Origin of the sequence: Dyella sp. C11, assembly GCF_003121485.1 — a bacterium.
GTDB lineage: Bacteria > Pseudomonadota > Gammaproteobacteria > Xanthomonadales > Rhodanobacteraceae > Dyella.
Map to the genome: position 1 here is coordinate 1 of NZ_QAVX01000006.1, position 87,643 is coordinate 87,643.

76 protein-coding genes, 1 tRNA gene, 1 other RNA gene and 1 riboswitch are annotated in these 87,643 nt (G+C 63.6%); of the genes, 36 read left to right on the forward strand and 42 right to left on the reverse strand.

Going from position 1 to position 87,643, the window contains the following annotated elements; translation table 11 throughout:
• Positions 1 to 23: 23 nt before the first annotated feature.
• Both DK366_RS07540 and DK366_RS07545 read right to left on the reverse strand, forming a co-directional pair.
• A complete protein-coding gene (locus tag DK366_RS07540) occupies positions 24 to 2,072 on the reverse strand; it encodes an NAD-dependent epimerase/dehydratase family protein (RefSeq protein WP_109124937.1) in 2,049 nt (682 codons plus the stop codon).
• Positions 2,069 to 3,259 (reverse strand): glycosyltransferase, encoded by a 1,191-nt coding sequence (locus DK366_RS07545; RefSeq protein WP_109124938.1) that lies wholly within the window; start codon positions 3,257 to 3,259, stop codon positions 2,069 to 2,071. Before DK366_RS07545 ends, DK366_RS07540 begins: the two co-directional genes overlap by 4 nt.
• A gap of 429 nt (positions 3,260 to 3,688) precedes the next feature.
• Between DK366_RS07545 and DK366_RS07550 the strand changes: the two genes are divergently transcribed.
• The 4 genes from DK366_RS07550 (at position 3,689) to DK366_RS07565 (ending at position 7,331) form a co-directional block, all read left to right on the forward strand.
• Positions 3,689 to 4,321 (forward strand): polysaccharide deacetylase family protein, encoded by a 633-nt coding sequence (locus DK366_RS07550; RefSeq protein WP_232820957.1) that lies wholly within the window; start codon positions 3,689 to 3,691, stop codon positions 4,319 to 4,321.
• Positions 4,322 to 4,387: 66 nt separating this feature from the next.
• The gene (locus DK366_RS07555) at positions 4,388 to 5,632 is read left to right on the forward strand and encodes a hypothetical protein (protein ID WP_232820958.1); all 1,245 of its coding nucleotides are present in this window, start codon (positions 4,388 to 4,390) and stop codon (positions 5,630 to 5,632) included.
• Between the two features lie 5 nt (positions 5,633 to 5,637).
• Entirely contained in the window at positions 5,638 to 6,582 is a 945-nt protein-coding gene (locus DK366_RS07560) for a methyltransferase domain-containing protein (protein WP_109124939.1), read from the forward strand.
• Complete coding sequence (locus tag DK366_RS07565) at positions 6,579 to 7,331, forward strand: glycosyltransferase family 2 protein (protein ID WP_109124940.1); 753 nt, start codon at positions 6,579 to 6,581, stop codon at positions 7,329 to 7,331. The genes DK366_RS07560 and DK366_RS07565 overlap by 4 nt, the downstream gene beginning before the upstream one ends.
• 1,225 nt (positions 7,332 to 8,556) lie before the next feature.
• Here DK366_RS07565 and apbC read toward each other — a convergent pair.
• On the reverse strand, positions 8,557 to 9,645 hold the full coding sequence (gene apbC / locus DK366_RS07575; protein ID WP_109124942.1) for an iron-sulfur cluster carrier protein ApbC: 1,089 nt from the start codon (positions 9,643 to 9,645) through the stop codon (positions 8,557 to 8,559).
• 149 nt (positions 9,646 to 9,794) lie between these two features.
• Here apbC and DK366_RS07580 point away from each other — a divergent pair, with 149 nt between their 5' ends.
• Positions 9,795 to 10,244, forward strand: a complete 450-nt coding sequence (locus DK366_RS07580; RefSeq protein WP_109124943.1) for a DUF2147 domain-containing protein — start codon at positions 9,795 to 9,797, stop codon at positions 10,242 to 10,244.
• Between the two features lie 107 nt (positions 10,245 to 10,351).
• Here the strand turns inward: DK366_RS07580 and DK366_RS07585 are convergent, their stop codons facing one another.
• From DK366_RS07585 to DK366_RS07595, 3 genes are read right to left on the reverse strand one after another with little or no spacing between them, the layout of a single operon-like run.
• Complete coding sequence (locus DK366_RS07585) at positions 10,352 to 11,158, reverse strand: DeoR/GlpR family DNA-binding transcription regulator (protein ID WP_109124944.1); 807 nt, start codon at positions 11,156 to 11,158, stop codon at positions 10,352 to 10,354.
• Entirely contained in the window at positions 11,151 to 11,792 is a 642-nt protein-coding gene (locus tag DK366_RS07590; protein WP_198651466.1) for an HAD family phosphatase, read from the reverse strand. The genes DK366_RS07585 and DK366_RS07590 overlap by 8 nt, the downstream gene beginning before the upstream one ends.
• Positions 11,792 to 12,958: an MFS transporter gene (locus DK366_RS07595; RefSeq protein ID WP_232820959.1), complete on the reverse strand. Its 1,167-nt coding sequence runs from the start codon at positions 12,956 to 12,958 to the stop codon at positions 11,792 to 11,794. The genes DK366_RS07590 and DK366_RS07595 overlap by 1 nt, the downstream gene beginning before the upstream one ends.
• Positions 12,959 to 13,355: 397 nt before the next feature.
• Here DK366_RS07595 and metG point away from each other — a divergent pair, with 397 nt between their 5' ends.
• The 9 genes from metG (at position 13,356) to DK366_RS07640 (ending at position 25,996) form a co-directional block, all read left to right on the forward strand.
• Positions 13,356 to 15,449: a methionine--tRNA ligase gene (metG, locus tag DK366_RS07600; protein WP_109124945.1), complete on the forward strand. Its 2,094-nt coding sequence runs from the start codon at positions 13,356 to 13,358 to the stop codon at positions 15,447 to 15,449.
• 5 nt (positions 15,450 to 15,454) lie between these two features.
• The gene (locus DK366_RS07605) at positions 15,455 to 16,063 is read left to right on the forward strand and encodes an RnfABCDGE type electron transport complex subunit B (protein WP_109124946.1); all 609 of its coding nucleotides are present in this window, start codon (positions 15,455 to 15,457) and stop codon (positions 16,061 to 16,063) included.
• The gene (gene nth, locus DK366_RS07610) at positions 16,060 to 16,698 is read left to right on the forward strand and encodes an endonuclease III (protein ID WP_109124947.1); all 639 of its coding nucleotides are present in this window, start codon (positions 16,060 to 16,062) and stop codon (positions 16,696 to 16,698) included. Before DK366_RS07605 ends, nth begins: the two co-directional genes overlap by 4 nt.
• A 483-nt stretch (positions 16,699 to 17,181) precedes the next feature.
• Positions 17,182 to 17,490, forward strand: coding sequence for a hypothetical protein (locus DK366_RS07615; RefSeq protein ID WP_109124948.1), 309 nt, complete (start codon positions 17,182 to 17,184; stop codon positions 17,488 to 17,490).
• Positions 17,491 to 17,747: 257 nt separating this feature from the next.
• Positions 17,748 to 18,413: a response regulator gene (locus DK366_RS07620; RefSeq protein WP_109124949.1), complete on the forward strand. Its 666-nt coding sequence runs from the start codon at positions 17,748 to 17,750 to the stop codon at positions 18,411 to 18,413.
• Positions 18,410 to 19,816, forward strand: a complete 1,407-nt coding sequence (locus tag DK366_RS07625; RefSeq protein WP_109124950.1) for an ATP-binding protein — start codon at positions 18,410 to 18,412, stop codon at positions 19,814 to 19,816. Before DK366_RS07620 ends, DK366_RS07625 begins: the two co-directional genes overlap by 4 nt.
• Before the next feature lie 279 nt (positions 19,817 to 20,095).
• A complete protein-coding gene (locus DK366_RS07630) occupies positions 20,096 to 23,335 on the forward strand; it encodes an efflux RND transporter permease subunit (RefSeq protein WP_109124951.1) in 3,240 nt (1,079 codons plus the stop codon).
• Positions 23,325 to 24,506: an efflux RND transporter periplasmic adaptor subunit gene (locus tag DK366_RS07635; protein WP_109124952.1), complete on the forward strand. Its 1,182-nt coding sequence runs from the start codon at positions 23,325 to 23,327 to the stop codon at positions 24,504 to 24,506. Before DK366_RS07630 ends, DK366_RS07635 begins: the two co-directional genes overlap by 11 nt.
• Positions 24,507 to 24,511: 5 nt before the next feature.
• Complete coding sequence (locus tag DK366_RS07640) at positions 24,512 to 25,996, forward strand: efflux transporter outer membrane subunit (protein ID WP_109124953.1); 1,485 nt, start codon at positions 24,512 to 24,514, stop codon at positions 25,994 to 25,996.
• A 100-nt stretch (positions 25,997 to 26,096) separates the two neighbouring features.
• On the opposite strand, the gene DK366_RS07645 is transcribed toward DK366_RS07640, so the two are convergent.
• The 4 genes from DK366_RS07645 to DK366_RS21530 all read right to left on the reverse strand — a co-directional run bounded on the left by DK366_RS07645 (position 26,097) and on the right by DK366_RS21530 (position 30,728).
• Positions 26,097 to 27,608, reverse strand: a complete 1,512-nt coding sequence (locus DK366_RS07645; protein WP_109124954.1) for a SulP family inorganic anion transporter — start codon at positions 27,606 to 27,608, stop codon at positions 26,097 to 26,099.
• Between the two features lie 14 nt (positions 27,609 to 27,622).
• Entirely contained in the window at positions 27,623 to 28,306 is a 684-nt protein-coding gene (locus tag DK366_RS07650; protein ID WP_109124955.1) for a carbonic anhydrase, read from the reverse strand.
• Positions 28,307 to 28,524: 218 nt separating this feature from the next.
• Positions 28,525 to 28,878: a hypothetical protein gene (locus DK366_RS07655; RefSeq protein WP_157956470.1), complete on the reverse strand. Its 354-nt coding sequence runs from the start codon at positions 28,876 to 28,878 to the stop codon at positions 28,525 to 28,527.
• Positions 28,879 to 29,090: 212 nt separating this feature from the next.
• Positions 29,091 to 30,728 carry a hypothetical protein gene (locus DK366_RS21530; protein ID WP_109124957.1) on the reverse strand — a complete coding sequence of 546 codons (1,638 nt, stop codon included), beginning with the start codon at positions 30,726 to 30,728 and terminating at the stop codon, positions 29,091 to 29,093.
• A gap of 217 nt (positions 30,729 to 30,945) precedes the next feature.
• Here DK366_RS21530 and rnt point away from each other — a divergent pair, with 217 nt between their 5' ends.
• The 6 genes from rnt (at position 30,946) to phoU (ending at position 36,839) form a co-directional block, all read left to right on the forward strand.
• Positions 30,946 to 31,605 carry a ribonuclease T gene (rnt, locus tag DK366_RS07665; RefSeq protein ID WP_109124958.1) on the forward strand — a complete coding sequence of 220 codons (660 nt, stop codon included), beginning with the start codon at positions 30,946 to 30,948 and terminating at the stop codon, positions 31,603 to 31,605.
• Positions 31,606 to 32,116: 511 nt separating this feature from the next.
• The gene (gene pstS / locus DK366_RS07670) at positions 32,117 to 33,130 is read left to right on the forward strand and encodes a phosphate ABC transporter substrate-binding protein PstS (RefSeq protein WP_109124959.1); all 1,014 of its coding nucleotides are present in this window, start codon (positions 32,117 to 32,119) and stop codon (positions 33,128 to 33,130) included.
• 180 nt (positions 33,131 to 33,310) lie between these two features.
• On the forward strand, positions 33,311 to 34,330 hold the full coding sequence (pstC, locus tag DK366_RS07675) for a phosphate ABC transporter permease subunit PstC (protein WP_109124960.1): 1,020 nt from the start codon (positions 33,311 to 33,313) through the stop codon (positions 34,328 to 34,330).
• On the forward strand, positions 34,330 to 35,205 hold the full coding sequence (gene pstA, locus DK366_RS07680) for a phosphate ABC transporter permease PstA (RefSeq protein WP_109124961.1): 876 nt from the start codon (positions 34,330 to 34,332) through the stop codon (positions 35,203 to 35,205). The genes pstC and pstA overlap by 1 nt, the downstream gene beginning before the upstream one ends.
• Positions 35,198 to 36,013: a phosphate ABC transporter ATP-binding protein PstB gene (gene pstB / locus DK366_RS07685; protein ID WP_109124962.1), complete on the forward strand. Its 816-nt coding sequence runs from the start codon at positions 35,198 to 35,200 to the stop codon at positions 36,011 to 36,013. The genes pstA and pstB overlap by 8 nt, the downstream gene beginning before the upstream one ends.
• 91 nt (positions 36,014 to 36,104) lie before the next feature.
• The gene (gene phoU, locus DK366_RS07690; RefSeq protein WP_109124963.1) at positions 36,105 to 36,839 is read left to right on the forward strand and encodes a phosphate signaling complex protein PhoU; all 735 of its coding nucleotides are present in this window, start codon (positions 36,105 to 36,107) and stop codon (positions 36,837 to 36,839) included.
• A gap of 374 nt (positions 36,840 to 37,213) precedes the next feature.
• On the opposite strand, the gene sugE is transcribed toward phoU, so the two are convergent.
• The 4 genes from sugE to rnr all read right to left on the reverse strand — a co-directional run bounded on the left by sugE (position 37,214) and on the right by rnr (position 41,200).
• Positions 37,214 to 37,537 (reverse strand): quaternary ammonium compound efflux SMR transporter SugE, encoded by a 324-nt coding sequence (gene sugE / locus DK366_RS07695; protein ID WP_109124964.1) that lies wholly within the window; start codon positions 37,535 to 37,537, stop codon positions 37,214 to 37,216.
• A gap of 128 nt (positions 37,538 to 37,665) precedes the next feature.
• Positions 37,666 to 37,953 carry a hypothetical protein gene (locus DK366_RS07700; protein ID WP_109124965.1) on the reverse strand — a complete coding sequence of 96 codons (288 nt, stop codon included), beginning with the start codon at positions 37,951 to 37,953 and terminating at the stop codon, positions 37,666 to 37,668.
• Entirely contained in the window at positions 37,950 to 38,696 is a 747-nt protein-coding gene (gene rlmB, locus DK366_RS07705; protein ID WP_109124966.1) for a 23S rRNA (guanosine(2251)-2'-O)-methyltransferase RlmB, read from the reverse strand. Before rlmB ends, DK366_RS07700 begins: the two co-directional genes overlap by 4 nt.
• A complete protein-coding gene (gene rnr / locus DK366_RS07710) occupies positions 38,693 to 41,200 on the reverse strand; it encodes a ribonuclease R (RefSeq protein WP_109125101.1) in 2,508 nt (835 codons plus the stop codon). Before rnr ends, rlmB begins: the two co-directional genes overlap by 4 nt.
• 268 nt (positions 41,201 to 41,468) lie before the next feature.
• Between rnr and DK366_RS07715 the strand changes: the two genes are divergently transcribed.
• Positions 41,469 to 41,553, forward strand: a tRNA-Leu gene (locus DK366_RS07715).
• A gap of 80 nt (positions 41,554 to 41,633) precedes the next feature.
• Here DK366_RS07715 and DK366_RS07720 read toward each other — a convergent pair.
• The 12 genes from DK366_RS07720 to glp form a co-directional block, all read right to left on the reverse strand.
• Positions 41,634 to 43,184, reverse strand: coding sequence for a ThiF family adenylyltransferase (locus DK366_RS07720; RefSeq protein WP_109124967.1), 1,551 nt, complete (start codon positions 43,182 to 43,184; stop codon positions 41,634 to 41,636).
• The gene (locus tag DK366_RS07725; RefSeq protein ID WP_109124968.1) at positions 43,181 to 43,423 is read right to left on the reverse strand and encodes a MoaD/ThiS family protein; all 243 of its coding nucleotides are present in this window, start codon (positions 43,421 to 43,423) and stop codon (positions 43,181 to 43,183) included. The genes DK366_RS07720 and DK366_RS07725 overlap by 4 nt, the downstream gene beginning before the upstream one ends.
• The gene (locus DK366_RS07730; RefSeq protein ID WP_109124969.1) at positions 43,420 to 44,019 is read right to left on the reverse strand and encodes an NTP transferase domain-containing protein; all 600 of its coding nucleotides are present in this window, start codon (positions 44,017 to 44,019) and stop codon (positions 43,420 to 43,422) included. Before DK366_RS07730 ends, DK366_RS07725 begins: the two co-directional genes overlap by 4 nt.
• Positions 44,016 to 44,510 (reverse strand): cyclic pyranopterin monophosphate synthase MoaC, encoded by a 495-nt coding sequence (moaC, locus tag DK366_RS07735; RefSeq protein ID WP_255412565.1) that lies wholly within the window; start codon positions 44,508 to 44,510, stop codon positions 44,016 to 44,018. The genes DK366_RS07730 and moaC overlap by 4 nt, the downstream gene beginning before the upstream one ends.
• A gap of 95 nt (positions 44,511 to 44,605) precedes the next feature.
• Entirely contained in the window at positions 44,606 to 45,652 is a 1,047-nt protein-coding gene (gene moaA / locus DK366_RS07740; RefSeq protein WP_109124970.1) for a GTP 3',8-cyclase MoaA, read from the reverse strand.
• A 1-nt stretch (position 45,653) separates the two neighbouring features.
• On the reverse strand, positions 45,654 to 46,856 hold the full coding sequence (locus DK366_RS07745) for a molybdopterin molybdotransferase MoeA (protein WP_198651467.1): 1,203 nt from the start codon (positions 46,854 to 46,856) through the stop codon (positions 45,654 to 45,656).
• Positions 46,857 to 46,908: 52 nt separating this feature from the next.
• Positions 46,909 to 47,997 (reverse strand): molybdenum ABC transporter ATP-binding protein, encoded by a 1,089-nt coding sequence (modC, locus tag DK366_RS07750; protein ID WP_198651468.1) that lies wholly within the window; start codon positions 47,995 to 47,997, stop codon positions 46,909 to 46,911.
• Positions 47,990 to 48,490, reverse strand: a complete 501-nt coding sequence (locus DK366_RS07755; protein ID WP_232820960.1) for an ABC transporter permease subunit — start codon at positions 48,488 to 48,490, stop codon at positions 47,990 to 47,992. The genes modC and DK366_RS07755 overlap by 8 nt, the downstream gene beginning before the upstream one ends.
• Positions 48,491 to 48,499: 9 nt before the next feature.
• Positions 48,500 to 48,673 carry a hypothetical protein gene (locus DK366_RS21535; protein ID WP_232820961.1) on the reverse strand — a complete coding sequence of 58 codons (174 nt, stop codon included), beginning with the start codon at positions 48,671 to 48,673 and terminating at the stop codon, positions 48,500 to 48,502.
• Positions 48,674 to 48,682: 9 nt separating this feature from the next.
• A complete protein-coding gene (gene modA, locus DK366_RS07760) occupies positions 48,683 to 49,459 on the reverse strand; it encodes a molybdate ABC transporter substrate-binding protein (protein WP_109124971.1) in 777 nt (258 codons plus the stop codon).
• Between the two features lie 56 nt (positions 49,460 to 49,515).
• Positions 49,516 to 49,869 (reverse strand): hypothetical protein, encoded by a 354-nt coding sequence (locus DK366_RS07765; RefSeq protein ID WP_109124972.1) that lies wholly within the window; start codon positions 49,867 to 49,869, stop codon positions 49,516 to 49,518.
• Between the two features lie 2 nt (positions 49,870 to 49,871).
• On the reverse strand, positions 49,872 to 51,128 hold the full coding sequence (glp, locus tag DK366_RS07770) for a gephyrin-like molybdotransferase Glp (protein WP_109124973.1): 1,257 nt from the start codon (positions 51,126 to 51,128) through the stop codon (positions 49,872 to 49,874).
• Positions 51,129 to 51,388: 260 nt separating this feature from the next.
• On the opposite strand from glp, the gene DK366_RS07775 reads away from it, so the two are divergent.
• From DK366_RS07775 to DK366_RS07800, 6 genes are all read left to right on the forward strand, one after another.
• Entirely contained in the window at positions 51,389 to 53,038 is a 1,650-nt protein-coding gene (locus tag DK366_RS07775; RefSeq protein WP_109124974.1) for an OFA family MFS transporter, read from the forward strand.
• A gap of 22 nt (positions 53,039 to 53,060) precedes the next feature.
• Entirely contained in the window at positions 53,061 to 53,561 is a 501-nt protein-coding gene (locus DK366_RS07780; RefSeq protein WP_109124975.1) for a formate dehydrogenase subunit gamma, read from the forward strand.
• Positions 53,558 to 55,111, forward strand: a complete 1,554-nt coding sequence (locus tag DK366_RS07785) for a formate dehydrogenase beta subunit (RefSeq protein WP_109124976.1) — start codon at positions 53,558 to 53,560, stop codon at positions 55,109 to 55,111. The genes DK366_RS07780 and DK366_RS07785 overlap by 4 nt, the downstream gene beginning before the upstream one ends.
• 187 nt (positions 55,112 to 55,298) lie before the next feature.
• Complete coding sequence (fdhF, locus tag DK366_RS07790) at positions 55,299 to 58,223, forward strand: formate dehydrogenase subunit alpha (RefSeq protein WP_109124977.1); 2,925 nt, start codon at positions 55,299 to 55,301, stop codon at positions 58,221 to 58,223.
• On the forward strand, positions 58,220 to 59,062 hold the full coding sequence (gene fdhD / locus DK366_RS07795) for a formate dehydrogenase accessory sulfurtransferase FdhD (RefSeq protein WP_232820962.1): 843 nt from the start codon (positions 58,220 to 58,222) through the stop codon (positions 59,060 to 59,062). Before fdhF ends, fdhD begins: the two co-directional genes overlap by 4 nt.
• Positions 59,059 to 59,286: a formate dehydrogenase subunit delta gene (locus DK366_RS07800; protein WP_109124979.1), complete on the forward strand. Its 228-nt coding sequence runs from the start codon at positions 59,059 to 59,061 to the stop codon at positions 59,284 to 59,286. Before fdhD ends, DK366_RS07800 begins: the two co-directional genes overlap by 4 nt.
• Here DK366_RS07800 and DK366_RS07805 read toward each other — a convergent pair.
• The gene (locus DK366_RS07805; protein WP_109124980.1) at positions 59,280 to 59,816 is read right to left on the reverse strand and encodes a molybdopterin-dependent oxidoreductase; all 537 of its coding nucleotides are present in this window, start codon (positions 59,814 to 59,816) and stop codon (positions 59,280 to 59,282) included. The two genes, DK366_RS07800 and DK366_RS07805, sit on opposite strands and share 7 nt — an antisense overlap.
• Positions 59,817 to 59,969: 153 nt before the next feature.
• On the reverse strand, positions 59,970 to 60,098 hold the full coding sequence (locus DK366_RS21685; RefSeq protein ID WP_255412566.1) for a hypothetical protein: 129 nt from the start codon (positions 60,096 to 60,098) through the stop codon (positions 59,970 to 59,972).
• Here DK366_RS21685 and DK366_RS21165 point away from each other — a divergent pair.
• Positions 60,097 to 60,294, forward strand: a complete 198-nt coding sequence (locus DK366_RS21165) for a hypothetical protein (protein WP_157956471.1) — start codon at positions 60,097 to 60,099, stop codon at positions 60,292 to 60,294. The genes DK366_RS21685 and DK366_RS21165 overlap by 2 nt on opposite strands.
• A gap of 1 nt (position 60,295) precedes the next feature.
• Positions 60,296 to 60,757, forward strand: coding sequence for a hypothetical protein (locus DK366_RS07810; RefSeq protein ID WP_109124981.1), 462 nt, complete (start codon positions 60,296 to 60,298; stop codon positions 60,755 to 60,757).
• A gap of 311 nt (positions 60,758 to 61,068) precedes the next feature.
• On the opposite strand, the gene DK366_RS07815 is transcribed toward DK366_RS07810, so the two are convergent.
• Positions 61,069 to 61,500: a VOC family protein gene (locus tag DK366_RS07815; RefSeq protein WP_109124982.1), complete on the reverse strand. Its 432-nt coding sequence runs from the start codon at positions 61,498 to 61,500 to the stop codon at positions 61,069 to 61,071.
• A gap of 188 nt (positions 61,501 to 61,688) precedes the next feature.
• A riboswitch (glycine riboswitch) is annotated at positions 61,689 to 61,794 on the forward strand.
• A 38-nt stretch (positions 61,795 to 61,832) separates the two neighbouring features.
• Here DK366_RS07815 and gcvP point away from each other — a divergent pair.
• From gcvP to DK366_RS07830, 3 genes are all read left to right on the forward strand, one after another.
• Positions 61,833 to 64,724 carry an aminomethyl-transferring glycine dehydrogenase gene (gcvP, locus tag DK366_RS07820; protein WP_109124983.1) on the forward strand — a complete coding sequence of 964 codons (2,892 nt, stop codon included), beginning with the start codon at positions 61,833 to 61,835 and terminating at the stop codon, positions 64,722 to 64,724.
• 511 nt (positions 64,725 to 65,235) lie between these two features.
• Complete coding sequence (locus DK366_RS07825; protein WP_109124984.1) at positions 65,236 to 66,579, forward strand: carbohydrate-binding protein; 1,344 nt, start codon at positions 65,236 to 65,238, stop codon at positions 66,577 to 66,579.
• Positions 66,580 to 66,738: 159 nt separating this feature from the next.
• Positions 66,739 to 67,233, forward strand: a complete 495-nt coding sequence (locus DK366_RS07830; RefSeq protein WP_157956472.1) for a hypothetical protein — start codon at positions 66,739 to 66,741, stop codon at positions 67,231 to 67,233.
• 3 nt (positions 67,234 to 67,236) lie between these two features.
• Here the strand turns inward: DK366_RS07830 and DK366_RS07835 are convergent.
• Positions 67,237 to 67,312, reverse strand: a non-coding RNA gene (locus DK366_RS07835) — sX9 sRNA.
• Between the two features lie 107 nt (positions 67,313 to 67,419).
• Between DK366_RS07835 and DK366_RS07840 the strand changes: the two genes are divergently transcribed.
• Positions 67,420 to 67,890 carry a CbrC family protein gene (locus DK366_RS07840; RefSeq protein WP_109124986.1) on the forward strand — a complete coding sequence of 157 codons (471 nt, stop codon included), beginning with the start codon at positions 67,420 to 67,422 and terminating at the stop codon, positions 67,888 to 67,890.
• Positions 67,891 to 68,033: 143 nt separating this feature from the next.
• Here the strand turns inward: DK366_RS07840 and DK366_RS07845 are convergent, their stop codons facing one another.
• The 9 genes from DK366_RS07845 to DK366_RS07885 form a co-directional block, all read right to left on the reverse strand.
• Positions 68,034 to 69,326, reverse strand: a complete 1,293-nt coding sequence (locus DK366_RS07845) for an adenylosuccinate synthase (protein WP_109124987.1) — start codon at positions 69,324 to 69,326, stop codon at positions 68,034 to 68,036.
• 196 nt (positions 69,327 to 69,522) lie between these two features.
• Complete coding sequence (locus DK366_RS07850) at positions 69,523 to 69,708, reverse strand: DUF2065 domain-containing protein (protein WP_109124988.1); 186 nt, start codon at positions 69,706 to 69,708, stop codon at positions 69,523 to 69,525.
• Between the two features lie 13 nt (positions 69,709 to 69,721).
• A complete protein-coding gene (hflC, locus tag DK366_RS07855) occupies positions 69,722 to 70,591 on the reverse strand; it encodes a protease modulator HflC (RefSeq protein ID WP_109124989.1) in 870 nt (289 codons plus the stop codon).
• On the reverse strand, positions 70,588 to 71,784 hold the full coding sequence (gene hflK, locus DK366_RS07860) for an FtsH protease activity modulator HflK (RefSeq protein WP_109124990.1): 1,197 nt from the start codon (positions 71,782 to 71,784) through the stop codon (positions 70,588 to 70,590). The genes hflC and hflK overlap by 4 nt, the downstream gene beginning before the upstream one ends.
• A 221-nt stretch (positions 71,785 to 72,005) precedes the next feature.
• Positions 72,006 to 73,319, reverse strand: a complete 1,314-nt coding sequence (gene hflX, locus DK366_RS07865; protein WP_109124991.1) for a ribosome rescue GTPase HflX — start codon at positions 73,317 to 73,319, stop codon at positions 72,006 to 72,008.
• Positions 73,320 to 73,466: 147 nt separating this feature from the next.
• Positions 73,467 to 73,733, reverse strand: a complete 267-nt coding sequence (gene hfq, locus DK366_RS07870; RefSeq protein WP_109124992.1) for an RNA chaperone Hfq — start codon at positions 73,731 to 73,733, stop codon at positions 73,467 to 73,469.
• 159 nt (positions 73,734 to 73,892) lie between these two features.
• Positions 73,893 to 74,843, reverse strand: a complete 951-nt coding sequence (miaA, locus tag DK366_RS07875; protein WP_109124993.1) for a tRNA (adenosine(37)-N6)-dimethylallyltransferase MiaA — start codon at positions 74,841 to 74,843, stop codon at positions 73,893 to 73,895.
• Positions 74,844 to 75,145: 302 nt separating this feature from the next.
• Positions 75,146 to 75,895 (reverse strand): carbonic anhydrase family protein, encoded by a 750-nt coding sequence (locus DK366_RS07880; RefSeq protein ID WP_109124994.1) that lies wholly within the window; start codon positions 75,893 to 75,895, stop codon positions 75,146 to 75,148.
• Between the two features lie 80 nt (positions 75,896 to 75,975).
• On the reverse strand, positions 75,976 to 78,090 hold the full coding sequence (locus DK366_RS07885; RefSeq protein ID WP_232820970.1) for a S46 family peptidase: 2,115 nt from the start codon (positions 78,088 to 78,090) through the stop codon (positions 75,976 to 75,978).
• Between the two features lie 187 nt (positions 78,091 to 78,277).
• Here DK366_RS07885 and tdh point away from each other — a divergent pair, with 187 nt between their 5' ends.
• The 3 genes from tdh to kbl all read left to right on the forward strand — a co-directional run bounded on the left by tdh (position 78,278) and on the right by kbl (position 84,652).
• Positions 78,278 to 79,312 carry an L-threonine 3-dehydrogenase gene (gene tdh, locus DK366_RS07890; protein WP_198651469.1) on the forward strand — a complete coding sequence of 345 codons (1,035 nt, stop codon included), beginning with the start codon at positions 78,278 to 78,280 and terminating at the stop codon, positions 79,310 to 79,312.
• Positions 79,313 to 79,493: 181 nt separating this feature from the next.
• The gene (locus tag DK366_RS07895; protein ID WP_109124996.1) at positions 79,494 to 83,189 is read left to right on the forward strand and encodes a DUF748 domain-containing protein; all 3,696 of its coding nucleotides are present in this window, start codon (positions 79,494 to 79,496) and stop codon (positions 83,187 to 83,189) included.
• A gap of 269 nt (positions 83,190 to 83,458) precedes the next feature.
• Positions 83,459 to 84,652: a glycine C-acetyltransferase gene (gene kbl / locus DK366_RS07900; protein ID WP_109124997.1), complete on the forward strand. Its 1,194-nt coding sequence runs from the start codon at positions 83,459 to 83,461 to the stop codon at positions 84,650 to 84,652.
• A 160-nt stretch (positions 84,653 to 84,812) separates the two neighbouring features.
• On the opposite strand, the gene DK366_RS07905 is transcribed toward kbl, so the two are convergent.
• The 3 genes from DK366_RS07905 to DK366_RS07915 all read right to left on the reverse strand — a co-directional run.
• Positions 84,813 to 85,523: a pseudouridine synthase gene (locus DK366_RS07905; RefSeq protein ID WP_343125616.1), complete on the reverse strand. Its 711-nt coding sequence runs from the start codon at positions 85,521 to 85,523 to the stop codon at positions 84,813 to 84,815.
• Positions 85,524 to 85,700: 177 nt separating this feature from the next.
• Complete coding sequence (locus tag DK366_RS07910) at positions 85,701 to 86,798, reverse strand: OmpA family protein (RefSeq protein WP_109124999.1); 1,098 nt, start codon at positions 86,796 to 86,798, stop codon at positions 85,701 to 85,703.
• A gap of 355 nt (positions 86,799 to 87,153) precedes the next feature.
• Positions 87,154 to 87,643: OmpA family protein (locus DK366_RS07915; protein WP_157956477.1), on the reverse strand; the 490-nt coding region annotated here is incomplete at its 5' end.

Sequence of the window (87,643 nt, forward strand, 5' to 3'; positions counted from 1 at the left end):
CACGCGTTAGAGCGGCGGCAGCGTCAGATTGCTATAAGCGACATCCTCAACCCCATCCTCGGCTCCCACCCCAACACATCCCTCGCCACCCGCTGATCGAAATTCGCCAACGGCCGCAACGAACGCACCCGATAACGCGTCAGCGGAACACCGCGCCGCATTGCCTTGCCCAGACCCTCCACGCCCACCGCCAACGCAAGCAACAAACCCGTCGGCCAGCGCATCAACCGTAGATCCTTGCCGCGCTTGCGCCGCACACGATCCAAGTATTCACCCTGCGTGACGATGGCCGGGTCCACCACGTGCACCACCTGCCCCTGCGCTGCCGGCGTATTCGATGCCTGCAACAGCGCATCGACCACATCGTCCACGTACACCAGCGGCAACGTCTGGGCAGGAGAACCAACGGCAATCCATCGACCCGCAATGGCCAGCGTTCCGTTGGGCGTGGTGTTCTCCGAACCGGGCCCGATGATCTGTCCGGGACGAATCACCACCGCCGGCAAGTCATGATCACGAATGGCATCGCGCACAATGATTTCGGCGATCAACTTCGTCTGTGTATAGCTACCGCGCCAATCGGGATGAGGCTCCACGGCCGAGGTTTCATTGATGGCCACCGACGGATCACGCCCCGCGTGATCCAGCACGCTCATCGAGCTCACGTAGACCAGCTTCTGCGTGCCATGCTTCAGGCACGCATCCACCACATTGCGCGTGCCCCACACCGTGCCTGCTTCAAATTCCTTTGCACTGCCGCCCATGGCGGCACCGACGTGGTAAACCACGCGCACGCCTTGCACGGCGTGGTCGACCATGCGCGGATCGCCCAGGTCGCCGATAACCACCTGCTGTGCCAGCGACGCCAGGCGCGCATCCGGCCTCCGCGCGAGTACACGCACACGCTGGCCGCTGCGACGCAGCGCCTGCAGCAGCGTACGCCCGAGGAAACCGGAAGCACCGGTCACCAGTACATCCACGGGTTCAATCGCTTCGAGACGTGCGTCGAGTTCCTGGCGACGTTCGTCATCCGCGCGTCGGCACGCCGCTTCCATCAGCGCGACAGGACGACGCCCGTCCTCGGCGCTGACGGGCGGCGCCTTGCCGTCGTGCAACGCCTGCGCAAAGGCCGCCGCACCGGACTGGATGCCGGGCGAAGGCTTCAATCCACCGGTGGCGAAACGAAGCACATTCCATGGAATGCGAAACACATCGCGCACGGCGTCGAAAAAAGCGCCCAGCACAATGCCGATGAACTTTGGTCCTGGCAGCACGCGCCGAACGTGGCAAACCTGCAGGAAGCGGTCGATCTCGATCATGCCGCGCGTGCCCTGCACCACGATGCGATTGAGCATGGGGCGCACGTTCCACGACAGCATGATGCGGCCCGCACCCCGCGCGCAGTCGGCCGACGCCTGCCACTCGTCGAACTTCAGCGTGGTGGACCGCCCCGTGGACCGATAACGGATGTCCACATCGGCGATCTCGCCCAGGAAGGCTTCCAGCGTGTACAGGCCATGCACACCCAGATCGCGGAACGGATAGGAGCCTTGCGCCACCATCCCGGGCAAGGGACCGCCGCCATAGGGCGGATAGTCGGAACTGCGCCACACGTCCACGGCGATCAGCTCCCCGCACGCGCCGGATTCCACCAGTTGCTTCGCCCGCAACACCATGGGGTCGAACAGGTCGGAATGATCAACGGACAGCACCAGTCCCTTTTCCCGCGCCTTGGCGATCATCGCGTCGCACTCGGCCACGGAATCGGCCATCGGCTTTTCGACGAAGACGTGGCAACCCATGTCGAGCGCCCGCAGCGTGAGCGCAGCATGGCTGGACGGTGGCGTAAGCACGTAGATGGCGTGTGGTCGCTGCGCCCCCAGCTCGGCGAGATCGGCCGTAACCAGCGCGATGCCGTAGGTCTGCGCCAGCTTCCCCGCTGCCGCATGGTCCAGGTCGCAGATGCCCACGATCTCCACGAAATCGAGCCGCTTCAGCGCCTCGATGTGATAGCGGGCGACATAGCCGGCACCCACGATGCCGATGCGCAGCTTGTTCTCGACAACACTCATCCAGGCACCCGACGGTCAGCAAGAGTCATGTCCGCCGTGGCGAGCGACGAAGCGACTTCGCGCAGCACATCCTCCACACGGCGATCCCAGGTTTGATCGGCCACCGACGCCATGCGTTCGGCGGCGCCTTTTTCGGCACCCTCGGCGAGCACCTGCTCAAGCCCCGCGAGGAAATCTTCACGACCTTCGGCGATGCGCACCACGGCGGCAAAGCGCGCAATCTCCGGATTGCTCACCGCCACGATGGGCTTGCCGGTGGCAAGGTATTCGCGCAGCTTCAGCGGATTGGCGTTTTCCACTTGCCGGTTGCGACGATACGGAATGATGGCCGCATCGAATGCCTTGGCCCATGCAGGCAGACTGGCGTAGGGCTGCGCCCCAGCGAGCAACACGTTCGGCAGAGCTTCCAGCTCGGGCACCTTGATCGCCGCATAGCCCACCAGCAGGAAGGTCCACTGCGGGCGCGACTGTGCCAGCCACGCGATCAATTCCACATCGATCCATTCGTGGATGGAACCGAAATAACCGATCACCGGCCCAGAGAGATCGCGCGCCAGGAGAGGCACTTCGGTCGCTGGGTCGGACGCACGCGCAAACAGCCTGGCATCCACGCCATGCGGTGAGAATCGCGTCTGCGGATTCTGCGCCTGCTTGGTCGCCAGCAACGCAGGCGGCGCCACGAACACGATGTCCGCTTTCTTGGTGAGCGCCAGGTCACTCGCGGCGATGACCTCGGCATCGACGCCGGGATGTGCGGCATAGTCGTCGATGCAGTAGTAGACGCAGAAGTCTTCACCCAGGCGTCGCGCCATGAAACCGGGATGCGGCGTGACGAACCAGGAAATCCGCCGGCTCGGTCCCAGCACGCGCATGGCACGGCGCAGGGCCCATTGCCCGAACAGGCGATTGAACAGCGTGACGCCGGGAATACGACGAAACGGCATCTGCGGTACGGTGCAATGCCACAGGTTGTCGTCCACGCGCCGTGGCGCACGCAGGGCTTCGCGCAGCTTCCGCAAGGCACGCCGCAGATCGCGCCCGCTGGCCTGCGGTGCGCGCATTCCCGGCGAGTCCACATAGAGCACGGGCATGCGTGCCGCCAGTCGCACGGCCACGTGATGGCTGCTGGTGCGGTTTTCGGCGAACCAGTCGTTGCCGAAATACACGACGCCGTAACGTTCTAGCATGCCCCCTCCGCAAGGGGCTGGCGTAGAGCCACCATCACCTGCCCCTGTCCAGGTTGATCACGAGAAGCGAAAAGGCGCTGCCATCTGTGCCGCGCCCAGTCCTTTCGATGCTTCCGTCCGGCTTGCATCCGACACCACGAGCCTAGCTCAATGCTTCCGGTGGTCCCATAAGTCGAATTGCCAAGGCTCCCGCCGGGAAAAGGCGGGTTTTCAGGCTTCCCGTCGATGAATGGAACACGCAGGGCGCCGCCCTCGGCCGTTCGCCATAGCCTGTCGGTGGCATGGGGTACTGACTATGTGCTCAATGGCACTGAACCCCGGAAGACGACACAGTGAGCGTGTCCGGATGGCGCCTTCGCGCCGCCCGGTAGCCGTGGTTGCCCGGGATAAGGGCAACGTTTTTCCATCCTTTCCGTGCGAACTGTCGTGATGACTTTGCGACCGAAAAAGATGCAGCTGTTGCAATGGTTCCCGGACGCGGTGGTATCCACGCGCGCCTCGGGCGCTGAGCAGGCGCTGTACCTCACGTTCGACGACGGTCCCAATCCATCGCACACGCCTGCGCTGCTGGAATTGCTGGGCAGGCACGGCGTCAAGGCCACGTTCTTCCTAATTGGCCGCGAAGCGGAGCGTTACCCGCAGCTGGTCGAGCGCATCGTGGAAGAAGGCCACGTACTGGGCAACCACTCCTACAGTCATCCCATGTTCGATGCGCTCACGCTTACCGAACAGTGGATCGAGGTGGAACGTACCGATCAGGTACTGTCCAATTTCGATGGGCGCACGCACCACGGCTTTCGGCCGCCACGCGGCGTGTTCTCGCTGCTGCTCACCCTGCGCTTCGCGTTCAGCCGCCGCAAGTTGTCGTACTGGTCGTACGACACCCTGGACTATCAAGGCCGCGAACCCGACGAGCTAGCTGCGCGGTTGCGCGCCAGCCCGCCGCGCGCCGGCGATGTGATGTTGATGCACGACGACAGCGACTGCTCGCTGCGCATGCTCGAACAGTTGATTCCCGAATGGAAACAGCATGGCTTCACCTTTCGCTCGTTGCCTGCATGACGCACGGCAGCCAATTGCGCGACGCCTGCCTGCCCCGGCATGACGATCGCTGACAGGGGATATCCGATGAATCCATACGTTGGCCTGGCGTTGCTCGCACTCATCGTGATGGTGGTGCTGTTCGTCATCGTCGCGTGGCTGGCCATTCGATCGCGCAACATGCAGGCGTGGCTGGGCAGCTATCTGCGACGTCGCCCGCGGCCGCCGGTGAAGGGCCCCACGCATGTCATGTTCTGCTTCGTCGACCACTACGAGCCCGCATGGGGACGCGTGGACCTGGCAACCCAGCGTGCCCGCGTGGATCGCTGGCACAAGGACTATCCCGTCATGGCATCGCGCCATCGCGACGCCGATGGCCGTCCGCCGCAGCACACGTTCTTCTATCCGGAAGAGGAATACCTGCCGGAGCACCTGGACAAGATCGCCGGCCTTTGCGCCGATGGCTTTGGCGAAATCGAAATCCACCTGCACCACGACAACGACACGGCGGAGAACTTCTGCGCGACCATCTCGCGCTTCAACGAGCTGCTGCATGCACGGCATGGTGCGTTGTCGCGTGATCCTAAAACAGGCCAGCTACGCTTTGGCTTCATCCACGGAAACTGGTCCCTGGACAACTCGCGTGCCGACGGCCGCTGGTGCGGCCTGAACAACGAATTGATCCTGCTGCGCGAACTCGGCTGCTATGCCGATTTCACCCTGCCCTCCGCGCCCAGCGAAACGCAGACGCGCACCATCAATGCGATCTACTACGCCACCGACGACCCCTGCTGCCCCAAGTCGCACAACACCGGTACGCCAGTGAAAGTCGGCGGCACGGCCGTGGGCGACCTGATGATCGTGCAGGGCCCGCTCGGGTTGGACTGGAAGCGCCGACGCAAGCTGGTCATGCCGCGCATCGAGAACTCGGACATCCGCCACAGCTGCCCGCCGACGCCGGAACGCGTCGATGCATGGGTGCGCACCGGCATCCATGTTGAGGGACGCCCCGAATGGATCTTCATCAAGATCCACACGCACGGCACGCAGGAGCGCGACATGGACACGCTGCTGGGCACGCCGATGCATGCCATGCACGATCACCTTGAGCAGAACTACAACGACGGTAAGCATCACGTGCTGCATTACGTCACCTCTCGCGAGATGTACAACATCATCAAGGCGGCCGAGGCTGGCATGGAAGGCAATCCGGCGCGTTACCGCGACTTCGAGCTGCCCCCACCGCCCGGCGTCACCCGCTGGACGTCCGCGGCAAGCTCCACCGAATCGCGCACGTCCGAGGCGCTGGTCGACCTTCCCGGCATGGAGTGACGCATATGCACTGGCGAGCCAAAGGCGTTCTGCAGAAGGTGCTGGGTCATGTGCCGGGCGGCGAACAGGCGCACTACCAGCTCCAGCGCCGTTTCGGCGGCTTGCGCGGATTCACCCGCGAATTCGACATCAAGATGGACGACTGGCGCCTGATGGCCGGCCATTTGCGCGAGGCCGGCCTGCCAATGGCCGGTGCGCGCCTGTTCGAAATCGGTAGCGGCTGGTATCCCACCTTTCCCTTCGCCTGCTACCTGGGCGGCGCGCGGCAAGTCATCACGGTGGATTTGAATCGCCACATCAAGATCGACCTGGTACGCAACTGCGCGGAAAGCCTGGCTCGACACACCGCGCTGATCGCTGAAGCGTCCGGCGTACCGGAGGAAGACGTGCGGCGACGCCAGCAGCAATTGGCCGAACGCCTGGCGCGCGGTGATGACGTGATGGCGGCAACCGATGGCGTGGTGATCTACGAAGCTCCCGCGGATGCGTCGCGCACCACGCTCGCCGCACAGGAGCTGGACTGCGTGTTCTCCAACAGCGTGCTCGAACACGTGATTCCCGAGGCCGTCGACGGCATCTTCCGCGAGGCCATGCGCATTCTTGTACCCGGCGGCATCATGTTCCACTCGGTCAATTGCGGCGACCACTACGCGTATGTGGACCGCAAGATCAACCAGCTGAATTACCTCAAATACTCCGATCGTGAGTGGCAGCGCTGGGACAACGCGTTCCTTTACCAGAACCGCATGCGCGCCTACGAATTCGTCGACCGCGCGCAAGCCATCGGCTTCGACATCGTGCTGAACACCGAGTGCGCACGCGAAGGCCGACTGGCCCAGCTGGCAGCCATGCACGTGCACCCGCAGTTCGCCCACATCCCGCCCGAACGCCTCTGCGTGACATCCATCGACTTCATCGGCCGCAAGCGCGCCGCGGAGGCCGCGCCGTGACCGATGCGCTGATCAGCGTGATCATGCCGGCCTACAACGCGGCCAAATATCTTCGCGGTGCCGTGGGCTCCGTGTTGTCCCAGACCTATGCATCGTGGGAATTGGTGATCGTCGACGACTGTTCCACCGACGAAACCCCCACCCTGCTCGATGCACTTGCCGATGCCGACAAACGCATCCGCGTCATTCACGCTGAAAGGAACGCCGGCGTGGCCGCAGCCCGCAACACCGCCATCGCCGCCGCACGCGGCAGCCATATCGCCTTTCTCGACAGCGACGACGGCTGGCACCCGCGCAAGCTGGAATGGCAAATGGAACACATGGACGAAACCCGCGCACGCGTCTGCTACACGCCGTATGACCGCGTGGATGAAGAAGGCCACCTGCTCTCACGCGTGCGTCCACCGGCATCGGTCACCTACGCGCAAATGTTGCGCAGCAACCACATCGGCAACCTCACCGGCCTCTACGACCGCAGCATTGGCGATGCCCTGTTTCGTTCCGTGGGGCATGAGGATTATGTGTTCTGGCTGGAAATGGTACGCCGCGCAGGCGAGGCATCCTGCGTGCCGATTGAACAGCCGCTTGCCTACTACCTGGTACGGAACGGCTCGGTGTCGTCGGACAAGTGGCGCGCCGCGCGCTGGCAGTGGCGCATTTATCGCGATGTGGCGCAGCTTGGTTGGCTGTCGTCGTCGCAGCATATGTGTCATTACGCTTGGGAGGCGGTGCGCAAGCGCATGGCGTGAGTGGTTGGTGGTTGGTTTTCCGGTGAACTGGTCTTTACGTTGCCTTTTCGATGCGTCCCTGCGGTCTAGCCGCTCGCACCCCGGGGGCTTGCCGTTCCGCTTGTATCCCTCAGCGTCACTCCCGCGAAGGCGGGAGTCCAGTGTCTTTGCATTTTGGTTTTTACGTTTTGGTCGTTCGTCTTTTCAAGCGTTACCGCGACCTGGCCGCTCACGCCGCGGCGGCGTTTCGATCGTCTGCCGACGCTCGAGTCACTTTTCTTTTGCTGGCCCAAAAGATCCCACGGGGACTAGCGTTGCGTCGAAAGTAACCCAAAGAAAATGGCCTTCAGAGCCAAGGCTCGTAGCATGGCGTGGGGATAAGCCCGAACGGGTGAGGTGCGTTGATGCTTGGCAACCTTCGCCGCAACACAGCGGGTACTTCACTGCGCTTCGCAACGCGCCGATGCGAAGAGGGCTTAGAGCAGGTGGTCGCTACGCTTCCCGACCACTGCGATGGTTCAAAGCCAACGCTACGCTTCCCGATCGCTGTGGTGGTGTAAAGCCCGCGCGCTGCTTGCCGACTGCATGGTCGATTCAAGAGGCGCGCTTCGCTTTCCGACCGTAGTGGCAATGGACTCCGTTGCGACACGGCAGCGCAACCGCCGCGTTAGCTCCCTCTCCCCTCTGGGGAGAGGGTTGGGGTGAGGGGCCAACCTGGCCTCAACCTTCCTAACCCCGCTTGTCGCGAAGGCAGGAGCACAGCGACCTGCCCACAATGCGATGTGCAGCGCAGCTGCACGAGCCGTCCGCTCCGCTCGTGATCTTGGGCCCCCTGTGCGGCGGTGAGGGGTGGACGAGCAGGCCCCGCAGGGGTGCCTGGCAGGACGCCAGGCACTTTTCGCCCGGGCAGGAGCCCGGTCGAAAAGCCCGGCCGCCCCTCACGGACTGGCTGGGCTGAAAGCCCAGACAGCGCCAAGTGGGGGTGCCCTTTCTTTTGGTTACTTTTCTTTGGGCAAGCAAAGAAAAGTGACCCGGACTGCGGCAGCAGTTCGGAAGCCCGCGGCAGGCGAGCCAGGTCGAGGTAACGCTTCAACCGAGCGACAGAGCTAAAGCAAGGTCACTGGATGACCAGCCCTTGAAAAGCGCCTCCCGCCTTCGCGGGAATAACGGTGATGGGTAGAAACGCTATCGCGAGCACCCGCCCCTCACCCCAACCCTCTCCCCGGCGGGGAGAGGGAGAAAAAGCTTACGGCGCGCCCTGCACCATGATCTTGCCAAGCCCCAGCGACTTGTTCCGCGGCATCCGCGACAACCGCCCCGCCGCATTCCGCGCAATCTCCCGATAGCGCGCTGCCAGGTCCGATTCCGGCATCGCCACGACTGTCGGCGTGCCGCCATCGGCCTGTTCGCGGATGCGGATATCCAGCGGCAACGAGCCCAGGTAGGACACGTTGTACTGCTCAGCCATGCGGGCACCGCCGCCTTCGCCGAAGATGTGTTCTTCATGGCCGCAGTTGGAGCACACGTGCGTGGCCATGTTCTCCACCACGCCGAGCACGGGCACTTCGACCTTCTCGAACATTTTCAGCGCCTTGCGGGCATCCAGCAGTGCGATGTCCTGCGGCGTGGTGACGATGACTGCACCTGCCACGGGTACCTTCTGCGACAGCGTGAGCTGGATGTCGCCCGTGCCGGGCGGCAGGTCGACGATGAGGTAGTCGAGCTGTTCCCAGCGGCTGTCGTTGAGCATCTGCATCATGGCCTGGGTGACCATGGGTCCACGCCAGATCATCGGCGTTTCTTCCTCGATGAGGAAGCCGATCGACATGGTCTGCAGGCCGTGCGCTTCCATCGGGATGATGGTCTTGCCATCCGGTGACTGCGGCTTGCCGCTGATGCCGAGCATGCGCGGCTGGCTGGGACCGTAGATGTCCGCATCGAGCACGCCAACCTTCGCGCCTTCGGCAGCCAATGCCAGCGCAAGGTTGGCCGACACCGTGGACTTGCCCACGCCGCCCTTGCCCGAAGCCACCACGATGATGTTCTTCACGCCTGGCTGCGGCGCCAGCGTGCCCTGCACCTTGTGCGCATGCACGCGCGTGCTCACCGAGACGGTGGCCGTGCCGATGGCGGGATCGGCTTCCAGTGCCTGCTTGGCGCTCGCCGCCAAGGCGTCGACGGCACTCTTGGCCGGGTAACCCAGCTGGATGTCCACCGACACGCGGTCGCCATCCACACCTACGGCGCGAATGGCATCGCCCAGTGGGGCACCTGTATGGGAATCAACAAGTTCGCCGAGAATGTGGCGAACCAGGGCTTCACTCGCCTGCGTCATATCGGAATCTATGAGATGTCATGGGGATTGCCCATTATGCCAGTCACGGTTCATGGGCCGCCTGTCGCGCTTTCGCAATGCAGCTTGACGCCTTTGCGCAAGGTCGGTCAGGCTCCGAAACATACGCTTTCGTACGGGAGGAATCATCCATGAAGTCACTGCTTCGCACCGCCATTGTCGCTGGTCTCCTGCTGGGTGCCGGCTCCGTGTTCGCCGCCGACGTCACGCCCGTGGGCACCTGGAAGACGATCGACGACGAAACCGGCAAGCCCAAGTCCATCGTGAAGATCACCGACGAAGGCGGCGAACTGAAGGCCACCGTGCTGGAAGTGCTGCAGTCCGATGAAGGCCCGCATCCCATCTGCAAGGTGTGCGACGGCGAGCGCAAGAACAAGCCCATCGAAGGCATGAACATCATGTGGGGCGTGCACAAGGACGGCGACACCATCTGGGACGGCGGCAAGATCCTCGACCCGAAGACCGGCAAGATCTACAAGGTGAAGCTGCAGCCCAGCGAGGATGGCACCAAGCTGACCGTGCGCGGCTATATCGGCTTCTCGCTGCTCGGTCGCAGCCAGGAATGGCAGCGCCAGCAGTAAGTTTTGTTTTTTGTGGGAGCGCACCCTGTGCGCGACTGCCGCACCGTATCGATGGGTGCCAGTCGCGCACAGGGTGCGCTCCCACAATGCGTTTGGAATGACTCGAACTAATCCGCCGTCGCCTCGGCGCGATGCACCGCCACGCCACGCGCCGTAAACGCCGCCCGGGTCGACTTGTCGGCCGAATGTTCCACCACCAGGTGCTGCACGCGCGCCAGCTCAGCCACTTGATGCGCCGCCACCGCGCCAAGCTTGTCGTCCGTGGCGACAACAATCGTTTCGTCGCTGGCCTCGATCATCGCGCGCTTGAACAGCGATTCCTCGCTGTCGAATCCCCACAGGCCATGTGCCGCATCAATGGCGCAGGCACCGGGAAAACACAGGTCCGCGCGCACGCGACGCACCTGATCCACGGCCTGTGAACCCGTGGCACCGCCGATGGTGGTGTCGATGCGCCCGCCGATCAGCAACACGTCGAATCCTTCGCGATCCAGCAACACCTGCGCGATGTGCGGTGCATTGGTGATCACGGTGAGCCGCGCGTCGCGCGGCAATTCGGCGGCGATGGCTGCGTTGGTGCTGCCCGCATCGATCAGCAACGTCTGCCCCACTTGCACCAGGCTCGCCGCCTTGCGTGCCAGCGCCTGCTTGCGGGCCGAATGTTCGTTGCGTCGCTGCTTCAGCGGCGTCAACGTTACCGTGGGTAGCAACGCGCCACCGTAGACGCGCTTGCACAAGCCGTGTGCGGCCAGTTCGCGCAGGTCGCGGCGAATGGAATCTTCGGATACCTCAAAGGCCAGCGCGAGTTCGGCCGCCACCACGCGTCCTTCCGCGCGCAAACGTTCAAGAATGCGCTGCTGCCGCTCTTCCGGCAGCGCGTTGCTGTCCATCACGACGCTCGGCGACTTAACCATGGGACGCCTCGCGAGCGGAAGCATCCAGGAGTGCCAACTCCACCAGGCGCTCGCGCAGGCCATCTGCGCCACGGAACCACCAGCCCTGCATGCCAAGCGCCTCGGCGGCAGCCACGTTGCGCGCGGAGTCGTCGATGTAGAGCGCCGTTGACGGCTCGACGGCATAGCGTTCCAGCAGGCGCTGATAGATGCGCGGATCAGGCTTGATCAAGCGTTCTTCGCCGGACACCACGATGCCTTCGAACCATTGCAGGAAGGGGAAAAGCCGTCGCGCGATGGGAAAGGTTTCCTGCGACCAGTTGGTGAGCGCCAGCAAACGCACACCGCGATCACGCAGTGCCGCAAGCAGCGCAACGCTGTCTTCCATGGCGCCGACAAGGGTTTCTTCCCATCGCAGGTGATAGGCGTCGATCCATTCGGCGTGCTCGGGAAATTTCTCGCGCAGCAACGCGGTGGCTTCGGACCACGGGCGGCCCGCGTCCTGCTGTTCGTTCCATTCGCTGTTGCACACTTCGCGCAGAAACCATTCGCGCTGCGCTTCGTCCTCGATCAACTGCTTATACAGTCGGCGCGGGTCCCAGCCGATGAGCACGTTGCCAAGGTCGAAGATCACGGTATCCACGGGCTTGCTCATCACTTCACGATCCTCGCCGAGAGAGACACCAGCACCAGCAGCGCGGCCACGCCACCAAAAGCGACGGCCAGGTTGCTCACGTGCGCGACAACACCGATCAGCGCCGGGCCGCTGAGCAGCCCCACGTAACCCAAGGTGGTGACCGTGGCGATGGCGATGGCCGGTGGCGTGCCAGGCAGCCGTCCTGCGGCGCTGAACATCACCGGCACGATGTTGGATGCGCCAATGCCGATCAGCACGAAGCCGACGATCGACATCGCTGCACTGGAAACGACGGCCGCCATGAGGAAACCGGCAGCTGCGAGCGCGGCGCCGATGCGCATGGTCCATACAGGGCCGAAACGCCCCACGATGCGATCTCCCGTGAGTCGCCCCAGTGCCATGGCGACGGAGAAGAACGCATAGCCGAAACCTGCCGATGCCGGCGATACGCCGCGGAAATCACGCATGAACACCGCGCTCCAGTCGAGCATGGAGCCTTCGGCCAGGAAGCTGACGAAGCACAGCAGGCCAAGCAACCACGCCAGCGCATGCGGCATGGTCAGCGGTTCCTTGGGCGGCGCATCAGCCGACGGTGCGTCGTTGAGCAGGTCGTGGCGCAGCCACATCACCACGCCCGCCAACATCACGGCCATGACCGAGGCGGCGACGATCAGCGGTACGCCCAGGGCCAGCAGCGCGCTCATGACACCCGAACCGGTGAGGCCGCCCACGCTGAAAAGCCCATGGAAGCCGGACATCAATCGCCCGCCATCCATGCGCTCCACATCCACCGCGTGCGCATTCATGGACACGTCCACCGCGCCAAGCACCACGCCGAAATACAGCAGCACGGCGATCAGGGCGGCCATGTCAGGCACCAGCGCCAACGCTGGCAGCGCCAGACACATAAGCAGGCCCGACGCCACGATGAGCGTGCGATTGCCCAATCGATGCGCCAACCAGCCCACGAACGGCATGGACAACATCGAGCCACCGCCGAAGGCCAGCAGCGCGAGGCCGAGCTGGGCATCATCCAGGCCCAATCGCGCCTTGGCATACGGCACCATGGGCGCCCAGGCCGACATGCCAATGCCTGCCACGAGGAAGATCAGGCGCGTCGCGCGCTTGGCCCCGTTGAGCATCGAAACAGACGGACCGCGTAAAGTGTCGGTAGTGGCGTCCACAGGCTACTCATGCGCAAGAATGGACGACAATGTATTAAATCGTGCACAAACGTGCAATCACCCAAGCCAAAATTCAGCATGCATGGATGCGGAGCTCGGCGGCTGACCATGCCTGCGAATTCTCGACTCCTGTCGAAGCGCGACCTTCGCACCAGTTCCGGCGCTACGCGACAGCCTGCACCTCTTCCGTTTCATCGCAGTGTCGCCACTAGGCGCGTGATGGCTCATCGCCCTGTGTGCTAATGGCCAGCGCGACTGCAAAGTCGTGCACCGGCCTGATTGCCATCGGCCTTGATCGCGCCGCCATGCCGGCATGGCGACGGGCGTCCAGACGGCTCTAAGGTCTCGGGGGCGACGCGTGTCATAATGACCAACCCCTCACGAACGTTGCCGCCCCATGAGCCGACGCCTTCTCGTCACCAATGCGCTGCCCTATGCCAATGGCCCTCTCCATCTGGGTCATCTGCTGGGTTACATCCAGGCCGATGTCTGGGTTCGCGCGCAGCGGATGCAAGGCAACGAGGCCATCTATGTGTGTGCGGACGACGCCCACGGCACGCCTATCATGCTGGCCGCCGAAAAGGCCGGACTGGCTCCCGAGGCATACATCGAAGAAGTCCGCGTGGGCCATGAAGCCGATTTCGCGGCTTTCGGCGTGGCATTCGATCACTACCATTCCACGCACTCGGAAGAAAACCGCGAGCTCGCGTCGCTGATCTACACGCGCCTGCGCGACGGTGGCTTCATCGCCCGCCGCAACATCCAGCAGCTGTTCGATCCGGAAAAGGAAATGTTCCTGCCGGATCGCTACATCAAGGGCACCTGCCCCAACTGCAAGACGCCCGACCAGTACGGCGACAACTGCGAGAACTGCGGCGCCACGTATGCGCCGACGGATCTGATCAACCCGTACTCGGTGATGTCCGGCGCCACGCCCGTGCTGCGCGACTCGGAACATTTCTTCTTCGAGCTGGACAAGTTCGAGCAACTGCTGCGCGACTGGTTCGCCGGCAAGTTCACCAATGGCCAGCCGGTGGCCAACAGCGGTGTCGCCGCCAAGCTGCGCGAATGGCTGGACGGCGGCCTGAAGGATTGGGACATCTCGCGCGATGCGCCCTACTTCGGTTTTCCGATTCCCGATGAACCGGGCAAGTTCTTCTACGTGTGGCTGGACGCGCCGGTGGGTTATCTCGCCAGCTTCAAGGCGCTGTGCGATCGCACCGACCTGAAGTTCGAGGATTTCCTGGCACCCGACAGCCACGCCGAAATGCACCACTTCATCGGCAAGGACATCATCAACTTCCACGGCCTGTTCTGGCCGGCGATGCTGCACGGTGCGAATTTCCGCGTGCCGACGGCGCTGCACGTCAACGGCTACCTCACCGTCAACGGCGCCAAGATGTCCAAGTCGCGCGGCACCTTCATCAAGGCGCGCACGTACCTGGACTCGGGCCTGCATCCGGAATTCCTGCGCTACTACTTCACCACCATGCTGAGCGACACGCCGGTGGACGTGGACCTGGACCTGAAGACCTTCGAGGAACGCGTCAACTCGCACCTGGTCGGCAAGTGGGTGAACATCGCCAGCCGCACCGCCGGCTTCGTGCACAAGTTCTTCGATGGACGCCTCGCACCGGCATTCAGCGCGGAAGAACAGGCACTGTGGCGCGAACTGCTTTCGCTTTATGGCGATGTGCCCGCGCTCTACAGCGCCAGTGACTTCGCCGAAGTGGCGCGTCGTTTCGTGACCATGGCCGACATGGTCAATGGCTATATCGCCGCCAAGGCACCGTGGGCCATGGCCAAGGACGAAGCGCGCCGCGAGGAATTGCACCAGGTGTGTTCGTTCGCGCTGGCCGCGTTCCGGCTGCTCGCCGGCTTGCTCAAGCCCGTGGTGCCTGCGACGGTGGAAGCCGCAGAGCGATTCCTGGCCGCGCCCATCAACGACTTCGACGACGCGCGCGCCGAACTGCACAACCACACCATCAACGCGTTCGAGCCGTTGCTCGGCCGCATCGATCCCAAGCAGGTGGAAGCCATGGTGGAGGCGTCGAAGGATTCCCTCGCGCCCGCCGAACCCAAACCTGCACCGAAGAAAGCCAAAGAAGAAAAAACCAAGACCATGACCGACGCACCTGCCACGCCCGCCGCTGAAACCGCCGTCATCGGCATCGACGACTTCGCCAGGCTCGACCTGCGCATCGGCAAGGTCACCGCGTGCGAATTCGTGGATGGTTCGGACAAGCTGTTGCGTTTCGAACTCGACGCTGGCCCGCTGGGCACGCGCCAGATCTTCTCGGGCATTCGCGCCGCCTATGAGCAGCCGGAAAAGCTGGTCGGCCGCAACGTGGTCTTCATCGCCAACCTCGCGCCGCGCAAGATGCGCTTCGGCCTGTCCGAAGGCATGATCCTGTCGGCGGGTGACGGTGGCAGCGATCTCTTCCTGCTCGACGCCGACCAGGGCGCCAAGCCGGGCGCCACCGTTCGCTGATTGCCATGACGCTGGCCGACCGCATCGACGCGCTGCTGCCGCAGACGCAATGCGAACAATGCGGTTACCACGGTTGCCGCCCTTACGCGGAGGCCATCGCCGGCGGTGAAGCGGCCATCAACCTGTGTCCTCCGGGCGGTGCTGACGGCATCGCCCGGCTCGCACAACTGTTGAACGTGCCGGTGCTGCCGCTTGATCCGGAACACGGCGTGGAAAAGCCGCGCATGCTGGCGCGCATCGTCGAAGCCGATTGCATCGGTTGCACCAAGTGCATCCAGGTATGCCCGGTCGATGCCATCGTCGGCGCATCCAAAGTCATGCACACCGTGATGCGCGACGACTGCACCGGCTGCGAACTGTGCGTGCCCGCCTGCCCGGTCGATTGCATCGTGCTTGAACCCATGCCGATGGCGCAGGTGAACGACATCGCGCATGCCGATGCATCACGCGCACATTTCCAGCGTCGGGAAGCACGACTGGCGCGTGAGCAGGCGCGCCGCGATGCCGAGCTTGCCGCACGGAAGGCGGAAGTCGCCGCCACGGCCACGCCCACCAATCCGGTGCTCGCCGCGCTGGCCCGTGCCAAGGCAAAGCAGCAAGGAAAGCCCTCGTGAAGAAAGCCGATATCGTCGAACTCTTCACGCGCCTTCGCGAACTCGATCCACACCCCACCACGGAACTCAACTACACCACGCCGTTCGAATTGCTGGTGGCCGTGGTGTTGTCCGCCCAAGCCACGGATGTGGGCGTGAACAAGGCCACGAAAAAGTTGTACCCGGTGGCGAACACGGCGCAGGCGATCCTCGATATGGGCGAGGAAAAGCTCAAGCAGTACATCAGCACCATTGGCCTGTTCAACAGCAAGGCCAAGAACGTCATCGCGCTGTGTCGCATCCTGGTTGACCAATACGGCGGCGAAGTGCCCGACACGCGCGAGGCCTTGGAAGCGCTGCCCGGCGTGGGTCGCAAGACGGCCAACGTGGTGCTCAACACGGCGTTCGGCCACGCGACCATCGCCGTGGATACGCACATTTTCCGCGTATCCAACCGTACCGGTCTCGCCCCTGGCAAAGACGTGCGCGTGGTGGAAGACAAGCTCGAGAAGGTCGTGCCACTGGAGTTCAAGCAGGACGCTCACCACTGGCTGATTCTTCACGGTCGCTACGTGTGCAAGGCACGCAAACCGGATTGTCCACAATGTGTGATCCGCGACCTTTGCCGCTACAAGGACAAGACGCCCGCGTCATAGCAACGTCACCGATGCTTACCGTGACGTGACGGTTGCATCGGCAACAACTTCAGCACTCATTGCCTTGCTTGTCTCTGCGATCCGCAGGCACATGAGCATCGTCGCGACCTGACCACTTTGTCGTCGCCCTGCATCGTTGCCTATAGCCACGCACGACGTCATGGCATCGACATCTCCCATGCCCGGCGAACTGTTTCTCTCGCAACTACAACACGCACGTACGAACTGCGCACAGCACGCATGTCATGGCATCGACATCGCAAGCCATCAAGCCTGCCTGCCAGAAGTCATGCATGCACGCGCCACGTTGCCGTTGCGCGTCATTTCAGCGCGACAGGCCCATGACAAGTGGCATAGAACATGTGGCGACGCTGGTAAAACCTCATAAATCCCTCAGCAATTCGTGCAAGTTCCTCAAGCTTGATTTGCGTGCCCGACCTAACGTGAAGCCTCCCCCGGAACTCCCCGTCAGGAGGCCTCACCATGAAGCGCTTGATCATCCCCGCTGTCGTGGCTGCAGTCGCACTTGCCTGGATTGGCCAGGCACAGGCTGCCGTTGAAACCTACACTGTCGACATGAACGGCTACGCCGTCATCGGTTTTGTTGGCAGCACCCCGGAAGACTATGCACGCGCCCAGCAACAGGCGAACAGTTGGGAAGCCCAGCGTCACCTCATGCTGAAACCCGTGTCGATGAAGGCTGTCGCCATCGACCAGTCACAGGGCGTCGCCCTCAATAAAGTGGAACTGCGCCAGGCCATCGTGCAGGCGGCGCTCGCCAAGACGCCGTAAACACGCGCCATTCACGTTTTCGACGGCGCTGCGCATGGGCGCCGAAACAGGAAGGAAGACGGCGGCTGAGCATGTCCGCCGTTTTCCTGTGCGCCAAAGGTTCCCTGCCCCATTGACGCTGCGCGTCTCACTTGCCAACGTGACACCCGCCGGCCAGGGTTGTGCCGGCAAAAGATCCACAAAAGCTAGCTTGTGGATCATGGCGCGGAGGTGGCCCCAAGGGTCTGCCGTCCGCCGGTCCATACGGGTGTCATGGCATGCACATTCTGCTGGTCGAAGACGATGCCGAACTTGGCGGCGCGATCAAGCACGCGCTGGAACACCAGTCGTACGCGGTGACCTGGTTGCGCGACGGTCGCGAAGCCATGGAAGCGCTGCGCGGCGATCCCGTGGATCTTGTGCTGCTCGACCTGGGCCTGCCGGGCAAGGACGGCCTTGAAGTACTGGCTGAAGCGCGCCGATCCGGCGTGAAAACCCCCGTGCTGGTGATGACCGCCCGCGACGCGCTGGAAATGCGCATTCGTGGCCTGGACCTGGGCGCGGACGACTACCTGGTAAAGCCGTTCCATCTGGGCGAACTGGCCGCGCGTATCCGCTCGCTCACGCGCCGTACGCAAGGCCTTGCCGACAACCTGGTGGAAGTCGGCGGACTGCGTTTGAACCTTGCGACGGCCGAAGTCGAATTCCGTGGTGAGCGCGTGACGCTTACGCGCCGCGAGTTCGCCCTGCTCCGCGTGCTGATGGAGCGCGCCGGCCGCATCGTGCGGCGCGAGGCGCTTGAGAATTCCGTGTACGGCCTGGACACCATCGTCGAGCGCAATGCCATCGAAGTACAGGTGCATTGGCTGCGGCGCAAACTCAGTCCCGAGGTGATCCACACGGTGCGCGGCATCGGTTACATGATTCCCCGCGAGCCGCAATGACCCACATCGATGCGCATCCGGCGAGCCTTCGCACCCGCCTGACGTGGCTGATCATCGCCGTGATGGTGGTGGTGCTGATTCCCCTGGGATGGATCAGCTACCGGCGCGAACTTCGGGAAATGAACGAGTTGCTCGATGGGCGCCTCGCGCAGGCGGGCCGCACGCTGGGCACGCTGATTGCGAACGGCCAGGTGCCCTTGCGCGATGCAGACCTGCCCGACATCCAGCAAAGCGGGGACAAGCATCGTCACGGCGTGGTGGTTTCCGTGCACCCCCACAACTACGAGCCGGAAGTGGGTTTTCAGGCCTACGATCCGCAAGGTGAACTGATCGCCGCCACGTCCAATTTCGCCGAACTGCCCCCGCCCACCAGCGAAGAGCGCGGCTTTCGCGACATCAGGCATCAGGGCAGCCAGTGGCGCACGTTCACGCTGCAGAACCGATGGCATCTGGTGATACGCATTGGCGAGCGATCGGACAACCGCAGCGACATCGCCCGTGGGCTGGTGATCGAACACACGCTGCCCTTGCTGATTGGCCTGCCGCTGCTTGCCCTGTTGGTAAGCCTGGCGGTGAAGCGCGGACTGCGCCCGGTCGCCGTGCTCACGGACATGCTGGACAAGCGCACGCCAGGCAGTCGCAAGCCCATGCCAGCCGACGTGGCGCCCAGCGAGATCAAACCGTTGATCGTCGCGTTGAACCAGCAGCTGGAGCGTCTGGAAGATGCGCTTGATCGCGAACATCGCTTCGCCACCGACGTTGCGCACGAACTTCGCACACCGCTCGCAGCAACCATGATCCATCTCGAAAGCGCCATGATCGCGAACGATCAGGCCGAGGTGGAATTCACGGTGCGGCATGCGCAGCAAAGCATGGCGCGTCTTGGCCGGCGCATCGAGCAGATCCTGGCCATGGCCCGCCTCGAAGCGGGCGCGGCCTCGCAACAGCGCACGCCGATGGACCTGGTTCGCATCGCCACCGAGGTGATCGAAGAACTCGCGCCACTCATTGCCGAGAAGGACATCGCCTTCGGCCTGGCCCACGACGATGACATGGTCGTGGTGCTTGGTCATGAAGTGGCGCTCACCGCCATGTTCCGCAACCTGATCGAGAACGCGTTGCGCTACACCGAGACCGAAGGCCAGGTGGATGTATCCATCCGCCGTGACGGTGCGCAGGCCATCATCGACATCTGCGACAATGGGCCGGGCATTCCCGAGGATCGGCGGCAGGCGGGTTTCCAGCGTTTCCATCGCGAGGTGGAAAGTGCGACGCGAGGTTATGGGCTGGGCCTGAGTATCGTGCAGCGTGCGATCGAGTTGCATGAGGCGTCGATCGAGCTGCTGGAGTCGCCGCTGGGGCGGGGGTTGCTGGTTCGGATTCGGATGGCGGCGGCTGGGTGAGCAACGACTTCTGAGTGTCGCCGAAAGGCACTGGATCCCCGCCTTCGCGGGGATGACGAGCTGAAGGGCTGCAAATCGTGCAGTTACCTAGCTATTACCTCACCGTCATCCCCGCGAACGCGGGAGGCGCTGTTCAACGGCCGAAGGGCCGGTCATCCAGCGACTTTTCGCGTTAGCAGAAGCCCGCACAGCTCCCTTTCACCCTCCCAAAAGGTTCCCACAAGACTGCACTGGGATCATTCCAGGGTCGGGCCTTGGGCCCTCTGATCGCGGCGTCCCATGCTTGGCCTTGTCCGAATCGCCCTGTCACGACCACTGACCTTCATCGTGTTGGCCGTGCTTATCCTCATTGCCGGACCGCTGGCTGCCCTGCGCACGCCGACCGACATCTTCCCGAACATCGGCATTCCGGTGATCAGCGTGGTGTGGAGCTACAACGGCCTGCCGCCGGACCAGATGTCCGGCCGCGTCGTGTACTACTACGAGCGCCAGCTCAGCACGTCGGTCAACAACATCGAGCACATCGAGTCGCAGTCGCTGCCCGGCATGGGCATCGTGAAGATCTTCTTCCAGCCGGGCGTGGATATCCGCACGGCCACCGCGCAGGTCACCTCGATCTCGCAGACCGTGCTCAAGCAGATGCCGCCCGGCATTACCCCGCCACTGATCCTCAACTACAACGCCTCGACCGTGCCCATCCTGCAGATGGCGCTGTCGAGCAAGACGCTGTCCGAATCGAAGATCCTCGATCTGGGCCTGAACATCATGCGCCCGATGCTGACTTCCGTTCCTGGCGTTGCGGTGCCCACGCCCTACGGTGGCGCGGCGCGGCAGGTGACGCTGGATCTTGATCCGCGCGCACTCGCCGCCAACGGTCTTTCCGCGCAGGACGTAAGCAACGCGCTGGCGGCGCAAAACCAGATCATCCCGGTGGGCACCGCCAAGATCGGCACGTACGAGTACCACGTGCAGCTCAACAACAGCCCCGAGGCCATCGACGAACTCAACCAGCTGCCGGTGAAGACCGTGCACGGCGCCACCATCACTCTTGGCGACGTCGCCCACGTGCGCGATGGCGCCGCACCACAGACCAACGTGGTGCGTGTGGATGGCAAGCGCGCGGTGCTCATGCCCGCACTGAAGGTGGGTGAAGCATCAACATTGGCTGTGGTGTCGGGCATCAAGCAGTTGATGCCGCTGGTGAAGGAATCCATTCCTTCCGACCTGAAGGTGACGCTGCTCAGCGATCAGTCCGTGTTCGTGAAGGACGCCATCAGCTCCGTGGCGCGCGAGGGCATCATCGCCGCCCTGCTCACGTCGGTGATGATCCTGATCTTCCTCGGCAGCTGGCGTTCCACGGTGATCATCGCGGTGTCGATCCCGCTGGCCATTCTCTCGGCCATCGCCCTGCTTTCGGCGTTCGGGCAGACACTCAACGTGATGACGCTGGGTGGCCTGGCACTGGCCGTCGGCATTCTGGTCGACGATGCCACGGTTACCATCGAAAACATCAACTGGCATCTTGAACAGGGCAAGAGCGTCCATGACGCGATCATGGACGGCGCCAGGCAGATCGTGACGCCGGCCTTCGTCTCGCTGCTGTGCATCTGCATCGTGTTCGTACCGATGTTCCTTCTGGACGGCATCGCAGGCTTCCTGTTCCGGCCGATGGCGCTGGCGGTGATCTTTGCCATGGTGTCTTCGTTCGTGCTGTCGCGAACGTTGGTGCCGACACTGGCGATGTACCTGCTGAAGCCGCATCACGTGGAAACGGGCCCGGGGGACCACCCCGAGGACGCCTACCTCAATCATCACGAGGGTGACCAGCCGGCCAGGCGCAAGCGCAGCGCGTTGCTCACTTCCATGGTGACGTTCCAGCAGCGCTTCGAGCATCGCTTTGCCCAGGTGCGCGATGCCTATCACGCCACGCTGGCGGTGGCGCTTGCCAACCGCAAGCGCTTCATCGTGGGCTTCATGGTGTTCGTGCTTGCCTCGTTCGCGCTGGTGCCGTTCCTTGGCCGCGACTTCTTCCCGGATGTCGATGCCGGCGCGATTGCCTTGCACGTGCGTGCGCCGATGGGCACGCGTGTGGAAGAGACAGCCGCCGAGTTCGACCGCATCGAAAACGCCATCCGCAAAGTGGTGCCACCCGATCAGCTGGAGACGGTGACCGACAACATCGGCCTGCCGTTGTCCGGCGTGAACATGGTCTACAACTCCAGCGGCACCATTGGCCCACAGGACGGCGACATCCAGGTGGAACTGAAGGAAGGCCACGCCCCCACCGCCGACTTCGTGCGCGAACTGCGCGCCCGCCTGCCCCGCGAATTCCCCGGCACGCAATTCGCCTTCCTGCCGGCGGACATGAGCTCGCAGATCCTCAACTTCGGCTCGCCCGCGCCGCTGGACGTGTCCATTGCCGGTCGTGACCTGAAGGCCAACGAGGCCTATGCCACCGAGATCATGAAGCGTCTACGCGAAGTACCCGGCATCGCCGACGTTCGACTGCAGCAAAGCACCAGTTACCCGCAGCTCAACGTGACGGTGAACCGCACGCGCGCCGACATGCTCGGTGTCACCGAACGCGACGTCACCAACACCATGGTGGCGTCCCTCGCCGGCAGCTCGCAGGTCGCACCCACGTTCTGGCTCAACCCGAAGAACGGCGTGTCCTATCCCATCGTCGCGGCCACGCCGCAATACAAGATGGACAGCATGTCCGACATCGCCGGCCTGCCGGTAACGCCGTCCAGCAAGGGCGCCAGCCAGGTGCTGGGTGGCCTGGCCACGTTCACGCGCGTGCCCAGCGCCGCCGTGGTGTCGCACTACAACATCATGCCGTCGTTCGATATCTATGCATCGGTGCAGGATCGCGACCTCGGCGCGGTGTCCGGCGACGTGCAGAAAGTGCTCGACCAGTTCGCATCATCGCGTCCCAAGGGCACGCTGGTGAGCCTGCACGGCCAGGTGAACACAATGAACGAGGCGTTCGGCGGCCTGATCTTTGGCCTCGTCGGCGCCATCGTGCTGATCTACCTGCTGATCGTGGTGAACTTCCAGTCGTGGCTGGACCCGTTCGTGATCATCACCGCCCTGCCCGCCGCGCTCGCCGGCATTGTGTGGATGCTGTTCCTGTCGCACACCACGCTGTCGGTACCCGCGTTGACCGGCGCGATCATGTGCATGGGCGTGGCCACCGCCAACTCCATCCTCGTCGTCAGCTTCTGCCGCGAGCGTCTTGCCGAACACGGTGACGCGTTGAAGGCCGCACTGGAAGCCGGCTTCACCCGCTTCCGCCCGGTCTGCATGACGGCGCTGGCCATGATCATCGGCATGTTGCCGATGGCACTGACGCACGAACAGAACTCGCCACTGGGTCGCGCCGTCATCGGCGGCCTGTTGTTCGCCACCTTTGCCACCCTGCTCTTCGTGCCGGTGATTTTCAGCATCGTGCACGGTCGTGAGCAGGCACAGCCGCAATCCGATTCCGCTCTGGGAGAACCCGTCCATGTCGCATGACGCCACCATCGCCACGCCCACGCGAACGCCGAAGTTGGGACGCGCGGTGCGCATTGGGCTGGCTGTTGCCGTACTCGCCACCATCGCTGGCATTTCCGTGCGTGCCTACGACTACCACCGCGTGACCCAGTGGACCGACGCGCAGGTCACCCCCACCGTGCAGGTGGTGACGCCCGAAGGCAGCGGCGGCCTGCACGCCATGACGTTGCCTGGCCATCTGGATGCCTGGATCAGCGCACCCATCCATGCGCGCGTCAGCGGCTACCTGAAGACCTGGAGCCGCGATATCGGCAGCCAGGTCACAGCCGGCCAGTCGCTGGCGGAAATCGATACACCCGAACTCGATCAGCAGTTCGAACAGGCCAAGGCCAACCTCGCCCGCGCGCAGGCCAACGCACGACTGGCCGCACTCACGGACAAGCGCTGGAAAAACCTGCTTACGTCCAACTCGGTTTCCAAGCAGGAAGCGGACGAAAAGGCCGGCGAAGCCGAAGCCGCACAGGCCAACGTACTGGGCGCACAGGCCGACGTGGATCGCATCGCCGCCATGGAAGCGTTCAAGCACATCACCGCGCCATTTGCTGGCACGGTGACGGCACGCAATACCGACATCGGCGACCTGATCAGCGCGAGCAGCGAAAGCGCGCCAGCGCTGTTCACCGTATCCGACACCACGCGCATGCGCCTGTATGTGGAAGTGCCGCAGGGTTACGCCGATGCCATCCACCCCGACATGACGGTGCAACTAGATGTGCCCGATCATCCGGGTGAGCAGTTCACCGGCCATCTCATCGGCAACTCCGGCGCGGTGAACCAGGCCTCCGGTTCGCTGCTCACGCAGTTCGAAGTGGACAACCCGAAGGGTGAACTGCTTCCCGGCGCCTATGCCGAAGTGCACATTCCCATGACCGGCAACAGCCACACGCTGACCGTACCCGCCACCACGCTGATCTTCCGCGCGCAGGGGCCGCAGGTCGCCGTGGTCGGGGCCGACAACAAGGTCGTGCTGCGCGATGTGCATATCGCGATGGACCTGGGCGATCGCCTGCGCATCGACAAGGGACTGCAACCCGGTGATCGCGTCATCAATCACCCGGCCGACTCGCTCGCGCAAGGCGATGCCGTGCAGATAGCGAAAGCCGCCGACGACGGCGCTGCGAAGGCGGAGTGATCGCCATGACTTGCAACCTTTCCCTGCTGCGTCGTGTTCTGCCGTTGGCACTCGTGGCGCTGCTTCCTGCGTGTTCACTCGCTCCTGCCTACAAAAAACCGGACGTTGGCCCCGTTCCCGACAGTTACGCGGGACAGACGGCGGACGGCCTCTGGTCGCCGGCGCATCCCACGGATACCGCGTCGCGCGGCCCGTGGTGGTCGGTGTACGCCAATCCGAAACTCGATCAGCTGGAACAGCAGCTCGATACGTCCAATCCGAGTCTTGCCGTTGCCCTTGCGCGCTACGACGCCGCACGCGCATTGCTGGGCGAGGCGCGCTCGGATCTTTATCCCACGCTCGGTGTCGATGCGTCCGATTCGCGCAATCGCCAGTCGAACAACCGACCGTTGCGCGGCAGCGGCCAGCCGAATGAATACAGCGCGGAAACCTTTGGCTTCGGCCTGGGCTACGAACTGGATCTTTGGGGACGCGTGCGCAACGAAGTCGCTGCGGGCAACGCCAACGCCACGGCCGCGGAAGCTGATCTGGCATCGGTGAAGCTCAGCCTGGAAGCGCAGCTGGCCGATCTCTATATCCGCCTGCGCGGCTACGACGTGCAGGAACGCATCCTCCAGGACACGCTGAATGCCTACCAGCAAGGCCTGGACATGACGCAGCGCCGCTTCGAGGGCGGCATTGCTTCAGGCCTCGATGTCAGCCGCGCCAAAGCGCAGCTGTCGGATGCGCAGGCGCAGGTATCCGAGGTGGTGGCGCAACGCGCGTTGACCGAACACGCCATGGCCACGTTGGTGGGTGAATCGGCATCGCGCTTCTCGCTGCCACCCGACAACTCGCCAATGAACGTACCGGCCATACCACTGGGCGTGCCATCGCAACTGCTGGAACGCCGTCCCGACATCGCGTCCGCCGAGCGACACGTGTTTGCTGCCAACGCTGAAATCGGCGTGGCACGCGCAGCGTTCTTTCCCCGGTTGAGCCTGTCGGCCGCGCTGGGCTTCCAGGACACCGGCATGGGCAACCTGCTCAGCACGGGCAACCGCTACTGGGCGCTGGGCCCCGACCTGGCGATGACACTGTTCGATGGCGGAAGGCGGCGCTCGAAAGTACAGGCTGCGCAGGCCAATCTCGACGCGTCAGCCGGCATGTACAAAGGTGTGGTGCTCAATGCGTTCCAGCAAGTGGAAGACAACCTCACGCTGTTGCAGCAGCTCGGCAAGGAAGCGCATCAGCAGGACGACGCGGCAAGCGCAGCCCACGATTCACAGACCATCGCCACCAACCGCTACCGCGAGGGCGCGGTGAACTATCTCGACGTGGTGAGTGCGCAAACCGCTGCACTGCAGGCAGAACGAAGCGCCGAACAAGTACGCACGCGGCGACTGCAGGCCAGTGTGGATCTGATCCGCGCGCTGGGCGGCGGATGGGATTCAGCTCAGCTGTCGGCCACCACCCATGCGGTGACCGACAGCGTGACCCAGGCCCGCTGACGCGACGTTACCTACGTCGTTGCGTCCGCCTGGGGACCCAAGGAGCCTCTCATGAGGAGAGGGAGGGGAGGCACAAGAGGCTCCTTTATCGCGGGCGGCATCACGCCGCGCGCCGCACGCCTTCCACGCGCTGGTTGAGTTGTTGCCAGTCCACAACAAGCTCACAACCGCGCGCTGAGGCGTTGCGACCCCATTCGCGCAGCAATTCCAGACACGCCTGGTCGACGTGGTGAAGACGATCCACTTCCAGCTGCAGTCGCGTATTCGGCGGCACGCGTTCCAGCGTACGGGCCACGGAAGGCACGCGCAGGAACGTGGCGGAGCCTTCCAGTCGCAGCGAGGCCGTGCCCGGTTCGTCGTGGTGATCCAACGCCACCTTGAGGCGCGAGGAACGCAACGCCAGGCGGAACAGCGACAGCGCGAAACCGATCAGCACGCCTGCCAGCAGATCCGTCGCGACAATGGCCACGGTGGTGCCCACGTAGATCCACGCGGTGCCCTTGCCGTATTCGGCCAACGACTTCACCTGCTTGAAGTTCACCATCTTGACGCCGGTGAACACCAGGATGCCGGCGAGACACGCCACGGGCGTCATGCGCATCAGCCACGGCAGCAGCGACGCAAACACCAGCAACAGGCCGCCGTGCATGATGGTCGCCATGCGCGTGGCGGAACCCGCCTGCACGTTGGCCGCACTGCGCACGATCACGCCCGTCATCGGCAACGCACCCAGCAAACCACAGAGGGTGTTGCCGATACCTTGCGCGGTGAGCTCGCGATCGTAGTTGGTGCGCGCGCCGTCGTGCATGCGATCCACCGCAGCGGCGGACAACAGCGTTTCCGCACTGGCGATGAAGGCGAACGTGAGCGCGGCGATCATCAGCGACGGCTCAAGCAAGCCGGCCATGTTGCCGAAGCTCGGCAGCGACACGGCGGACAACAGGTTCGCCGGCACATCCACCGTTTTCACCGACAAGCCGCCGAACTGCACGATGGCCGTCAACGACACCACGGCGAGCAATGCACCCGGCACGAAGCGCAGTTTCGCCGGGCGAAGTTTTTCCCAGCCCAGCATGATCGCGATGGTGGCCACGCCAACACCCAACGCCGTCATGCTGCCGGAATCGCCCTGCACTGCATCGATCACGGCACCCGGAAGCGCAGCGAAGTTTTCCAGACCTCGCGCCTTGGGCAACGCGTCCATCAACACGTGCAACTGCGACGCCACGATCAGCACGCCAATGCCCGACAGCATGCCCGCGACCACGGCCGGCGAACACATGCGGAACCACACACCCACGCGGCACAGGCCCGCGGCGATCTGGATAAGGCCGGCCAGCAACACCACCGGACCCAATGCCATCACGCCGTGCTCGCGAACAAGCTCGAACACGAGCACGGCAAGACCTGCCGCGGGACCACTGACCTGCAATGGCGAACCCGCGACCATGCCCACCACGATGCCACCCACGATGCCCGTGATCAGGCCCGCTGCCGGCGGCATGCCGGAAGCGATGGCGATGCCCATGCACAAGGGCAACGCCACCAGGAACACCACGATGGAACCGAGCAGGTCGCGTCCGAACAATCCCTGCTTGAAATAGTTGCTCATCACGACGGCAATCCTCAGGCAGCCGTCGCCGTGGGAGCCGCGAAACGCGCGTGCGGCGTGGCTTCGGGCACGTCGAACTTGCCGGGCTCGATCTGCACGAAACGACCCTGCTGTGCGTCGAACGCCTTCAATTCGGCGTGGCCGATGTCATACACCCAGCCGTGGATGCGCAACTCGCCAGCTGCCATGGCCGCGGCCACCGCAGGCAAGGTGCGCAGATGCTCAAGCTGGCCGACCACGTTCTCTTCGGTGAGATGGCGCAAGCCTTCATCGCCCAGCAGGTTGGGACGGTTCTGCGCCACCACGTAGCGCGCCACATCGGCGTGCATCATCCACGCGGCGACGGACGGCATGTCCTTCACCCGCTCGGGATATTGCAGCGCTTTCATCGCACCGCAATCGGAATGGCCGCAGATCACGATGTGCTTCACCTTGAGCACCTTCACCGCGTACTCGATGGCGGCCACCACGCCGCTCACGTGCTGCGCATACGGTGGAACGATGTTGCCGATGTTGCGATACACGAACAGCTCACCCGGCTGCGCGGAGAACATCAGTTCCGGCATCACACGCGAATCGGCGCAGGTAATGAACATGGTGTGGGGACTCTGACCCGACGCGAGCTGGCGAAACACTTCGCGCTGCGCGGGGAAAACATCGTTGCGGAACTGCTCGAAACCTTCGATCAAACGCTTCATGCGAATACTCCAGATGGAAAAGAGGTATCGACGCCCACGGCGCAACGCGCGCCGGGCAAAGGGCGTCAGGAAAAGTTCGAATGCATGGCCCCGATGGCGCATGCGCACGCAAGCACGTGCCGCAGGCGCGGTATCAGTGTTGTATCGGGACCATGGGCTGCGTCATGCCTTCAAAAGCACGCGCAGGGGGAAGGCGCGCCGCTAAAGCGGCCAGCGCATCAAACGGCTTCGGGCGGGCGCAACAGCCGTGCGGGGTCGTGCAGGCCCACGTCGTACGTCACGGACGCAGGCGCCTGGTTGGGCATGGGCGCCCACAGGAAAGCCACATCGAACGGGTGGAGGATGTCGTCCATGCCGCCGTTGGTGGAGTTGTCTTCGAAGGATGGCGAACCGACGTCATCGGCGTTTACATCGGCGACGTCATCGACCAGCACCATCGTTGCCACCGCCTTGCCATCCGCCGATGCGGACGACACCTGCACCGGGCGCACGGGCGTGCCGACCAGCAGAAGCAGGCCGAACATGCACGCCAGGAACTTGGCGAAGTGGGAACGAAGAAGACGCGAAGTCATGAGATCGAAGGTATCGGAAAGCACATGACAGCCGCAAGAGTTTGCGAGAAATCAATCGGGCATCTTCAGAAAAGTGCTGGCGAATATTCATGTTTGCGGCGTCGGTATGACACGCGATGTTTTGTAAGCACAAAAGAAAACGGCGAGCCGAAGCTCGCCGTTTGTCCGTCCATGGGTGGAACTCCGTTGCGATAGCCGTACCGCCGATCCGATTAGAACGGGTAGTAGCGGAAGGAGGTGAAGAACATGTTCTCGGTGGCCTTCGGCGAGGAAATGCCGTTGGCGACCGGGCCGCTCACGCCATTGATGAAGCCCTGGCCAGCGAACGCTTCCTTCTGCGTGTAGGAGTACTGCGCGCCGAACTGCATCTTGCCGAACTTGCCCTGGTAGAACTTCCACCAGAAGCCCGCCGTGCCCTGCCAGATCTCGCGGGCGTTGCCCACGCAGTTGGCGCCGCCAGCGATGTCGCACTGGCTGTTGTTGTAGGCCGGGTTGCCGTAGCCGAGCTGCACCACGCCGCCGTTGTAAGCGGTGAAGTCCTTCTTGCTGGCCTGCTCACGACCACCGAACAGATAGAAGTCCAGATCCGGGTTGGCGTGCAGGGTCAGGCCCGACAGGATCATGTTTTCCTTGATCGGGGCGATGTTGCCGTTCGGGCTGAACGTCACGTCCGAAAGCTGGGCGCTGCCGTAACGGCCGATGCCCTTGCCGTCCATGCCGGACAACTGGAAGTCGAGGGTCTTCTCGATGAGCGGCAGCACCATGCCAGCACCCCAACCGCCGCCCCACGTATCGTGGTTCGAGTACGAACCATTGATGGCGTAGCGGTTGTAGAACGAGCGAGCCAGACCGAACACTTCGTAGTGACCGTAACCCGGGTCAGCCGCGAACTTCACGATCACGTCCGGGATGTGGTTCAGCGACAGCGTGTTGGCCGAGTCGTAACCCGAGCCAGCAGCGATGTTGTAGGCGGTCTGCTGGACCGGAGCCTTCGACTGGTTCGGGCTGCTGTAGAACGTGGTCTGCGGGTTCTCGAGCGAGATACCCAGCCAGTAGGTCTTGTCCCAATCCTTGACCAGGCGGACCTGTGCCTGACGCGCCCAGGTGAAGCCCGGGATGTACTGTGCGTCGATCTGCGGCGGGGTCAGCTCGGTGCGCGGCGTGATGCCCTTGCTGTTCATCGTCAGCAGCGACCAGTTCTGGCCGGCCAGCAGGTGCAGGCCCGAGTTGTCCCAGTCAGCCGTCATGTAGACGTTGCGCATACGCGGGTTGAACGAGTTGGATTCGTTCTGGTTGGCGGTCTGCGCGCCACCCAGGAAGTCCATTTCAACGTAACCGGCGAGGTGCGTGTTCGGATCCACGTCACCCTGCACGAGGGCCGACAGGCGGCTCTGGCGAGCCGACATGCGGAACTCGTTCATGTGAGCGGTCTGCACGTTCTTGTACGGGATCGCGCTGTAGTTGGAGGCGATGTCCGCGCCTTCCTGGTTCGAGCGGTAGATCGATTCGGCAGCGAGGAAGCCGCCGAGCGTGATGTTCACGCCCTTGTAGGCCAGCTTGTCGGCCGACTTCTTCAGCTGCGCATCGGTGGCAGCCGTCTGCTTCTGCACCTGTTCCACGGCCTGGCCGGTGGAAACGTTGATGTCAGACTGAGCGTCCGTGCGCTGCTCGAGTTCGACGACCTTCGCCTGCAGGGCCTGCAACTGGGCCTTCAGCGCTTCGATTTCAGCAGCCTGGGTGGACTGCGAGGTGGTCTTCGAGCTCGACGCCCCGGCCGGGTCGGCCATGACGTGGAAGCTGGTAACGCCCAAACCGGCAGCAACGGCCACCGCGAGCAACTTGGAACGCATGGAATATCTCCGCATGTAGGTAAGAATCACCTGGACCGCCCCCTTTGATCCCTCGATCTCCGGCCGTCCAAGCACGATCGGAGCGCAGGATGGGCTTCGGGCTTTACCGTTACATGGACGTTATGTGACAGAACGAAGACATGCGTTCGCACGCGTACGGACTCAGCGCCAGCGGTGCGCCAGCCGGGCCGGTTGCCCTGGCTGATATGCTTGGACGATGGACAAGCTCAACAACAGCATGGCCGGCCGTATGGCCGAGCGATTCCGCGGCTTCCTGCCTGTCATCGTGGACGTCGAAACCGGTGGCTTCGATTCGGAGCGCGACGCGCTGCTGGAAATCGCCGCCGTCGTGCTGCGCATGACACCCGAGGGCTATCTGCAGCCCATGCCGGCCGTGGCCGCGCACGTGCACCCCTTTCCTGGCGCCAATATCGACCCTCGCGCCCTGGAGATCACCGGCATTGATCCGGACAACCCCTTGCGTGGCGCGCTTGATGAGCGCGTGGCGCTGGACCATGTGTTCAAGCCCATCCGCGACGCCATGCGCGACATGGATTGCCAGCGCGCCATCCTGGTGGGGCACAACGCGGCGTTCGACCTGGGCTTTCTCAATGCGGCCGTGCGTCGCGTGGGCCACAAGCGCAATCCGTTCCATCCTTTCAGCTGCTTTGATACCGCCACGCTCAGCGGCCTGGCCTACGGCCAGACCGTGCTGAGCAAGTCCGTGCAGGCCGCGGGCATTGCCTTTGATACGCGCGAGGCGCACTCCGCCATCTATGACGCGGAACGCACGGCGGAGTTGTTCTGCACCATCATCAACCGCTGGCGTCGACTCGAGGAGTTCGAGCGGGACCAGATTGGGGTGGAGTCGCTTTAAGGGATGTTGTTTGGGTATGGGCGCCAAGGCCCACCACCTACCCCTCACTACCCATACCTCCTCACCGTCATTCCGGCGAAGGCCGGAATCCAGTGCCTTTTGCACTGTTGTTGCCCTGCTCTATTAATAATCCAAAAAAGCAAAGGCACTGGATTCCGGCCTTCGCCGGAATGACGTTGAGGGATAAATGACGGTGAGGGGTGTGGGGCCGGCGACGGTGAGGGTTGGCGACGGTGACGGGCTGGCGTCAATGGGGGCCAGCGACCATGCAAAGGCCGTCGGGCGCTTCCTTTGACGCTCATCCAGGCCCCGCCTCGAAGACCCAGGGCCCTCTTCACCTTTCACCAACCCTCTATGCGTCAATGATTTATGACAGCCCCTCACCGCCTGTCATATCCCTGAAACATTGAGCTCATTTCATTGCAACACGGCGCGCATGAAATAACGGCGGGCGGGAATCCCCCGAAACCCTTATCGCTAAGGAGCAACCGTGTTGATCTCAACCAAATCCATGACTCGTATCGGCACGGCTGCCGTGTTCGCGACGGCTTCGCTGTTCGCCATGGCCGCCCAGGCCACGGACATCACCGGCGCTGGCTCCAGCTTCGTCTATCCGGTGCTCTCCAAGTGGTCCGCCGGCTACGCCGAAAAGACTGGCAACAAGCTCAACTATCAGTCCGTCGGCTCGGGCGCCGGCGTGGCACAGATCAAGGAAGGCACCATCGATTTCGGCGCCACCGACGCTCCGGTGAAGGCTGAAGACCTGGCGCAGTTCGGCCTGGGCCAGTTCCCGGTCGTCGTCGGCGGCATCGTGCCGGTGGTGAACATCCCGGGCGTGGAAGCGGGCCAGGTGAAGCTGGACGGCGCCACCCTCGCCGACATCTTCCTCGGCAAGATCACCATGTGGAACGATCCGCGCATCGCTTCGCAGAACGCTGGCGTGAACCTGCCGGCCAAGAAGATCACTGTCGTGCATCGCTCGGACGGTTCGGGTACCTCGTTCAACTTCACCAACTACCTGTCCAAGGTCAGCCCGGATTGGGCCGCCAAGGTCAAGTTCGGCACGGCCGTCGAGTGGCCGACCGGCGTGGGTGGCAAGGGCAACGAAGGCGTCTCGCAGTACGTGAAGCAGATCGTCGGTTCGATCGGCTACGTCGAATACGCCTATGCCGTGAAGAACAAGATCAGCTGGGTGGACCTGAAGAACGCCGCTGGCCAGGTCGTCGCTCCGAGCGCCGAAGCCTTCGCCGCTGCCGCCGCGACCGCCGACTGGGCGAGCGCCAAGGACTTCAACGTGATCATGACCAACGCCTCCGGTGCGCAGGCATGGCCGATCACGGCGACCACCTGGGTGGTGATGTACAAGAAGCCGAAGAACGCCGAGCACACCAAGGTGGCCTTCGAGTTCTTCAAGTGGGCGCTCGAGAACGGCCAGAAGGACGCCGCCTCGCTCGACTACGTCGCCCTGCCGGACACGCTGGTCAAGAAGATCGAAGCCTACTGGGCTTCGGAGTACAAGCACTGAGGAGCCGCGTCTCGTCGGTCACGCTACGGCAACCGACAGCGCTTAACCTGATGGCTTGACTGCACGACAACGGCCGCCCGATTAACCTCGGGCGGCCTGTTGCTGAAAGGCGCCCGGAAGCGCCGTCCATCCCCAGACGGCTGCGCCGCTCTGATCTGAATGCCGAGGAATCCTCCGCACATGCAAGCGAATGTAGGCGCCGTTGACGCCACCGTGCCCCAACAGGAAGCGCGCGCCCGCCGCGACGCTCGGCACGACCGCCTGTTCAGTTGGCTGCTCAAGGGCTGTGCCCTGCTGGTGCTGGCCTGTCTCCTCGGTGCCGCGGGAGCCACCCTGTGGGGTGGCCGCCATGCGTTTGGCACCTTCGGCTGGCACTTCCTGGTCAGCGACGCGTGGGATCCGGGTTCGGACACCTACGGCGCCCTGGTGCCGGTGTACGGCACGCTGATGACCTCGTTCATCGCGCTCGTCATTGCCGTGCCGATCAGCTTCGGCATCGCGCTGTATCTTTCCGAAGTGGCGCCGCCGTGGCTGCGCACGCCGGTGGCCTCGGCCATCGAACTGCTGGCCGGCATCCCTTCGATCATCTACGGCATGTGGGGCCTTTTCATCTTTGCGCCCTTCTTCGCCGACCACATCAAGCCGTGGCTGACCAACTACCTGGGCAACAAGCCCGACGACGGCAAGCTGTCGTGGGTGGCCCAGCACACGTTCCTCGGCAAGCTGTTCGGCAGTGACTATCCGTTCGGCGCCAGCATCCTGACGGCGGGTATCGTGCTCGCGGTGATGATCATCCCGTTCATTTCCTCGGTGATGCGCGAAGTGTTCCAGACGGTGCCTTCGCGCCTGAAGGAATCGGCGTATGCGCTGGGTTCCAGCACGTGGGAAGTCTCCTGGGACATCGTGCTGCCGTACACGCGCTCGGCGGTGATCGGCGGCATCTTCCTCGGCCTTGGCCGCGCACTGGGTGAAACGATGGCGGTGACTTTCGTGCTCGGCAACGCCATGCAGCTGTCGGCATCCATTCTCGATCCGGGCGCATCGATTGCGTCCACCATCGCCAACCAGTTCAGTGAAGCGGCGGGCCTGCAGAAGTCCTCGCTGATGGCCCTGGCCTTCCTGCTGTTCGTGGTGACCTTCATCGTGCTGTTGATTGCCCGCTGGATGCTGCGCCAGCTCGCCCACAAGGAGGGTCGCTGATGGCCGGCAACTCGATGCTGTACTCCAAGCGCCGCATCAAGAACATCATTGCTCTTTCGTTGAGCGTGGTCGCGACCCTGATCGGCCTGGTCTTCCTCGCGTGGATCCTGTGGGAAACGCTGCAGCAAGGTATCGCTGCACTGAAACCGCAGCTCTTCATCAAGATCACCGCCTACGGTGAAGACGGCGGCCTGGCTAACGCCATGGTCGGCAGCTTCATCATCAATCTGATCGGCATCCTGATCGCCACGCCCATCGGCGTGCTGGCGGGTACCTGGCTGGCCGAATACGCGAACGGTACCAAGCTCGGCGAATCGATCCGCTTCCTCAACGACATCCTGCTGTCGGCGCCGTCGATCGTGCTGGGCCTGTTCGTCTACACCATCATCGTGTTGCCGAGCACGTCGCTTACCAATGGCTCCACCACGTTCTCCGGCTGGGCTGGCGGCGTGGCGCTGGCCTTGATCGCCCTGCCCGTCATCGTGCGCACCTCGGACGAAATGCTGCGCCTGGTGCCTTCCACGCTGCGCGAAGCCTCGCTGTCGCTGGGCATTCCGCAGTGGAAGCTGACCACGCAGATCCTGATCCGCGCCGCACGCTCGGGCATCATCACCGGTGTGCTGCTGGCGCTGGCTCGCATCAGCGGCGAAACCGCACCGCTGCTGTTCACTGCGTTCGGCAACAACTACATGACGTTCAATCCGTCGGACAAGATGTCCAGCCTGCCGCAAATGATTTACCAGTACGCCAACGATCCGGGCGAAGGCCTGCACGCCATCGCGTGGGCCGGTGCCTTCGTGCTTACCATGTTCGTGCTGTTGCTGAGCCTTGCTTCCCGTCTGGTCCTTTCACGCTCCAAGGTGTCCCATGACTGAGTCCGCCGCCGCCGGCATCCATCCGCAGTCCGCGGCCACGCATGCCCCCATCGCGCCCACCAAGCTGACGGTGCGCGACCTGCACTTCTACTACAACGGGTTCCATGCGCTGAAAGGCATCAACATGGACATCCCGGAGAAGAAAGTGACGGCCATCATTGGCCCGTCCGGCTGCGGCAAGTCCACGCTGCTGCGCATCTTCAACCGCATCTATGCGATCTACCCGAAGCTGGAGGCCAAGGGCGAGATCGTGCTGGACGGCGAGAACATCCTGGACTCGCGCTATTCCATGAACCGCCTGCGCAGCAAGGTCGGCATGGTGTTCCAGAAGCCGGTGCCGTTCCCGATGACCATCTTCGAGAACGTCGCCTACGGCATCCGTCACCACGAAAAGCTCTCGCGTGCCGACATGGACATCCGCGTCGAACAGGCGCTGCGCAGCGCCGCGCTGTGGGATGAGGTGAAGGACAAGCTCAAGCAGAGCGCGCTGGGCCTCTCCGGCGGTCAGCAGCAGCGTCTTTGCATCGCGCGTGGCATCGCGTTGAAGCCCGAAGTGCTGCTGCTCGACGAACCGACGTCGGCACTCGATCCGATCGCCACCGGCCGTATCGAACAGCTGGTGGAAGAGCTCAAGAGCGAATACACCATCGTCATCGTCACCCACAACATGCAGCAGGCGGCCCGTTGCTCGGACCTCACCGCCTTCATGTACCTGGGCGAGCTGATCGAATTCGACCGCACCGAACAGATCTTCACCAAGCCGGGCAAGAAGCAGACCGAGGATTACATCACCGGTCGCTTCGGTTAATCGTTATGCTCCCTCTCCCCTCCGGGGAGAGGGCCGGGGTGAGGGGCCACGCCGCCCCTCCCTCCCAAACGGACTCAAAAGAGAATCCCCCATGAGCGGCAGCAGCAAAGAACACATCATCAAGAGCTACGACGACGAGCTGACCCGCCTCACCGGCGAAATCGTCCGCATGGGCGAGCTCGCGGTAAGCCAGCTGGAAGCAGCCATCGACGTGATCGACCGCCGTGACGAGCGCGCCGCGCAGCACGTGGTCAACAACGACGACGCCATCGACCTGCTGGAACAGGAAATCAGCCACGACGTGGTGCGCCTGCTCGCCCTGCGCGCGCCCATTGCCGGCGACCTGCGCAATGTGTTCGCCGCGCTGCGCATTGCCGCCGACATCGAACGCATCGGCGACTACGCCGCCAACGTGGCCAAGCGCTCCATTCCGCTGTCCATGGTGGCTCCGGTCGCGCCGACCAGCGGCCTGGGCTACCTGGCCGAACTCGCTGCCAAGGAAGTGCGCGACGTGCTGATGGCCTATCGCGACCGCGACGCCGAGCGCGCCTACCAGGTGTGGAAGGACGACGCGGAACTGGACGAAGCCTATACCGGCTACTTCCGCCAGTTGCTTACGTACATGATGGAAGATCCGCGCAACATCACGCCGTGCACGCACCTGCTGTTCATGGCGAAGAACATCGAGCGCATCGGCGACCACGCCACCAACATCGCCGAAAGCATCTGGTATCAGGTGAATGGCGAACCGTTGACGGCACAGCGTGCCAAGCGTGATTTCACGTCGAACCCAGAGCTGACGAAGCTGGGCATCAAGCCCGAGTAAGGCAACACAGCTACTCCTGTGGGAGCGCACCCTGTGCGCGACTGGCGGCATGAGACGCCCCAGTCGCGCACAGGGTGCGCTCCCACAGTGTTTTTGGACATTGGCGGTGCTCACCGCGTGTGAGCCTCAATCCCACCCAAGCAATCTTCCGCCTCAGCTTTCTTAGCTGGACGACAGGACAAGAAATGGCTAGCGCAGCGGCTCACGTCCTGCGGAAACAGCCACATCCCCTCACCGTCATTCCCGCGAAAGCGGGAATCCAGTGACTTTAAGCCTTGAAGAGCGAAGGCGCTGGATTCCCGCTTTCGCGGGAATGACGGTGAGGAGTATTTCGATGCGAGGAACGTGTGGGAGCCCTCGCCCCTGGAACGGCGTTAGTGCGCGCCACCGGTGAGCTTCAGCCCCACCATGCCCAGCACCACCAGCCCCACGCAGGCCAGCCGCAACGGCGAGGCCGAATCGCCGAACAGCACGATGCCGAGAATCACGGCACCCACGGCGCCGATGCCCGTCCAGATCGCATAAGCCGTACCGATCGGCAATGTTTTCACTGCCATCGCCAGCAACACGATGCTCGCGATCATGGCCGAACCCGTGATCACGCTGGGCCACAGTCGCGAGAAACCTTCGGTGTACTTGAGCCCGATGGCCCAAACCACTTCGAGCAAACCGGCGACGAGAAGATAAATCCAGGGCATGACGCACTCCTCTGGATGAAGAGCAGGGTCGTCCCCGCAAGAAACACATGCATGCGGGGCCGTCCCCGCAGACCGGCCCCATTGCAGGGCCAGTCACACCATTCTACGGATGCCGCCTGAACGACCTGTCAGGACGTGATCTTGCTGCCCAGCTCCCGCGCTTCGCGGCGCGCACGCGCCGAATGCACGATGCCGTACACGCCAATGACGATCCATGCCACCTGCATGAAGAACGCCGGCCAGTTCATCGCCACGCCAAACACCAGCGACAACACCACGCCCAGCGCGCCCAGCACATTCATCAGCTGATACAGCAGTCCGTTGCCGTGCAGCTTGTGGGCCTGCAACAGCAGGAACGCCAGCAGTACCAGCACCACGCCGATATAGCCCGCCCAGTCATGCCATAGGAACGTCATCGCTTCTCACTCCTTTGCCGCAATGCCTCGAACAGCACGATGCCCGTCGCGACGGACACGTTCAGACTTTCCATGACGCCCGGCATCGGGATCTTGGCCACGAAATCGCAGGTTTCACGCGTCAGTCGACGCATGCCCTCGCCTTCGCTGCCCAGCACCAGGGCTACTGGTCCGCGCATGTCGATGGAGTAAAGCGAAGTGTCCGTATCGCCGGCCAGGCCGGTAATCCACACGCCCGCATCCTTCAGCGTGCGCAAGGCACGTGCGAGATTGGTTGCAGCAATCAGCGGCACGCGGTCCGCCCCGCCGGCCGACGCGCGACGCACCACCGGCGTCAGGCCCACGGCGCGGTCCTTGGGCACGATGACCATGGTGACCTTGGCTGCCGCCGAACTGCGCAGGCAGGCGCCAAGGTTGTGCGGATCGGTAACGCCATCGAGCACCAATACCAGCGCATCCTGGCCGGCCTCGTTGAGCAGGCGTTCGATGTCGTTTTCCGAACCCATCGGCGGCGCTTCATAGCGCGCGACCACGCCCTGATGCCTGGCTTCGCCGGACACGCGATCCAGTTGCTCGCGCGGGCGGTGGTGTACGGGAATGTTCAAGGCCTTGGCGCGCTCGGCCAGCTCATGCACGCGCGCATTGCGCTGGCCGTTTTCGACCAGCACTTCGCGCACGCGCGTGGCGTCGTTGCTCAGGGCGCCTTCAACCGGGTTGATCCCGACGATCCAACTGTCACTCATTTCTTGCCCTTGTTCTTTCCAGCTTTCTTGATCTTTGCGCCAGCAGCTTTGTCTGCCGCCTTCTTCTTGCCCTTGGCGACATCCTTCACCTTGGCCAGTGCGCCCTTCGCCGCCGCCTTGGCCTTGGAGAACGGACTGGCGACCATCGGCTTGTCCTGCGCTACCGCCTTGCGCCCCACGGGTGGCAGCGGCGGCAGGGACAGCGAGGGGGCAGCATTATCGCGCTCCGCAGGCCGTTCCGCTTGCCTGGTGCGTTCCTTGTTGCCCTTGGGCAGCGAGTAACGTTCGCCAGCGGCTGCGTAGTCGTAGCGCCGTTCGCTGCGCGGCGGGGTGAACCCCTCCTTGCGCGGCGACACCAGGCGGAAGTCGATCTTGCGGTCTTCCAGGCTCGCGCGAAGCACCTGGATGCGCACGTGATCGCCAAGGCGGAACTGCATGCCGCTGCGCTCGCCCTTCAACAGGTGGCGCACCGGGTCGAAGTGGTAGTAGTCGTTGGACAACTGGCTGATGTGCACCAGCCCCGACACCTTCGACTCGTTCAATTCAACGAACAGGCCGAAGGAAGTGACGCCGGTCACCGTGCCTTCGAATTCGCTGCCCACGTGCTTGGACATCCACGCGCACTTGAACCGCTCGTCCACGTCGCGCTCTGCCTCTTCCGCACGACGCTCGCGCTGCGAGCAATGCACCGCCATCGCGGCCATTTCGGTGGGCGTATAGCTATACGCCGATGGCTTGCCGCCACCGATGGCGTAGCGAATCGCGCGATGCACCAGCAGATCCGGATAGCGACGGATCGGCGAGGTGAAGTGCGCGTACGCTTCCAGCGCCAGACCGAAGTGGCCGCGATTGTCGGGCTGATAGGCCGCCATGCTCTGCGAACGCAGCAGCACCGACTGCACCAGCTCGCGTTCGGGCCGGTCGTGCACCAGGCGCAGGATGTCGGCGTAATCGCCGGGTGTCACTTCCTCCACCGGCGGCATGCGCAGCTTGAACTCGCGCAGGAACTGCTGGAGGTCTTCGTACTTCTCGGCCGGCGGCGGCTCGTGCGCGCGGAACAGGGCCGGAATCTTTTTCTTTTCCAGGAACAAGGCCGCCTGCACGTTGGCGGCAATCATGCATTCCTCGATCAGCTTGTGCGCATCGTTGCGTTCGGTGGCGCCTGCGGACTCCACTTCGCCACGCTGGTCGAGGCGGAACTTCACTTCCGGCGTCTCGAAATCGATGGCGCCGCGACGCTTGCGCTGCGCGGCCATCAACTTGTACAGGCCATGCAGGTGTTCCAGCTGCGGCAGCACGTCAGCCACCTGATGCCTGGCGTCGGGGTCGTTGAGACCAACGACCTGCCACACGAGGTCATACGTAAGGCGCGCATGCGAGCGCATCACGGCGTTGTAGAACTTGGAGCGCGTGACTTCGCCCTCCGCGTTCACCGTCATGTCGCACACCATGCACAAACGTTCGACCTTGGGGTTCAGCGAACAGATGCCGTTGGACAGCGTCTCCGGCAACATCGGTACCACGAAGCCCGGGAAATACGTCGACGTGCTGCGCTCGTACGCTTCCTTGTCCAGCGCCGAGCCGACCTTTACGTAGTGCGACACGTCAGCGATGGCGACCACCAGGCGATAACCGCCACCGCGCTTGGGTTCGGCATAGACCGCATCGTCGAAATCGCGCGCATCGGCGCCGTCGATGGTCACCAGCGGCAGCGAACGCAGGTCCACCCTGCCCTCGCGCTCGGCGGCCGTCACCTGCGGTTCCACCTGCGCGGCGTCGCGCATCACCGCGGCCGGCCACTCATGCGGCAGGTCGTGGCTGGCAATGGCCATTTCCACCAGCAACGACGGCTGCAGGCGTTCGCCCAATACCGCGCGAATAGCGCCCATCGGGCCACGGTGCGCGGTCGGCGGATCGGTGATCTCGGCCACCACGATCTGGCCGGAACGGGCGTCCATGGTCTGGCCGGGCACGATCATCACGTCCTGGTGCACGCGGCGATCGTCCGGCGCCACCAGGGTGACGCCGTTCTCGATCACCACGCGACCCACCAGTCGCGGCGAACGGCGCTGCAGCACTTCGACAATCGCGCCCTGCTTGCGGCCGCGACGATCGATGCCGACCACGCTGGCAAGCACGCGATCGCCATGCAATACGGTGCGCATCTGCTGCGGCGAGAGATAGAGATCGTCGCCGCCGCCATCGGGGCGCAGGAAGCCGTATCCCTCGGCGTTGGCCAGCACCACGCCCTGGATCAGGTCCAGCTTGTTCGCCGGCGCATAGCCGCCTCGGCGCCCCAACAACAGCTGGCCGTCGCGCACCATCGCGCCCAGGCGCTTGCGCAGTGCATTGAGTTCGTATTCGTCGAACAGGGACAGCGACTCGGCGATGCGCGCCTCGGTGAGCAGTTCGCCGCGTTCTTCCAGCAGGGCGAGAATGGCCTCACGGCTGGGAATGGGTCGCTCATACCGCTGCGCCTCGCGCTCGGCATGCGGGTCGTCCACCGTGCCCACGGGTGCACGAGAGGGATCGACCGCCGATCGCTTAAGCCGGGCGTCGCCCTTCTTCGGCGGCTTGGGGCCCCGCTTGGCTTCCTGCTGATGGCGCGGTTCTTTTTTCTTGCTCACATCCTTGCCTTTTCTTGGTTTTATGGGGCATCCGGATCGGAGGAGACGAGATCCGGAATAAATTTTGTGAAGAATAGTTGACAACCTACCAACACATGCCTAATCTACGCGGCTCACGCAGACCACTTAGCGAAGCGTGACACCTGCCCAGGTGGCGGAATTGGTAGACGCACTAGTTTCAGGTACTAGCGGGTAAAACCGTGGAGGTTCGAGTCCTCTCCTGGGCACCAATTATAGAAGAAGCCCGCAGCGATGCGGGCTTTTTCGTTTCTGGCGTTTGCGCATTGGCGCGGCTTGCACCGCGCTGTTTTCATCCAGCAACGCGCAATGCATTGAGCCCGCCAGCCAACGAATACACCTGGGGCACGCCCTCGTCGCGTAACAGCCGCGCCGCATGGCCACTGCGACGCCCGCTGGCGCACACCAGCAACCAACGCCCTTCCTGTAGTTCGTCCGCCCGCTGCACCACTTGCGCGGAAGGCACGTGCATCGCTCCCGCGAGCGGCAGTGGATCGCAAGCCAGTTCTTCAGCCTCGCGTATGTCGATCAGCTGGAAGCCGGCAACCACCGCATCGTCCAGTCGATCGAAGACGAGGTCGATGTCGTCCTCGCCGCTGAGCCGATCAAGCGCGCGTCGCGCCACCTCGACGCAACCACCGTGCACCTCGCAGCCTTGCGTCGCGTCGATCGCCAGGTGCTGGACGGAAAGATCGATCAGGTTCACCAGCGACAACGCGCCCGCACGCGGCTGCGGCAAGCCAAGCAGATACTTCAGCGCTTCCGTGGCCTGCATGGCGCCCAGCACGCCGGGTACCGGCCCCAGCACGCCAGAAAGTGCACAGCTGCCCACGGATTCGGGCGACGGTTCCTGCGGCCACAGGCAACGCAGGCATGGCGTGCCCGGCCTGGCCGCCACGAACTGCATCTGCCCTTCGTATTGATAGATGCTGGCAAGGATGAGCGGCGTGCTGCTGAGCACGGACGCGTCGCTGCTGAGGTAACGGCTGCGCATGTCGTCCGTGCATTCGACCACCAGGTCGAACTGGCGAAACACGTCGACGGCATCGCGGGCAGTCAGCGGTTGCTTCCAGACCTGCACATTCACTGCCGGGTTGAGCGCGGCTACGCGACGCGCTGCAAGTTCGGCCTTGTATTCGCCGATGTCGCGTGCGTCGTACATGACCTGGCGATGCAGGTTGCTGGCGTCGAGCCGGTCGCCATCGACGATGCCGAGCGTGCCGATACCCGCACCGGCGAGATAGCTGATCACCGGGCAACCCAGGCCGCCGGCACCAATCACCAGCACACGCGAGGCCGCCAGTTTCGCCTGGCCTGCTTCGCCCACTTCGCGAAGGCGGATCTGTCTCGAATAGTCGGGCACGAACGGCGCGGCGTGATCGTGATGATGATGGTCGTGACCTTCGTGCTCGTGTTCGCGATACACATGCGTGCACGCCACCCAGTCCGATTCACCGGTGACGTAGTGTTCCTTCTTCCAGATCGGCAGGCGATGCTTGATCTCGTCGATGATGTATCGGCACGCGCGAAAGGCTTCGTCGCGGTGGGGCGCTGAAGCGCCGACCCACACCGCCATGTCGCCAATCTTCAGATCGCCGGTGCGGTGGACACAGCGCGCATCGCTCACGCCATAGCGCGCCATGGCCTCGGCAACAATGCGCTCGCCTTCCGCCACGGCGAGATCCGCATAGGCCTCGTAGGAAAGGCCATCCACTTCTTTCCCTTCGTTGCTGTTGCGCACCCAGCCTTCGAACGCGCAATACCCGCCACTTTGCGGATGACGGAGCTGATCGCGCTGACGTGCGATATCGACCTCAACGCTGGAAAGTTCGAAACGGCTCATCCGCCTGCCACCGGTGGAATGAAAACGATGGTGTCACCTTCGCGCAGTGGACGATCCCAGCTGCTGAATTCGGCATTCACGGCCACCTTCAACGCGTCGGCCACCAACGAGAAGCCGCGGCGGACGCGCAATTCATCGTAAAGACCGCGCAGCGACGTAGCATCAGTGGTCACCTGTTCACCATTGACGCCGGCCTGCTCACGCAATTGCGCGTAGTACTGAAGGTTCACCACGGTCATGCCATCGACTCCAGCCGTTGCTGCATCGCGTCCCGCTCCTCGGGTGTGTTGACGTTGTCCAGCGCATCTCCCGCCGCGGGCAACAGTTTCGCGTTCGATTGGATCAACGCCTTGCGCGGGCAATAGCTGCCATCGACGTACCTTTGGTGCAGCAGCGCATGGCTGGCCGGCTCCCAGATGGCGCAAAGCGGTTCGGGCAAGCCGTCGTGGTTGCTGGCGAAAGCCGTGGCGGTCGCCCGTGGATCGCGCGCGTCGATCAAGTGGTGAAGCGTGTCCCGGTCGAGCAAGGGCAGATCGCAGGCGATCACCAGCCATGCCGCATCGGGAAAACGATCCTGCGCCGAGAGAATGCCAGCGACGGGGCCGATGGCATCGTAGCTATCCACGATCTGCGGAAGACCGGCGCGCAGCGGGTCGGCGCTCTGGCTGTCGCGCACGGATACGAATGCGCGTTCGGTGACCGCTTCCAGCAAGCGCCATGCCCGCAGCAGCTGAGGCTCGCCGCGATAGGCCAGCGCCGCCTTGTCCTGCCGCATGCGTTGACTGGCACCGCCACTCAGCAACAATCCATACAAGGGAGCCACGGTGTTGCTCATGCGGCCTCCGTGGCATCGAAGTCGTGCTTGCCGCCCGACTTGGCGAGCAGGCGGATCTCGCCGATCACGATGTCGTGCGACATCGCCTTGCACATGTCGTAGATGGTGAGAGCCGCCACGCTGGCGCCGGTAAGCGCTTCCATTTCCACGCCGGTGCGTCCACTGCACGACACGGTGCAATCGATGAATGCGTCCACGCCTTCCATCCGAATGGCGATATCGCACTTGTCGATGGCCAGGGGATGGCAAAGCGGAATCAATTGCGACGTGGCCTTGGCGCCCATGACACCGGCAATGTGCGCCACCGTCAGCACGGCACCCTTGGGAGTGACATAGCCGGCTTCATGAAGACGTTGCGCAACGTCGACCGGAAACGTCACCCGGGCGCGTGCACGTGCCGTGCGGCGGGTTTCCGCCTTGGCGCCCACATCGACCATGCGTGGTTGCTGCTGGTCGTCGACGTGGGAAAGCTGGGTGGGGTGAGCGGTCACGAAAAACTCCGGAACGTCGGTCAAGGGGATTATCAGCCTGTGGCGGGCCTGGAGAATTAAGAAACCGTCTACGGCGCTGCCGCGGCCTGCCGGATTCAGCCACCGATGTAATGCATCTCGATCTTGCGTGGCGCCTTGCCATGGTGCTCGGCCCGTTCCTCGCTGTAGCGGTCGTGGCGTTTCAGCCAGACCTCGCGCAGGCGGCGGACCAGCATCTCGTCGCCGGCACCGTTGCGCAGCAAGGCACGCAGGTCGGTGCCCTGGGTGGCGAACAGGCAGGTATAAAGCATGCCTTCGGAGGACAGCCGCGCCCGCGTGCAGCCGCCGCAGAACGGCTGGCTGATGGACGAGATCATGCCGATTTCGCCGGCGCCGTCGTCGAAGCGGTATCGCGTGGCCACCTCGCCGGCGTATTTGGCGGGCAGCGCATGCAGCGGCCAGCGCGCATGGATGCGTTGCACCAGCTCGGCCGAAGGCACGACCGATTCGCGGTGCCAGTCGTTGCGATTGCCCACGTCCATGTATTCGATGAAGCGCACCACCGTGCCCGTGCCGCGAAAACGTTCGACCAGGTCGATCACCGTGTGATCGTTCACGCCGCGCTGCACGACAGTGTTGAGTTTCACGCCATGGGGAAAACCGGCAGCCCGCGCTGCATCGATGCCGGCCAGCACGTCATCGAGTGCACCGCGACCACCGCTCATGCGATGGAACAGCGCGGGGTCCAGCGTGTCCAGGCTGACGGTGACGCGATCAAGGCCCGCATCACGTAGAGCGTCGGCATGACGCGCCAGCAACAAACCGTTTGTGGTCAGGGCAAGATCGGTAATGCCATCCAGCCGACGCAGTCGAGCGACCAGTTCGTCCAGGTGTGGACGAAGCAACGGCTCGCCGCCCGTCAAACGCAGCTTGCTTACGCCTTGCGTCGCCGCAAGGCGACACAGGCGTTCGATCTCGTCGAAGTCCAGGCGTTCGTCGTTGCGCAAGAAGGTGAAGTGTTCGCCGTAGGTGGATTCGGGCATGCAATACGGGCAACGGAAATTGCAGCGATCCATGACCGAGATGCGCAGATCGTGCAACGGCCTGCCCAGCTGATCGATCGGCCGTGCGGTTGCCTCGTTGATGGAATCCAACACGTTCATGTCACCACCGCCAGAACGTTGCCACCGTACCGCTGGGCGCCTTGCCCGTGCCCGGCGGCAGCTGTACGAAGCCTTGCGTGCGCGGCAGCGAGGAAAAGTCACCGGACGTTTTCGACGGTACCGGAGTGGCCATCAACCGGCCCTGGTCGTCGGTTTTCACGTGAGCTGGAACAAAGCTCACCAGCATCGGATTGAGGTCGACCTCGCCGTCGAGACATACAGTTTCGGGCGAAATCGCCGACTCGCCCTGCGCTGCCCTCAAAGCCGGAAGCGCGTAGCGCGTGGCGCAAACCAGTGCCGAGACAGGGTTGCCCGGCAGCGCGAACACCACCTGCCCTCGCGGGCCAAGGCCGAACCACATCGGCTTGCCGGGCTTCTGAGCAATGCGATGCAGCACTTTGCGTACGCCTTGCGCGGCCAGTGCCTCGGGCACGTAGTCACGCTGACCCATCGACACACCACCGGAGAGCACGAGCACATCGTGCCGCTCCAGCAGCTCGGCAATGCGCACGCGCGTCTCGGCTTCGTCGTCGGCAATGTGCTCCATCACCACCCGGTCGAATCCATGCAGGCGCAACGCGGCACGCACGGCGGTGTCGTTGGAGCGGCGAATCTGGCCTTCGCCAAGAGGGGCATCAACCTCCACCAGCTCGTCGCCGGTAGAAACGATGGCCATCGACGGCGTATTGGCCACCTCCACCTTCGCCACGCCATTCGCCGCGAGCAAGGCCATTTCCGCCGGCCCCAGGCGCATGCCGGAGGAAAGCAGCAGCGTTCCCTGGGTGCAGTCGGAACCGCGTCGATGGATGAACTGGCCGGCCATCGGGCGGCAATCATCCCGCAGGAGGTAGACATCGCCATCGCGCCGCAGCTGCTCGACGGGAATCACGCAGTCGCATCCATCAGGCAGCATGGCGCCCGTGGTGACTTCGAGGCATGCGTCGGCATCGGCAAGCGACTGTCGACGCATGCCGGCCATTTGCGAACCGGCCACGCGAAGTCGTCGCGGCATCGCTTCCGACCAGCGCACGGCAATGCCATCCATCATCACGCGATCAAACGGCGGGTGATCGTGTTCGGCATGCACGGATTGCCGGAGCACGCGGCCGACGGCATCGTCCAGCGACACTTGCCCGCTGCCGAACGAGGGCATGTGCTCGGCAATCAGGGCTTCGGCCTGGCTGACGCTGATCAGTTCGCTCATGGTGTCCATCGTGCCGGGAAAGGAATCCAGCTGCCACAGCATATCGCCATGGTCAGATGCCCAGCGCAACGGCTTTTACCTGGGCCCAGGCATCGCTGCCGGGCGCCAGGCCCAGCGCATGCCAGGAGCGGCGGGTGATGCGTGCCAACAGCAGACTGCCGCCCGCATCCAGTTGCACGAGCACCTGGGAAGGATGGTCCGCGTCGGCCACCGCGACGATCCGGCAAGGCAGCTGATTGAGCGCACTGGTGCCTACCTGGGGTACCCGGGCCACCACCACGTCGCGCGCACCGATGCGGCACCGCAGGCGTTGCCCCACCTGCTCGTGACGATAAGGCAGCCACAGCTTTCCTCCCGGGAAAGCCAGCTGGATAAGCTGGTCGTGCGCGTCGTAATCCACCACCTGCCCTTCGATGACCGCCCCCACGGCCTCACCCAGCGTCGGCGGAAGATCCAGCCGTATCAGGGTGTCCTGCAAGCTGCCCTGCGCGACGACGTGTCCGGCATCCATCAGCACCAGGTGATCGGCGAGACGAGCCACTTCTTCCACGTTGTGGCTTACATAGATCATCGGCACGCGCAGCGAAGCGTGCAGTGACTCCAGGCAACCCAGCAGATCCGTGCGCGCCGTGCCGTCCAGCGCGGACAGGGGCTCGTCGAACAGCAACAACGCGGGATCGGAAAGCAACGCGCGAACCATGGATACGCGCTGGCGCTCGCCGCCGGACAGCGTATCGACACGACGATCCAACAAAGCGTTCAGGCCAAAGCGTTCGACCAGTCCATCGCGATCCAGGTGCGCCGGGCGCCCCGCGCGTCGAAAGCCGAAATCCAGATTGCCCGCGACAGTGCGGTGCGTGAACAGGCCAGGCTCCTGGAACACGTAGCCGATGCGCCGGCGATGCGGCGGTATGAAGACGCGACGCTCGGTGTCCTGCCACACGGCCTGCCCGAAATTCACCCGGCCGACCGCATCGCGTTCCAGGCCGGCAATGGCCCGCAGGCAACTGGTCTTGCCTGCGCCCGAGGGGCCGAACAAGGCGGTGATGCCCTGCGCAGGCAGCGTCAGGTCGACGTCAAACGCCAGTGCCCCGCGGCGCCAGCCAAGCCTGGCGTGCAGTCCATGCGCCGCCTCAGTCACGTGCCGGCCTGCGCGTGCGCAACAGCGACATGGCGAGCAACGCCGCAAACGACACGGCCAACAGGCAGAGCGACAACACGTTGGCCTGATGGTATTCGCCGGCCTGCACGTGATCGTAGATGCGCATCGACAGCACGCGCGTCTGCCCGGGTATGTTGCCGCCAATCATCAGCACCACGCCGAATTCGCCCACCGTGTGGGCAAAGCCGAGCACGGCTGCCGTGACCACGCCCGGCAAAGCAAGCGGAAGCGCAACGGTGAAGAAGCGATCCAGCGGGCCGGCGCCCAAACAGGCGGCCACTTCCAGCGGTCGACGTCCCACGGCTTCGAACGCGTTGTGCAACGGCTGCACCACGAATGGCAGCGAATACAGCATCGACGCCACCACCAATCCTTTGAAGGTGAACGGCAACGCGGCCCACCCCATCGCCGCCAAGGCTCGCCCCACCATACCGTTAGGTCCCAACAGCATCAGCAGGTAGAAACCCAGCACGGTGGGCGGCTATACCAGCGGCAATGCGACCACGGCGGCCAACGGCCGACGCCAGCGCGAGCGCGTGTGCGCCAGCCACCAGGCCAGCGGCAGTCCCAGCCCCAGCAACAGCAAGGTGACCGTGGTCGCGAGCCGCAACGTCAGGCCCAACGCTTCCATGTCCGCCTGGGTCAGCAGCCCCATGAACGTGGCTCAGTGCGCCGTGTCGTCGGGCAGGTTGAACCCGTAGCGCGAAAGAATCGCCTTGCCCTGCGCGCCCTGCACGTAGCTGGCGAAATCCTGGGCGAGAGCGTTGTCCTTGCCGCGTTGCGTGAGCACGAAGCTCTGCTTCAGCGGCTCATAGAGCGACGGCGGCACCGGCACGAACGAGCCCTTTACCGTCGAGTTCACCACCAGCGATTCGGCCACCAGACCTACCTGCGCGTTGCCGCTTTGTGCGAACTGCGCGGTCTGGCTGATGTTGTCACCAAACACCAGTCGCGATTGCACCTGATCCCAGATGCCAGCGGCGCGCAACGCCTGTTCGGCCCGCTTGCCATATGGCGCGTGCTGAGGATTGGCGATGGCGATGCGACCAAACTTCGGCTGCGCGAGATCCGCCACCTGCACGCCTTTCATGTCGATGCTCGCGCTCCACATCACCAGGTGCCCGAGCGCGTACGGCACCGGCGTTCCACCCGCCTTGCCGTGATCGACCAGTTGCTGCGGGTAGCCGCTGTCCGCCGAAAAGAACAGTTCGAACGGCGCGCCCTGCTCGATCTGCGTGAGCAGGTTGCCGGACGAGCCGTACACCACGTCGATGCGGCTGTCGGGATGATCGTGGCGATAAGCCGCCACCACGTCGTCGAGCGCCTGGTGAAGATCCGCCGCGGCGGCGACGGTGATGTGATTGTCTGCGGGCGCAGCCGTCGTCACCGACGTCCACACCGCACCCAGTACCAGCAAACCTTGCAGCAGCCGACGGATCATCCCATTGCTCCTCTGGCGGTGTTTGGCAGATGTGCCGGAGAGTAGCCCAAGCCGTGTCAAAGACGGTGTTTGTCCGGGTAGCGGTGTTTCACGCTGTCGCGCACGTCCACGTCGAACCGCAATTCCAGCGGCGCGCCCTCCCCGCTTTCCAGCTGGAACGACAGGCCTTCGCGGGTGGGCAGGCGGGCGGCATGGGCGCGCACGTCGTCCAGCGGCAAGTCGATGGTCCAGGCGTCCGGCTGCCCGTCGAACCGGGCCGCGTTACTGGGCACGGCTTGCAGCGTGCACGACAGCGACATCTGCAGGGTGAAACGCGTGCGACCCACCACGGGACGTTCGCCGAGCAACACGGCCAGTTCGTCTTCGTTGACGCGTACGCGCAGGCTTTGGCCTTCGATCTGCAATTTCATGATCACGCTCCCGTTGGATACGTACCGACGCCCGGCGGCGTCCCTGGCTGCAGGCTGGCAATGCGAACCGGCTTGCCAGCATCAACGCTTTGTTCACTACCCTGCAGCATCACCCATGCATTCGCTTGCGCGAACGGCTGTATGCGAAACGGCTGCTGTTGCGCGAGCACCTGCGCATGAAGGCGGCCGTCCTCACCCTGCGCCACGCTGGCCCGCAGGAAATGCAGCAGGCCGCCTTTCAGTTGCTGCGGCGTATCCAGCACGGCCTGCATCGTGCGCTCCGGTTGCTCGCCGTGCATGGCGCGCAGCACCGGCGCAATGAAAAAGCGCAAGCCCACGGCCACCGCCATCGGCGTGCCGGGCAACGCGAAAACCAGGGCATCGCCAAGCACGGCCGCCAGCTGCGGCTTGCCGGGGCGAATGGCCACCTTGTGGAACAGCACGCGCGCGCCCAGCTGCGCCAGTGCATCCGGGACGAAGTCGTAACGTCCCATGGACACGGCACCCGTGCTGACGATCAGATCCGCGCCCACAGCGCGTGCACGATTCACCGCCGCTACGAAGGTGCCGCTGGTGTCGTCCACCGTTTCGCAGGCGAGCACGTGCGCGCCCAGCCCGGCGAAAGCGGCCACGAGATAGGGTCCGTTTGAGCCGTAGATCTGACCATCACCCAGCGCTTGCGTGGGGTCGGCCTGCAATTCCTTGCCCGTGCAGATGATGGCCACGCGCGGTGCGCGAACGACCGCGACCGAGGCCACCCCAAGCGCGGCCAGCAGCATGATGTGGCTGGGTTCGATGCGCGTACCGGCCTTGATGGTCACCGCGCCCTTGGCCACGTCGCTCCCGGCATAACGTACGTTCGCTTTCGGCGGCAGCACATCGAGCAGGCGGATGCGCGCGGGCGAACCATCCGCGTGTCGCTCAAGCAGTTCGGTGCGTTCCACCGGCACCACGGTATCGAGACCGTCGGGGAGTCGCGCGCCGGTCATGATCTCCCACGCCACGCCTTCCGATGCCCTCGCCGTATCGCCCGCGGCCTGCGAGCCTTGCACCACGTGTTCGGAACCGGCAGCCAGTGCGCCCGCGGCATGCAATGCATAGCCATCCATGGCGGAGTGATCGAACGACGGCAGGTCCATCGGGCTCACCACATCACTCGCCAGCACCTTGCCCAGCGCGCCGGCTGTTGCACAGGCCACGGCATCGAGCGGCCTGGCGTGCCGCAGCAGTCCGATCAGGGCGTCGTCATAACCGATCATGCGAAAGCGTGGCCTGGGTCGTGGCGCAATGGCGTATGTCTTCGCATGCTCCGTGTGAGCGCGGCGGCATGCAAGGGCTTTGGACGTTTCCGTTGTCACAATCCGTTGCGCCGCAGCAACACCGTGAGTGCCAATTGGGCATAGTGCGGTTTCAGTGCAGGGCGTTCGACCATGGTCGGCTGGCGCAGCCTCCGTGGCAGTTCAAAGATCGCGCGTGATACGGGCTGGGGAGCCCGGCAACCATCAAGGGGGAGATGCTCATGGTAGGTGATGCAGACGTCCTGACTTCGGCGCGCGATGACGCGCCGTCCGTGCTGTCCCGGGAACGAACGATTGCCGGGCCGCGCTTCAACCGCTGGCTGGTGCCGCCAGCGGCGTTGGCGATCCACCTGAGCATCGGCATGGCCTATGGCTTTTCCGTGTTCTGGCTGCCGATGACCAAGCTGTTGTCGGAAGCCGATCCGGCCGCCTGCGCCAACCTGGGCTTTCTCGCCCAGCTGTTCACCACGGCCTGCAACTGGACCGTGCCGGCGGTGAACCACATCTTCGAAACCTTCATCGCCGTGCTCGGCATTTCGGCCGCCATCTGGGGCAAGTGGCTGGAACACGCGGGACCGCGCAAAGCCGGCTTCGTGGCCGCGTTGTGCTGGGGCGGCGGCCTGGTGGTCGGTGGCATCGGTGTGTCGATGCACCAGTTGTGGCTGGTCTACCTGGGGGCGGGCGTACTCGGCGGCATCGGACAAGGGCTGGGCTACATCACGCCCGTATCCACGCTGATCAAATGGTTCCCCGACCGGCGAGGACTGGCGACCGGCTTCGCCATCATGGGTTACGGCGGCGGCGCCATGATCGGCGCTCCAATTGCCGTGGCGCTGATGCAGAAGTTCTCCAGCGGCGGCGTACCGGGCGTGTCGTCCACGCTGATCTGCATGGGCGCCATTTATCTCATGGCGATGATGGCGGGCGCGTTCGGCTTCCGCGTACCACCTTCCGGCTGGCGCCCGTTGGGCTGGACGCCGAGCGAGTCGACCAACAAGCTGATCACGCATCGTCACGTGCACCTCAGCCGCGCGTGGAAAACGCCGCAGTTCTGGCTGATCTGGATGGTGCTGTGCATGAACGTCACCGCCGGCATCGGCGTGCTGTCCATGGCCAGCCCCATGTTCCAGGACGTGTTTGGCGGTCGACTGCTGGGACTGGATTCGTCCGTGGTGTTGAGCACGGCACAGAAGGCCGCCATCGCGGCATCCGCCGCCGGCCTCGTCGGCCTGATCAGCCTGTTCAACAGCCTGGGGCGCATCTTCTGGGCGTCGACCTCCGACTTCATCGGTCGCAAGAAGACGTACTTCATCTTCTTCGCGCTGGGCATCGTGCTTTATTGCCTGCTGCCGACACTGGGCCACATGGGTATGGCCGCCCTGTTCGTGCTGGCGGTATGCGTGATCCTGTCGATGTACGGCGGTGGTTTTGCCACGGTGCCGGCGTACCTGTCGGACATCTTCGGCACGCAGATGGTTGGCGCCATCCACGGCCGCCTGCTCACCGCATGGTCGGTGGCCGGCGTCGCCGGGCCCTTCCTGATTGCCGCCGTGCGCCAGGCGCAGCTGGATGCGGGAGTTGCAAAGAACCTCGTTTACGATCGCACGCTCTATATCCTTGCCGTTCTGCTGCTGGTGGGCATGATCTGCAACCTGCTGATCAAACCGGTGAAGGAAACCGCGTTGATGAGCGAGCAGGAACTGGAACGCGAAAAATCGCTGCAGCACGAAGCCGTTTCGGTGTCCGCACGTGCACAGGACGCCGCCCGCGGCGGCTTTGGCGCCGTCGGTTTCGTCGCCTGGGCACTGGTAGGCATTCCGTTCCTGATCGGCGTATGGATAGCGATAAGCAAGGCCGCGGCCTTGTTCTGATCAAGATAGACAAGGTGGAAACATGAAACGCGCGGTAAACGGCCCGTCGCTGGCGGACATTCCCGAAAACATCCGCATCGTCGTACTTGAAGTGACGGAACGACTGAAAGACACCCCCGGCGCCCTGCTTCCCGTGCTGCACGGCATTCAGGATGCGCTGGGTTACGTGCCCGAAGCATCCGTGCCCCTCATCGCCCGCGAGCTGAACCTCTCGCGGGCCGATGTGCACGGCGTCATCAGCTTCTATCACTACTTCCGGCAGAAGCCCGCGGGGCGGCATGTGATCCACCTTTGCCGGGCGGAATCGTGCCAGGCCATGGGTGCCGTCACGCTGGAAAAACATGTGAAACAGCGCCTGGGCGTAGACTTTCACGAGACGACGAAAGACGGCCAATACACGCTGGAGCCGGTTTATTGCCTGGGCAACTGCGCGTGTTCGCCGGCCATGATGGTGGATGGCGAGCTGCAGGGTCGCGTGACACCCGAACGTTTCGACGCCTGGCTTGCCGCGGAGGTTGAATGAGCATCACGGTCTACGTGCCACGCGATGCCAGTGCGCTGTCGCTGGGAGCCGACGCGGTGGCCGACGCCATCGCGTCGGAAGCGGCTCGCCGTGGTATCGACGTGCATGTCGTGCGCAACGGATCACGCGGCCTGTTCTGGCTTGAGCCGCTGGTGGAAGTGGCCACGGCAGAAGGCCGCATCGCGTATGGCCCGGTGCAGGCCGACGACGTGGCATCCCTGTTCGATGCAGGCTTCCTGCATGCCGGTGATCACGCGCTCGCGCTCGGCCCTGCGGAATCCATCGATTACCTAAAACGGCAACAGCGACTGACGTTCGCCCGTGTCGGCATCGTCGACCCGCGCAGCCTGGAGGATTACCTCGCGCACGGCGGCTATCGCGGCCTGGAGAACGCGCTGCGCATGAGCGGCTCGGACATCGTGCAGACGGTGACGGACTCGGGCCTGCGTGGACGCGGCGGCGCCGCCTTTCCCACGGGCATCAAGTGGAAAACGTGCCTGGACGCGAAAGCCGACCAGAAGTACGTGGCCTGCAATGCCGACGAAGGTGACTCAGGCACCTACGCCGACCGCATGATCATGGAAGGCGATCCGTTCGTGCTGCTGGAAGGCATGACCATTGCCGGCATCGCGACGGGCGCTACGCACGGTTACATCTACCTGCGTGTGGAATACCCGCATGCGCAGCGGTCACTGCTCGCCGCCATCGCTGCCGCCGAAGCACATGGCTATCTCGGCAATGACGTGCGCGGCAGTGGCAACGCGTTCCACATCGAGGTTCGCCTGGGCGGCGGCGCGTACATCTGCGGCGAAGAAACCTCCATGTTGGAGTCGCTGGAAGGCAAGCGCGGCCAGGTGCGCGTGAAGCCGCCACTGCCCGCCATCCACGGATTGTTCGGCAAGCCGACGGTGATCAACAACGTGATCACCTTCTCATCGGTGCCGGTGATCCTCGACAAGGGCGCAGAACACTATCGCGACTACGGTAGCGGCAAATCACGCGGCACGTTGCCCCTCCAGCTCGCGGGCAACCTGAAGCGCCCCGGCCTGGTGGAACTCGCTTTTGGCACGAGCCTGCGCGAACTCATCGAAGGTTACGGCGGTGGCACGGCCAGCGGGCGGCCGGTGCGCGCGGTGCAGGTCGGCGGCCCTCTGGGTGCCTACATTCCCGCCTCCCGACTCGATGCACCCATCGACTATGAAGGTTTTGCGGCCATCGGCGGCATGCTCGGCCATGGTGGCGTGGTGGTCTTCGACGACACGGTGAACATGGCGGCGCAGGCGCGTTACGCCATGGAATTCTGCGCCATCGAATCCTGCGGCAAATGCACGCCTTGCCGCATCGGTTCCACCCGCGGCGTGGAAGTGATCGACCGCATGATGGTTAGCGACAACGCCGGTCGTCAGCGCGACGAAGTACTGCTGCGCGATCTCTGCCACACCATGGTCGCCGGCTCGCTCTGCGCACTCGGCGGCATGGCGCCCTTTCCCGTGCTCAGCGCGCTGGATCATTTCCACGAAGATTTCGTGGCTTCGGATGTTGCGAGTTGAAACGCATGTTCAACAATCTTCGCCAGGCCCACTCCCCTCACCGTCATTCCAGCGAAGGCTGGAATCCAGTGCCTTCAGGCTCTAACGCGGCGAGAAAGCCACTGGATTCCGGCCTTCGCCGGAATGACGGTGAGGGAGTAGATAGCTGTCGAAACATGTTGAACTGGCAGTAAGGAGATAGGTCGTCATGCTTTCCATCGTCGAAATCGATCTCGGCACACCCAAGTCGACCTCATCCACCGTGGTCGCACTGGAGATCGATGGCCGAACGGTACAGGTGCCCGAAGGCACCTCGATCATGCGTGCCGCTGCCCAAGCGGGCATCAGCATTCCCAAGCTCTGCGCCACCGAAATGCTCGATGCGTTCGGTTCGTGCCGCCTTTGCCTGGTGGAGATTGAAGGACGCAGGGGCTATCCCGCTTCGTGCACCACACCGGTGAGCGAGGGCATGAAGGTGACCACGCAGACGCCAAAACTCGCGGATATCCGCCGCGGCGTGATGGAGCTGTACATCTCCGATCATCCGCTCGACTGCCTCACCTGCCCGGCCAACGGTCACTGCGAACTGCAGGACATGGCAGGCGTGGTGGGACTGCGCGAAGTGCGCTACGGCTACGACGGTGCCAATCATGTTTTTGCGCGCATCCCAGCGCGCGAAGATCAAGAAGCGGCCATCCCTGGCCGCACTCTTCAAACAAAGCCCAATCCGCTGTATTCGCCCAAGGACGAATCCAACCCCTACTTCACCTTCGATCCCTCCAAATGCATCGCCTGCTCGCGTTGCGTGCGCGCCTGTGACGAAGTGCAAGGCACCTTTGCGCTCACCATCCAGGGCCGCGGCTTCGAATCCAAGGTATCGGCCAGCCAGAACAACCGCTTCCTCGATTCCGAATGCGTTTCCTGCGGCGCCTGCGTGCAGGCCTGCCCCACGGCGACGCTTTCCGAGAAGTCGCTGATCGAGAAAGGACAGGCCGAGCACAGCGTGATCACCACCTGTGCCTACTGCGGTGTCGGATGCAGCTTCCGCGCGGAGATGAAGGGCCAGGACATTGTGCGCATGGTGCCCAACAAGGAGGGTCACGCCAATCACGGTCACTCCTGCGTGAAGGGGCGTTTCGCCATTGGCTATGCCACGCACCCGGATCGCATCACCACGCCGATGATCCGCGCCAGGATTTCCGATCCATGGCGCGTCGTGAGCTGGGACGAAGCCGTGGCGCACGTCGCCAACGAGTTCAAGCGCTTGCAGGCCACCTATGGCCGGCACGCCGTGGGCGGCATCACCTCGTCACGTTGCACCAACGAGGAAACCTATCTTGTGCAGAAACTGGTACGCGCCGGTTTCGGCAACAACAACGTGGATACCTGCGCACGCGTGTGCCATTCGCCCACCGGCTACGGCCTGAAGTCCACGCTGGGCGAATCGGCCGGCACGCAGGATTTCGATTCGATCCTGTCGACCGACGTGGTGCTGGTGATCGGCGCCAACCCCACCGACGCGCATCCCGTGTTCGGTTCGCAGATGAAGCAGCGCCTGCGCGATGGCGCGCGACTGATCGTGATCGATCCGCGTCGCATCGATCTGGTGCGTACACCGCACATCAAGGCCGACTATCACCTGCGCCTGCGCCCCGGCACCAATGTCGCCGTGCTCGATTCGCTTGCGCACGTGATCGTTACGGAAGGCTTGGTCGATGAGGCGTTCGTCGCCAGCCGTTGCGAGCCGGAAGCCTTTGCCAAGTGGCGCGACTTTGTATCGCAGGACAAGTACAGTCCCGAAGCGATGGAGAGCACGACCGGCGTGCCTGCCGCGTTGATACGCGGTGCCGCGCGCCTGTACGCCACCGGCGGCAACGCGGCGATCTACTACGGCCTGGGCGTCACCGAGCATGCGCAAGGCTCGACCTCGGTGATGGCGATTGCCAACCTCGCCATGGCCACGGGCAATATCGGACGCGAAGGCGTGGGCGTGAACCCGCTGCGCGGCCAGAACAACGTGCAGGGTTCGTGCGACATGGGCTCGTTCCCGCATGAATTCCCCGGTTATCGGCATGTGAGCGACACCACGGTCCGCCAGTCGCTGGAGCAGGCCTGGGGCGTGCCGTTGCTGGGCGAACCCGGCCTGCGCATTCCCAACATGTTCGAAGCGGCGCTGGATGGCAGCTTCAAGGGCCTGTACATCGAAGGCGAGGACATCGCGCAATCGGACCCGGACACGCAGCACGTCACCGCCGCGCTCACGGCGATGGAATGCATCGTGGTGCAGGACTTGTTCCTCAACGAAACCGCCAAGTTTGCGCACGTCTTCCTGCCCGGCAGCTCCTTCCTGGAAAAGGACGGCACCTTCACCAACGCCGAGCGCCGCATGTCGCGCGTGCGCAAGGTGATGGAACCCAAGGGTGGTTACGCCGACTGGGAAATTACCCAACTGTTGGCGCAGGCCATGGGTTATCCGATGAACTACACGCATCCCTCACAGATCATGGACGAGATTGCGCAGCTCACCCCGACGTTCCACGGCGTGAGCTACGAGAAGATCGACCAGCTGGGCTCCGTGCAGTGGCCCTGCAACGACGAAGCACCGCTGGGTACGCCGGTGATGCACGTGGATGAATTCGTGCGCGGCAAAGGCCGATTCATGCTGACCGAATACGTGCCCACTACGGAAAAGGTGAATGCGGAACATCCGCTGATCCTCACCACCGGTCGCATCCTCAGCCAGTACAACGTGGGTGCGCAGACACGCCGCACGGCCAACGTGATGTGGCATGACGAGGATCGCCTGGAAATCCATCCGCACGATGCCGAGGAACGTGGCATCACCGACGGCGATTGGGTCGGCATTGTCAGTCGCGCGGGCGAAACCGTCCTGCGGGCGATGGTGTCCGACCGCATGCAGCCGGGCGTGGTCTATACCACGTTCCACTTCCCGGGCTCCGGTGCCAACGTCATTACCACCGAGAACTCCGACTGGGCCACCAATTGCCCCGAGTACAAGGTGACGGCCGTGGAAGTGACACGCGTGACGCAGCCATCCGAATGGCAGAAGCGACACCGTGCCTTCACCGAGGCGCAGGAAGCGCTGCTCGATCAGTCGGTGAAACCCGCTTGAGCCGCGACACCGACGACACGTTTCGCGGCTATGCCCATCGCAGCGTCGACCGCTGGCGCGATGGCGGTGTCTCGCGCGATGACGACTGCATTGCCGAAGAAGTACCCGTGGCGATGGTCTACAACGGCGCCACCTTCGCCGTGATGATGGCGACGCCGCAGGACCTCGACGATTTTGCCCTGGGCTTTTCGCTGACCGAACGCCTGATCAACGATCCCTCTCAGCTGCTGGAACTGGACACGCACACGCTGCTCGAAGGCATCGAACTTGCCATGCGCGTAACGGACAACGCACCCGGCGCGCATCTGGAAAAGGAACGCCAACGACTCCTGCCCGGCCGCAGCGGTTGTGGCATCTGCGGCACGCGCGAGCTGGAAAATGCCGTGCGTCATGACGGCGCGGTGGGCGAAGGCATCACCATCACGCGCGACGCCCTTGAATCCGCCTTGCTGGCGTTAAAGAGCCGCCAGCCAATGAATCTCGCCACCGGCGCCGTGCATGCGGCGGCATGGGCCGATGCCAGCGGAAACATTCTTCATGTGCGCGAAGACGTGGGCCGGCACAACGCGCTGGACAAGCTGATTGGCGCCATTCGCCGCGCCGGCATCGACACCAACGAAGGTTTCGCCGTGGTCACCAGCCGCGCCAGCTACGAAATGGTGACCAAGGCCGCGAGCGCGGGCATCGCCGTACTCGCAGCCATTTCCGCGCCCACGGCCCTGGCGGTGGAACTCGCGCGCAGCGCGGGCATCACCCTGATTGGTTTCGCCCGCCCGGGCAGCCACAACATCTACGCGCATCCCGAGCGCGTGCTTTCGGCATCGCAAGAACAGGCATGAGAATCGAACGACTCATTCGCATGGCGAACGACATCGCCACCTATTTCACCGTGGAACCCGACCACGCGGCAGCGGTGGCGAGCGTGCGCGATCACCTCAAGCGATTCTGGGACCCTGCCATGCGTCGGCAAATCAAGGCACACCTGGCGGAGGGCGGCGAAGGCCTGATGCCGCTAGCGCAAGAGGCCATTCGCGATCTGGACGTACCTGCGGATACTCACTGACGGGACGTGGTATCGCCGTCCACCACTTCGATGCTCGTCACATTGCGTACCCAGCGTGCGGGGCGCTTGTCGCCGGGCACCAGCAGGCGGAACGGGCCATCCTTGTCGAGCGGCTTGCCATCGCGCTGATCCACCAGCAACACCTGCGTATGTCCCAGCGTGGGGTCCAGGTCCGACAGCGCGAACACCACCTGGTACTGATCCGAAGCGGTCACCCGCACGAACGAGGCCAGCTGTCGCCCACGCAGCGGCTTGTCCAGCGACACGCCCGCCTTCGCCAGCACGTCTTCCAGCTTCACGCCCTTCCACTGGCTGGGCGGCTCGTCGTGCGCCGTTGCGGTGACTTCTTCGTGCGGCAGGCCCGCGAAGGTCTTCGCATCCAGCGTCAGCGCGGGTTTTCCTGCCACGGTGACTTGCACGCTGGTCACGGCCGGTGTCGTGGGTGCATCGGCGGCGTGCGCGGACAAGGCCAAGCCGATGGACAAAACAACACTGGCCAGTATGGACTGCTTGAACGCTCGCGTGGTCATGCCTCACTCCCCTCGTTCGTGGTTTCACAACGCATTCACCGCGAAGCAAACGCGCGACGCGTAGACTGCTCACCGTGGCATCCAAACATGCTTTGCTATCCGCCGACAACACCGGCGCGATGACAAAGGCACGCTTGCAAGGGGAACATCGTTTCAGTTCGACGCGCCGTCCTGGGCACCATCGCCCTGCCGGGAGGTGTGCGAGAACGCCAGGCCGAGCGATCGCCTTCGCGACGCACCTGCCGGCGGCAGCGCATTGCACTTGCCCGGAGAAAGCGACATGAACATCACGCCCTGGACCTGCCAGTCTTGCCAATCGCGCAACATCCACACGCCTGCGCAGGACAACAAATCACCTGTCATCGAATGGTCGGTAGCCGGAACGCCGCCCACGCCGCGCGGCTTCGGCCAGAAGGAAAGCGTCTACGTCACCTGCCCGCGATGTCTGAAGGGGCAAATGATCGAGGTCGAGTCGTGACATGTCCACGCCACCGATCCAGACCGGCAGGCAAGTGACCGAGGAGGAGAAGTTCTACCTCGACTGGGGCCGTGAATCGCTCAAGGCCAACCTGCAACTGGCCAACAACGTGTTGCAGCAGCTGCTCACGCTATCCACCTCGCTCGCCGCAGGCGGCGTGTTGTTTCTCTCCAAGGAGACCGTGCCCGCGTGGCTCATCGCGCCCGTGCTGTTGATGTTCATGCTCGCGCTGGTGGCGTCGCTGTGGGGCATTTTTCCCTACGGCGGGGTGATCAATCTCTCCTCGCCCGCGCAGATCCAGGCACACAAGACGCGCGCACTTCGCCACAAGCGGCGGTTCATCACCATCGCCTTCGCGTTGCTCATGGTTGGCCTGCTGATGGCGGGCTACGGCGTGTGTGCGCATGCCATCCACGCGCAGGCGTCGAAACCCGAGGCGACACGTTCTTGGCCGCCGTTGTAGTTTGCGACCGTCATCGACTTTGCCGTTATCTGCGGGCATCCAGATCGATGCATTGGTGTGATGGTGGCCGATGCTCTCAACGCGGTGATTCTCAGCCGGATGTGACGGGCATTCCGCAGGAGTGAGTGGGTTGGTGCGTGTCGCATGAATGTGCACAAGGCACTGGATTCCGGCCTTCGCCGGAATGACGTGAGGGACGGGGAGGTTTCGTTAATCGTGTAACGCGGCCTCTCTGTTCTCCGCAAACCTCCTATTCGTCATTCCGGCGAAGGCCGGAATCCCGTGCCTTTTCCCCGATGCAAGGATCCACCTTACGTACCCTCAACCCTCATCGGCGGCCCCTTCAGCTCCACCATGTTCCCCTGAGGATCGTAGAGATAGATCGACGGCCCCTCGCCCTTCGCCCCGTAGCGCGATCCGATATCCCCCACGCGCACGCCATGCGCTGTGAGATGCGCCACGATGGCCGCCTCGTCGTAGTTCTCCACCTGCAGGCACAGATGATCCATGTTGTGCCCTTCGCTGCCCGGGCCGGCACCGCCTAGCCGCCCCAGCTTGCCATCCAGTGCCACCAGGTCGATCAGCGAATCGCCAGCGCGCAGCTGGATCAGGCCGATCTCGTCCTGCCGCCGCTCTTCCACGCAGCCCAGCACGTCGCAGTAGAAGCGCTGCATGGCTTGTGCATCTGCCACGCGCAGCACCACATGGTCGATTCGGGCAAGCTGGAACGGGGGCTTGGGCATGGCGGGGTTCCGTGGGACGGCCTTCCATCTTAGGCCGTTTGAGACCCGGTCCCTACGGCGACCCGGGAAGGAGGCAATTGGGCCCGCGGCAGCTTATAATCGGCGTTTAGTGTGTGGTGGGAGAAGCGGCGCGAGCCGCTGCCGAAGGCGCAACGCCCGTAATCGCTCAGGCCCCAGACCATCACGCGCTTAAACACTCTGGAGAGACCGGTTGAATCCGGCGCCGAAGGGGCACGAAGGCTGGCTCATGCAGCCGCCTTCCAAACTCTCAGGCAAAAGGACAGAGGGGCGCTTCGCGTGCAGCTTGCACGCTACTTTCGGACGCCCCTGCCATGAGCCAGAACGCCAATCCTTCCCTGCGCGACCTCGAGCACCACGACGCCTTTATCGAGCGTCACATCGGCCCCAACGAGGCCGAAATCGCCACCATGCTTTCCGTGGTCGGCTACGAATCGCTGGAAGCGATGACCGACGCCATCGTGCCGGGCAAGATCAAGTCGCCGGCGCCGCTCGCGCTGCCGTCGGCCATCACCGAAGTGGAAGCGCTGGCCAAGATCCGCGCCATCGCCGACAAGAACCAGGTGTTCCGCAGCTTCATCGGCCAGGGCTACTACGGCACGCTGACCCCGAACGTCATCCTGCGCAACATCCTGGAGAACCCGGCATGGTACACGGCTTATACGCCGTACCAGGCGGAAATCTCGCAGGGCCGCATGGAAGCGCTGATCAACTTCCAGACCATGTGCGCCAACCTCACCGGCATGGAGATCGCCAACGCGTCCCTGCTCGATGAAGGCACCGCCGCCGCCGAAGCCATGACGTTGGCCAAGCGTTCGGCCAAGTCCAAGAGCAACCTGTTCTTCGTCTCGAACGCCGTGCATCCGCAGACGCTGGAAGTGATCAAGACGCGCGCGGAAGCGATGGGCATCGACCTGCACATCGGCGACGACAGCGAAGCCACCTCGGTGGACAGCTATGGCGTGCTGCTGCAGTACCCCAACACCTTTGGCCAGATCAACGACTACAAGGCACTTGCCGATGCCGTGCACAAGCGCCACGGCGTGGTGTGCGTGGCCACCGACCTGCTCGCCCTCACCGTCATTGCCGCACCCGGCGAATGGGGCGCGGACATCGTGGTCGGCAACACGCAGCGTTTCGGTGTGCCGTTCGGTTTCGGCGGCCCGCATGCTGCCTTCATGGCCTGCCGCGACAGCTACAAGCGTTCGATGCCGGGCCGCCTGATCGGCGTGTCCATCGATGCCGAAGGCAAGCCTGCCTACCGCCTCACGCTGCAGACGCGCGAACAGCACATCCGCCGAGAGAAGGCGACCTCCAACATCTGTACCGCGCAGGTGCTGCTGGCCGTGATGGCGAGCATGTACGCCGTGTACCACGGCCCGGAAGGCCTGGTGCGCATCGCGCGTCGCACGCATCGCCTTGCTGCCATCCTGGCCGGCGCACTGCGTGATGCGGGCGTCACCGTCGGTCCGGATTTCTTCGACACGCTGCACGTGGTGAACGTCGACGCTGCTGCCATCCACGCGAAGGCCAAGGCCGCCGGCATCAACCTGCGCGCCATCGACGGCAAGAGCCTGGGCATCAGCCTGGATGAAACCACCACGCGCGACGACGTCATCGCGGTGGCCAAGCTGTTCGGTGCCACCATCACCGACATCGACGCGCTCGATGCCAAGACCAACGACGCCCTGCCCGCCGGCCTTGCACGCACGTCCAAGTTCATGACGCATCCGGCCTTCAACACGCACCACAGCGAGCACGAACTGCTGCGCTACATGCGTTCGCTGGCCGACAAGGATCTGGCGATGGATCGCACCATGATCCCGCTGGGCAGCTGCACCATGAAGCTCAACGCCACCGCCGAGATGATCCCGGTGACGTGGCCGGAGTTCGGCAACATCCATCCGCTGGCCCCGGCCGACCAGGCCACGGGCTACAAGCAGCTGATCGACGAGCTGGAAGCGATGCTGGTGGAATGCACCGGCTACGACGCCGTGAGCCTGCAGCCGAACTCCGGCGCGCAGGGCGAATACGCGGGCCTGCTCGCCATTCGCGCCTACCACCGCTCGCGCGGCGAAGGCCATCGCGACATCTGCCTGATCCCCGAATCCGCGCACGGCACCAACCCGGCCTCCGCGCAAATGTGCGGCATGCAGGTGGTGGTGACCAAGTGCGATGCGAACGGCAACGTGGACGTGGCCGACATCCAGCGCGCCGCCGAGAAGTTCAGCGATCGCCTCGCTGCGCTGATGATCACCTACCCGTCCACGCACGGCGTGTTCGAAGAGGACATCGTCAAGATCTGCGAGATCGTGCATGAGCACGGCGGCCAGGTGTACACCGACGGCGCCAACATGAATGCGCTCGTGGGCGTGGCCAAGCCGGGCAAGTGGGGTTCGGACGTCTCGCATCTGAACCTGCACAAGACCTTCTGCATCCCGCACGGCGGTGGTGGCCCGGGCGTCGGCCCGTGCGCCGTGAAGTCGCACCTCGCGCCGTTCCTGCCGCGCACGTTCGGTGGCAAAGGCGAAGTGGGCATGGTGTCGGCGGCAAGCTTCGGCTCCGCATCCATCCTGCCGATCAGCTGGATGTACATCACCATGATGGGCAACGCCGGCCTGCGCCGCGCCACGCAGGTGGCGCTGCTCAACGCCAACTACGTCGCCAAGCGCCTGGCGCCGCACTACGAGACGCTCTACACCGGCCGCAACGGCCTGGTGGCGCATGAGTGCATCCTCGACGTGCGCCCGATCAAGGACGCTACCGGCATCGGTGCCGAAGACGTCGCCAAGCGCCTCATCGACTTCGGCTTCCACGCGCCGACGCTGAGCTTCCCGGTGGCGGGCACGCTGATGGTCGAGCCGACCGAAAGCGAATCGCTGTACGAACTGGACCGCTTCATCGACGCGATGATCCAGATCCGCGACGAAACCCGCGCCATCGAAGAAGGCAAGCTCGACCGCGAAGACAACCCGCTCAAGCACGCGCCGCACACCGCGGTGATGGTGTCGGCGTCGGAGTGGAACCACGCCTACTCGCGCGAACTCGCCGCCTTCCCGCTGCCCAGCCTGAAGTTCCAGAAGTACTGGTCGCCGGTAGCCCGCGTGGACAACGTCTACGGCGACAAGAACGTGTTCTGCAGCTGCGTGCCGGTGGAAGCGTTCAAGGGCGAGATCGAAGCGTTCAGCGAACCGAACGTGGCTTGATCCCGTAAGTAGTGCGCAGAGAAGGGCTCCGTTCGCGGAGCCCTTTTTTTGTGCGCGCACGATCTGTGTCGTCATGCCATGGACCCGCTGATGTGGCTCCTCTCCATGGAAGTCGGACTCAGACAACGTTGTCAGGAAAGACTTGCGCATTATCTGAAGACGTCCAGACGGCTGAATCGGTCTAGACGCAGCGCACCATCGCATGCAATCAACCATTACCTGGTGAAACGACAAAATATCGCTGCAATGCACTAAAAATGCAGTGCAAACCTGCATTTTCGTGTCTCCACAAAACCATGACATTTCGGTTTCTGTTTCACAACAGAGGTCACAGTTTTTGCCGCCTTTTAAAGACAACGTTGTCATCCGGGGACACGAATACGACAGCGCGATGACCTGGCACGTCATCGACAGCAAGGACGCACCAGGGGACGCCCATGACCGTGCAGATGCCGGCAGTCGCCAGGGAACCTTTGCCTTTAGTGATGCAACACAACCAGGAGACGCTTCCATGCAATTGAAGAAGTCGGTTGTTTGTTTACGCACGGCACTCAACGCGATCGGCACCGCCGCAGGCGGCGCCATGGCCATGAGCCTGTTGGCACTCGCCCCCATCCAGGCGGCCCACGCGCAGGCCACCTGCGCAGCGGCCTGGAGCGCGAGCACCGTCTACACCGGTGGCCAGACGGCCAGTGAAAACGGCACCAACTATGTCGCCAACTGGTGGACGCAGGGCAATGATCCCGCCACCAACAGTGGCGGTGCAGGTTCCGGCCAGCCGTGGACTTCGCAAGGCGCGTGTACGGGCGGTTCGTCCGGTGGTGGCGGCACGGGCGGCGGTGGCACCGGTGGCGGTGGTACCGGCGGTGGCGGCACAGGCCCCACGAATCCGCCCGGCACCGGCGCGAACCTGGTGTTCAGTCCCTACAAGGACGTGACCATCAACCTCAACTGGAACACCAATGTGATGCAGACCGCGGCGGCGACGGGTTCGTCGATTCCGGTGGTCGGCAGCGGCAGCTTGAAATCGAATTACGTGACTAACCTGGGCACCGTCACCCTCGCCTTCGCCACCGGCGAATGCGGCAGCGAAAACTGGGGCGGCGTCGCCGGCGCCAGCTTTGCCAGCGCGAACATTTCCGCGCTTTCCAATGCCGGCGTGCAGTACATCGTCTCCACCGGCGGCCAGGCCGGCAGCTTCACCTGCGGCAGCACGGCGAACTTCGCCACCTTCCTGTCGCGCTACATGTCACCGCAGATGGTGGGCGTGGACTTCGATATCGAAGGCGGCCAGTCGCAAGCCACCATCAACAACCTCGTCGCGGCAGCGGTGTACGGCCAGTCGCTGTATCCCAACCTGCGCTTCTCCTTCACGCTCGCCACGCTGGGCGCGTCGGACGGCAGCTACGGCGGTGTGAACAGCCTGGGCGACATGGTGGTGAAGGCGGTCAAGGCATCGTCGCTCACCAACTACACCATCAACCTGATGACGATGGATTACGGCTCCTCCGCCGCCTCGTATCTGTGCGTGGTGTCGGGCAGCAGCTGCGACATGGGTCAGTCGGCCATCCAGGCCGCCATCAACCTGGAGCACACCTACGGCATCTCGCCGAACAAGATCGAACTCACCCCGATGATCGGCATGAACGATGCGACCAGCGAAAACTTCAGCATCGCCAACGCCGACACCATCACCAACTACGCCGTAGCCAACGGCCTTGCCGGCATCCACTTCTGGTCGCTCGACCGCGACACGCCGTGCAGCGCCAGCTACGCCTCGGCCACCTGCAACTCCGTGCCTACGAGCACGCCGCTGCAGTACACCAAGCGTTTCCTGAGCGACTTGGGGCGTTGATGAATCAAACGCCGTGACTTGAGCGGGTGCCGCATACGCGGCACCCGCTTAACAGATGATTCCGATGCCGATAGCCGTGCATGGCCACTACGCTTAACGGGGTGCGGCAAGCGTGGCCGCTCAAACCTCGCCATTCACATATCGGAACGCAACGTCGTCATGTTGGGACCTGCCCCCTTTCCATTGCCACCATCCATTCCCACCCCCGCTCCGCCACCATCAGCCGCCAAGCCACGGCGCCGCCTGCCATTCTGGGCGGGGGTCCTGATCGGTGTCGCACTCACCCTGGCGCTAGTGATCGGCGTCGGCGGGTACCTGTTCTTTACCTTGGGCTGGAAGGCGTTCAGAGATCAGGCGGTGACCGCCATGGACCAACAGCGGGTTATCCAGCAATGCATCGGCAAGATCGAAAGCTCCTCGCTGGAAGTCATTGCCACAGGCAATGAGGATCGGGACAACGGTTTCGTTTTCCACATCAAAGGCCCCCGTAGTTCAGGAAGGGTGAGTGCCGTATTCACCACGGTCGATGCCGATCATGAGCGGATCGACGAAGGCGAGCTGAAACTCGACGATGGCAGGACGTTCAAGCTGAGCAGCGAAGAAGACGAGGATGACGACAACGAGGGCGGCCTTGCCGGCTGCCCGACCACTTAGAGCCGCTAACAAAACGTAGCGAGCGGCCGGCAGGTGGGCGTGGGCGGCGCGCAGGAATCGGAGTGTACGGGTTGTACATGAGGATCCGAGCACCGAACGCGCCCGCCTGGCGGTTGCGCAGTAGTTTTGTTGGCGACTCTTAAACATCGCACGCGCATCGCGCTTTACCGTTGACGAAGCATCGCCATGCCACTGCCCTTCTTCAAATATCACCCGAACCCCATCGCCACGGGCAGCATCGTGCCGTCGGACCAAGCCTGCACATGCTGTGGTGAAAAGAAGGAGTTCATCTACACCGGCCCGATCTATGCCGTAGACAAACCCGATGGCCCGCTTTGCCCTTGGTGCATCGCCCACGGATCAGCGGCCCAACGACTCCACGCATCGTTCGTCGATGAGGATGGCATTGGAAGTTACGGATCTTTTGAATCGGTGCCCGACGAGGCGATCCACAAAATAGCGCAACGCACGCCGGGATTCTGCGCCTGGCAACAAGAGCAACGGTGGACGCACTGCGGCGATGCCGCGGCGTTTATGGGGCGAGCAGGTAAGACGGAACGGCAAGTCTGGGGCGAAGAAGCCATCCAGGCATCGACGGGATGGCCCGACGGACCGCGATGGCAGGCCTTCTTTGCCGCGCTCGATAGCTCAGGCTAACCTACCGGCAATATCTTCAAGTGCCGCCACTGCGGAGCTCTGGGCGGCTATCAGGATTACCATTGACGGCAGCAGCAAAACATAAGTGAAACAAAAAGCCCCGCACGAAGCGGGGCTTTTTTGCCGTCTGGACGTCCAAACGATCAGGCGAACGGATGATCCAGCACGATGGTGTCGTCGCGGTCGGCGCCGGTGGCGACGAGGGAGAGCTTGCAGCCGGACAGTTCTTCCACGGCGCGCAGGTAGGCGCGGGCGGCGGCGGGCAGCTTGTCCCATTCGCGGATGCCGGCGGTGGATTCTTCCCAGCCCGGGAATTCCAGGTAGACCGGCTTGCACTCGGCCCAGCCATCGGCGTCCAGCGGTGCGAGTTCGCGGCGCTTGCCACGGTATTCGTACGCAATGCAGACCTTGATGGACGGCAGGCCGTCGAGCACGTCGAGCTTGGTGATGGCAAGGCCGTTGATGCCGTTGATCTGCACGGCGCGCTTGAGCGCGACGAGGTCGATCCAGCCGCAACGACGCGGACGACCGGTGCTGGCGCCGAACTCGTTGCCGACCTTGCGCAGGCGCTCGCCCATTTCGTCTTCGAGTTCGGTCGGGAACGGACCGCCGCCGACGCGCGTGGCGTACGCCTTGCAGATGCCAAGCACGTAGTCGATGTCGCCCGCGCCCACGCCGGTGCCGGCCAGTGCGCCGCCCACGGTGGTGTTGGACGAGGTGACGTACGGGTAGGTGCCGTGGTCGATGTCGAGCAGTGCGCCCTGCGCGCCTTCGAACAGGATATGACCGCCTTCCTTGCGCACGTCGTGCAGGATGGTAGCGACGTCGTCGACCATCGGGCGAATGAATTCGCCATAGGCCAGCGCGTCATCAAGCACGGTCTGGAAATCGACCGGCTCGGCCTTCAGCCACTGCGTGAGGATGAAGTTGTGGTATTCCACGGCCGCCTTGATCTTCTCGGGCAGCTCATGCGGGTACATCAGGTCGGCCACGCGCACGCTGCGGCGAGCCACCTTGTCTTCGTAGGCCGGGCCAATGCCGCGACCGGTGGTGCCGATGGCGCTCTTGCCGGCAGCGGCTTCGCGCGCCTTATCCACGGCGATGTGGTACGGCATGATCAGCGGCGTCGCCGGGCTGATCTTGAGGCGCGAGCGCACTTCCACGCCCTGCGCTTCGAGTTCTTCGATTTCCTGCTTGAGGGCCTGCGGCGAGAGCACCACGCCGTTGCCGATCAGGCACAGCGCATCGTCACGCAGGATGCCCGAGGGAATCAGGTGAAGAACGGTCTTCTTGCCGCCGATGACCAGCGTGTGGCCGGCGTTGTGACCGCCCTGGAAGCGAGCGACGGCTTTGACCTCTTCGGTCAGCAGGTCGACGATCTTGCCCTTGCCTTCGTCGCCCCACTGCGCACCAAGGATGACTACTGACTTGCCCATGATGATGTTGCTCTCGTCAATTTGAAGAATGAGGTGCCCCGAGGGGCTGGAAGTGTGCCCAAGCCTTTTGTTCGTCATTCCCGCACAGGCGGGAATCCAGTGCCTTTCAAGTCACTGGGCCCCTGCCTTCACAGGGACGACGGTAAGGCTCTGTTGGAAATCTCGATGGATTGAACGGCCCATCTACCGCATTAACTCAATGCATCCACTGCAACGCCGCCAGACCGATGCCTATCGCCACCGCGCCAAACAGGCGCAACGTGCGCGGACTCATCTTGGCCACTTCGCGCATGGTGGCTTGCCAACTGCGCGGCGCCGCGAACAACACGAGCCCTTCGATCACCAGCACCAGGCACAACGCGCCTGCCAATTCACGCGACATGACCCGTCACCCTCTAGTGACGAGGCGACGTGCCGTCGTTGAAATACTTCAGGAATTCCGAATCCGGCTTGAGCACCAGCACGCCCTTGCCGTCCTTGAACGACGTACGGTACGCGGCCAAGCTTCGATAAAACGCGAAGAACTCCGGGTCCTGACCGTAAGCCTGGGCATAAATGGCCGCCGCCTGCGCGTCGCCCTCGCCCTTCACCTTGGCGGCGTCACGCTCGGCCTCGGCCTTCACCACCTGGGCCTGACGGTCGGCGTCGGCCTTGATGGTTTCGGCGGCCTGCTGGCCGGTGTAACGCAGTTCATTGGCCAGCTGGGCGCGCTCGGCCCGCATGCGCTTGTAGACCGATTCGCTCACTTCGTCCGGCAGGTCGATGCGCTTGATGCGCACGTCGAGCACTTCGATGCCCAGGTTCTTGCGGGCGGCGGCATCGGTCTGCTTGCGCACGCGCTCGGTGACGTCCTTGCGGCCGGCGGAAACCAGTTCCTGCAAGGTGCGGCCGTTGAATTCGAAGCGCAGCGCATCCTTCACGATGGGCGTGAGGCGATTGGCCGCCTGCAGCTCATCGCCGGCGGTGGCGCGGTAATACGCGGCGTTGTCGGCAATGCGCCACTTCACGTAGAAGTCGACGTTGACGCTCTTCTTTTCGGAGGTGAAGTAACGCTCGGGCTGCGCTTCCAGGGTGAGGATGCGGTTGTCGAACGTCATCACCTGCTGGATGAACGGCACCTTGGCGTGCAGGCCGGGCTGATCACCCGTGCGCACGATGCGGCCGAATTGGAGTACCAGTGCGGTCTGGCCTTCGTGCACCACGAACAGGCTGTTGAAGCCCAGCAGCACGATCAGGACGGCAATGATGGCAGAGGCGAACTTCATGGCTGCTTCTCCTTGCCGCCACCCAGGCTGCTGTCGCTGCCTGCTGCCGATTGCATCACCGAACCTACGCCCTGGATATCCTTGCCGGTGGCACGGTCGAGCGGGAGGTAGATCATGTTGCGGCCGCCGGAACCATCCAGCACCTTGGGATTGTTGGACATCACGTCCTCGACGGTTTCCAGCCACAGGCGACGACGCGTGACATCCGGCGCGGCCTTGTATTCCTTGAGGATGAGGTTGAAGCGGGCCGCGTCGCCGGTGGCCGTGGCCACGCGAGCCGCGGTGTAACCCTGTGCCTCAGCCGAAATGCGTGCCGCATCGCCGCGTGCCACCGGGACAACCTGGCTGGCGTAGGCGCGTGCGTTGTTCTCGGTGCCCTGCTTGTCTTCGCGCGCGGCGTTGACGTCGTCGAAGGCGTCCTTCACTTCCTGCGGCGGGGCCACGTTCTGGAAGCTCACGTCGGTGACCACGAGGCCGGCGTCGTATTCGTCCAGCGTGGCCTGCAGGATTTCGCGCGTCTGCTGTTGCAGCGTGTCGCGGGTCTGGGCTTTCGGCGTGGCGGGAATGGCGGCCGGCACCGCAACTGCAGCCACGGACGATGCGCCCGCCACGGAACTTGCCGGCGCAGGCGTGGGCGTGGCGGAAGCCTGCTCGGCCTCGCTCTGACTGGTGAGCACGTTGTCCATCACGTTGGCGCCCACTACCGTGCGCACGGCAGCTTCGGCCGCCTGACGCAGCGTGTCTTCCGGCGGACCGCTCAGCGAGAAGAGGAACTTGCGCGCATCGGACACCTGGTACTGCACGTTGAAGTCGACCGAGATGATGTTCTCGTCGCTGGTCAGCATGCGCACCTTGTCCGACACCGAACGGATTTCCGTGGTGCCGACCTTGGTCACCGTTTCAACGGGACTGGGAAGCTTGAAGTGGAAACCCGGCTGCAGCGTGCGCGAGTACTTGCCAAAGCGCAGCACCACGCCAGCCTGGCGGGCGTCCACGATGGTGAAGCTGCTCATGCCGACCCACACGATGAGGAAGGCCAGCAGGATGGTGAAGATGCCGCCAGCACTACCGCCCAGCTTGCCGAAGCGGTTGCGCAGTTGCTTGAGCATGTCGTCCAGCCCCGGCTTGTTGCCGGTCTGACGATTCCTGTTCCACGGATCACGTTGCCCGTTACCGGGTTCGTTCCAGGCCATGGTCAGTCTCCTTAAGGCCGCTGGGAGGCCGGCTGCATTGGCCGGAAAACGCGTTGAACGGGTTTTGACATGATGTCCGCTGCTTGGTGTGGCTGTGTCCGGGCATGGATGGCCGCACAAACGGCGACCATTCTACCAGAGCCGGGCGACGATTCCCCACCCGTGCCCGGCCTGGGACCCACTCGCGCCATGAAGGTTCAGGCCCGGCGGGCCCGGCACGCCTAGAAGGCTTCCTGTTCCTCGGAGCCCAGCAACTCCCGCAGAAGTGCGGCTTCGGTGGCGCTGCCGCCGCTGAGGGGCGCGATGACGCTGCGAGGCGCATCGATATTCAGGCGCCAGCCGTCCTCGTCCACTTCCTCACCAGCAATGGCGCCCGCCGCCTTCAGGCGTGCATGCAGGCGGCCAGCGGAATGCGGCAGGCGAAGTTCGGACTGCACGCGGTCGCCGCCCAGCAATTCACCCAAGGCCTGACGAAGCAGGTCAAGCCCCTGCCCGGTCGCGGCCGACAGCCACACCGTGGTCGGACGGCCTTCGCCGTCGCGATCGATGCGTGGCTCGGCACCCGCCAGGTCGATCTTGTTCATCACGCGCAGCTGCGGCAGGTCGCCCGCGTCGATTTCCTCAAGCACGTTGTCAACGACCTGAGCGAGACGCTCGCGCTCTTCGTCCGCCGCGTCACTCACGTGCAGCAGCAGGTCGGCATCGCGCGCTTCGGCCAGCGTGCCGCGGAAGGCGGCGACCAGATCGTGGGGCAATTCGCGCACGAAACCCACGGTGTCGGCCAGCACGGCGGGACCGCACGAAAGCCCTTCAAGCTTGCGCACCGTGGGGTCCAGCGTGGCGAACAGCAGGTCGGCGGCAAACACCTCGCCTTCGGTCAGCACGTTGAACAAGGTCGACTTGCCGGCATTGGTGTAACCCACCAGGGCGACACGCGGCACCGTGTTGCGCATGCGCGCGCGACGCTGCTGCACGCGCTGCGTCTGCACCTTTTCGAGGCGCTTGGTAAGCATTTTCACCCGCTCGGCCAGCAGGCGGCGGTCGGTTTCCAGCTGGGTTTCGCCCGGACCGCGGTTGCCGATGGCACCGCCGCGCTGGGCATCCAGATGGGTCCAGCCGCGAACCAGACGCGTGGCGAGATGCTTGAGCTGGGCCAGCTCCACCTCGAGCTTGCCTTCGTGCGAACGGGCGCGCTGGGCGAAGATGTCCAGGATCAGCCCCGCCCGGTCCACCACGCGGATGTTGAGCAGCTTTTCGAGGTTGCGCTCCTGCACCGGCGTCAGCAGGTGATCGACCAGCACCAGGTCCGCACCCATGGCCCGCGCGGCCTCGGCCACCTCGTCGGCCTTGCCGGTGCCGATGTAATAGCGCGGATTGGGCACGTCGATGCGTGCAGGAATGCTGCCGAGAATCTCGGCGCCGGCCGAGCGAACCAGCTCGGCGAATTCTTCGGCGCGACGCACTGCATCGCCCTCGCCGCGGGAATGCGGGAGAACGAGAAGGGCGCGTTCGCCTTTCTTTTGACGATCAAACAATGACGGATGAGCCTTTATGGAGACGCCGCGCCGTGGGCCACGAAGGACCCACGGCGCGAATCGGAGCGGAAAGTGTATGCGGTTGCGCGGCCAGCCGATAAGGCCGGGGCGCCTTCCCTACTCAGATGGGTCGACTCTCCCGCCGAATCAACCTTCCGATTCGGCCGCACCCGGGGCGTCGCCGTGCCCGTCGTGGCCGTTGCCGACGCGAACGTTGCGGCTGGGAACCACGGTGGAAATGGCGTGCTTGTAGACCATCTGGCTGACCTGGTTGCGCAGCAGCACCACGAACTGATCAAACGATTCGATCGTGCCCTGCAGCTTGATGCCATTCACCAGGTAGATGGCGACCGGAACGCGCTCGCGGCGCAGTGCATTGAGAAATGGATCTTGCAACGATTGCCCTTTGGACATTTTATGTTCTCCCCTCGCAACGGACGGACCGGGATAAAAGACGCATGACGCGCCCCGGTCCAAGGCGGAGGAATATTAACCACTTTTAAATCGTTGATGAAAGGGAAAATGCACGCTTTCATCATGTGTGAAAAAGACGTTTAGAAAATCAGCAAAACATTAACGCCGAGTTCCAAGAAAAAGCGCCAAAGCTTGATCGGCCGTGGCTTTCAGCACTGGTCGTTCGGGGTCCAATACCCGCGCATCGAGTTCGCCGCGCAACCATGTCATCTGGCGCTTGGCAAGCTGACGGGTGGCAAAGACGCCACGATCGCGAAACTCTCCTGCGGGGATTTGGCCATCCAGATACTCCCATGCCTGGCGGTAGCCCACCGCGCGGATAGCCGGCAGGTCCGCATGCAGGTCGCCGCGGGCGCGCAAGGTTCGCACCTCGTCAAGAAACCCGTCTTTCAGCATGGCGTCGAAGCGCTGGGCGATGCGTGCGTGCAACGGGGCGCGATCCTCAGGAACCAGTGCCAGCTTGAGCACGCGCCAGGGGAAACGCTCGCCCGTGCCGCCGCGTTGTTGCTCCGACATGGGGCGACCGGTGAGCTCGATAACTTCAAGCGCGCGCTGGACGCGTTGCGCGTCGTTGGGGCCGATGCGCGCCGCCGCCGCAGGATCGAGCGCGGCGAGACGCGCGTGCATGGCAGGCCAGCCTTCCGTCGCCGCTTCGGCCGACAACCGTTCGCGAACCTGCGGATCGGCCTCGGGCAGTTGGGAAAGCCCCTGCTGCAATGCACGGAAATACAGCCCGGTGCCACCGACCAGCAGCGGCACCCTGCCCTGTGCCGTGATGTCCTGCATGGCAGCCATGGCATCACCGCGAAAATCGGCCGCCGAATAAGGTTCAGCCGGATCGCGGATATCGATAAGCCGATGCGGATAACGCGCCAGTGTCGCCGCATCGGGTTTGGCCGAGCCGATATCCAGGCCGCGATAAACCAGCGCGGAATCCACGCTGATCAGATCGACGGGAAAACGTTCGCTCAATGCGCAGGCGAGCGCGGTCTTGCCCGACGCGGTCGGGCCCATCAGAAACACGGCGAGCGGGCGCTGATCGATCGGCATTCGCGCATTCTAATGGCGAAGGCCGCGTTTCTGTGGGAGTACACCCGGTGCGTGACTCGCCGTCACCGAGTGGCGCGGCATGTCGCGCACAGGGTGCGCTCCCACAACAGGGCGAGTGCGGTCAGCTGTAGAACTCCAGCATGCCGCAGACCAGGTGATACCTCGAGCCGACGATCCTGATCTTGCCGTCCTTCTCCAAGCCGTCTACTTGTGGGAGCGCACCCTGTGCGCGACTCGCGATCACCGGACGGTGCGGCATGTCGCGCACAGGGTGCGCTCCCACAACAACAGAGTGAGTGCTATCAGCTGTAGAACTCCACCGCACCGCCTACGAGGTGGTACATCGAGCCGACAATCTTGATCTTGCCGTCCTTCTCCAGGCCGGCGAGCACGTCGCTCCGGCGACGGATCTCGTCGATGGTGTGGCGCACATTGGTCGCCGCCACGGCATCGACGTAGGCGTCGTTCTTGCTGCTGCGGTCACCGTTGAACTGGGTGGCATCAACGGCGGGCTTGATCTTGTCGAGCAGACCCGTGAGGTTGCCGAGCTTGGCGTTGTCGATGGCGCCCTTGATGGCGCCGCATGCGGTATGCCCCATCACCAGCACCACCTTGGCGCCGGCCAGCGCACAGGCGAATTCCATGCTGCCCAGCAGATCGTCATTGGCGATATTGCCCGCGACGCGCGCGTTGAACAGGTCGCCGATGCCGGTATCGAAGACGATCTCGGCCGGTGCACGCGAGTCGATGCAGCTCAGGATCACGGCAGCGGGATATTGCCCGCCCGCGCTCGTGCGCTTTTGCCCGAGGTAATCGTGGGCCTGCATCTTGCCGGAGCGGAAACGGTCATTGCCTTCTTTGAGCAGCGCGATGATGCGATCTGGCGTCAGGGCATCGCGTTGTTCCTTGGTCAGCGCGACGTCTCGCGCCTCACTTGGCGAAACCCACGACAGGCCACCCACAGCGGCGAAGGCTGCGACGCCCAACGACGATTTCAGCAAGGAACGGCGAGCGGCATCCGGTGCGTGTTCGCAACAGTTATCGTGGTCCATAAAGCCCCCAAGGCGTGCATGAAGCGCTTACTGCACGCCCGGGGCGATGAAACCGTTGTGAACCGGCCCGCCCCCAGGAATCAACGCGCAGGCACGCCCATTTCCTTGAGCAGCTGCGGTGCCGGATAGACCTTGTCCATCAGCCAGCGCATGTAGCGCAGGTCCACATGGATGGCCCGCTTGTAGCGTGGATCGAACATCCAGCTGGCACTGACCGCTTCCCAGTTGCTGTCGAAATTGAGGCCGACCAGTTCGCCCCTGGCGTTGAGCACCGGCGAGCCGGAGTTGCCGCCGGTGGTGTCCAGGTTGCTGAGGAAATCGACGGGCATCAGGCCTGATTTCGCGTCGGCATAGCCTTCGTAATCGCCCTTGGCGATGGCATCGAGCAAGGGCTTCGGCGCATCGAAGGGCGCCACACCGGTGTTCTTTTCAACGATGCCGGCCGTCGTGGTTTGCGGTTCATACGACACCGCATCGCGCGCCTTGAGCGGGGTGACCTTGCCGTAGCTCACGCGCAGCGTGCTGTTGGCATCGGGGTAAACCGCGCGCCCCTGCTTTTCGCGGTAAGCGATCAATGCATCCATATAAGCCGGGCGAACGCGCAGCAGCTCGCCTTCGCGCGTCTTGCGCTCGTCTTCCTGGCGCAGCAGCGCCGGTTGCAACTGGAACGCCAGCGACAGCAAGGCGTCATCCGCATGGCTCACCGCGGCCGGTTCGGCATTCAGCCATTCAAGTCGCCGGGGCTCATCACCAAGATGGGTGGCGCTGTACACCTGATCGAGTTTCCTGGCGAGCTCCTCAGGTGTGCGACCGAAGGCGGCATCGAATTCGGGGAAACGCTGTGCGTCAGGCAGTTTCTGGTAGCGGGTGAGCAACGCGCTGAGAAGACGCTTCTCGACCGCGGGATCGTAGCGGCGCTGCACCTGGCGAAGCATGCCGGCGATCAGGTCTTCGTCGCGCTTCTGGTAGCCCGCTTCACGCTGCGCATCCGGCAGCGCGCGTTCGTGCGCGAGCCGTTGCAGGGTGATGGCCGAGCGCAGCAACTGCGTCTGGCTTTGCATCAAGCCCAGCAGGAGATCGCGCTCGCGCGTGGCGCTGCCAGCGGCAATCAGGTGATTGACCTCATCGATCTGCGGTCGCAACGTGCCGGCCTGCGGCTGCGCGGCGAGCCACGTCATCATGGCGTCTTCGTCGTTGCGGCGGATGGTGACGGCGTCGCTGCGCCGCAGGCCGTCCAGTTCGCCTTCGAAACGCTTGATGTTGTTCTTGAGCGACTGCAGCTGCGAGGCGTAGCGGATGGCCGCCTGACGATCATCCCGTCCGGTGTCCTCGATGACGTGTTGCAACTGCTGCATCACCTGCACCGTCGTGGGCAAACGCCATTCCACCTGGTCCGCGAACTCGGCCGCCGTGCGGTGCCGGTAGGTGATGCCCGGATAACCCGCAAGCATCACGAAATCGCCGTCGTGCACGCCATCGCGAGCGACCTGCAGGTGCGCGGGCGGATGGTAGGGCACGTTGTCGTTTGCGTAATCCGCCGGCTTGCCGTCCTTGCCCACATAGGCGCGCAGCAGGGTGAAATCACCCGCATGGCGTGGCCAGACGAAGTTGTCCACTTCATCGCCGTAATTGCCGATGGCGCGCGGCGGCGCATAGACCAGACGAATGTCGCGAAGCTCCAGCTGCTTCACCAGATAGAAATCGCGGCCGTAGAACATGTTGACCACGCTGCAACGCATGCCGGGCTCGCGCTCGCATTCGGCCACCAGCGTTTTGCTGATGGCGTCGATGGCGTCGAAATAGGCACGCCCTGTCTTGCCATGCGCCGCGGCGAGCACCTTGTCGCTGACCTTGTCGAAGCCCGTGGTCACGCGCAGGCGAAAATCGGGATTGGCCGGGAGTTCTTCACCACGCGCGTGTGAAACGAAACCGTTCTGGATCAGGTCGCGCTGTGCGTTGCTGTTGTACTGGATCACGCCAAAGGCGACATGGTGGTTGGTGAGTACCAGGCCATCGTCGCTGATGAACGAGCCGGTGGCGCCGCCCACTTTCACCACCGCATTGAGCGGCGCCTTGGTGAGGTCCGCGAGGTCGGATGGATTGCCCTGGAAGCCGGCGGCGTGCAGCTGCCTGGCAATGCTGGGCAATTGCGACGGCATCCACATGCCTTCGTCGGCTTGAGTCGGTGTTGCCATGGCCAGTCCCAGTGCCGCGGTCAGCAGCGTCAACGTCCATCGTTTCATGCCGGTCCTTCAACGGATATCGCAAAATATTGCGACCCTATCCGCTTCCCGCCCCGGCGGCAACGCTGCACTGCACGACGCAGCGCGTTCGCCCGCCTCTTATAATTGTCGTTTTCCCGCCCTTCCCCACGGAAATCCCATGCCTCAGATGATGAAAGCCCTGGTCAAGCGCAACCCCGAACAGGGCATCTGGATGGAAGAAGTCCCCGTTCCCGAGGTCGGCCCCAACGAGGTGCTGATCAAGATGGAAAAGACCGCGATCTGCGGCACGGACCTGCACATCTACAAGTGGGACGACTGGTCCCAGCGCACCATCAAGCCGGGCCTGACCATCGGCCATGAGTTCGTCGGCCGCATCGTGGAGATCGGCCCGGGCGTCACCGGCTACAAGATCGGCGACCGCGTGTCCGCCGAGGGCCATATCGTGTGCGGCCACTGCCGCAACTGCCGCGCCGGCCGCCAGCACCTGTGCCCGAACACCGTGGGCATCGGCGTGAACCGCAATGGCGCGTTCGCCGAATACATGACCATGCCGGCGTCCAACCTGTGGCCGATTCCGGACCAGATCCCGTCCGAGCTGGCTGCCTTCTTCGACCCCTACGGCAACGCCGCGCATTGCGCGCTGGAGTTCGACCTGATCGGCGAAGACGTGCTGATCACCGGCGCCGGCCCCATCGGCATCATCGCTGCGGGCATCGCCAAGCATGTGGGTGCACGTAACGTGGTGGTCACCGACATCAACGACTACCGTCTGAAGCTTGCCGCCGACATGGGCGCCACGCGCGTGGTGAACGTGGCCAACCAGTCGCTGAAGGACGTGATGAAGGACCTTCACATGGAAGGCTTCGACGTGGGCCTGGAGATGAGCGGCAACCCGCGCGCCTTCAACGACATGCTCGACTGCATGTACCACGGCGGCAAGATCGCCCTGCTCGGCATTCTGCCCAAGGGTGCAGGCATCGACTGGGACAAGGTGATCTTCAAGGGCCTCACCATGCAGGGCATCTACGGCCGTCGCATGTACGAGACCTGGTACAAGATGACCCAGATGGTGCTGACGGGTTTCCCGCTGCAGAAGGTGCTCACGCACCAGATCCACATCGACGATTTCCAGAAGGGCTTCGACCTGATGGATGCCGGCAAGTGCGGCAAGGTCGTGTGCTCCTGGAACTGAGCATCCACGAAACCATCACATAAATAAGCTTGGCCGCCGCATCCACGGCGGCCAAGTCGTTTTTTGGATACTGCGGCACTAGTACACTCGGGCCAGGCGGCCGACAGAATCGCTGGGATTGTGAAGGTGCACAGCCCAAAGGCTGTGTACGGTCGGCACGCGATGTCATGGGAGCATCGTGATGGCGGGCCTTTTCAACCACTCTCGACTGGCCGCAGGACGCGACCGCGCCGTTGCCGTCTACAAATCTCGTCGAACGCGCAAGGTCGCACTGATCATCGCCATCGTGCTGATCGTGTTCGGCATCTTCGGGTTTCTTGCCGCGCCGTCCATCATTCGAAGCCAGATCGAGAAACGCGCCAGCGTCGCGCTGCAACGCCCCGTCACCTTGGGCGCCGTGCATCTGAATCCCTATACGTTGCGGTTGGAACTGGATCAGCTTCACATCGCGGATCGTGACGGCAAGTCCGCGTTCGTCGATATCGACCAGGCGGTGATCAATACCTCGTGGGCCTCGGTCTTCCGCATGGCACCCGTGCTGGATGAGCTGACGCTGCAGCGTCCACGCATTCGCCTCGTGCGCACCGCCGATCAGCGCTTCAATTTCAGCGACATCATCGATCGCATCAACTCCACACCGTCCGATCCGAAGGCGCCGCCCACGCGCTTTGCGCTGTCCAACATCAGCGTGCACAACGGCGACATCCAGTTTGCCGACGAAGCGCTGAAGACCAACCATCACGTCGAGAAGCTGGAACTGGGCATTCCGTTCATCGCCAACCTGCCCAGCGACACGGATGTGTTCGTGCAGCCGCTGCTGTCGATGGACGTGGATGGCAGCCCGCTGCACATCCAGGGGCAGACCAAGCCCTTCGCGGATACGCGCGAGTCCACCGTCAATTTCCACATCGATCGCCTGGATCTGGCCAAGTACATCGGCTATGCGCCGACGACGCTGCCGGTGGCCATTCCCAAGGGCCAGCTCAGCGGCGACCTGGTACTCCACTTCGTCCAGGCCAAGCCGACACCGCAGCTGCAACTCACGGGCAAGCTGGAGCTGGATGACTTCGCGCTCAACAACAACACCGGGCAAGCGATACTCAGCCTGGGCAAAGGCACCGCGGATCTTGCCGATGTGCAGCCGCTGGAATCGCGCTACAACATCGGCGCGCTGGCACTCGATCAGGCGCAGCTCTATTACACCGCCGGCCCCGAAGGCCACAGCAACTTCGATTCATTGACCGCGGCACCGGCCAAACCCGAGCCGGACAAGAAGACGCAGCCCACCGATCTGCGCATCGCCTCGATGACGCTGACCAACAGCGCCATCCACTACACCGATGCGGCCGGCAGCAAGATCGACATGGGCAACCTGCATGGGAGCCTGCGCGGGCTCAGCATGCTCGCGGCGCCTGCTGCCAACCTGGACATGACCGCGCAGTTCTTCGGTGGCGAGCTTTCGTTCAAGGGCACGGTGGATCTCGCCAAGAACACGTTGGTCGGCACGATCGGCCAGCAGCAGGTTGACCTCGCCCCGCTGCAGGCCGCGACCTACCAGGGCCTTGCCGCGCGTGTGACGAAGGGCAAGCTCGATGCCAACGGCAAGCTGCAGGTGAACTGGGGCACGCCGTTCAACGTGCACCTTGCCGATGCCAAGGCTACGGTCACCGACTTTGCGATGGAGCCGCAATTCAAGGGCCAGGGCTCGCCCGTGGCCTGGAAAACCATGGAAGCGGAGATCACCCAGATCGACCTTGCCACGCAGCAGGCGCAACTGGGCACCGTGAAGGCAACGGGCTTGAGCCTGGATGTGCAACGCGACCGCCGCAAGTACATCAGTCTGGTGGATCTGTTTGCGGCAAAGAATGCGCCTGCGAAGAAGCCCGCCGGTCCACCGTGGCACTGGAGCGTGGCGCATCTGGCTTTCGACAACGCGGCCGTGGCGTTCACGGACCTGGCGGCCGGCGACAAGCCGGTGAAGATCAGGATCGACTCGCTCAGCGGTGGCATGGACAACCTGAGCGACAAGCTCAACGAACCGCGCGACATGAAGTTGGCAGGCACGATCAACAAGGGCACGTTCACTGCCACCGGCAAGGTGCAGCCGCTGCCTTCGCTGGCCGATATCCAGCTTGTCACCCAGCGCCTGGATATCGCCACGTTCCAGCCGTACATCAGCGTGCCGTTGAACGTGACCATTTCCAGCGCACGCATCAGCAGCAACGGCAAGGTGCATTACGACGGACGCAGCGCTGACCCCAAGCTCACCTACAAGGGCAGTGCCGCGCTGGAACAGGTGCGCATCCAGGACAAGCTGACAGGCGATGACTTCCTCCGCTGGCGCACGCTCAGCGGCACAGGCATGGATGTCTCCTATGGCTATGGCGCGCCGCGCATGCACGTGGCCAATCTCGTGCTCAGTTCGTTCTACGCGCGCATGATCGTCAACGCGAACGGCACGCTCAATCTTTCGGAAGTGGTGGCCAATCCGGAAGCGGCGCCCGTGTCGGTCACACGCGCCGACAACGAGCAGCCGGTCGGTGCGAAGCCGGCAGCGGCGGCATCGACACCGCCGCCTCCGCCACCCGTGCGCACACCAGGCCCTCAGACGAAGACCGGCGCCGCGGCGACGCCTGCATCGGCGTCTTCCGCATCGGCACCGGAAGCGGACATCCACCTCCGCGGCATCACGCTGCTCAATGGCCAGCTCAACTACGCCGCCAACTTCATCAAGCCCAATTACACGGCCAACCTGACCAAGGTCACCGGCAAGATCGGCGCGTTCGGTCCCAAGCCGGGCGATCCGCCAGCGGATCTCTCCGTGCAGGCTGCGTTGAACGACAACTCGCCGGTAGATATCGACGGCACCATCAACCCCCTGCAGCCAGGGGCCTTCCTCGACATCAAGGGCAAGGCGAATGAGGTCGAACTGACAGGGCTGAGCGCCTATTCCACCAAATACACGGGCTATCCGATCACGGCCGGCAAGCTGACGATGGACGTCCATTACCAGCTGGACCAGCGCAAGCTCAACGCCGACAACCATATCTTCATCACGCAGCTCACCTTCGGCGATCGCGACGAAAGCCCCGGCATCAAGCATCTGCCGGTGAAGCTTGCGGTGGCGCTGTTGAAGGACACGCAAGGCAACATCGATGTGGATGTGCCCGTGTCCGGGTCGCTGGACGATCCGCAATTCAGCATGGGCGGCCTGATCTGGCGCGCCATCGGCAACCTCATTGCCAAGGCCGCAACGGCGCCGTTCCGCCTGCTGGGTGCGGCATTCGGCGGCAGCAACCACGAAGACCTGGGCTACGTGGAATTCGATCCCGGCTCGGCCGTGCTCGACAAGAACGCGCAGGAGCGACTGGGCAAGGTCGTGGCGGCGCTCAATCAGAAGACGTCGCTGAGTCTGGACATCATCGGTCGCGTCGATCCTTCCAAGGACCAGGACGGCCTGCGCAAGGTGACCGTGGAAAACATGGTGCGCAAGCAGAAGGTGCTCGATCAGGACGGCAAGAATGCCGACACCTCCGACGCCGCCCTGGCCGCCGTAAGCATCACGCCGGACGAAGACGAGAAGTACCTCAAGCGCGCCTACAAGGACGACGATTTCAAGGGCAAGCCGAAGAACATCATTGGCTTGAAGAAGTCGCTTGAGCCCGACGAGATGCGCAGCCTGATGGAAACCAACGTGGCCGTGGACGATGCCGCGCTGCGCGACCTTGCGCAGCGACGTGCCGCAGCGGTGCAGGCCTGGCTCAAGGGCAAGCTGGACGACAAGCGCATGGCCATCAAGGACCCCAAGCTCGATACGAAAGACATCGACGACAAGGGCAAGACCACGCGCGTGGAATTGGGGCTGCATCAAGGCTGAGAAAAGACGCGCCCTGCTCCCTCTCCCCTATGGGGAGAGGGCTGGGGTGAGGGATCGGCCTGGCCTCGAGGCTGCAAAGGTTCGATCTTCGCCTTCAACTTGTTGAAAGCAACTCAAGCTAACGAACGTGCGCTACCGCGAGCACCCGCCCTTTATCCCCTTTTCGGGACTTACCCCAGCCCTCTCCCCGCAGGGGAGAGGGAGCAAGGGCTCGCCACCTTGCCCCTAAAGGCTCAAAATAGCCTTTTGCCCCCAGCTGGAAGATCCCCATGAGCTACCCCGGCCAGTCGCGCTTCACCAGCGAACTCGAATCGATCCGTGAGCAAGGCCTGTTCAAGGCCGAACGCATCATCACCTCGCCGCAGTCGGCGAAGATCCGCCTGGACAGCGGCAAGGAAGTGCTCAACTTCTGCGCCAACAACTACCTCGGCCTGGCCGATCATCCCGATGTGATCCAGGCGGCCAAGGACGCGCTTGATACGCACGGCTTCGGCATGGCTTCCGTGCGCTTCATCTGCGGCACGCAGGATCTGCACAAGGAACTGGAGAAGAAGATCGCCGATTTCTTCGGCACCGAAGACACCATTCTCTATGCCGCCTGCTTCGACGCCAACGGCGGCCTGTTCGAGCCGCTGCTCGGCGAAGAGGATGCGGTGATCTCGGATGCGCTCAACCACGCCTCCATCATCGACGGCATCCGCCTGTGCAAGGCCAAGCGATTCCGTTACGCCAACTGCGACATGGCCGACCTGGAAAAGCAGCTGCAGGCCGCCGACGCCGCTGGCGCGCGCACCAAGCTGATCACCACGGACGGCGCGTTCTCGATGGATGGCTTCATCGCGCCGCTGGACAAGATCACCGCGCTGGCCGAGAAGTACAACGCCCTGGTGCACATCGACGAATGCCATTGCACCGGCTTCCTCGGCGATACGGGCCGCGGCTCGGCTGAAGTGAATGGCGTGCTCAACAAGATCAACATCATCACCGGTACGCTGGGCAAGGCACTCGGCGGTGCGCTGGGTGGCTTCACCACCGGCCCCAAGGAAGTGATCGAGATGCTGCGCCAGCGCTCGCGTCCGTATCTGTTCTCCAACTCGCTGCCGCCGCATGTGGTCGCCGCGGGCATCAAGGTGTTCGACATGCTGTCCGCCGCGGGCGACCTGCGCGAGCAGGTAAAGGAAAACACACGCTACTTCCGCGAACAGATGGCCAAGGCCGGTTTCGACATCAAGCCGGGCGTGCACCCCATCGTGCCGGTCATGATCTATGACGCCAAGAAGGCCCAGGCCATGGCGACGGAATTGCTCGATGAAGGCATCTACGTCACCGGCTTTTTCTATCCGGTCGTGCCGCAAGGCCAGGCGCGCATCCGCACGCAGATGAGTGCAGCGCACACGCGCGAACACCTGGATCAGGCGATTGCTGCGTTTACCAAGGTGGGCAAGAAGCTGGGCGTGATTTGATTGAAGGGCATCGCATCGCCATGCGGCGAGCGATGCCTTATTACCCACTTGGCAATCGTCGCTCTTTTGTAGGAGCGCACTTTGTGCGCGACCGCGGCGTTTCAGCGCCCACTCTGTAGGTTTGTCGCGCACAAGTGCGCTCCTACAGTGAGCGGCTTGTTCACTTCTGCGCGTCGCCGCTCAACTGCAGCACTTCCTCGGGCGACAGCTGCCGCCACTGCCCTTTCGCGAGATCGCCCAGGAGCAATGGCCCGACAGCGACGCGAATCAGCCGCAACACATCAATGCCGTGGGCATCGAGCAGGCGGCGGATATGCCGGTTTCGGCCTTCGTCCAGCACAATTTCCAGCCACGCGTTCTTCTCGCCGCTTCTCAGCAAGGTCGCGCGTCGGGCAGAAAGGCGCTCGCCCTGCTCTTCGATGCCTTCCACCAATCGATCGAGCAGCGACTGGTCGGGAATGGCATTGACCTGCACGTGATACGTCTTGTCGACATGATGCCTGGGCTCGGTCAACCGCGCCGCCCATACGCTGTCGTTGCTCAGCAGCAGCAGGCCTTCGCTTGCCTTGTCGAGCCGACCCACCGGCCCCAGCCACGGCAGGCCGGCATCCTTCAGCAGGTCATAGACCGTATCGCGACCGCGCTCATCGGCTGCGCTGACGACAATGCCGCGCGGCTTGTTGAGTGCAATATAGACACGCGTGCTGGCAGCAACGGGTTCGTTGTCCAACAGAATGCGTTGACGCTCTGCATCCGCCGGCCGTTCCGGGTCGAGCACGACCTTGCCATCCACGCTCACCCTGCCCTCGCGTATCGCCTTTTCCGCCTGGCTGCGCGAACACACGCCCATCTTGCTGAGCACACGCGCCAGGCCATGGCGTGGTGCCGTTGAAGCTGATGTGCGTGAGGAAGGACGTGACGGGCGCATTCGGAGCATTCGAGAGATAAAAACTGGCCATGCGCATGATAGGTGACCTGTCAGCGCTTTCGCACAAAAAGAAAAGCCCGGCTTTCGCCGGGCTTTTCGGTACTACTTGAACAGATCCTATTACTGCTGGACCTGCAGTTCCGTACGACGGTTCTGGGCGCGGCCAGCATCCGTGTCGTTGCTGCCGATCGGATCGTTCTTGCCGTGGCCGAAAGGACCAATCAGGCGGTCGGCGGCAACGCCGTGAGCCGTCAGGTACTTGTACACGATCGCAGCGCGACGCTCGGACAGATCCTGGTTGTAGGCGTCCTTACCGACCGAGTCGGTGTAGCCGGCAACCGTGACCTTGACCTGCGGGTAACGCTGCAGGGTGTCAACAGCCTGGTCGAGGATGGCAACCGAGTCAGCGGTCGGCTCAGCCAGCGCCTTCTTGATGTCCGTCTCGCCCTTCTTCGGGCGGTCGAACTTGAAGTTGACGCCGCGCAGGTCGATCACGACCTTCTGCGGGCAGCCGTCCGGACCAACGATCGTGCCTTCCGGCAGATCCGGGCACTTGTTGTCGCACAGGTTCACGCCGTTGCGGAACTGCTTGGAGCAGTCCGGAGCCACCGGAGCCACCGGAGCCGGGGCCGGAGCAGCAGCCGGTTCGCCGAAGCGCGACACGATGCTGAAGCCCAGGAACCAGTCGCCGTAGCCGTTGTTCTGCGGCTGGCTCTTGTCGTCCCAGTCGTAGCGGTAGCCGCCTTCAACGCGGAAGTCGGTGCTGTCGGTGATCGTCTTGGAGACGCCAACGCCCACTTCAGCAGCCGGCGACCAGGAGTGGCTGGCCGGATCCATGTGGTAGCTGCCCATCACGCCGACGAGGGCGTACGGACGCCATGCGTTCCAGTCGCCGTAGTAGAAGCGAGCAGCAACGCCAACGTTGTTGTTCGCCCAACGATCGCTGTTGCCACCGTCAACGGTGCGCTTGGTGCGATCGAAGAACACGTCGATGGAGGTGTTCGGAGCGATGAAACGACCAAAGCCCAGGCCGTAGTAAACCTGGCGGCTGTTGGTGTTGCGATCGGTATCGTTGTAGTAACCGCCAACCGTCGGAGCGATGTACCAGCGGCCGTCATAGGTCGACGTCGTGGAACCGGCGGTGCTGTCCTGTGCGTGCGCGGCACCCACGCCGCCCAGAGCCAGGGCGATCGTCAAATACAAGCCCTTACGATTCATCAGGTGTCTCCTCGTTTTTATTGGTGTTCGCGTCCGTTTCCACCCCAGACGGAAAGCGCGCGTCATAACTGACTTCTGCACTAGGACTATTCTTGTCCTTTGCTTTGCGGCTCGATCAAGGGGGACAAGACCACAAGCGGCGCGGAGTGTAGCAAAATCGTTAAGAGCATCGCACGCCTCGCTAGACGCTCTCGGTGAGCCCCGGTTCAGGCAGATGAGTTCGATGCAAAAACCTGCGCACGCAGGTGCGACAACGTGTCACCACAAAACAATCTGTTATCGCGAAACGCGTTATTGAAAAAAAGAAAAGCCCGGCTTTTGCCGGGCTTTTCTGATTTCCCAACGAGCTGTTGGATTACTGCTGAACCTGCAGCTCCGTACGACGGTTGCGAGCGCGACCGGCATCCGTGTCGTTGCTGTCGATCGGATCGTTCTTGCCGTGACCGATCGGACCATCCAGACGGCTGGCAGCGATGCCATGGCCGATGAGGTAGTCGTACACGATCTTCGCACGACGCTCCGACAGGCCCTGGTTGTAGGCATCGGTACCGACAGAGTCGGTGTAGCCGGCAACCGTGACACGCACGTTCGGATAACGCTGCAGCGTGTCGACCGCCTGGTCGAGCACAGCCAACGAATCCTTCGTCGGTTCGGCCAGCGACTTCGCAATGTCCTTCTCGCCCTTCTTCGGACGATCGAACTTGAAGTTGACGCCGCGCAGGTCGATGACGACCTTCTGCGGGCAGCCATCCGGACCAACGATCGTGCCTTCCGGCAGATCCGGGCACTTGTTGTCGCACAGGTTCACGCCGTTGCGGAACTGCTTGGAGCAGTCCGGAGCACCG

Excerpts from the sequence above, each read along its gene's own strand:
- rnt (WP_109124958.1), top strand. The coding sequence starts at position 30,946 with ATGGACAAGCTCAACAACAGCATGGCCGGCCGTATGGCCGAGCGATTC.
- DK366_RS07805 (WP_109124980.1), bottom strand. The coding sequence starts at position 59,816 with ATGACCACGCGAGCGTTCAAGCAGTCCATACTGGCCAGTGTTGTTTTG.
- DK366_RS07615 (WP_109124948.1), top strand. The coding sequence starts at position 17,182 with ATGAAGCGCTTGATCATCCCCGCTGTCGTGGCTGCAGTCGCACTTGCC.
- pstB (WP_109124962.1), top strand. The coding sequence starts at position 35,198 with ATGACTGAGTCCGCCGCCGCCGGCATCCATCCGCAGTCCGCGGCCACG.
- DK366_RS07640 (WP_109124953.1), top strand. The coding sequence starts at position 24,512 with ATGACTTGCAACCTTTCCCTGCTGCGTCGTGTTCTGCCGTTGGCACTC.
- tdh (WP_198651469.1), top strand. The coding sequence starts at position 78,278 with ATGCCTCAGATGATGAAAGCCCTGGTCAAGCGCAACCCCGAACAGGGC.
- DK366_RS07745 (WP_198651467.1), bottom strand. The coding sequence starts at position 46,856 with ATGAGCGAACTGATCAGCGTCAGCCAGGCCGAAGCCCTGATTGCCGAG.
- gcvP (WP_109124983.1), top strand. The coding sequence starts at position 61,833 with ATGAGCCAGAACGCCAATCCTTCCCTGCGCGACCTCGAGCACCACGAC.
- pstS (WP_109124959.1), top strand. The coding sequence starts at position 32,117 with ATGACTCGTATCGGCACGGCTGCCGTGTTCGCGACGGCTTCGCTGTTC.
- hflC (WP_109124989.1), bottom strand. The coding sequence starts at position 70,591 with ATGAAGTTCGCCTCTGCCATCATTGCCGTCCTGATCGTGCTGCTGGGC.
- DK366_RS07910 (WP_109124999.1), bottom strand. The coding sequence starts at position 86,798 with ATGAATCGTAAGGGCTTGTATTTGACGATCGCCCTGGCTCTGGGCGGC.
- hflK (WP_109124990.1), bottom strand. The coding sequence starts at position 71,784 with ATGGCCTGGAACGAACCCGGTAACGGGCAACGTGATCCGTGGAACAGG.
- DK366_RS07555 (WP_232820958.1), top strand. The coding sequence starts at position 4,388 with ATGAATCCATACGTTGGCCTGGCGTTGCTCGCACTCATCGTGATGGTG.
- DK366_RS07810 (WP_109124981.1), top strand. The coding sequence starts at position 60,296 with ATGTCCACGCCACCGATCCAGACCGGCAGGCAAGTGACCGAGGAGGAG.
- moaA (WP_109124970.1), bottom strand. The coding sequence starts at position 45,652 with ATGAACGTGTTGGATTCCATCAACGAGGCAACCGCACGGCCGATCGAT.
- DK366_RS07845 (WP_109124987.1), bottom strand. The coding sequence starts at position 69,326 with ATGGGCAAGTCAGTAGTCATCCTTGGTGCGCAGTGGGGCGACGAAGGC.
- DK366_RS07725 (WP_109124968.1), bottom strand. The coding sequence starts at position 43,423 with ATGACCGTGGTGAACCTTCAGTACTACGCGCAATTGCGTGAGCAGGCC.
- DK366_RS07730 (WP_109124969.1), bottom strand. The coding sequence starts at position 44,019 with ATGAGCAACACCGTGGCTCCCTTGTATGGATTGTTGCTGAGTGGCGGT.
- DK366_RS07550 (WP_232820957.1), top strand. The coding sequence starts at position 3,689 with ATGACTTTGCGACCGAAAAAGATGCAGCTGTTGCAATGGTTCCCGGAC.
- DK366_RS07815 (WP_109124982.1), bottom strand. The coding sequence starts at position 61,500 with ATGCCCAAGCCCCCGTTCCAGCTTGCCCGAATCGACCATGTGGTGCTG.
- DK366_RS07775 (WP_109124974.1), top strand. The coding sequence starts at position 51,389 with ATGGTAGGTGATGCAGACGTCCTGACTTCGGCGCGCGATGACGCGCCG.
- DK366_RS07880 (WP_109124994.1), bottom strand. The coding sequence starts at position 75,895 with ATGGACCACGATAACTGTTGCGAACACGCACCGGATGCCGCTCGCCGT.
- DK366_RS21685 (WP_255412566.1), bottom strand. The coding sequence starts at position 60,098 with ATGTCGCTTTCTCCGGGCAAGTGCAATGCGCTGCCGCCGGCAGGTGCG.
- DK366_RS07650 (WP_109124955.1), bottom strand. The coding sequence starts at position 28,306 with ATGAAGCGTTTGATCGAAGGTTTCGAGCAGTTCCGCAACGATGTTTTC.
- DK366_RS07630 (WP_109124951.1), top strand. The coding sequence starts at position 20,096 with ATGCTTGGCCTTGTCCGAATCGCCCTGTCACGACCACTGACCTTCATC.
- DK366_RS07645 (WP_109124954.1), bottom strand. The coding sequence starts at position 27,608 with ATGAGCAACTATTTCAAGCAGGGATTGTTCGGACGCGACCTGCTCGGT.
- DK366_RS21535 (WP_232820961.1), bottom strand. The coding sequence starts at position 48,673 with ATGGGGCTGCTGACCCAGGCGGACATGGAAGCGTTGGGCCTGACGTTG.
- DK366_RS21530 (WP_109124957.1), bottom strand. The coding sequence starts at position 30,728 with ATGCGTTCCAAGTTGCTCGCGGTGGCCGTTGCTGCCGGTTTGGGCGTT.
- DK366_RS21165 (WP_157956471.1), top strand. The coding sequence starts at position 60,097 with ATGAACATCACGCCCTGGACCTGCCAGTCTTGCCAATCGCGCAACATC.
- DK366_RS07785 (WP_109124976.1), top strand. The coding sequence starts at position 53,558 with ATGAGCATCACGGTCTACGTGCCACGCGATGCCAGTGCGCTGTCGCTG.
- DK366_RS07590 (WP_198651466.1), bottom strand. The coding sequence starts at position 11,792 with ATGAGCAAGCCCGTGGATACCGTGATCTTCGACCTTGGCAACGTGCTC.
- apbC (WP_109124942.1), bottom strand. The coding sequence starts at position 9,645 with ATGACGCAGGCGAGTGAAGCCCTGGTTCGCCACATTCTCGGCGAACTT.
- pstA (WP_109124961.1), top strand. The coding sequence starts at position 34,330 with ATGGCCGGCAACTCGATGCTGTACTCCAAGCGCCGCATCAAGAACATC.
- DK366_RS07885 (WP_232820970.1), bottom strand. The coding sequence starts at position 78,090 with ATGGCAACACCGACTCAAGCCGACGAAGGCATGTGGATGCCGTCGCAA.
- phoU (WP_109124963.1), top strand. The coding sequence starts at position 36,105 with ATGAGCGGCAGCAGCAAAGAACACATCATCAAGAGCTACGACGACGAG.
- pstC (WP_109124960.1), top strand. The coding sequence starts at position 33,311 with ATGCAAGCGAATGTAGGCGCCGTTGACGCCACCGTGCCCCAACAGGAA.
- modA (WP_109124971.1), bottom strand. The coding sequence starts at position 49,459 with ATGATCCGTCGGCTGCTGCAAGGTTTGCTGGTACTGGGTGCGGTGTGG.
- DK366_RS07850 (WP_109124988.1), bottom strand. The coding sequence starts at position 69,708 with ATGTCGCGTGAATTGGCAGGCGCGTTGTGCCTGGTGCTGGTGATCGAA.
- DK366_RS07895 (WP_109124996.1), top strand. The coding sequence starts at position 79,494 with ATGGCGGGCCTTTTCAACCACTCTCGACTGGCCGCAGGACGCGACCGC.
- DK366_RS07605 (WP_109124946.1), top strand. The coding sequence starts at position 15,455 with ATGACGCTGGCCGACCGCATCGACGCGCTGCTGCCGCAGACGCAATGC.
- DK366_RS07655 (WP_157956470.1), bottom strand. The coding sequence starts at position 28,878 with ATGACTTCGCGTCTTCTTCGTTCCCACTTCGCCAAGTTCCTGGCGTGC.
- DK366_RS07720 (WP_109124967.1), bottom strand. The coding sequence starts at position 43,184 with ATGAGCCGTTTCGAACTTTCCAGCGTTGAGGTCGATATCGCACGTCAG.
- glp (WP_109124973.1), bottom strand. The coding sequence starts at position 51,128 with ATGATCGGTTATGACGACGCCCTGATCGGACTGCTGCGGCACGCCAGG.
- sugE (WP_109124964.1), bottom strand. The coding sequence starts at position 37,537 with ATGCCCTGGATTTATCTTCTCGTCGCCGGTTTGCTCGAAGTGGTTTGG.
- miaA (WP_109124993.1), bottom strand. The coding sequence starts at position 74,843 with ATGCCGATCGATCAGCGCCCGCTCGCCGTGTTTCTGATGGGCCCGACC.
- DK366_RS07700 (WP_109124965.1), bottom strand. The coding sequence starts at position 37,953 with ATGACGTTCCTATGGCATGACTGGGCGGGCTATATCGGCGTGGTGCTG.
- DK366_RS07830 (WP_157956472.1), top strand. The coding sequence starts at position 66,739 with ATGTTGGGACCTGCCCCCTTTCCATTGCCACCATCCATTCCCACCCCC.
- DK366_RS07580 (WP_109124943.1), top strand. The coding sequence starts at position 9,795 with ATGAAGTCACTGCTTCGCACCGCCATTGTCGCTGGTCTCCTGCTGGGT.
- DK366_RS07635 (WP_109124952.1), top strand. The coding sequence starts at position 23,325 with ATGTCGCATGACGCCACCATCGCCACGCCCACGCGAACGCCGAAGTTG.
- DK366_RS07800 (WP_109124979.1), top strand. The coding sequence starts at position 59,059 with ATGAGAATCGAACGACTCATTCGCATGGCGAACGACATCGCCACCTAT.
- DK366_RS07825 (WP_109124984.1), top strand. The coding sequence starts at position 65,236 with ATGCAATTGAAGAAGTCGGTTGTTTGTTTACGCACGGCACTCAACGCG.
- DK366_RS07545 (WP_109124938.1), bottom strand. The coding sequence starts at position 3,259 with ATGCTAGAACGTTACGGCGTCGTGTATTTCGGCAACGACTGGTTCGCC.
- DK366_RS07625 (WP_109124950.1), top strand. The coding sequence starts at position 18,410 with ATGACCCACATCGATGCGCATCCGGCGAGCCTTCGCACCCGCCTGACG.
- DK366_RS07560 (WP_109124939.1), top strand. The coding sequence starts at position 5,638 with ATGCACTGGCGAGCCAAAGGCGTTCTGCAGAAGGTGCTGGGTCATGTG.
- fdhF (WP_109124977.1), top strand. The coding sequence starts at position 55,299 with ATGCTTTCCATCGTCGAAATCGATCTCGGCACACCCAAGTCGACCTCA.
- kbl (WP_109124997.1), top strand. The coding sequence starts at position 83,459 with ATGAGCTACCCCGGCCAGTCGCGCTTCACCAGCGAACTCGAATCGATC.
- metG (WP_109124945.1), top strand. The coding sequence starts at position 13,356 with ATGAGCCGACGCCTTCTCGTCACCAATGCGCTGCCCTATGCCAATGGC.
- hfq (WP_109124992.1), bottom strand. The coding sequence starts at position 73,733 with ATGTCCAAAGGGCAATCGTTGCAAGATCCATTTCTCAATGCACTGCGC.
- DK366_RS07620 (WP_109124949.1), top strand. The coding sequence starts at position 17,748 with ATGCACATTCTGCTGGTCGAAGACGATGCCGAACTTGGCGGCGCGATC.
- DK366_RS07540 (WP_109124937.1), bottom strand. The coding sequence starts at position 2,072 with ATGAGTGTTGTCGAGAACAAGCTGCGCATCGGCATCGTGGGTGCCGGC.
- DK366_RS07840 (WP_109124986.1), top strand. The coding sequence starts at position 67,420 with ATGCCACTGCCCTTCTTCAAATATCACCCGAACCCCATCGCCACGGGC.
- DK366_RS07765 (WP_109124972.1), bottom strand. The coding sequence starts at position 49,869 with ATGAAATTGCAGATCGAAGGCCAAAGCCTGCGCGTACGCGTCAACGAA.
- rlmB (WP_109124966.1), bottom strand. The coding sequence starts at position 38,696 with ATGAGTGACAGTTGGATCGTCGGGATCAACCCGGTTGAAGGCGCCCTG.
- DK366_RS07780 (WP_109124975.1), top strand. The coding sequence starts at position 53,061 with ATGAAACGCGCGGTAAACGGCCCGTCGCTGGCGGACATTCCCGAAAAC.
- DK366_RS07585 (WP_109124944.1), bottom strand. The coding sequence starts at position 11,158 with ATGGTTAAGTCGCCGAGCGTCGTGATGGACAGCAACGCGCTGCCGGAA.